At 72.4% G+C, this 98,589-nt stretch carries 73 protein-coding genes, 1 tRNA gene and 1 pseudogene; 22 read left to right on the top strand and 53 right to left on the bottom strand.

The genetic code is table 11. From position 1 onward, the window contains the following. Nucleotides 1-186: 186 nt before the first annotated feature. Nucleotides 187-1,407: a GTP-binding protein gene (locus Q0994_RS29540; RefSeq protein WP_299540664.1), complete on the bottom strand. Its 1,221-nt coding sequence runs from the start codon at nucleotides 1,405-1,407 to the stop codon at nucleotides 187-189. A 96-nt stretch (nucleotides 1,408-1,503) separates the two neighbouring features. Continuing rightward, nucleotides 1,504-2,718, bottom strand: coding sequence for a citrate/2-methylcitrate synthase (locus Q0994_RS29535; RefSeq protein ID WP_299540651.1), 1,215 nt, complete (start codon nucleotides 2,716-2,718; stop codon nucleotides 1,504-1,506). Nucleotides 2,719-2,927: 209 nt separating this feature from the next. Here Q0994_RS29535 and Q0994_RS29530 point away from each other — a divergent pair, with 209 nt between their 5' ends. Further along, on the top strand, nucleotides 2,928-4,244 hold the full coding sequence (locus Q0994_RS29530) for a citrate/2-methylcitrate synthase (RefSeq protein ID WP_299540648.1): 1,317 nt from the start codon (nucleotides 2,928-2,930) through the stop codon (nucleotides 4,242-4,244). Between the two features lie 90 nt (nucleotides 4,245-4,334). On the opposite strand, the gene Q0994_RS29525 is transcribed toward Q0994_RS29530, so the two are convergent. The 3 genes from Q0994_RS29525 to Q0994_RS29515 all read right to left on the bottom strand — a co-directional run bounded on the left by Q0994_RS29525 (nucleotide 4,335) and on the right by Q0994_RS29515 (nucleotide 8,800). Next, nucleotides 4,335-5,927 carry a cation acetate symporter gene (locus Q0994_RS29525; protein ID WP_299540646.1) on the bottom strand — a complete coding sequence of 531 codons (1,593 nt, stop codon included), beginning with the start codon at nucleotides 5,925-5,927 and terminating at the stop codon, nucleotides 4,335-4,337. Further along, nucleotides 5,924-6,367 (bottom strand): DUF485 domain-containing protein, encoded by a 444-nt coding sequence (locus Q0994_RS29520; RefSeq protein ID WP_299540662.1) that lies wholly within the window; start codon nucleotides 6,365-6,367, stop codon nucleotides 5,924-5,926. Before Q0994_RS29520 ends, Q0994_RS29525 begins: the two co-directional genes overlap by 4 nt. A gap of 300 nt (nucleotides 6,368-6,667) precedes the next feature. Further along, nucleotides 6,668-8,800: a type IIA DNA topoisomerase subunit B gene (locus Q0994_RS29515; RefSeq protein ID WP_299540643.1), complete on the bottom strand. Its 2,133-nt coding sequence runs from the start codon at nucleotides 8,798-8,800 to the stop codon at nucleotides 6,668-6,670. 457 nt (nucleotides 8,801-9,257) lie between these two features. On the opposite strand from Q0994_RS29515, the gene Q0994_RS29510 reads away from it, so the two are divergent. Then, complete coding sequence (locus Q0994_RS29510; protein WP_299540641.1) at nucleotides 9,258-9,491, top strand: hypothetical protein; 234 nt, start codon at nucleotides 9,258-9,260, stop codon at nucleotides 9,489-9,491. 239 nt (nucleotides 9,492-9,730) lie between these two features. Here the strand turns inward: Q0994_RS29510 and Q0994_RS29505 are convergent, their stop codons facing one another. The 7 genes from Q0994_RS29505 to Q0994_RS29475 all read right to left on the bottom strand — a co-directional run bounded on the left by Q0994_RS29505 (nucleotide 9,731) and on the right by Q0994_RS29475 (nucleotide 18,327). Further along, nucleotides 9,731-10,531 carry a trypsin-like serine protease gene (locus Q0994_RS29505; RefSeq protein ID WP_299540660.1) on the bottom strand — a complete coding sequence of 267 codons (801 nt, stop codon included), beginning with the start codon at nucleotides 10,529-10,531 and terminating at the stop codon, nucleotides 9,731-9,733. Between the two features lie 180 nt (nucleotides 10,532-10,711). Then, a complete protein-coding gene (locus Q0994_RS29500) occupies nucleotides 10,712-12,244 on the bottom strand; it encodes an RNA polymerase sigma factor (protein WP_299540638.1) in 1,533 nt (510 codons plus the stop codon). 324 nt (nucleotides 12,245-12,568) lie between these two features. After that, nucleotides 12,569-13,429 (bottom strand): FadR/GntR family transcriptional regulator, encoded by an 861-nt coding sequence (locus tag Q0994_RS29495; protein WP_299540656.1) that lies wholly within the window; start codon nucleotides 13,427-13,429, stop codon nucleotides 12,569-12,571. A gap of 176 nt (nucleotides 13,430-13,605) precedes the next feature. Next, the gene (locus Q0994_RS29490; RefSeq protein WP_299540635.1) at nucleotides 13,606-15,348 is read right to left on the bottom strand and encodes an ATP-binding cassette domain-containing protein; all 1,743 of its coding nucleotides are present in this window, start codon (nucleotides 15,346-15,348) and stop codon (nucleotides 13,606-13,608) included. A gap of 193 nt (nucleotides 15,349-15,541) precedes the next feature. Further along, nucleotides 15,542-16,330, bottom strand: a complete 789-nt coding sequence (locus tag Q0994_RS29485) for an NUDIX domain-containing protein (RefSeq protein WP_299540632.1) — start codon at nucleotides 16,328-16,330, stop codon at nucleotides 15,542-15,544. 156 nt (nucleotides 16,331-16,486) lie between these two features. After that, entirely contained in the window at nucleotides 16,487-16,744 is a 258-nt protein-coding gene (locus Q0994_RS29480) for a hypothetical protein (RefSeq protein WP_363325584.1), read from the bottom strand. A 125-nt stretch (nucleotides 16,745-16,869) separates the two neighbouring features. Then, nucleotides 16,870-18,327 carry a DUF4192 domain-containing protein gene (locus tag Q0994_RS29475; RefSeq protein ID WP_299540627.1) on the bottom strand — a complete coding sequence of 486 codons (1,458 nt, stop codon included), beginning with the start codon at nucleotides 18,325-18,327 and terminating at the stop codon, nucleotides 16,870-16,872. A gap of 111 nt (nucleotides 18,328-18,438) precedes the next feature. On the opposite strand from Q0994_RS29475, the gene Q0994_RS29470 reads away from it, so the two are divergent. Then, entirely contained in the window at nucleotides 18,439-20,610 is a 2,172-nt protein-coding gene (locus tag Q0994_RS29470) for a RecQ family ATP-dependent DNA helicase (protein ID WP_299540625.1), read from the top strand. A 215-nt stretch (nucleotides 20,611-20,825) separates the two neighbouring features. Next, complete coding sequence (locus tag Q0994_RS29465; RefSeq protein WP_299540623.1) at nucleotides 20,826-21,455, top strand: hypothetical protein; 630 nt, start codon at nucleotides 20,826-20,828, stop codon at nucleotides 21,453-21,455. Nucleotides 21,456-21,662: 207 nt separating this feature from the next. Here Q0994_RS29465 and Q0994_RS29460 read toward each other — a convergent pair whose 3' ends face one another. From Q0994_RS29460 to Q0994_RS29435, 6 genes and pseudogenes are all read right to left on the bottom strand, one after another. Beyond that, nucleotides 21,663-22,295 carry a hypothetical protein gene (locus Q0994_RS29460; RefSeq protein ID WP_299540620.1) on the bottom strand — a complete coding sequence of 211 codons (633 nt, stop codon included), beginning with the start codon at nucleotides 22,293-22,295 and terminating at the stop codon, nucleotides 21,663-21,665. A gap of 59 nt (nucleotides 22,296-22,354) precedes the next feature. Further along, nucleotides 22,355-23,065, bottom strand: a complete 711-nt coding sequence (locus Q0994_RS29455; protein WP_299540617.1) for a ribonuclease HII — start codon at nucleotides 23,063-23,065, stop codon at nucleotides 22,355-22,357. A 673-nt stretch (nucleotides 23,066-23,738) separates the two neighbouring features. Then, a pseudogene (locus tag Q0994_RS29450) lies at nucleotides 23,739-25,268 on the bottom strand (DUF4173 domain-containing protein); the annotation flags it as partial. A 765-nt stretch (nucleotides 25,269-26,033) separates the two neighbouring features. Beyond that, complete coding sequence (locus tag Q0994_RS29445; RefSeq protein ID WP_299540614.1) at nucleotides 26,034-26,942, bottom strand: ADP-ribosylglycohydrolase family protein; 909 nt, start codon at nucleotides 26,940-26,942, stop codon at nucleotides 26,034-26,036. 12 nt (nucleotides 26,943-26,954) lie between these two features. Beyond that, the gene (locus Q0994_RS29440) at nucleotides 26,955-27,614 is read right to left on the bottom strand and encodes a histidine phosphatase family protein (protein ID WP_299540612.1); all 660 of its coding nucleotides are present in this window, start codon (nucleotides 27,612-27,614) and stop codon (nucleotides 26,955-26,957) included. A 176-nt stretch (nucleotides 27,615-27,790) separates the two neighbouring features. After that, on the bottom strand, nucleotides 27,791-28,396 hold the full coding sequence (locus Q0994_RS29435; protein ID WP_299540610.1) for a DUF4937 domain-containing protein: 606 nt from the start codon (nucleotides 28,394-28,396) through the stop codon (nucleotides 27,791-27,793). A 258-nt stretch (nucleotides 28,397-28,654) separates the two neighbouring features. Between Q0994_RS29435 and Q0994_RS29430 the strand changes: the two genes are divergently transcribed. Then, on the top strand, nucleotides 28,655-29,182 hold the full coding sequence (locus tag Q0994_RS29430) for a TerD family protein (RefSeq protein WP_299540608.1): 528 nt from the start codon (nucleotides 28,655-28,657) through the stop codon (nucleotides 29,180-29,182). 294 nt (nucleotides 29,183-29,476) lie between these two features. On the opposite strand, the gene Q0994_RS29425 is transcribed toward Q0994_RS29430, so the two are convergent. Beyond that, on the bottom strand, nucleotides 29,477-32,401 hold the full coding sequence (locus Q0994_RS29425) for a vitamin B12-dependent ribonucleotide reductase (RefSeq protein WP_299540606.1): 2,925 nt from the start codon (nucleotides 32,399-32,401) through the stop codon (nucleotides 29,477-29,479). Between the two features lie 159 nt (nucleotides 32,402-32,560). Beyond that, complete coding sequence (nrdR, locus tag Q0994_RS29420) at nucleotides 32,561-33,064, bottom strand: transcriptional regulator NrdR (RefSeq protein ID WP_299540602.1); 504 nt, start codon at nucleotides 33,062-33,064, stop codon at nucleotides 32,561-32,563. A gap of 626 nt (nucleotides 33,065-33,690) precedes the next feature. On the opposite strand from nrdR, the gene lexA reads away from it, so the two are divergent. Beyond that, a complete protein-coding gene (lexA, locus tag Q0994_RS29415; protein WP_299540599.1) occupies nucleotides 33,691-34,488 on the top strand; it encodes a transcriptional repressor LexA in 798 nt (265 codons plus the stop codon). Nucleotides 34,489-34,570: 82 nt separating this feature from the next. Here the strand turns inward: lexA and Q0994_RS29410 are convergent, their stop codons facing one another. The 5 genes from Q0994_RS29410 to Q0994_RS29390 all read right to left on the bottom strand — a co-directional run bounded on the left by Q0994_RS29410 (nucleotide 34,571) and on the right by Q0994_RS29390 (nucleotide 42,689). Further along, a complete protein-coding gene (locus tag Q0994_RS29410) occupies nucleotides 34,571-36,541 on the bottom strand; it encodes an ATP-dependent DNA helicase (protein WP_299540597.1) in 1,971 nt (656 codons plus the stop codon). A gap of 91 nt (nucleotides 36,542-36,632) precedes the next feature. Further along, nucleotides 36,633-38,552 carry an IucA/IucC family siderophore biosynthesis protein gene (locus Q0994_RS29405; RefSeq protein ID WP_299540594.1) on the bottom strand — a complete coding sequence of 640 codons (1,920 nt, stop codon included), beginning with the start codon at nucleotides 38,550-38,552 and terminating at the stop codon, nucleotides 36,633-36,635. Between the two features lie 60 nt (nucleotides 38,553-38,612). Then, entirely contained in the window at nucleotides 38,613-39,371 is a 759-nt protein-coding gene (locus tag Q0994_RS29400) for a GNAT family N-acetyltransferase (protein WP_299540591.1), read from the bottom strand. A 41-nt stretch (nucleotides 39,372-39,412) separates the two neighbouring features. Beyond that, complete coding sequence (locus Q0994_RS29395; RefSeq protein ID WP_299540589.1) at nucleotides 39,413-41,281, bottom strand: IucA/IucC family siderophore biosynthesis protein; 1,869 nt, start codon at nucleotides 41,279-41,281, stop codon at nucleotides 39,413-39,415. Between the two features lie 28 nt (nucleotides 41,282-41,309). Next, nucleotides 41,310-42,689: a diaminobutyrate--2-oxoglutarate transaminase family protein gene (locus Q0994_RS29390; protein ID WP_299540587.1), complete on the bottom strand. Its 1,380-nt coding sequence runs from the start codon at nucleotides 42,687-42,689 to the stop codon at nucleotides 41,310-41,312. A 356-nt stretch (nucleotides 42,690-43,045) separates the two neighbouring features. On the opposite strand from Q0994_RS29390, the gene Q0994_RS29385 reads away from it, so the two are divergent. After that, nucleotides 43,046-44,251, top strand: coding sequence for a serine protease (locus Q0994_RS29385; protein ID WP_299540584.1), 1,206 nt, complete (start codon nucleotides 43,046-43,048; stop codon nucleotides 44,249-44,251). A 78-nt stretch (nucleotides 44,252-44,329) separates the two neighbouring features. On the opposite strand, the gene hflX is transcribed toward Q0994_RS29385, so the two are convergent. The 6 genes from hflX to miaA form a co-directional block, all read right to left on the bottom strand. Continuing rightward, the gene (gene hflX, locus Q0994_RS29380) at nucleotides 44,330-45,859 is read right to left on the bottom strand and encodes a GTPase HflX (RefSeq protein WP_299540581.1); all 1,530 of its coding nucleotides are present in this window, start codon (nucleotides 45,857-45,859) and stop codon (nucleotides 44,330-44,332) included. Between the two features lie 159 nt (nucleotides 45,860-46,018). Beyond that, nucleotides 46,019-47,470, bottom strand: a complete 1,452-nt coding sequence (locus Q0994_RS29375) for a M1 family metallopeptidase (protein WP_299540578.1) — start codon at nucleotides 47,468-47,470, stop codon at nucleotides 46,019-46,021. A 92-nt stretch (nucleotides 47,471-47,562) separates the two neighbouring features. Beyond that, nucleotides 47,563-49,476 carry a bifunctional (p)ppGpp synthetase/guanosine-3',5'-bis(diphosphate) 3'-pyrophosphohydrolase gene (locus Q0994_RS29370; RefSeq protein WP_299540576.1) on the bottom strand — a complete coding sequence of 638 codons (1,914 nt, stop codon included), beginning with the start codon at nucleotides 49,474-49,476 and terminating at the stop codon, nucleotides 47,563-47,565. 141 nt (nucleotides 49,477-49,617) lie between these two features. Continuing rightward, nucleotides 49,618-50,502, bottom strand: coding sequence for a diaminopimelate epimerase (dapF, locus tag Q0994_RS29365; protein ID WP_299540574.1), 885 nt, complete (start codon nucleotides 50,500-50,502; stop codon nucleotides 49,618-49,620). Nucleotides 50,503-50,580: 78 nt separating this feature from the next. Next, on the bottom strand, nucleotides 50,581-51,063 hold the full coding sequence (locus Q0994_RS29360) for a hypothetical protein (protein ID WP_299540572.1): 483 nt from the start codon (nucleotides 51,061-51,063) through the stop codon (nucleotides 50,581-50,583). A 108-nt stretch (nucleotides 51,064-51,171) separates the two neighbouring features. Beyond that, nucleotides 51,172-52,110, bottom strand: coding sequence for a tRNA (adenosine(37)-N6)-dimethylallyltransferase MiaA (miaA, locus tag Q0994_RS29355; RefSeq protein WP_299540570.1), 939 nt, complete (start codon nucleotides 52,108-52,110; stop codon nucleotides 51,172-51,174). Nucleotides 52,111-52,278: 168 nt separating this feature from the next. On the opposite strand from miaA, the gene Q0994_RS29350 reads away from it, so the two are divergent. After that, nucleotides 52,279-52,515, top strand: a complete 237-nt coding sequence (locus Q0994_RS29350) for an antitoxin (RefSeq protein ID WP_299540567.1) — start codon at nucleotides 52,279-52,281, stop codon at nucleotides 52,513-52,515. Nucleotides 52,516-52,641: 126 nt separating this feature from the next. Here Q0994_RS29350 and Q0994_RS29345 read toward each other — a convergent pair whose 3' ends face one another. Beyond that, nucleotides 52,642-53,358 carry a class III extradiol dioxygenase subunit B-like domain-containing protein gene (locus Q0994_RS29345; protein WP_299540565.1) on the bottom strand — a complete coding sequence of 239 codons (717 nt, stop codon included), beginning with the start codon at nucleotides 53,356-53,358 and terminating at the stop codon, nucleotides 52,642-52,644. A gap of 70 nt (nucleotides 53,359-53,428) precedes the next feature. After that, a complete protein-coding gene (gene miaB / locus Q0994_RS29340) occupies nucleotides 53,429-54,946 on the bottom strand; it encodes a tRNA (N6-isopentenyl adenosine(37)-C2)-methylthiotransferase MiaB (protein ID WP_299540563.1) in 1,518 nt (505 codons plus the stop codon). Between the two features lie 102 nt (nucleotides 54,947-55,048). Between miaB and Q0994_RS29335 the strand changes: the two genes are divergently transcribed. Next, nucleotides 55,049-56,047 carry a TAXI family TRAP transporter solute-binding subunit gene (locus tag Q0994_RS29335; protein ID WP_299540561.1) on the top strand — a complete coding sequence of 333 codons (999 nt, stop codon included), beginning with the start codon at nucleotides 55,049-55,051 and terminating at the stop codon, nucleotides 56,045-56,047. 33 nt (nucleotides 56,048-56,080) lie between these two features. Here Q0994_RS29335 and Q0994_RS29330 read toward each other — a convergent pair whose 3' ends face one another. Beyond that, a complete protein-coding gene (locus Q0994_RS29330) occupies nucleotides 56,081-57,475 on the bottom strand; it encodes a HAMP domain-containing sensor histidine kinase (RefSeq protein WP_299540559.1) in 1,395 nt (464 codons plus the stop codon). Between the two features lie 15 nt (nucleotides 57,476-57,490). Next, entirely contained in the window at nucleotides 57,491-58,180 is a 690-nt protein-coding gene (locus Q0994_RS29325) for a response regulator transcription factor (RefSeq protein WP_299540557.1), read from the bottom strand. A gap of 373 nt (nucleotides 58,181-58,553) precedes the next feature. On the opposite strand from Q0994_RS29325, the gene Q0994_RS29320 reads away from it, so the two are divergent. The 9 genes from Q0994_RS29320 to Q0994_RS29285 all read left to right on the top strand — a co-directional run bounded on the left by Q0994_RS29320 (nucleotide 58,554) and on the right by Q0994_RS29285 (nucleotide 66,596). Continuing rightward, nucleotides 58,554-59,339 carry an amino acid ABC transporter ATP-binding protein gene (locus tag Q0994_RS29320; protein WP_299540555.1) on the top strand — a complete coding sequence of 262 codons (786 nt, stop codon included), beginning with the start codon at nucleotides 58,554-58,556 and terminating at the stop codon, nucleotides 59,337-59,339. A 32-nt stretch (nucleotides 59,340-59,371) separates the two neighbouring features. Then, nucleotides 59,372-60,295: a glutamate ABC transporter substrate-binding protein gene (locus Q0994_RS29315; RefSeq protein ID WP_299540552.1), complete on the top strand. Its 924-nt coding sequence runs from the start codon at nucleotides 59,372-59,374 to the stop codon at nucleotides 60,293-60,295. Between the two features lie 156 nt (nucleotides 60,296-60,451). After that, on the top strand, nucleotides 60,452-61,099 hold the full coding sequence (locus Q0994_RS29310; RefSeq protein WP_299540550.1) for an amino acid ABC transporter permease: 648 nt from the start codon (nucleotides 60,452-60,454) through the stop codon (nucleotides 61,097-61,099). Then, entirely contained in the window at nucleotides 61,096-62,055 is a 960-nt protein-coding gene (locus Q0994_RS29305; RefSeq protein ID WP_299540548.1) for an amino acid ABC transporter permease, read from the top strand. Before Q0994_RS29310 ends, Q0994_RS29305 begins: the two co-directional genes overlap by 4 nt. 138 nt (nucleotides 62,056-62,193) lie before the next feature. Next, entirely contained in the window at nucleotides 62,194-63,858 is a 1,665-nt protein-coding gene (locus tag Q0994_RS29300; RefSeq protein ID WP_299540546.1) for an FAD-dependent monooxygenase, read from the top strand. Nucleotides 63,859-63,890: 32 nt separating this feature from the next. After that, nucleotides 63,891-63,977: a putative leader peptide gene (locus Q0994_RS34210; RefSeq protein ID WP_324608114.1), complete on the top strand. Its 87-nt coding sequence runs from the start codon at nucleotides 63,891-63,893 to the stop codon at nucleotides 63,975-63,977. 175 nt (nucleotides 63,978-64,152) lie between these two features. After that, nucleotides 64,153-64,794 (top strand): cysteine dioxygenase, encoded by a 642-nt coding sequence (locus tag Q0994_RS29295; RefSeq protein ID WP_299540543.1) that lies wholly within the window; start codon nucleotides 64,153-64,155, stop codon nucleotides 64,792-64,794. A gap of 31 nt (nucleotides 64,795-64,825) precedes the next feature. Beyond that, nucleotides 64,826-65,314 (top strand): rhodanese-like domain-containing protein, encoded by a 489-nt coding sequence (locus tag Q0994_RS29290; RefSeq protein WP_299540541.1) that lies wholly within the window; start codon nucleotides 64,826-64,828, stop codon nucleotides 65,312-65,314. Nucleotides 65,315-65,879: 565 nt separating this feature from the next. Next, on the top strand, nucleotides 65,880-66,596 hold the full coding sequence (locus tag Q0994_RS29285) for a hypothetical protein (protein WP_299540539.1): 717 nt from the start codon (nucleotides 65,880-65,882) through the stop codon (nucleotides 66,594-66,596). Nucleotides 66,597-66,872: 276 nt separating this feature from the next. On the opposite strand, the gene recX is transcribed toward Q0994_RS29285, so the two are convergent. The 4 genes from recX to Q0994_RS29265 form a co-directional block, all read right to left on the bottom strand. Further along, complete coding sequence (gene recX / locus Q0994_RS29280; protein WP_299540536.1) at nucleotides 66,873-67,682, bottom strand: recombination regulator RecX; 810 nt, start codon at nucleotides 67,680-67,682, stop codon at nucleotides 66,873-66,875. Between the two features lie 3 nt (nucleotides 67,683-67,685). After that, the gene (gene recA / locus Q0994_RS29275; protein WP_299540533.1) at nucleotides 67,686-68,813 is read right to left on the bottom strand and encodes a recombinase RecA; all 1,128 of its coding nucleotides are present in this window, start codon (nucleotides 68,811-68,813) and stop codon (nucleotides 67,686-67,688) included. A 283-nt stretch (nucleotides 68,814-69,096) separates the two neighbouring features. Continuing rightward, entirely contained in the window at nucleotides 69,097-70,311 is a 1,215-nt protein-coding gene (locus tag Q0994_RS29270) for an AI-2E family transporter (protein WP_299540531.1), read from the bottom strand. A 247-nt stretch (nucleotides 70,312-70,558) separates the two neighbouring features. Continuing rightward, entirely contained in the window at nucleotides 70,559-70,753 is a 195-nt protein-coding gene (locus tag Q0994_RS29265; RefSeq protein WP_299540529.1) for a DUF3046 domain-containing protein, read from the bottom strand. Between the two features lie 80 nt (nucleotides 70,754-70,833). On the opposite strand from Q0994_RS29265, the gene Q0994_RS29260 reads away from it, so the two are divergent. Next, on the top strand, nucleotides 70,834-71,757 hold the full coding sequence (locus Q0994_RS29260; RefSeq protein WP_299540527.1) for a hypothetical protein: 924 nt from the start codon (nucleotides 70,834-70,836) through the stop codon (nucleotides 71,755-71,757). Between the two features lie 8 nt (nucleotides 71,758-71,765). Here Q0994_RS29260 and Q0994_RS29255 read toward each other — a convergent pair whose 3' ends face one another. The 3 genes from Q0994_RS29255 to Q0994_RS29245 all read right to left on the bottom strand — a co-directional run bounded on the left by Q0994_RS29255 (nucleotide 71,766) and on the right by Q0994_RS29245 (nucleotide 73,930). After that, nucleotides 71,766-72,071: an AzlD domain-containing protein gene (locus tag Q0994_RS29255; RefSeq protein WP_299540525.1), complete on the bottom strand. Its 306-nt coding sequence runs from the start codon at nucleotides 72,069-72,071 to the stop codon at nucleotides 71,766-71,768. Beyond that, nucleotides 72,068-72,883: an AzlC family ABC transporter permease gene (locus Q0994_RS29250; protein ID WP_299540522.1), complete on the bottom strand. Its 816-nt coding sequence runs from the start codon at nucleotides 72,881-72,883 to the stop codon at nucleotides 72,068-72,070. The genes Q0994_RS29255 and Q0994_RS29250 overlap by 4 nt, the downstream gene beginning before the upstream one ends. Before the next feature lie 177 nt (nucleotides 72,884-73,060). Next, entirely contained in the window at nucleotides 73,061-73,930 is an 870-nt protein-coding gene (locus Q0994_RS29245) for an AraC family transcriptional regulator (RefSeq protein ID WP_299540519.1), read from the bottom strand. A gap of 67 nt (nucleotides 73,931-73,997) precedes the next feature. On the opposite strand from Q0994_RS29245, the gene Q0994_RS29240 reads away from it, so the two are divergent. Beyond that, nucleotides 73,998-78,659, top strand: a complete 4,662-nt coding sequence (locus Q0994_RS29240; protein WP_299540518.1) for a DEAD/DEAH box helicase — start codon at nucleotides 73,998-74,000, stop codon at nucleotides 78,657-78,659. A 58-nt stretch (nucleotides 78,660-78,717) separates the two neighbouring features. After that, on the top strand, nucleotides 78,718-79,521 hold the full coding sequence (locus tag Q0994_RS29235) for an Fpg/Nei family DNA glycosylase (protein WP_299540516.1): 804 nt from the start codon (nucleotides 78,718-78,720) through the stop codon (nucleotides 79,519-79,521). Nucleotides 79,522-79,709: 188 nt separating this feature from the next. On the opposite strand, the gene Q0994_RS29230 is transcribed toward Q0994_RS29235, so the two are convergent. The 10 genes from Q0994_RS29230 to Q0994_RS29185 all read right to left on the bottom strand — a co-directional run bounded on the left by Q0994_RS29230 (nucleotide 79,710) and on the right by Q0994_RS29185 (nucleotide 95,006). Then, nucleotides 79,710-80,066, bottom strand: coding sequence for a hypothetical protein (locus Q0994_RS29230; RefSeq protein WP_299540514.1), 357 nt, complete (start codon nucleotides 80,064-80,066; stop codon nucleotides 79,710-79,712). 312 nt (nucleotides 80,067-80,378) lie between these two features. Next, nucleotides 80,379-80,849 carry a Dps family protein gene (locus Q0994_RS29225; protein WP_299540512.1) on the bottom strand — a complete coding sequence of 157 codons (471 nt, stop codon included), beginning with the start codon at nucleotides 80,847-80,849 and terminating at the stop codon, nucleotides 80,379-80,381. A gap of 297 nt (nucleotides 80,850-81,146) precedes the next feature. Further along, nucleotides 81,147-81,521 (bottom strand): helix-turn-helix domain-containing protein, encoded by a 375-nt coding sequence (locus Q0994_RS29220; RefSeq protein ID WP_299540510.1) that lies wholly within the window; start codon nucleotides 81,519-81,521, stop codon nucleotides 81,147-81,149. A gap of 94 nt (nucleotides 81,522-81,615) precedes the next feature. Beyond that, nucleotides 81,616-82,140, bottom strand: coding sequence for a CinA family protein (locus Q0994_RS29215; protein WP_299540508.1), 525 nt, complete (start codon nucleotides 82,138-82,140; stop codon nucleotides 81,616-81,618). Continuing rightward, a complete protein-coding gene (gene pgsA / locus Q0994_RS29210; protein ID WP_299540506.1) occupies nucleotides 82,137-83,000 on the bottom strand; it encodes a CDP-diacylglycerol--glycerol-3-phosphate 3-phosphatidyltransferase in 864 nt (287 codons plus the stop codon). Before pgsA ends, Q0994_RS29215 begins: the two co-directional genes overlap by 4 nt. After that, nucleotides 82,997-84,475 (bottom strand): 30S ribosomal protein S12 methylthiotransferase RimO, encoded by a 1,479-nt coding sequence (rimO, locus tag Q0994_RS29205; RefSeq protein ID WP_299540504.1) that lies wholly within the window; start codon nucleotides 84,473-84,475, stop codon nucleotides 82,997-82,999. The genes pgsA and rimO overlap by 4 nt, the downstream gene beginning before the upstream one ends. A 170-nt stretch (nucleotides 84,476-84,645) precedes the next feature. Continuing rightward, nucleotides 84,646-85,449 carry a helix-turn-helix domain-containing protein gene (locus tag Q0994_RS29200; RefSeq protein ID WP_299540502.1) on the bottom strand — a complete coding sequence of 268 codons (804 nt, stop codon included), beginning with the start codon at nucleotides 85,447-85,449 and terminating at the stop codon, nucleotides 84,646-84,648. A gap of 199 nt (nucleotides 85,450-85,648) precedes the next feature. Further along, the gene (locus Q0994_RS29195; RefSeq protein WP_299540500.1) at nucleotides 85,649-88,450 is read right to left on the bottom strand and encodes a DNA translocase FtsK; all 2,802 of its coding nucleotides are present in this window, start codon (nucleotides 88,448-88,450) and stop codon (nucleotides 85,649-85,651) included. 232 nt (nucleotides 88,451-88,682) lie between these two features. Then, nucleotides 88,683-89,363, bottom strand: coding sequence for a two-component system response regulator (locus Q0994_RS29190; protein ID WP_299540498.1), 681 nt, complete (start codon nucleotides 89,361-89,363; stop codon nucleotides 88,683-88,685). A gap of 237 nt (nucleotides 89,364-89,600) precedes the next feature. Further along, complete coding sequence (locus Q0994_RS29185) at nucleotides 89,601-95,006, bottom strand: HAMP domain-containing protein (RefSeq protein WP_299540495.1); 5,406 nt, start codon at nucleotides 95,004-95,006, stop codon at nucleotides 89,601-89,603. A gap of 444 nt (nucleotides 95,007-95,450) precedes the next feature. Between Q0994_RS29185 and Q0994_RS29180 the strand changes: the two genes are divergently transcribed. Continuing rightward, entirely contained in the window at nucleotides 95,451-98,078 is a 2,628-nt protein-coding gene (locus Q0994_RS29180) for a SpoIIE family protein phosphatase (protein ID WP_299540492.1), read from the top strand. A gap of 94 nt (nucleotides 98,079-98,172) precedes the next feature. Here the strand turns inward: Q0994_RS29180 and Q0994_RS29175 are convergent. Beyond that, nucleotides 98,173-98,245: transfer RNA gene (locus Q0994_RS29175), tRNA-Thr, on the bottom strand. Nucleotides 98,246-98,589: the final 344 nt, after the last annotated feature.

The raw sequence follows: 98,589 nt of genomic DNA, 5'->3' as shown, positions 1-98,589 counted from the left end.
GACAGGGGGCAACAGTCATGCCGGGCCCGGAGGCCAGCGGCCCCATTGCAGGACCGCGAAAAAGATAACGGGGGTGGTGCGTGCGGGGGGTGGTGCGGGGGGTGGTGCGTGCGGCCCGCCGGACCCGGGCGGGCGCGGTCCCGTCGCGCGCAGTCCCTCCGGAGGCGTACCGGGGCGGATGCGCCGTCAGCGGTCGTCGGCGGGGCCGTCCGCGAGCGGCTCGCGGACGGTCGCCGGTCCCTGCGCCGGTACGGTGTCCGGCTCCGGGGCGGGTACGTGGCGCAGCACCCCCCACATGCTCCGTTCCAGGGCGTGCGAGGCGTCCTCGGCCGCGCGGTCCAGGTCGTCGGCCCGCTCCTGCCCGCCCGGTCGTGACGAGGGTTCCGCATCGGTGGCGCGGCAGTCGGTCAGAGCTGCGGCGATCGCGTGCGGGTCGATCCCGGAACCGATCAGCACGAGCTGGGTGAGCCTGCCTCCCCCCGGTTCCCACGGCTCCGGGACGAACCGCAGGAAGCCGCCCACGGCGTGCAGCGCGTAGCGGTTCACCGGGTCTCCGGGGCCGAAGTCGACGAACCCCTTGATGCGGTACAGCCCGTCGGTCCGTGCTTCGAGGAACCGCATGAAGCGCTGCGGGTCCATCGGCACGTCCGAGGTGAAGGCCACGCTGTCGTAGGCCGCGTGCAGGTGTCCGTCGTGGCCCCCGTCCTCCTCGGCCAGCAGGTCCTCGAACGTGAGCTGCCGGGCCCGCTCCTCCTCGTCCGAGCGCGGCGCGGGGTCGAACAGCAGCTCCGGGTCGATCCGCCCCCGCACGGTGGAGACGACGGCCGCCCCTCCCGCGAGCGACGTGACCGTACGCCGGACCCGGCCGTGCTCCGCCTCGGTGGTCCGGTCCGTCTTGTTGAGCACGACCAGGTCGGCGACCGCGAGATGGCGGTCGATCCCGGGGTGGCGTTCCCGCGTCCGGTCGAACTCCGCCGCGTCGACCACCTCGACCAGCCCTCCGTAACGGATGTGCGGGTTGCCGCTGGCCAGCAGCATCCGTACGAGTTCCTGGGGCTCGGCGAGACCGCTGGCCTCCACGACGATCAGGTCGATCCGGGCGGCGGGCCGGGTGAGCGTCTCCAGATAGGTGTCGAGCTCGTCGGTGTCGACCGCGCAGCAGAGACAGCCGTTGCCGAGCGACACCGTCGAACCCGCCTGCCCGGCGATCGTCATGGCGTCGATCCCGATGGCCCCGAAGTCGTTCACGATCACCCCGATCCGGTTGCCCGCGCGGTTGCGGAGCAGGTGGTTCAGCAGCGTCGTCTTGCCGGACCCCAGGAAGCCCGCGAGGACGACGACCGGGATCTGCCGCGTGCCGGACGGTTCCGGGACCGCGTCGGGGACCGGGGCCGGGTCCGGGACCACGTCCGGGTCCGCGGGGAACGTCCCGGTGCCGGGCGTGGTCGTCGGAGCCGTGGGCGGGGACGGGTTCGCGGTCAACGGGGCTTCCTCACGGGTCGTTCAGGGGGCCGGTACCGGCTGCGGGGCAGGCGTTCCGCCATAGCGGGCCGCCGGGCGGATGATCTTCGAGTCCTCCGCCTGCTCCAGGATATTGGCGCTCCAGCCGACCACCCGCGCCGCACAGAACGTCGGCGTGAACATCGCCCGCGGCAACCCGCAGAGTTCCATCACCACACCGGCGTAGAACTCCACGTTGGTGTGCAGTTCGCGCCCCGGTTTGAGCTCGGCGAGGATCTCCTCGACCTGCCGCTCCACCTGCACGGCGAAGTCGACGAGCGGGCCGCCGATCCCCCGGGCGATCTCCCGCAGCATCCGGGACCGCGGGTCCTCGGTGCGGTACACGGGGTGGCCGAAGCCCATGATCCGGCCGCCGGACCGCACCTGCTCACGGATCCAGCCGTCGATGCGGTCCGGGGTGCCGATGGTGTCCAGGGTGTCCAGCGCCCGGCTGGGCGCGCCGCCGTGCAGCGGCCCCGAGAGGGCGCCGACGGCCGCCACCAGGCAGGCCGCCAGGTCGGCTCCGGTGGAGGCGACCACGCGACCGGTGAAGGTCGAGGCGTTGAACCCGTGGTCCACGGTGGAGATCAGATAGCGCTCGACCGCCCTGGCACGGGCCGGGTCCGGCACCTGCCCCGTGAGCATGTACAGGTAGTTCGCCGCGTGCGGGAGGTCGTCGCGCGGCTCCACCGGTTCGAGCCCCTGCCCGAGCCGGTGCAGGGCGGTGAGCAGGGTCGGGACCACCGCGCACGCCGCCAGCGCGTCGTCGCGGCGGCGCTCCGCCGTCAGGTCGTACACCGGGCGGAACCCGGCCGCCGCCCCGTACAGCGAGAGCGCGGTGCGCAGCCCCGCGAGCGGACCGGACGCGACGCCGGCCGCGGCGATCGCGGGCAGCGCCCGGCGCACCTCGTCGGGCAGCCGCCGCAGCGACGCGGTACGGGCGGCGAACGCGGCCGCCTGCTCCCGGTCCGGCAGTTCGCCGTGGACCATCAGGTGCCAGACGTCCTCGAACGTCCGGGTCTCCGCGAGCTCGATCGCCGAGTACTGCCGGTAGTGGTAGAAGCCCTCGCGCCCGCGGACGTCTCCGAGCGCGGTGTCGGTGACGACGACCCCGGCGAGGCCGCGCGGAACGGCGGGCGCGGGAGCGTCGCCGGGGGCGGGCCGGCCGGGAAGGTGCGGGTCGGCGGGGGCGGGGGTGGGGCTGGCCGGGGTCGGCATGGCGGTCTCTTCTCGATCACGCGCCCCGTCGGGGGCGCTCGCCTTCGACGCGCGAGCACCCCTGCCGCGGGTCGACGTGGGTGTGCCCCGTCGGAGGGGTGTGCGCGTTCCTCTGCATTGATTCGACTCTCCATGCTTGACTGTAAACCTGTCAACATTGATTGAATCAATGTGAAAACCCATGGATCACGACTGGATACGGTGGGACCATGACCGATCGAGACGGGCGGGACCCCGGCCGCCTGACGACGCGCGAGACCGCGGAACTGCTCGGCGTGAAGCCGGAGACCGTGTACGCCTACGTCAGCCGGGGCCAGCTCAGCAGCCGGCGCGCGCCCGGCGGCAGGGGCAGCACGTTCGACGCGGACGAGGTGCGGGCCCTGGCCGGCCGCACGGGCAGACGTGAACCGGTGGCTGCCGCGGGCGAGTTCGCCTTCCGCACGGGCATCACCCTGATCGGACCCGCCCGTTACTGCTACCGGGGCGTCGACGCCGTCGAACTCGCGGGCCAGTACGGCTTCGAGGCGGTGGCCGAGTGGCTGTGGACCGGCGAACTACGTCCGGAGACCCGCTTCACCGCTCCGCCCGAGGCGCTGGCGGCGGCCCGGCGGGCGGTCGGCGCGCTCCCCGCGCACAGCGGGCCGACGGACCGGCTGCGGGTGGCCGTGGTGGCCGCCGCGGCGGCCGATCCGCTCCGCTACGACCTCGCGCCGAGTTCCGTGCTGGGCGGCGCCCGCGGGCTGATCCCGACCCTGGTCGACGCCCTGCCGGAGATCGGGCGGGCGGAGGCCGGTGCCGCCCCGGGCACGGACGCGGGGACCGCCGGCCCCGGGGCAGCGGCGGCGCCCCGGCTCGCCGACCGCCTGTGGCCCCGGCTCACCGCGCGCCCCGCCGACCCGGCGGCCCTGCACGTGCTGGACACGGCACTCACCCTGCTGATCGACCACGACCTGGCGGCCTCGACCCTCGCCGCCCGGGTGGCCGCCTCTGCCAGGGCGCATCCGTACGCGGTCGTCTCGGCCGGTCTGGGGGTGCTGGAGGGGCCGCTGCACGGGGCGGCGAGCGGGCAGGCGCACCGGATGCTGGCGGACGTCGTCGAACGGGGCGGGGCCGTCCCGGTCGTCGCGGAACACCTGCGGGCCGGACGTCCGGTGCCCGGACTCGGGCACCGGCTGTACACCGGCGAGGACCCGCGCGCCCGCGCGTTGTTCGCTCTGCTGGAGCGGGTCGGCCACGCGTCGGCGGCACTGGAGGCGGCGCGCGACGTGGTCGCCGTCACCGCGCGGCACCAGCCGCTGCACGCCAACGTCGACCTCGCGCTCGCGGTGCTCTCCGTCTCCTGCGGCATGCCCGCCGAGGCCGGTGAGACCGTGTTCGCCGTGGCCCGCACGGCGGGCTGGATCGCCCATGCCCTGGAGGAGTACGCGGAACGCCCGCTGCGGCTCCGCCCCACCGGCCAGTACACGGGCCCTCCCCCGCCCCAGCCCCTGCCCCGGCCCGCCACCGGGGCTCGTGTCATGCCGTAGGCGGCACCACGGAGTCGTCCGGACACCATGAGGCGGTCCGGGGGCCGGGGAACGGTCCGGGGCCGGCGGAATACGCCGGGGGCAGGGCCGTCACACCGCACCCGCGCCGGTGAGCGCCCTGACCTCCGTCTCGGCGTGCTTGGCCTCGTCCGGCGGCTCGGGGGACGTGACCGTCCCGATCCATCCCGCCAGGAATCCGAGCGGGACGGAGACGAGACCGGGGTTCTCCAGCGGGAAGAGCTGGAAGTCGGCTCCGGGGAAGAGCGAGGCCGGACCACCCGAGACCACGGGCGACAGCAACACCAGCAGGAGGGCGGGGATCAGGCCGCCGTAGACCGCCCACACCGCCCCCCGGGTGGTGAAGTTCTTCCAGAACAGGGAGTACAGCAGCGCGGGGAGGTTCGCCGACGCCGCGACGGCGAACGCGAGACCCACGAGGAAGGCGACGTTCAGGTTCTGCACCAGCAGGCCGAGCGCGATGGCGACCACGCCGATGCCCGCCGCCGCGACCCGGGCCACGGCGACCTCGCCGTACTGCTTGCCGCCGGGACGCCGCAACGAGGCGTAGAGGTCGTGCGCCACGGACGCGGACGAGGCGAGGGTGATCCCGGCGACCACCGCGAGGATGGTGGCGAAGGCGATGGCGGCGACCACGGCGAACAGCACCGTGCCCCCCGTCGACCCTTCTCCCCCGCCGAGTTCGAGGGCCAGCAGCGGCACCGCGGTGTTGCCGGCCGCGTGGGAGGCGCGGACTTCGGCGCTCCCGACCACGGCGGCGGCGCCGAAGCCGAGCACGATCGTCATCAGGTAGAAGCCGCCGATGAGACCGATGGACCAGACGACGGACCGGCGGGCCGCCCGGGCGGTCGGCACGGTGTAGAAGCGGGACAGGATGTGCGGGAGCCCCGCGGTACCGAGGACCAGGGCGATCCCGAGGCTGATGAAGTCGAGGCGCGCCGTCCAGCTTCCGCCGTACTTCAGACCGGGAGCCAGGAAGTCCGTGCCACGGCCGCTGCGTTCGGCGGCGGTGGTGAGCAACGCGTTGATGTTCCCGTGGAAGTGGACGAGGACGAGGACGGTCAGGGCGATCGCCCCCGCCATCAGCAGCACGGCTTTGACGATCTGGATCCAGGTGGTGGCGCGCATCCCGCCGAGCGACACGTAGACCACCATGAGCGCCCCGACACCGACCACGGTCCACGACCGGGCGGCGTCGCTGGTGCCGCCGAGGAGCAGCGCGACGAGGCTGCCCGCTCCGACCATCTGCGCGACCAGGTACAGCACGGAGACCGTGACGGAGGAGGTCCCCACCGCGGTGCGCACCGGCCGCTCCGCCATCCGGGCGGCGACGACGTCGGCGAGCGTGAACCGGCCGCAGTTGCGGACGAGTTCGGCGACCAGGAGCAGCACGACGAGCCAGGCGACCAGGAAGCCGACGGAGTACAGCATGCCGTCGTAGCCGAAGAGGGCGATGAGCCCGGAGATGCCGAGGAACGACGCCGCCGACATGTAGTCGCCGGCTATGGCGAATCCGTTCTCCATCGGGGAGAACAGCCGACCGCCCGCGTAGAACTCCTCGGCCGAACCCTGCCGGGTCCGGCTCACCCAGGTGGTGATGCCGAGGGTGACGGCGACGAACGCGCTGAACAGCAGGAGTGCCAGCGTCTGGTGGTCGCCGCTCACCGCCCGGCCCCTCTCGTCATCTCCTGCGTGTCCCAGCGCAGATCCAGTGCGGCCCGGTCCCGGCGCAACCGCGCGTGCCGCGCGTACGCCCAGGTCAGCAGGAACGTGGTGAGGAACTGGCCGAGCCCGGCCACCAGGGCGACGTTGACCGCCCCGATCACCGGGCGGCCCATCAGTCCGGGTGCGGAGGTGGCCGCCACCACGTAGGCGAGGTACCAGACCAGGAACGCCGCGGAGGCGGGGACGACGAAGCGGCGGTACCTGCGGCGGACTTCCCGGAAGGCGTCACTGCGCTGCACCTCCAGGTAGATCTCGGCCGCGGTGTGGCGCCGCGCCGGAATGCCGGGCCCGTCCGGCCCGGGGGGTGCGGCGCTCCCCGTACCCTCCGGCTCGCCCCAGCCGAGGGCCGGCACGTCGTACCACGGGTCGTCGAGCCGCATGGCCGCGGCCTCGCGCCCTGCTTCCTTCTCCACCGCACAACTCCCTTGTCCGCAGACCTTTTCGGCCGCGTAGCCAAGGATGAGCGGAAAATGAAGACCCCCGCCGTCGGACCGGCGATGTTTCACCTGTTCAAGTGAATGTGCACGTGACAGTGGCGCCGGGTGCTTGTGCGCATCCATGTACGTGGATACGTGGACGTACCGCGCGGCCTGCGCCCGGTCACGGACCCCCCTGGGTGGACATCGGCCCCGGGCCGGGTGGGGACCCGGGGCGTGCCGCGCTCCCGGCGTGCCGGGCCCTCAGGCGTCGATGCGCGAGCGGTCCAGCGTGGCCGCCGAACTGGTGATGAACTCCTTGCGGGGCGCCACTTCGTTGCCCATCAGGAGGTCGAAGATCCTCTCGGAGGACTCCAGATCCCCGATGTTGATCCGGCGCAGCGTGCGGTGGCGGGGGTCCATCGTGGTCTCCGCCAACTGGTCGGCGTCCATCTCGCCCAGGCCCTTGTAGCGCTGGATCGAGTCCTTGTACCGGACGTTCTTGCGCTGGAGCTCCAGCAGCGTCTGCCGCAGCTCGTTGTCGGAGTAGGTGTAGATGTACTTGTCCTGCCCCTTCTTGGGCTGGACGAGTTCGATCCGGTGCAGCGGCGGGACCGCCGCGAAGACCCGCCCCGCCTCGACCATGGGCCGCATGTAGCGCTGGAACAGCGTGAGCAGCAGGGTGCGGATGTGGGAGCCGTCGACGTCGGCGTCCGTCATCATGATGACCTTGCCGTACCGCGCGGCGTCGATGTCGAAGGTCCGGCCGGACCCCGCTCCTATGACCTGGATGATGGCGCCGCACTCGGCGTTCTTCAGCATGTCCGAGACCGACGACTTCTGGACGTTGAGGATCTTGCCGCGGATGGGCAGCAGCGCCTGGAACTCGCTGTTGCGGGCCAGCTTCGCCGTACCCAGCGCGGAGTCGCCCTCGACGATGAAGAGCTCGCTGCGGTCCACGTCGTCGCTGCGGCAGTCGGCGAGCTTCGCCGGCAGGGAGGAGGACTCCAGCGCGGTCTTCCGGCGCTGGGCGTCCTTGTGCTGGCGCGCCGCGATACGGGTGCGCGCCGCCGCGACCGTCTTCTCCAGCACCGACCGGGCCTGGGCCTTCGCGTCGCGCTTCGTGGAGGTGAGGAAGGCCTTGAGCTCCTTGGCCACCACGGCGGAGACGATGCGGTTGGCGGCCGAGGTGCCGAGGACCTCCTTGGTCTGCCCTTCGAACTGCGGCTCGGCGAGACGGACGGTGACCACCGCCGTGAGCCCCTCCAGCGCGTCGTCCTTCACGATGTCGTCCTCGGCCACCCGCAGCAGCTTGGAGGAACGCAGCGTCTCGTTGATCGTCTTCGTCACGGAGCGCTCGAAGCCGGACACGTGGGTGCCGCCCTTGGGGGTGGCGATGATGTTGACGAAGGACTTGACGACGGTGTCGTAGCCGGTGCCCCAGCGCAGCGCGATGTCCACGCCGAGCTCACGGGTGACCTCGGTCGGGGTCATGTGGCCCCGGTCGTCCAGGACCGGCACGGTCTCCTTGAAGGTGCCCTGCCCGGTGAGCCGCTGCACGTCGCAGACGGCCTTGTCCTGGGCGAGGTACTCGCAGAACTCGCTGATGCCGCCGTCGTAGTGGAAGGTCTCCTCGCTGACGGGCGCGCCGTCGATCGCCCTCTCGTCGCGGACGACGAGGGTGAGGCCGGGCACCAGGAAGGCCGTCTGGCGGGCGCGCTGGTAGAGCGTGTCCAGGTTGAGCTTCGCGTCCTTGAGGAAGATCTGCCGGTCCGCCCAGTACCTCACCCGGGTGCCGGTACGGGTCTTCGCGAACCGCTTGCTCTTGCGGAGACCGTTACCCGGATCGAACGGACTTTCGGGTCCCTGTTCGGTGAAGATGCCGGGAACGCCGCGGCGGAAGCTGATCGCGTGGGTCGAGCCGCCGCGGTCCACCTCGACGTCGAGCCGGGCCGAGAGGGCGTTGACGACCGAGGCCCCCACGCCGTGCAGACCGCCCGAGGCGGCGTAGGAGCCGCCGCCGAACTTCCCGCCCGCGTGCAGCTTGGTCATGACGACCTCGACGCCCGACAGCCCCGTCTTGGGCTCGACGTCGACCGGGATGCCACGGCCGTTGTCGCGGACCTCGACGGAGGCGTCCTCGTGCAGGATCACCTCGATGTGGTCGCCGTAGCCGCCCAGCGCCTCGTCGACGGAGTTGTCGATGATCTCCCAGAGGCAGTGCATGAGACCACGGCTGTCGGTGGACCCGATGTACATCCCGGGGCGCTTGCGGACGGCCTCCAGCCCCTCCAGGACGAGGAGGTGCCGCGCGGTGTAGTTGGAGCCGTCCCGGTCGGCGCCACCGCTCGTTCCGGTCAGCAGCGCAGTGGACGGCACGGACGTATCGGCGGTCACGCGGTTCGCTCCTCGCTGAATTTCAATGGGGGCCCAGATGGGTAGTGGGCTCGTCCGGTCTGGGCCCGGGTAGCGGATGAGAGCCTACAGAGGCCTGGTAGAGCGGTTGTCACGCCACCCACGGGGGAATCATCATGCTAGTCGAGCCCCCCAGCCACTCGCATGGACGTTCGATCATTCGTCGAGGTGACGTGCACATCACGTTCCCTTCGAGGCATGAACCATTTAGGCTCCGGGCACGTCCTCATGAACAAACCGGCAAGCCGGCCGGCGGACGGACCGAAGACAAGCAACGCGAAACCGTAGTGCTCCGCAGTACGGCCCATTCGCCGCCAACCGTCGACGGACAGCCGACCCGAGAAGAAGTTCCGAAAGAAATGCCGCGAGCGGGAACGTTTTCGGCCTGGTTGGATGTTGACCCTGGTACGACAGCTCGTCGAGCTAGAGAAGAGGCGACGTGACTACTGTTCTGACCCCCGCGAGCCCGCTGACCGCAGCAGACCGCTGTGACCGTTGCGGCGCCCAGGCTTATCTGCGCGTCGTCCTCATCAGTGGCGGTGAACTGCTCTTCTGCGCCCACCACGGACGCAAGTTCGAGCCGGAACTCAAGAAGATCGCCGCGGAAATACAGGATGAGACGGATCGGCTCAGTGCCGCTCCAGCAGGTGTGGCCGACGAGGCACCGCACTGACGCCTCTCATCCACGACGAGCCAGGGGCCGGTCCTCGACCGGCCGACGGGCGGCTTCCCCATCCGGGGACGCCGCCCGTTCTCGTCCTCCGGACCCGCCGTACGACCGCGGGCGCCGAGAAACCCCCGCATCCGCCCGCCAGGGCCGTACGGGGGTTCAGGCGTGCCCCCAGCGCCCTCGGGAGCAGGGGTCGCCCCCGTAGCCCGGGACCGGAGTCGGATCGGGTTCCGTCCGGCGGATCACACCCTGCCGTCGGCCCAGCCGATCGCCGCGGAGATCCTGGTGTACACACCGGGGCTGTCGGCGCGCCCACAGCCATTGCCCCAGGAGACCAGCCCGATCAGCCGGCCGCCGGACACCAGCGGCCCTCCGCTGTCGCCCTGGCAGGCGTCGCGGCCGCCCTCCGGGTCACCCGCACAGAGCATCGAGGGGGCGTCGTAGCCGCCCCGGGAGCCGCCGGGGTAGGCGCGGGCGCAGTCGCTGTCCGCCAGCACCTGTACGGACGCCGCACGCAACGAGGTGGCATAGGCGCCGAAACCGCTGGTGTCCCCCCAGCCGTAGACCGTCGCCGCGGCGCCGGGACGGTACCCGGCCTCCCCCGCCCGGGCCATGGCGATCGTGTCGGCGTGGTCGCGGGCCCGTGAGAGCGTCACCACGGCGAGGTCCCCCACGCTCGTCGACGGGTCGTAGTCCGGGTTGACCCACACCTCGCCGACCGGGATCTCCTCGCCCCCTGTGTCGCGCAGTTCGTCGCGGCCCGCGATGACCGTGAGGTCCCCCACGCCGGGTCCCTCGCCCAGCACGTCTTCGCCCAGGCAGTGGGCCGCCGTCACGACCTTCGTCGGCGCGACGAGGACCCCGCCGCAGAACTGGCCCGCCCTCGACTCCCCGAAGCGGTCCCGGCTGGCCAGGGCCACCGTCCAGGGGCTCTCCGCCACCTTCACCGGTTGCCCGCCGATGATGATGCTGTCGGATGCGGCCGGGCCGGCGGGGGCGGCCACCAGGACCGCCGCGGCGGCGAGGGCGGGCGCACCGGTCATGACGGGAAAGCGGTGACGACGCATGGAGGCTCCTGACTCCGAGGTGATGGCGACTCACCCAGCGTCATCCACTCCGGCGGCGTCCGCACGCCACGCCCAGCACGGAGGGCCCGGATCCTCATGGGATCCGGGCCCTCCGGCAGAGCCGTCCGCGCACGGTGGCCGCGCGCAGTGCGGTCTTTAGTCGAGGTAGTCGCGCAGCACCTGCGAACGCGACGGGTGGCGGAGCTTGGACATGGTCTTCGACTCGATCTGACGGATGCGCTCGCGCGTCACCCCGTAGACCTTGCCGATCTCGTCCAGCGTCTTGGGCTGACCGTCGGTGAGACCGAACCGCATCGAGACCACGCCGGCCTCACGCTCGGAGAGCGTGTCGAGCACGGAGTGCAGCTGCTCCTGGAGCAGGGTGAAGCTGACCGCGTCGGCCGGGACGACCGCCTCGGAGTCCTCGATCAGGTCACCGAACTCGCTGTCGCCGTCCTCACCCAGAGGGGTGTGGAGGGAGATCGGCTCGCGGCCGTACTTCTGGACCTCGATGACCTTCTCCGGGGTCATGTCGAGTTCCTTGGCCAGCTCCTCCGGGGTGGGCTCACGGCCCAGGTCCTGGAGCATCTGCCGCTGGACGCGCGCGAGCTTGTTGATGACCTCGACCATGTGCACCGGGATACGGATGGTGCGGGCCTGGTCGGCCATGGCGCGGGTGATCGCCTGACGGATCCACCAGGTGGCGTACGTGGAGAACTTGTAGCCCTTGGTGTAGTCGAACTTCTCGACCGCGCGGATCAGACCGAGGTTGCCTTCCTGGATCAGGTCCAGGAAGAGCATGCCGCGGCCGGTGTAGCGCTTGGCCAGCGAGACCACGAGACGGAGGTTGGCCTCCAGCAGGTGGTTCTTGGCGCGGCGGCCGTCCTCGGCGATGATCTCCAGCTCGCGCTTCAGCTTCGGGGCGAGCTTGTCCGCGTTGGCGAGCTTGTCCTCGGCGAAGAGCCCGGCCTCGATGCGCTTGGCGAGCTCGACCTCCTGCTCCGCGTTGAGGAGCGGGACCTTGCCGATCTGCTTGAGGTAGTCCTTGACCGGGTCGGCGGTGGCGCCGGCGACGGCGACCTGCTGCGCGGGCGCGTCGTCCTCGTCGTCGTCGGAGAGGACGAAGCCCTTGTTCTCGCCCTCGCCCTCCTCTTCCTCGCCCTTGCCGGCCTTGACCTCTTCGACGGCGTCGTCGCCGTCGAGCAGCTCGTCGTCCTGCTTGCCGGTCTTCTTCGCGGCGGTCTTCTTCGCCGCGGTCTTCTTGACCGCTGTCTTCTTGGCGACCGTCTTCTTGGCCGCCGCCTTCTTCGCGGGGATCTCGTCGCCGGCCGCCTCGGCGCTCTCGGCGGCGGGTGCGGTGGCCGCGACGGTCCGCGTCACGGTCGTCTTCGCAGCGACGGTCTTGGTGGCGGTGCGCTTGACCGGGCTCTTCGCCGCGACGCTCTTGCGGGCGCGCTTCGGCGACTCCGCGGCACTGACCATCAGCGTCACACCCTCTTCCTCGAGGATCTGGTTGAGGCTGCGCAGAACATTCTTCCACTGGGTTGGCGGAATCTGGTCAGCCTCGAAGGCCCGACGCACGTCGTCGCCGGCGATCTGCCCATCAGCCTTCCCCCGCTCGATGAGCGCCATCACAGACTCGGACTCGGCGATCTCCGGCGGGAGCGTACGGGATGTGCTGGCCGACACGAACAACCTCTCGGAACGATGGAAACGGCTTCCGGCCCGGCCCGGAGAGGGCTGGGTCCGACGTCCGCCGACTGGGGATGTCGTCGACGGCGCGGGTGAGGCCTCAGAACTGCACAGCGCCTGTGATGGCTGCTGTATTCCTTCCGCTGCGGTCACCTCTTAGGTCATCGCACTGTTTCGAGGAGTGTTACGCCCAATCCGCGTGGCCCGAGTCACACCTCATTCGCGACGAACCGTGCCGAGTGTGCCGTTACCCCGCAATTGTGCCGCCGGACCCCTTCAGGTCCGGCGGCACAGGGTCCGCACACCCCGCGCGCCGTGCGCTCAGTGTTCGCGCGGCGCGGGGACCACTCCTTCGGGGTGGACCACCAGCAGCTGACGCATCGCGGCCTCGGCGCCGGGCGCGTCGCCCGAGGCGAGCGCCTCCGCGATCCGCGCGTGCTGCGCCACCGAGGCCTCGCTCAGCCGGTCACAACCGGTGACCGGGCCGCCCGAGACGTGCAGCGCGGCGGAGACGATGCCGGAAAGGTGTTCGAGCATGCGGTTGTCCGCGGCCTGGATGAGCAGGGCGTGGAACTCCGCGTCGGCACGGGAAAAAGTGATGCCGTCGCCCTGGCCCAGCGCATGGCCCATGATCTCCACCATGTCGCCGAGCCGCTGCTGAAGGTCCTCCCGGCCGTGTCCGGCCGCGAGACGGGCGGCGAGGGGCTCGATGGTCCAGCGCAACTCGGCCAGCTCCCGCCTCTGGTCGTCACGCTGCGGACCGAAGGCACGCCATTCGATGATGTCGGGGTCGAGCAGATTCCAGTCACTGACCGGCCGCACCCGCGTCCCCACATTGGGGCGCGCGCTGACCAGGCCCTTGGCCTCCAGCACACGCAAGGACTCGCGCACGACGGTCCGGGAGACCTCGAAACGCTGCCCGATCTCTTCGGGCACGAGCGGACGGTCGGTGCCGAGATCTCCGGAAACGATCATCTGGCCGAGCTGCTGGACGAGTTGGCCGTGCAGTCCGCGGCCGCGGCTGGCCGCGCCGCGGCGGTTCGCCCGCCCCAGCTCGGAATCGGTGCCACCCCAGGAGCGCGTCGCGGCACGCTCGCCGGGCGACGCCTCCGTAAAGGGGTAGCGATCAACGTCGCCCGGGCCGGCGAGGCCGGATTCGGCGTTACGGGCGGTGGTCATCAGGGTGCGCGCAAGGGTACTCACGCATCCTTTGTCGGCCTGGCTCGCCCGGCCCTTGAGGTCTTTGCTGAAAAGCACACGAAAGGGTGATCGGCAACGACGCCGCAATTGACGCTCAACCGCCACAAAACGGCCGGACATCGGGAAGTTGGGCGCCTCTCATGACCGGAGCGCTCCGGTCATGATCGCCAACGTGCTCTGCTCCGTAGGGCGGTGATCACATAGGCGCAGACGAGTGCCGACAGGGAGAGGGCGAGGGCCGCGCCCTCGGGCTGTGCCACAATCCGCCCGGCCGCCGCGATCCACCGGTCCGCGCCCGCCGGAAGCTCCAGCCACGCCAGCCCGCGCAGGCGGGCGGGCAGACCCGCGAAGGAGTGGGCGGACGGCTGGGACAGCATCCACCGCACGAGCGGAACGACCAGTACCGGCACCGCGAGCACCGCGGCCACTCCCGCCCCCGCCACCCGGAACGTACCCGCCGCCAGCAGCCCGGCCCAGGCGCAGCCGACCGTCAGACCGAGCCAACTGGCGGCGAGTGGGACGGCGTTTCCAGGGACCTTGATCAACTCCTCGCCGAACAGCAGCCGGAGCGCCTGGACGTCGCACAGCACGACCAGCACGGCGAGCACCACGGCGACCCCGGCGGTGACCAGCAGCTTCGCGACGAGCAGCCCCAGCCGCCGGGGGACGGTGCCCCGGCTGGCGGCCAGCGCCGGATAGCGGAACTCGTCGCCGTAGGACAGCGCGCCGATGAGGCCGGCACCCAGGGGGGCGAGCGGCAGGGGGAGCAGCGGGGGCCAGCCGGCCAGCAGACGGGGCTGCGCCGCGACGCCCGCGCGGGCGAGGAAGAGGGAGATCGAGACCGTGGCGACCAGAACCACCGCCATGATCACTGCGGTTGTCCGCACGCCCAGCAGGCGGCGCATCTCGTAGCGCAGCGGACGGATCGGCCCCCGGGGCGGACGGACGGTGATCGGCGGGGGCAGTTCGGAGAGCGCCACGGCCGAGGCGGTGCGGCGTGCCGCCGCGGTCACCGGGTCCACGACGGGGCCGCTGTCGCCGATCTCGTCGGCGAGCTGGTGGACCGGCACGCCGTGCCGGAACGCGGCGTCGCCGATCTCCGCGCAACTGCTGCCGTACACCGAGAGCCGGTTGCTCTCCTCCGCCACCACCTCGACCGAGCGCCGCGCCGCACGCGCCTCGCCGCTGACGGCGGCGGCCAGCCGGGCGGCGTGCGGGGTACGGACCGCGACCCGGGGACGCAAGCGGGTCCGGGCGAAGTCCGCCACCTCCTGGTCCGCGACGAGCCGTCCTCCTTCGAGGGTCACGACACGGTCCGCGACCTTGACGGCCTCCCGTGGATCACTGGTGGTCCACAGGACGGTGCCGCCCTGGGCCGCGTGGGCCCGCATCAACCCGTACAGCCAGGTGCTCTCGCGCGGCGACAGGCCGTCGGCGGGGTCGTCCATCAGCAGGGTGTGCGGATCGCCCAGCAGCGCCGACGCGACGCCGAGCCGCCGGTCCATGCCTGCGGAGAGCGAACCGATGCGCTGATCCCCCAACCCCGCCAGGCCCACCACTTCCAGCAGTTCGTCGGCGCGGGAGGCGGGTGCCCCGGCGGCGGCGCACAGCATCCGCAGCTGTCCCCGCGCGGTGCGCGCCGGATGTCCGGGCACGTCGCCGAGGAGCACGCCCACTTCCCGGGCGGGGTGCCCGACGCGGTGGAGCGGACGGCCGCGGAAGTAGGTGACTCCGCGTCCCGGTTCCAGTTCGAGCATCAGGCGCAGAGCGGTGGTCTTCCCGGAACCGGGTGCACCGAGAAGGGTGGTGACACGGCCCGGCGGGGCTTCGAAGGTGAGATCGTCCACTGCGGAAGGCTGGTCGCGGCGGGGGGCGCTGGTGAGTCCGATGGCCTGGAGCATCGCTTCTCTCGCGGAAGGTGAGACCGCTCGGCGGCAGGGTCCGGGTGCGTACCGGAGCAACATAACGCCATATTTGGGACTTTTGCCTCAGCGATGGGTTCGCGGCGTTCCGCGGGTTGCCCCTGGATACCGGTGGGAGAGGGACGCTGACGTCGGCCGGGGCCCCGGCCGACGCGTCCGTGCGCCCCGCGCGTCAGACTTCCGGTCGCAGCATGGGCGGGTTGAGCGCGGTGGCGGTGCCTGCGCGGAACAACTGGGCGGGACGGCCGCCTTGGCGTGTGGTCGTCCCCCCGGAGGGCACCAGGAACCCCGGTGTACCGGTCACCTTGCGATGGAAGTTGCGGGGATCCAGCACCACGCCCCAGACCGCTTCGTACACCCGGCGCAGTTCTCCGACGGTGAACTCGGCGGGGCAGAACGCAGTGGCGAGAGACGAATATTCGATCTTGGACCTGGCCCGTTCCACTCCGTCGGCCAGGATGCGCGCGTGGTCGAAGGCGAGCGGAGGGGCCGCATCCGCCTCCGGGCCGGAGCCGTCCGCAGGGCCGAGCAGGCTCTCGACCTCCGCCCAGCGTGCGCTGTTGGCGTCGCCCCCGGCGCGGGGGGCCGGCAGGTCGGGTGCGAGCGCGAGATGCGCCACGCTCACCACCCGCATCCTGGGATCGCGCGCCGGAGCGCCGTAGGTGGCCAGTTGTTCGAGGTGCGCGCCGTTGCCGTCCGCGGCCCCGCTCGCCGCGCCGGGAGAGAGCGAAGGGGGAACCAGTGCGCAGAGCCCCGTCTCCTCACTGAGCTCCCGCGCCGCGGCGGCCCCGAGGTCCTCGTCCGCCTTGACGAAGCCGCCCGGCAGCGCCCATCTGCCCTGGAAGGGCTCTTCACCTCTGCGGACGACCAGCGCGCAGAGGGCGTGGCGGCGCACTGTCAGGACGACCAGGTCGACGGTGACAGCGAAGGGCGGGAACGTCGACGGGTCGTAGGTCGGCATGGGGCCGATCATAGTCGTCTCACTGACGATAAACACTCCGTTCCGGCCGTCCCGGCGGACCGGATCACGGTGACGGCCCGGCGGCCCCCTCCTCCGCGCCATCTGGCGGCCGTCCGCCGGTTGCCCGCACCCGGCCGGCGCCGGGAGCCGGCGCCGTCAGGCGGAGGAGGTCAGCCTCTTCGCCGTACTGCAGTGATCGGTCCTGGAGTGGCGCCACAACTGAATCACCGTCACTCCGAGCAGGACGACGAACGCCCCGAGAAGGATTCCGGCGAACTCCGTCTGCCTGCCGCTCGCCGGCCTCCCCTCCTCCAGGATCAGGACGAGCGCGGACAGCACCGCGCCCGCGGCGTACACCGACCGCACACGCCGCAGTTGCCGCACCGTGCGGGGAGCGAGAGCAACACGCCTCATGGATGCCATGGTCCCCCTCTACCCCCGTCCGCCGCGAACAGACCCGGCGTCAACATCCTTTTCCCCGGCACGCGTTCACCGGCGATCCGGCCGAGGCGGGCGGGCGCCGCGGATGCGTCCGGCGCTCACGACGTCATACCGTCCGGGCTCGCGCCGACTCCGCCGCCGGACCTGCGCTGACGTGGCACCCGTGGTGCGGAGATCCGGTCGCGACCCGGTCCGCCGGAGCGTCCGCCCGCCTCCGGACGGGTTCCCGGCCGTCCGGAGCCGCGGGGGGTCCGGGCGCCACCAGGGTCCGGGAGCCTCCGGGCGCCTCGGGACGGCGCGGTGCGCGGCGCCTTCGCCGGAGTCCGCCGCGGAGCGCCCCCGACCGGGGCCGGGGGCGCGGGCGAGAGCGCGGGGCCGTCCGTCGCCCCGGCCGCGGCCACCGCCGGGGTGTCCCCCGGGGGTCCGGGAGGCATGTCGTCGTCGCCGCGCAGACAGCGGCGCAGCGTCTCCGGGTCGAGTCCCTCGTTGCACGCTTGGTGCAGCAGGAGGGCGAAGGTGTACTGCGGATCCGAGCGCAGCGCGAGAGCCAGCGCGACCCTGGCGCCCGGCTCGTCGCCGGTCGACCAGGAGACCCACCCGGCCAGGGTCAGCGGCGCCGCCGCGTGTTCGACGTAGGGGCCGACGCACCGACGGGCCAGCGCGCGCCACAGCCGCAGCGCCCGGGGCGCCTCGGCGCCCTCCATCCACTGCGCGGCCCTGTCCCGGGTATCCCGGTCCTGGAGCCCCAGGATCACGGCCGCCGCCTCCCCGTCCTCGATCAGCCGGTCGTCGCGGGCGTCCGCCTCCTCCACGGCGACCGGCGTCGGGGTGGATCCCAGCCGGTCCCTGAGCACCCGGGCGAGGGCGAGCGTCTCGTCGGCCACCCCGACCCGGCCGCGGGCGTCGAGAATCCTCGCCACCAGTGCGGCCGCCGCCGTGTCGAGTGCCCGGCGCTGAGCCTGCGCCCCCGGACCGGTGTGCGGCGCGAGCCTCGCTTCCATGTCCCGCAGCGACCCCCTGACCTGGATGCCGACGTAGGCGGCGGCCGCCGCCATCACGGTCGTGCCGGGCAGAGCGAGCGGGTTCCCCTCGTCGGGGCAGCACCGCGCGTCGGGACAGCAGTACGACCAGTACCGGCCGCCGGAGATGCAGAGCGCTTCCAGGACCGGGACGTCCAGGGCCCCGCACGCCGTGCGCAGCAGTTGCGCCAGCGGACGCAGGCGTTCCACCGTGTGCCGGGCACCGCCCTCCCGCGCCGGGTCCTGGCAGAGGAACACGACGACGGCGTCCGGGCGGGAGCCCCGGCGCTCGCTGCCGGAGATCAGGGAATCGGCAAGCTGCTCGGCAACGTCCGGCCACTCCTGCGCGGAGCCGGGGATGCCGAGTCTGAGGCGGCCCCCGAAACGCCCGCGCCGCCCGTGCAGGGCCACCATGACCACGCTGTCGGTGGGGTGGAAACCCATCAGGTACGGCAGGGCGTCGGCGAGATCTGCCGGGCTGCGCAGGGTGATCTGCTGCGCGTCGGCGGGACCGGTGGATTCGTGGTGCTGGTTCATGGCACGTACGGTCCCCCGGACCGTCACGATCCGCGACCCCCTGTGGATAAGTTGTCCACAGGTTGCTCGGGCCGTTCGCGCTTTGTCGGAGCCATCGGGTTGCATGGGGGCATGACCAACGCAGACCGTTCAGAGCTCAGGGCCTCGGCCGACTCCGTACTCGCCAGGCTCGTCGGCGATCCCACGGGCGCCGCCAGGCTGCGTGAGGACCAGTGGACGGCGATCGAAGCGCTGGTCGCCGACAGGCGCAGGGCCCTCGTGGTGCAGCGCACCGGGTGGGGCAAGTCCGCCGTGTACTTCGTCGCCACCTCCCTGCTGCGGGCCGCGGGCGCCGGGCCGACCGTCATCGTGTCGCCGCTGCTCGCCCTCATGCGCAACCAGGTGGCGGCGGCGGCCCGGGCGGGCATCAGCGCCCGGACGATCAATTCGTCCAACACCGAGGAGTGGGAGACCGTCCAGGCCGAGGTGGCGGCCGGCGAGGTGGACGTGCTGCTCGTCAGCCCGGAGCGGCTGAACAACCCGGATTTCCGGGACCGGGTCCTTCCCCGGCTCGCCGCCGCGACCGGTCTGCTGGTGGTCGACGAGGCGCACTGCATCTCCGACTGGGGCCACGACTTCCGGCCGGACTACCGGCGGCTGCGGACCATGCTCGCGGATCTCCCCTCCGGCGTGCCGGTGCTCGCCACCACGGCGACGGCCAACGCGCGGGTCACCGCGGACGTGGCGGAGCAACTGGGCACCGGTGACGGCACGGACGCGCTCGTCCTGCGCGGCCCCCTGGACCGGGAGAGCCTGAGCCTCGGCGTGCTGTCCCTGCCGAACGCCGCCCACCGGCTGGCGTGGCTCGGGGACCACATCGGGGAACTGCCGGGCTCCGGCATCATCTACACACTGACGGTCGCCGCGGCGGAGGAGGTCACCGCCTACCTCCGCCAGTGCGGTCACCCGGTGGCCTCGTACACCGGGCGCACCGAGAACGCCGAGCGCCAGCAGGCGGAGGACGATCTGCTGGCGAACCGGGTGAAGGCCCTGGTCGCCACGTCCGCCCTGGGCATGGGGTTCGACAAGCCGGACCTCGGTTTCGTGGTCCACCTCGGGTCCCCCTCCTCCCCCATCGCCTACTACCAGCAGGTCGGCCGCGCGGGGCGCGGGGTCGAGCACGCCGAGGTGCTGCTGCTGCCGGGCAAGGAGGACGAGGCGATCTGGCAGTACTTCGCCTCGGTCGCCTTTCCGCCGGAGGAGCAGGTGCGCCGCACCCTCGACGTGCTGGCACGGGCGGACCGGCCGGTCTCGCTGCCGGCGCTGGAGCCCCTGGTCGACCTCCGGCGCACCCGGCTGGAGACGATGCTCAAGGTGCTCGACGTCGACGGGGCGGTGAAGCGGGTGAAGGGCGGCTGGATCTCGACGGGCGAACCGTGGGTCTACGACGCCGAGCGGTACGCCTGGGTCGCCCGGCAGCGGGCCGCCGAGCAGCAGGCCATGCGGGACTACGTCTCGACGACCGCCTGCCGGATGGAGTTCCTGCGGCGCCAGCTCGACGACGAGGAGGCGACGGCCTGCGGCCGGTGCGACAACTGCGCGGGGGCACGCTTCGACGACAAGGTCTCCACCGCGGCCCTCGACAGCGCGAGGGGCGAACTCGGCCGCCCCGGCGTCGAGGTGGAACCCCGCAAGATGTGGCCGACGGGCCTCGCCGCGGTCGGTATCGACCTCAAGGGACGCATCCCGGCCGGTGAGGTGTCCTTCCCCGGGCGCGCTCTGGGCCGGCTCTCGGACATCGGCTGGGGCAACCGGCTCCGCCCGCTGCTGTCGGAGCAGGCCCCGGACGCCCCGGTACCCGACGAGGTGACGCAGGCGGTGGTCACCGTTCTCGCGGACTGGGCGAAGGGGCCGGGCGGCTGGGCCTCGGGCGACGCCGGAGCACCCGCGCGGCCGGCCGGGGTGGTGACGGTGGCCTCGCGCCGCAGGCCGCAGCTCGTCCAGTCGCTGGGCCGACGCATCTCCGAGGTGGGCCGGATGCCGTTCCTCGGCTCGGTCGAGTACGCGCCCGAGGCTGTCGACGTGCGGGCCTCGCAGACCAACAGCGCCCAGCGGGTCCGGACCCTGCACGAAGCGCTCGTCGTCGGCCCCGAACTGTCCCGCGCATTGGCGGAGGCGGGCGGCCCCGTCCTGCTGGTGGACGATCTCTCGGACACCGGATGGACACTGGCCGTCGCCACCCGGCTCCTGCGCCGGTCGGGGGCGGAGGGGGTATTTCCTCTGGTCCTCGCCGTTCAGGCGTGACGGAGGCGTCGCAGGGGTATCCGCTGGGCAGGGATATCAGGGTCATTCCCGCCGATTCCCGTCAGCCGGGCCAATTGCTCGTTGCCGCCCGCCGATACGCCAGGAAGAATTGGAGACGCTCCCCGCACGGTCTTTCGCCGGCCCCCGAAGGGCTGTGTCGCGGCGCGCCCTCACCCGTCCTGCCCGCACCGTGGGCGCGTAGCGAAGGGAGGACCGTGACCTTCGGATTCGCTTCGTCCGCAGCCACTTCGTCGGTGTCGGCCGACTCGGTCAGCCGCCTTGCCCGAACACTGGAACCGGCGGAGTGGGCTTCGGCCGGCATACCCCTGCTGCGCAACCCCCGAGAGGTGGTCAGCGGCCTGCACTCCCGGCACAGCCCTTCTCCGTCCACCGCCGTGGTCGCCGTGCTGGACCACGACGAACGGCTCACCGCGAGCGCCTCGTTCGTCCGGCGCGGCGGTACGGTCGCCGACGGCTGGGAGTTCCGCAACAGCCTGCTGTCCCACCTGCGCCGGGTGCTCCCGCACGATCTCCGCCGCCGTACCCCCGTCCGCACCGCGGTGCTCATGTACTGCCGGGAGGGCGACGAGAGATGGACGGAGGAGGACGGCGCGTGGATGTGGGGGCTGCGGGACGCCTGCACGCTGCACGGTCTTCGCTGCGGCGCGTACATCACGCTCACCCGCAACGGCTGGCAGGTGCTGGGCGAAGGGCGCGGCGGACGGCAGCCGAACGCGACGTCCAAGCCGGCCGCGCTCTCCGAGACCTCCGCCTTCCGCGACCCGACGCCCCTGCGCACGGGCGGGGGCGCGGCCGACGCGCTGCTGCGGACCGCCGCGCGCTGAGCGGGCGAACGGCCGCGGCGCGAGGCCGCTCCAGTCTGTTCCGGGGGCCTGCTCCGGCGCGTTCGAGGGGCAGCTCCCCAGTGTTCCGCAGGGCTGCTCCGGCATGTTTGGGGGGCTGCTCCGGCATGTTCCGGGGGTCGCGCGGCGGGGCCGGTGCCCGGGTCCGCGGCCACGAAGGGCTGTCGAACCCGGGCGCCCGGCCTGAGCTCAGACCCCGGCGCCCAGAGCGGCGTTGATGGTCTGCGCGTCACCACAGGCGACGAAGAGCACTCCGGCACGCTTGCGTGCCTCGGCGAGCAGCCGACCGGTCTCGGCGTCCGCCGCACCGTTCACGGCCACGACGACCACCGGACGGGGTGCGGCCCGGCCGACGGACGGGAGACCGGCGAAGAAGACGTCGTCACCGGCGTCGTGCTGGGCCCAGTAGGAGGCTTCGCCGAACGACAGCTCGTGCGCGGCCCACGGGTGCTGTTCGCCCGTGGTGAGCACGAGGATGTCCCCCGGTGCCCGGCCGTTGTCGAGGAGCAGGTCGACGGCTTCTTCGGCGGCGTCGAGGGCGCCGTCGGCCGGAGCCGGGATCAACTGGACCTGCGCGGCGGAGGGTTCCGCCGCCGGCGCCGGGCGGGCCGGGCCCGGACGGACCGCGGCGGGGGTGGGGACGGGCGGGCGCTGCGCCGGGGGCGCGGGGCGCGCGGGGCCCGGGTGGCCCGGGCGCGGGGTGGCCGCGGAACGCGGACCGGGTACGGGACGGGGGGTCGACGCGGTGCGGCCGGCGGCCGGTGTGACGCGGGGACCCTGGGCGCTCTCGGGAATCTGAGGCTCCTCGGGGGTGAGAGGCATGGATGGATGTCAGTCGAATGCCGATACGCGGGGTGTCGGCGGGCGGGTGCGTGTGCGGTTCAGAAGTCGAAGCCGAGCTGGCCCCCGCTTTCCAGTGCGGCCGCCTCGGCGGGGAAACGGACCTTCTTCAGGTGCTGCCACCGGGGCAGCGCATCGAGGTACGACCAGGAGAGCCGGTGGTGCGGTGTAGGCCCGCGCTCCTCCAGGGCCGCCCGGTGCACGGGCGAGGGGTATCCGGCGTTCGCGCCGAAGGCGAAGTCCTGGTACTCCCCGGTCTCGGACCCGAGGCCGGCCATCATCGTGTCCCGATGGACCTTGGCGATCACCGAAGCAGCCGCGACCGCGACGCAGGACTGATCGCCCTTGATCACGGTGCGGACCTTCCAGGGCGCGCCCAGGTAGTCGTGTTTGCCGTCGAGGATCACCGCGTCGGGTCGCTCCGGCAGCCCCTCGAGGGCGCGCACCGCGGCGAGCCTGAGAGCAGCGGTCATACCGAGTTCGTCGATCTCCTGCGGAGAGGAGTGCCCGAGGGCGTAGGCGGTGACCCATTTCCTCAGCACGGGGTCCAACTCGGCACGGCGGCGCGGAGTGATCAGCTTGGAGTCGGTGAGGCCGTCGGGCGGTCGGCGGAGACCGGTGACCGCCGCGCACACGGTGACGGGGCCGGCCCACGCTCCGCGTCCGACCTCGTCGACACCGGCGACGGTCCTGGCACCGGTGGTGGCGCGCAGTGAGCGCTCGACGGTGTGCGTGGGTGGTTCGTACGGCATGGCGCCAGTCAGCGTACGCCGACCGGCACGGCAAGAACACCCCGGGGCAGGTCACATCCCGCGCATGCCTCCGGCCGACGTCCTCGGCAACTCCGCGTCCGCGGACACCCAGGATCTGTCGCGACCCGTGCCGGGCGAACCGGCGAGGCCCACAGGGCGTTCGTGGAACCCGTCCGGGACGTCGCTACGGCGACCGTGACCCGGTTTTGACCCGGCCGGTCGATTCACACCCGCGCACCCTTCAGGCGTGTCCGACTCCACCGCGTCACCATCTCGCCACCGGGGTCTCGACCGCGACCTTGTGCGTGGCGGACCACGCCGGGCCACGGCGGACCGGGAAGAAACTCGGGAGGGGAGCAGAGGGGGCAACGGCACGCGGGCAGGACCGGCGACGAGGGGAAGCCGTCATGCCATCACGTACGCGAACACAGTGAGCAAAGGGAATGACGAGGACCGGCGGGGCGGCTGCGCCCGTCACCGCACGCCGCCACCGCACGCCGCCACCGCGCGCACCCCGCCCCGTCCTCGCAGCCCTCTGCACGTAGTAGCAGCCCCCAGCACCTGGCCCCACCCCGCCCCGTCAGCCCCGTGGACCGCCCGCCGCCCTGACCCGACCGCCCCCGAGCGCAACGGTCAGGTCAGGTCAGGTCAGGTCAGGTCAGGTCAGGTCAGGTCAGTAGGGATCGTAGGAGCCCTCCTCCTCGGGGGCGTGCTCGTACCCGTCCCGTTCCGCATATTCGCTCCGGCCGGCCACCGCGTCGCAGTCGACGCCCTCGGTGGTCGCGGGGTGCGCGGTCAGCAGGTCGCGCGCCCGCGCTTCGCTCCAACTCGTGGCGTACCAGGGTTCTTCGGAGAGCGTCACCTCGGACTGGATCCGCAGCAGCGCGCAGGAGCGTTCGGGTTCGGGCAGCTTGTCCAGGGCGGGCGCCGCGTCGGCGGAGAGGTCGCGCAGATAGTCGATGTCGATGGAGCGGTCGGCGGAGTCGTCGTCGGCGTACCGCTGCACGTTCTGTTGCGCGATCATGCCGTCCGGGGACATCAGCCCGAACGCGAGTACGCCCACCGCCGCGGCGGCCGCCACCGCTCGCGGCAGGTACCGGGCACCGAAGAGACCCGCCAGGATGATCAGCACCAGGACGACGCCGAGCCAGAGTTCGACGGCCGCCACGGAGATCCGAAGCCGGGTGAGGCCGAACGCGTCGACGTAGAGGTCCATGCGGCGGAGGGCCGACAGCACGACGACGAGGGTGAGCGTGCAGAGGGTGCCGAGGACTCCCCGGACCAGCAGCCGGTCCTTCGGCCCTCCGCGCGGGGCCCAGCGCAGCGCCAGCGCGATGACCACCAGGGTGAGCACGGTGGCCCAGAGCAGTTGCCAGAAGCCCTGGCGCGCGTACTCGGCCGGGGTGAGGCCCGTCTCCGCCAGCACCTTCTCGGCGCCACCCAGCAGAACGACGAGCTGGAGGGCGATGAACGCGGCGAAAAGAACGTCGAGGACGATGAGAGGAAGCGCCCACTCCGCCCGGCCGCGGGCCCGGCCCGGTGGCACGGAGACCCGGTCCCAGGGGATCGGTGCGGCGGCGGTGTACGCGGCCGCCAGGGCGCCGGCGAGACCGGCGAGGAAGAGCAGGACGCGCCAGGGGCCGTCGCCGACCGACACATCGGGCACGATCGCGCCCAGCAGGTCCGCGAACGCGGCGTCGGCACCCGCGAAGAGGGTGCCGAAGACCACGAGGAGGACCACCGCCACCAGCGTGGTGCGGACGGCGGCGCCCCACCGTGCGCGTGCGCCGCTGGCCCGGTCGCGCATCCCGCGCCATCCCCATCCGACGCCGGGGATCACGGAGTCGAGGACGCCCACCGACCCGGCGAGCACGCCCAGCCAGCTCCGTCCACCGTGCAGGGCGAGGGAGCCCAGCGCCGTCGCTGACACCACCGCGAGGAAGGCCGGCCAGCCCGCGTCCCGCAGCGCCGGTACCGCGAGCAGCGCGAGCCCGCCGATCGCCCAGGTCAGCGTCCAGGGGCGGGGCAGGCGTCCGGCCCGGCGCGCCTCGAAGAAAGCGGCGAGCGCGGCGGGCAGTGCGACGAGGACGAGGTTGACGCCGAGACCGTCGCCGAGCAGCAGGGCGGACAGGAACGCCGTGGCCACCACCGACCAGAGCGTCGCTGGAGTGAGGGAGGGCGGGGCGGGCGGGCGGATCCGGGAGACCGGCCCCGGCTCACGGGGTTCGGGCCGCCACGGGTCCCCGCCGGACCGTACGGTGGCCCGCGCCGGCGGAACGGTGGTGCCGACGGGCGCGCTCCCCCCGGAAGCGGGTGCCCCGCCGCTCGCCGCCGTGGCACGGGCACCACCGGCCTGACCGTCGTCGGCCGCAGCCTTCTCGGCCCGGCCACCACCCGCCGTCCGGGCCGTCACGGCTCCGGACGAGACTCCCCCGGCACGCTCGGCTCCGGAGGACTCGGCTCCGGAGGCCCTGGCCGGCTCCCCTCCGGAGGACCCGACTCCGGCAGACTCGACTCCGGCAGACGAGACTCCGGCAGAAACACCTCCGGCAGGCTCGGCTCCGGAGACTCCCGCCGGCCCCCCTGCGCTCCCCGGTTCCGGCACGTCGTCCGGTTCCGGTAGCTGCTGCGACGTGGACATGGGACCCCTCCCCCCGCCGGGCCCCGCGCGCGCGATGGCTGCGCGTCCGCCCGGACGACTCATTCGGCGCGCACCCGCGAAGGAAGATCGATCGGGGGCGGCGTGGCCGAAACAGTAGCCCGAACTGACGTGCCCGCCAGGGCAGGTGCATGCCTGTGGCAGGACCGTGACACGCTGCGCACCGCGCGCGGCCACCTCGCACCTCCACCCCGCATCGCCGCCCCGAACCCCGTCACGCACCCCGGCGAGAAGTCGACAAGACGACGGACGACGGTCCCCTGGGCCGGACGGCTACGGCTCCCCCGGCACGCCGGCGGCCGAACCCGTTCAGCCGACCGGGGCGGGCACCCAGTCCGGAAGGCTCTCCGTCTCTTCCAGCCAGTTCGCGGGCGGAGCGCCCGTGGTGGCCGCGCCGAGGACGCCTCCGACGATCGCGCAGGTGGTGTCGACGTCCCCACCGGCCTGGGCGGTGACCCAGAACGCCTCCTCGAAGTCGCCGAGCCCCCGGGCCGCCGACCAGAGCGCGAAGGGCACCGTGTCGTGGGCGCTGGTGCGGCGGCCGTTGCCGAGCACCGCGGCGACGGTCGTGGGGTCCCGGTAGTCGAGCATGTCGCGGGCCCGTCGCAGCCCGGCCCCGACGGCACTCTTCGGCACCAGCGCGACGACTCCGTCGAGCAGTTCGGCCGGGCCGGGCGGGCCGTCCGGGGACGCGGCGAGCGCTGCGGCGGCGGCGACCGCCATGGCCCCGACGACGGCCTCGCGGTGCTGGTGGGTGGTGTACGAGGAGATCTCCGCCTGGTGGGTCGCCTGCTCGGGGTCGCCCGCGTACCAGGCGCCGAGCGGCGCGATCCGCATGGCGGAGCCGTTGCCCCAGGAACCCTGTCCCTGGAAGAGCCCGGAGGCGAGTTCGCGCCAGTCGCCGCCCTCGCGCACGAGGCGCAGCAGACGGTTGACGGCCGGGCCGTAGCCGCGGTCGAAGTCGTGGTGGTCGGCGAAGGAGCGGGCGAGGGCGTCCTGGTCGATCCTGCCGTGTGCGGCGAGCACCGCGACCACCGAGCAGGCCATCTCGGTGTCGTCGGTCCACTGCCAGGGGCCCGGCGGCACGATCCGCTTCCTGAGGTTCGGATAGTTGACGGGAACGAAGAACTGGGAGCCCAGCGCGTCCCCGACGGACAGGCCGCGCAGACTGGCAAGGGCTCGTTCGAGGCGGTGCTCGTGGGAAGGATCAGCGGTCATCGCACGTCCACTCTATCCGGTGATGCCGTACGGCTCGGGGGTCCGCCACTGCGCGAAGGGCCGGTCGAGCGTGTAGCGGCCGTCGTCGCCGAGCAGCAGCGTCCGGGTCTCGCCGTTGCCCGGGTTGGAGAGCGACTCGAACTCCGCCACGGACCAGTGGAACCAGCGCATGCAGAACAGGCGCATGGTCAGGCCGTGGGTCACGAGCAGCACGTTCTCGGGGTGGTCGGGGTCCTCGAAGCTGCGGTGCAGGCTCTCCAGGAAGGCTCCGACCCGGTCGTACACGTCGGCCCCGGACTCCCCCTGCGCGAACCGGTAGAAGAAGTGCCCGTAGGCGTCGCGGTACGCCTTCTGGAGCTTGACGTCGTCACGGTCCTGCCAGTTGCCCCAGTCCTGCTCCCGCAGCCGCGGCTCCTCGCGGACCCGGACCATGGTCAGGTCGAGGTCGAGCGCGCGGAACGTCTCGTGCGTGCGGCGGTACGGCGAGATGTAGACGCTCACCCGCTCGTCCGCGAACTGCTCCCGCAGCCGGACACCGGTCGCCGCGGCCTGCTGGAGACCCAGATGGGTGAGTCTGAGGGCGTGGTCGGGCTCGCGTTCGTACACGGTGTCGTCGGCGTTCCCCTCGGACTCTCCGTGCCGTACGAGGACGATGCGTTTCGGACGGGCCATGCGTCGACCCTAAGGGCCCGCGCCCCGATTCGAGCGGACGTACGGCCCCGATCGGCGGAGGAACCCCCGGCGCGTACCGCCTCACCCCGTGGGGCGGCCGCCCGCCACACGGTCCGGCCCGGCCACACGGTCCGGCCCGGCCACACGGTCCGGTGCGCTCCCACGGTCCGGTGCGCTCACACGGTCCAGGAGGGGTCGAGGCGTACGACGTCACCGGTGATCGCCTCGACGTCGGCCTCGGTCTCCGCGCGGGCGGTCAGCCGGTCGACGCTCGACGGCCGGTACTTGCCGCGTTCCGCGCCCGAGGCCCACATCGACAGCACCAGGAACTCGCTCCCGGGCGCCTCCCCGAAGACCCCCCGCAGCATCCCCGGCGAGCCGGCCATCGCCGGGTTCCACACCTTCTGCTGCATCAGCGCGAAGTGGTCGACCCGGTCCTCGCGCACCTGGCTGTGGGCCACCCGCACGGTGTCGGCGTCGGTGAAGTGCGGCTCGAACCCCGTCTTCACGTCGAACCGGTACTCGAACAGTTTGACCTGCATGTCCCGGCAGGTCGCCCGGCGGGCCGCGGCTCTCGCGTGTCCGGTGCGGGCCATGAAGGAGTCGTAGAAGACGCGGTTGTCCCAGAAGGCGAAGACATGGGCCACCTCCGGGTGCACCTTGCTCCACCCGCCGCCCTGCCCCCGGAATCCGGGTTCCGCGGGCAGTCCCGTCCGTTTGCGCTGTTCTTCCTCGAAGGCCTGACGGTCCACGACGGTGCAGCGAATCCACTTGACCAGCACCGCGCCATCGTACGGCCCCGCGCGGCGCACCGGTCCCGGTTCGGGGTGACCGGACCCGGCCGACCCGACGAAGCGTCAGCAGGCTGCAACACGAGCCTGGTTGACGAGGGGAACGGTACCGGCGGCAGGGCCCGACAACCGGCCAGGCGGTGGCGTGAACCGGTCGTCCGTGTCCTACCCGGTTGGATTCGCGGTGGGTTGACTGGATGATCGGGTGCCAAGACCGCAACGTCGGCCCGTGACACGGAGGGAAGTCCGATGAGCACCCCCAACAAGGACCTCGAAAAGGTCGAAGTGCGGCTCAAATGGGATCCCAGCGCGACCGGCGAACCCGCCCACGACCTGGACCTCATGGCCGGAACGTACGAGACCGCCACGCCTTACGGGCCGCCCGCCTACCTGGTGCACCACGACAGCCGTTCGCCGGACGGCACCATCACGCTGAACCGGGACAGCCGGACCGGCCTGGGCTTCGGGTTCGACGAAGTCATGACGATCGAACTGGACCGCCTGGCCGACCGCTACGTCCGGGTCGTCGTCGGCGTCGCCATCCAGCAGCGCGAGGTCCGCAGGACCTTCGGCGAGGTGCCGCACACCGGGATCGAGATAGCCGAGGGGTACACGAAGCTCGCCGCCGACGACTTCGGCCGGGTGGCCGGTGCGACGGCGGCCGTCGTGGCGGAGTTCACCCGCGACGCCGGCGGACTGTGGACGTTCCGCCCCGCGCTGCGCGGCTTCGACGGCGACCCGGCGGCCTTCGCCGCGGAGATGGGCGACCGCCTCTGACCGGGCCGCCCGCGGGCGCACCGGCGATCGCCCCTCTCCGCCCCGGCGGGCGACGACGGGGCGGACGCGCTGCTCCTGCCGTCGAAGAGGAGGCACGCTCCGGCGCCGATCTCGTTCCGGCGCCCCCGCGGGAACCACCACCACGGTCGAGGGCGGGGGCGTCCTGGTCGGATACGCAGAGGGAGGGGCACCGGCCACGGGCCGGTGCCCCTCCCTCACCACGATCGCGCTTCGGGTTCAGCTACGCCGGACGCCCGTCCCACGCAGTTCTCGCCCGGTCAGCTGCACGGTGTCTCAGCTGCAACCGCTGGTCGAACCGCAGCCCTCGCAGATGTAGCAGGAGCCGGCGCGCTGCATCTTCGTCCCGCAGGAGAAGCAGAGCGGGGCGTCGGCGCTGATGCCGAGCTGCATCTCGACCAGTTCGGCCGAGGTGTGCGCGGTCCGCGGAGCCGGCTTCTCGGCGACCGTCTCCTTGGGGGCGGCCACCGCCTTCAGCGGCTCCACCTGCACCGGAGCCGACTGGGCCAGGCTCTCGGTCTCCACGTCGGCGTCGGCCGCGTCGAAGGACGGCTCGTACGAACCGGTGTCGAGGTGACGCTGACGCTCCTCGGCGGAGTGGATGCCGAGGGCCGAGCGGGTCTCGAACGGCAGGAAGTCGAGCGCCAGGCGGCGGAAGATGTAGTCGACGATCGACTGCGCCATCCGCACGTCCGGGTCGTCCGTCATGCCGGCCGGCTCGAAGCGCATGTTGGTGAACTTCGAGACGTACGTCTCCAGCGGGACGCCGTACTGCAGGCCCACCGAGACGGCGATGGAGAAGGCGTCCATCATGCCCGCGAGGGTCGAACCCTGCTTGGACATCTTCAGGAAGACCTCGCCGAGACCGTCGTCCGGGTAGGAGTTGGCGGTCATGTAACCCTCGGCGCCGCCGACCGTGAAGGACGTGGTGATGCCGGGACGGCCCTTGGGCAGACGCTTGCGGACCGGGCGGTACTCGACGACCTTCTCGACCGCGGTACGGATGGTCTCCTCGGCCTTGGCCGTGACCGTCTCCTCGGCGGACTTCGCCTTCTCCTTGGTCTTCGCGGAGAGGGGCTGGCCGACCTTGCAGTTGTCGCGGTAGATCGCGAGCGCCTTGACGCCCATCTTCCACGCCTCGAAGTAGACCTCCTCGACGTCCTCGACGGTGGCCGTCTCGGGGAGGTTCACCGTCTTGGAGAGGGCGCCGGAGATCCACGGCTGGATGGCCGCCATCATCCGGACGTGGCCCATGGCGGAGATGGAGCGCTCGCCCATGGCGCAGTCGAAGACCTCGTAGTGCTCGGTCTTCAGGCCGGGGGCGTCGACCACGTTGCCGTTCTCGGCGATGTGCTCGACGATCGCCTCGATCTGCTCCGGCTGGTAGCCCATGCGACGCAGCGCCTGCGGCACGGTGCCGTTGACGATCTGCATCGAGCCGCCGCCGACCAGCTTCTTGAACTTGACCAGCGCGAGGTCGGGCTCCAGGCCGGTGGTGTCGCAGGACATCGCCAGACCGATGGTGCCGGTGGGCGCGATGACCGACGCCTGGGCGTTGCGGAATCCGTTCTTCGCACCGAGACGGATCACGTCCTGCCATGCCTCGGTGGCCGCGGCCCAGACCGGGGAGTCCAGGTCGTCCGTGCGGACGGCCTTGGCGTTGGCGTCGGCGTGCTGCTTCATGACGGCCTGGTGCGGCTCCGCGTTGCGGGCGTAGCCGTCGTACGGGCCGACGACCGCGGCGAGCTCGGCGGAGCGCTTGTACGAGGTGCCGGTCATCAGCGAGGTGATGGCGCCGGCGAGCGCGCGGCCGCCGTCGCTGTCGTACGCGTGGCCGGTCGCCATCAGCAGGGCGCCGAGGTTGGCGTAGCCGATGCCGAGCTGGCGGTAGGCGCGGGTGTTCTCGCCGATCTTCTGCGTCGGGAAGTCCGCGAAGCAGATCGAGATGTCCATCGCGGTGATGACCAGCTCGACGACCTTGGCGAAGCGCTCGGACTCGAAGGACTGGTGGCCCTCCCCGTCGTCCTTGAGGAACTTCATGAGGTTCAGCGACGCGAGGTTGCAGGACGTGTTGTCCAGGTGCATGTACTCGCTGCACGGGTTCGAGCCGTTGATCCGGCCGGACTCGGGGCAGGTGTGCCACGCGTTGATCGTGTCGTCGTACTGGATGCCCGGGTCGGCGCAGGCCCACGCGGCCTCGGCCATCTTGCGGAAGAGGGACTTCGCCTCGACCTCTTCGATGACCTCGCCGGTCATGCGCGAGCGCAGACCGAAGGTGCCGCCGTTCTCGACCGCCTTCATGAACTCGTCGTTCACACGGACCGAGTTGTTGGCGTTCTGGTACTGGACGGACGTGATGTCGTCGCCGCCCAGGTCCATGTCGAAGCCCGCGTCACGCAGGGCGCGGATCTTCTCCTCCTCCTTCACCTTGGTCTCGATGAAGTCCTCGATGTCGGGGTGGTCGACGTCCAGGATGACCATCTTGGCCGCGCGGCGGGTCGCGCCACCGGACTTGATCGTTCCTGCGGAGGCGTCGGCGCCGCGCATGAAGGAGACCGGGCCGGAGGCGTTGCCGCCCGAGGAGAGGAGTTCCTTGGAAGAACGGATGCGGGACAGGTTCAGGCCGGCGCCGGAGCCGCCCTTGAAGATCATCCCCTCTTCCTTGTACCAGTCGAGGATCGACTCCATGGAGTCGTCGACGGACAGGATGAAGCAGGCGGAGACCTGCTGGGGCTGCGGGGTGCCGACGTTGAACCAGACCGGGGAGTTGAAGCTGAAGATCTGGTGCAGGAGGGCGTACGCCAGCTCGTGCTCGAAGACCTCGGCGTCCTCCGGGGTGGCGAAGTAGGAGTGGTCCTCGCCCGCCTTCCGGTACGTCTTCACGATCCGGTCGATGAGCTGCCGCAGACCGGTCTCGCGCTGCGGGGTGCCCACGGCCCCGCGGAAGTACTTGCTGGTGACGATGTTGACCGCGTTCACCGACCAGAAGTCGGGGAACTCGACGCCACGCTGCTCGAAGTTGATCGAGCCGTCGCGCCAGTTGGTCATGACGACGTCACGGCTCTCCCAAGCCACCTCGTCGTACGGATGCACGCCGGGAGTGGTGTGGATGCGCTCGATACGCAGACCCTGCCGATTCGCAGTCGGCTTGGCGCCCTTGGTGCGGGAACCTCGTGCCGGGCCGCTCGCCGTCTCTGTCATGCCGCCTCCCATATGTGGGCAAAAACGCCCTGAAGTGCCCAGTTCTTCCCGGGGCACAGTGTGTGTCTGGTGCTCCGGCACCGCGTGGATGCCGGGAGCAGGTCTGGATGCCGCTCCGCGGACCGTCCGGCAGACCTCGGCCGGTCGGTCCCCGTACCGCTAGAGCGCGGCGGCGGGGGCAGGGGCCTCGTCGGCCCCTCCGCCCCCTCCCGCGGTGGGCCGCCCTTCGCGGAGTTCCGCGATGGCGGCCTCGAAGTCTTCGAGCGAGCCGAACGCCCGGTACACGGACGCGAAGCGCAGGTACGCGACGAGGTCGAGTTCCCGCAGGGGGCCGAGTATGGCCAGCCCCACGTCGTGGGTGGTCAGCTCGGCACTCCCGGTGGCGCGCACCGCCTCCTCGACCCGCTGGCCGAGCTTGGCGAGGGCGTCCTCGGTGACTGGCCTTCCCTGGCACGCCTTGCGGACGCCGGAGATGACCTTGGTGCGGCTGAAGGGTTCGGTCACGCCGCTGCGCTTGACCACCATCAGCGAGCACGTCTCCACCGTGGTGAAACGGCGGCTGCAGTCGGGGCACTGGCGACGGCGCCGGATCGACGTTCCGTCGTCGGTCGTCCGGCTGTCGACGACCCTGCTGTCGGGGTGCCTGCAGAAGGGGCAGTGCATGTCCGACAAACCCTCCTTCACCGCACGGCTGAATGGCCTCACCAGGTCCGGCCAGGACCCTTTGAAGCAGCCCCCAGCATAGGCGATGCCCAGCACAGCGATGGACCGGGACCACTACTTCTGGGAGACGGAGAGCAGTCAACCACTAGATCTAGGGGTTTGCCGCGCTCTTCGACCCACGCGTGTCGCTTGCGCGGGGGCGGGCCGGAGGCAGCGTACGGCCACGGGAGAGGGTACGGGAAACACCCGGCCGCGTGGCGCGCGGGAGGCGCCACGGGCCCCCGTCGGCACACCCTCGCGCGCGCTCCGCACCCCACCCGGAGGCGGTGACCGGCGGACGTGCGGGTAGCGTCGTACCGGTGGGGCCGGACCCCCGGAACGGCACACCGCGTCTTCCCGGCGCCCCGCCGCCCGCGTCCGCGCGATGCGGGTCCTGGTGGTCCGCGCAACGCGCGGACGCGGGCGGCGAGGGCGGTCGCGGAGCCTGCCGGAATGGGGGCTACATACACCCGGCCATAAGTCCGGGACAGGCCTTTATCGGTTTTTCACTCGAACGTGTGTTTGGCGCAACCTTTCGAAAGCTACTACCGTTGTCCAGCCAGGGAGAACATTCGAGAGGGGCCGACGTGACCACCACCGCTGACAGTGCCACCATCACCGCCCGGGACCACCGCTCCCAGAGCCGATTCGAGCCGGTGCATGCCATGAATGACACACCAACGAATCCGGAGGGCCCAGAGCCCCCCCGACCCGCGCGTTCCCTGCCCGGCCGGCCTCCTGGAATCCGGGCGGACAGCTCGGGACTCACGGACCGGCAGCGGCGGGTCATCGAAGTGATCCGGGATTCCGTGCAGCGCCGCGGATATCCGCCGTCGATGCGGGAGATCGGCCAGGCGGTGGGCCTGTCGAGCACCTCGTCGGTGGCCCACCAGCTCATGGCCCTGGAGCGCAAGGGCTTCCTCCGCCGCGACCCGCACCGCCCCCGGGCGTACGAGGTCCGGGGCTCCGACCAGCCCAGCACTCAGCAGACGGACACCACGGGCAAGCCCGCCGCCTCCTACGTCCCCCTCGTGGGCCGTATCGCGGCAGGTGGCCCGATCCTGGCCGAGGAGTCGGTCGAGGACGTCTTCCCCCTCCCCCGGCAGCTCGTGGGCGACGGTGAGCTCTTCGTGCTGAAGGTCGTCGGAGACTCGATGATCGAAGCGGCGATCTGTGACGGCGACTGGGTCACCGTCCGTCGCCAGCCGGTCGCGGAGAACGGCGACATCGTCGCCGCCATGCTCGACGGCGAGGCGACCGTCAAGCGCTTCCGCCGTGAGGACGGCCATGTGTGGCTCCTCCCGCACAACGCCGCCTACCAGCCGATCCCCGGCGACGAGGCCACCATTCTCGGAAAGGTCGTGGCCGTCCTGCGCCGCATCTGAAGTCGTTTTCCCTGGCAGCACGAGGACCCGGATCCGCGACGGCGGATCCGGGTCCTCGTCGTCCCCCGGCACCTCCCGACGCTCAGCGCCCCTCGGACCTGGCCGCCGCGTCGATCGCGGCCAGCGAGCGCCGCGCCTGGTTCCGGTCGGTCGTGTACCAGAAGTCGGGCAGGGAGGCCCGCAGATAGCTGCCGTACCGGGCGGTGGCCAGCCGCGGGTCCAGCACGGCCACCACGCCCTTGTCGCCCGTCGCACGGATCAGCCGGCCCGCTCCCTGCGCCATCAGCAGCGCGGCATGGGTGGCCGCGACCGCCATGAAACCATTGCCGCCCGCCTGCTCCACGGCCTTCTGCCGGGCGCTCATCAGCGGATCGTCCGGACGCGGGAACGGAACGCGGTCCATCACCACCAACTGGCAGCTCGCACCCGGCACGTCCACCCCCTGCCAGAGGGAGAGCGTGCCGAAGAGACAGGTCTCCGGGTCCGCCGCGAAGTTCTTGATCAGCTCGCCGAGCGTCTCCTCCCCCTGGAGCAGGACCGGCTTGTCGAGCCGGCCGCGCAGCTCCTCGGCCGCCGCCTGCGCCGCCCGCATGGAGGAGAACAGCCCCAGCGTCCGGCCGCCGGCGGCCTCCACCAGCTCCGCCAGCTCCTCCAGCATGTCGGTGCGGGAACCCTCCCGCCCCGGGGTGGCCAGGTGGCGGGCGACGTAGAGGATGCCCTGCTTCGGGTAGTCGAAGGGCGACCCGACGTCGAGCCCCTTCCACTGGGGGACGTCCTCGCCCGCAGTGCCCTCGGGGGCGAGCCCCAGGGAGGCGCCCACGCCGTTGAAGTCGCCACCCAGCTTCAACGTGGCCGAGGTGAGGACCACCGAGCGCTCGGAGAACAGCTTCTCCCGCAGCAGCCCGGAGACCGAGAGCGGGGCCACCCGCAGCGAGGCGCCGAACCGGTCGTGCCGCTCGAACCAGACCACGTCGTACTCGGAGCCCTGGGTGACCCGCTCGGCCACCGCGTGCACCGACTCGACCGACGCCATCGCCTGCTTGCGCACCACGTCCTCGTCCTGGACCGACTTGTCACGGGTCGAGCCGAGCGCGGAGATCACCGTGCGCGCCGCGTCCCGCAGCGCCATCAAGGCGTATCCGAGGTCTTCCGGGACCTCCTCCAGCCGGCCGGGCAGGGCCAGCTCCATCACCCGCTCGAACCCCTCCGCCGCGCTCTGCAGGGAATCCGCCGCCTTCTCGTTCACCAACTTCGCCGCCCGGCGGACCGCCCGGTTCACCTGGCCCGGAGTGAGCTCGCCGGTGGCCGCGCCGGTCACCCGCGAGACCAGTTCATGGGCCTCGTCCACGATCAGCACCTCGTGCGGCGGCAGCACCGGGGCGCCCTCGATGGCGTCGATCGCCAGCAGCGCGTGGTTGGTCACCACCACGTCGGCGAGTTTCGCGCGCTCCCTGGCCGCCTCGGCGAAGCACTCCGCGCCGTACGCGCACTTCGACGCCCCCAGACACTCGCGGGAGGTCACCGAGACCTGGGCCCAGGCCCGGTCGGAGACGCCGGGAGTCAGTTCGTCCCGGTCGCCCGTCTCCGTGTCGTCGGACCAGTCCCGCATCCGCAGCAGGTCCTGGCCGAGCTTGCTCGACGGGGCGGCGGCCTCGAACTGGTCGAAGAGGCCGTCCTCCTCGTCCTGCGGCACGCCCTCGTGGAGCCGGTGCAGGCAGAGGTAGTTCGACCGGCCCTTGAGCATGGCGAACTGCGGCCGCCGGCGCAGCAGCGGGTGCAGCGCCTCGACGGTGCGCGGCAGGTCCCGCTCCACGAGCTGGCGCTGCAGGGCGAGGGTGGCGGTCGCCACCACGACCCGCTCCCCGTGCGCGAGCGCGGGCACCAGATAGCCGAGGGACTTGCCCGTGCCCGTGCCGGCCTGGACGAGGAGGTGGGCGTTGTCGTCGACGGCCTCAGCGACGGCGGCGGCCATGGCCGCCTGGCCGGGGCGCTCCGTGCCGCCGACGGCGGTGACGGCGGCGTGGAGGAGGTCGGGGAGGGATGGCTTCGTCATAGCGCGTCCAGCCTACGGCGCGGCACCGACAGCTCGTGTCCCTCCGGAAGATCCGCACGCGTCCCCGGAGCCGTCCGGAAGGGTCCCTTTCTCACCCCGGAGCGTGCAGCGGATTGGGGACCGTGCCGTGGATCGCGGCGTGCGGGCGCTCGGGGCGGTCGCGGTAGCCGTCGACGTGCAGCCGGTTGCGGTTGAGGCAGAGCCGTTCGATCTCGGGAGTGAGCATGTCGAACATCTCGAACCGCTCCTTGAGCTCGGGGAAGCGGGCGTGGTGCCGGAGGATCTCCGCCCGGACGAGTGACCAGAAATCGCTCTCCGTCACCCCCAACTGTTCCTCGCACAGGGGCGAGAGGTAGCGGAAGACGCCGACGAAGAGTCCCGAGTGGATGAACTGGGTGAGGAAGGAGGGGGCCTCCGTCAGCAGCACCTCGCGCACGTCGTCGGGCATGGTCCCGAGCTCGGGCAGGGGGTGGGCGCTCACGTTCACGTCGTCGACGAAGTCCTTGATCGCGAGACGGACCGGCACGTCCTGCTCGTCGAAGACGACGATGGCGTTCTCCCCGTGCGGCGAGAAGACGGTGCCGTAGCGGTAGAGGAAGTGCAGCAGCGGCGGCAGGACCGCGGCGAACAGCCGGGTCAGCCAGACCCGGGGCGCCAGGCCCGAGCGGCCGACGAGTTCGGCGGTGAACGAGCGGCCGGCGCTGTCGCGGTGCAGCAGCGCGGCGAGGGTGCGGGCCCGTTCACCCGGTGCGAGGCGGGGCGGCAGCGGTTCCCGCCAGATCGCGCCCAGGATCTCCTTGAACTGGTACGGGACTTCGGGCAGCCGGTCGTAGAGCGGGTGCTCGACGGCGACGGAGGCCACCTCGCCGAGCAGGATCACCCGGCAGGTGTCGCGCAGGAACGGGTCGCCGTCGCACAGGCCCTGCACCCAGGCGGTGACCGCCGGTGCGGCGAGCGTGCGTTCGGTCGGCAGGCCGCGCCAGACCAGTGTGTTCAGGATGGAGAGCGGCAGCTTGACGGTGTGCCGCTCCGGGCGGCCCACGTTGGCGAAGGTACGGATCGACTGCTGCGGGAGCCGGAGGTCGCCGTCGGCGGGGAGCGGGACGATGTCGCCCGCGGCGAGGTCGGCGGCGAACAGGGGCACGATCCATTCGTCCCACTGCCAGGGGTGGACCGGCAGGTAGAGGTAGTCGCGCGGATCGAGGCCGCGGGCGCGGAGCTCGCCGGCGAACACCTCGCGGACCTGCGGGTCGAGCTCCTGTGCGTACAGGTCGCCGGGCGCCGCGAGGGCGGGGACGCCCCGGTATCCGGCGATCCTGGTGCTGACCGCGATCCAGGGGAGCGGGGTGGCGGTGCGCGCCTCGGGGGCGAACCGGGCGGCGTCGGTGGCGGAGAAGCCGAGCCGGCCCTTGTTGGCGACCAGCCAGGGGTGGCCGGTCTGGTGGCCTTCGAGTTCGGCGTAGCCGAGGTCGGCGAGGGCGGCGGCGTCGAGGGAGGCGTGTTCGAGCCGGGCGTCGGCCGACAGGGTGTGGGACAGCTCGCGGACGAGGTGGCCGAGGGTGGCGCCGTCCAGGCCTATGAGCGCGCGGGCGCGGGTGACGAACCGGAGCGGGTCGCGGAACGGCTGCGGGGCCGCGCCGTCCGCCGCGTACTCCCGCAGCGAGTCGGGGTCGACCCACCAGCTTCCGTAGACCCCGCGACGGGCGCGGAAGACCAGGGTCGCGCCGTCGTCCAGACGGATGCCGTAGCGGCGGCCGGCGGACGTCCCGGCCGACTCGGGACCGGGCCCGGTGCCGGCCCCCGGCCGTGCCGGCTCGCGGTCCCCCGCGTCGCCGTCGGCCGCACCCGCCGGGCAGGGGAACGGCTCGACGATCTCCTCGTACGCGAACTCGCCGAGCATCTTGGCCAGCAGGCGGGCACAGACCCGGTCCCACACCGGTGGGTTCAGTTCCGGGGTGCGGTGGAGGGGACGGCACCGGGCCGGTTCATGGCTCGCTGGATATTCCTGCACAAAGACTCCTCGGGGTGAGGCCGACGGGTTTCGAGCGGTGTGCACGGAGCGGCGGGTGGGTCACAGGACGGCCCGGTGGGCGCGGTCACGGATCATCAGCGCGGCCCTCTTGTCGGGCAGTTCGATCTCGGCGGAGAAGCGGAATCCCGCGCCGAGGAAGGCCGCGACGGACGGGGTGTTGCGCAGATCGGGCTCCGCGACCACCCGGGTGCACCGGGGAAGGCGGTCGAGTGCCAGGTCGGCGACCGCGCGCAGCAGCGCGGTGCCGACGCCCCGTCCGCGGGTGTCCGTCCCGGCGACGAGCAGGTGGACGCCGGTGTCGTGCGGTCGGGACGGGTAGTAGCGCGCCAGCGGGTCGAGATCGGCGCGGTAGAGCTCCCAGTAGCTCATCGCCCGTCCGTCCAGCACGCCCAGGCACGGCACGCTCCTGCCGTCACCCTCCAGTTGGGGCCGCAGGTGGGCGGCGGTGACCTCCTCGGGCCCGGCCAGCTCCCAGAAGGCGGCCACCGCCGGGTCGTTCATCCATGCGCTGATCACGCCGAGGTCGCGTTCGGGGCGTACGGGAACCAGCCGGAAGACGCCGACGGACGTGCTGACGGGATGCCAGTCGGCCGGGTCGCCGAGGAGGCCCGGTTCGCCGGTGTCCCGGCGGCGGACCGGCCCGTGGGCCCCGCCGTCGGCCGGAGCGGGGAGTCGCGCGGACCGTTCGAGGTCCAGGGTGTCCTCCGCCTCCGCCCCGGACGGCGGAACATGCAGTTCCGCCGCGGACGGCGGTGCCGATCCATGGTCCGGGTCCCTGGGCGCGTCGGCGGGTGGCACGGCGGAATTCTCCTCTCGTCGCCCCGGTCGGGCAGGGTGTTTCAGGAATGCAGCGGATTGGCGATGGTGACGTAGACCGACTGGGTGTCGACCGGTCCCACCAGTTCGTCGAGCCCGTGCAGGCGGGTCAGCAGGTTGGCCTTGCAGCGGAGTTCCGGCGTCCCGAGGAGGTATGCGGGCAGTGGCGAACCCATGGGGACGGCCGCCGCGAGGAACCGCCGGAAGGCGGCGAGGAGCACCTGTTCGTCGGCGAGGCCCTGGGAGCCGAAGGCCCCGATCAGACCGAAGACGTTGTTGATGCCGAGGTAGTAGGCGAAGCGCTCGTCGGTGACGGAGTCGGAGACGAAGGTGTCGCTCGCCGCGCCGATGCCGGGCAGCCTGCGCTCCAGGGACTCCCGGTGCGAGGCGCGGAAGTAGTACCCCTGGTTGTCGCGGTACCGCCCGCCGGCCGGCCAGCCCTCGGCGTCGAGCCGGACGAGGGTGTTCTGCTGGTGCGCTTCGAGGGCGACTCCGGCGTGGGCGTCCAGCCAGAGCACCGGCCGGACCACGCGGTCGAGGTAGCGCAGGAACCACTCGGCGGCCACGGCGGCCGTGGGCCGGCCGGTGCGGGCGGCGAGGCGGTGGACCGTCTCCGCGAGCCGGGAGCGCATGCGGGGGTGGCCGGGCACCGGGCGCAGGGCGGTGAATCCGGCGACGCAGGCGACGTCGTCGGCGGGACCGAAGGGGTTGTGGCGGAACACCACGTCGAGCCCCTGGAGCGGGGTGCCGTCCTTGGTGTCCACGGCGAGCCACGCCGGGTCGCGGACGATGTCGAAGCCGGGGTGGGCGCGCTGCCACTCGGTGGCGAGGCCGGCCCGCAGCAGCCGGTGCACCTCGGTCCCGCGGCGGAGCTCCTTGCGGAGGTTCTCGCGGCAGGAGTTGGTGATGCGTACGCCGAGGGAGAGCTTGAGCATCACGTCGGCGCCGGGGCGCGCCACCGTGCGGACCGAGGAGGTCGGGTGCCAGTGGGCGCCGTGCGGGCCGAGGTCGTGCAGCAGGCCGGCGTCGAGGAGGGCGGTCACCTCGGGGCGGCGTTTCAGCTCCTCCGCCTGCCAGGGGTGGACCGGGAGCGCGACCGTGCCGTCCGGGAGCCGGAGCCCGCGGGCGAACGGGGCGGCGATCTCCTCGGCGGGCACGGTGCGGCCGTTGCGGGTCCAGGCGGAGTCCGAGGCGAGGACCGAGCGGTCGGCGGCCATCCAGTGGAGCGGGAAGGAGCCGTGCAGTTCGGGCGAGTAGCGCCGGGACTCGGACTCGGAGAGCCCTTCGCGGCTCTTGGGCGTCGGGTGCAGCGGGTGGCCGAGCAGGAGCGCCTGCTCGGCGGTGAGGAAGTGGTCGGCGCCCGGCGGCTCTTCGGGGGTGCGGCGCCTGGCGGCGAGGAATCCGGCGGTGTTGCGCACGGAGTCGGCGACCCGGGCGACGAGGTCGGCTCCGCCGTGCCGGTCGGCCTCCCTGCAGAGCAGCGCGGCGAGGGTCACGGCGTCCACCGGCGGGGCGTCGTCCGGGGCGCCGGTCAGGACGGGCGGCCCGAAGCGGTGGATGCCGGTGGCGGACCAGTGCCGTACCGGAACGTCCAGCGCGGCGCCGGTGGCGGGCAGCGGGACGCGCAGGGTGGTTCCGGTGGGGTGGGGCAGGTCGTTCTCGCGGATCCAGCAGCGCAGCAGGCTCTCGGTGCCCGCCGCGTCGGCGGCGCGGAAGGGGTCCGGGTCGTCGAGGAGGTCCGTCGCCGCGCGGGGGGCCGCGGCGGGGAGCCGGACGGCGGCGGCCGGGGCCTTCTGGCGGGGGACGCACGACGCTTCGGCGGTGCCGGGGCCGGCCGGCCCCTGCCCTCGGATGCTGGAGCCTTCGGCGTCGGGCGCGGAGGTGGGATTCACGGCGTCTTCCTTGTGAGGGGTTGCGGGGTCAGCGGAGCGACCCGGCGGCGACTCGGCGGTGCGGCGAGCGTTCGGCGGCTGCCAGCGCGTCCGCGAGGCGGTCCACGACCGCCGCCGCCTGTTCGTCGGTGAGGGTGAGGGGCGGGAGCAGCCGGACGACGGCCGAGTGCCGGCCGCCCAGTTCGACGATCAGTCCCCGACGCAGGCACTCCTGCTGGACCAGGACGGCGAGCGCGGGGTCGGCGGGCGGCGGTCCTCCGGCGGTGACGGGCACCGCCTCGGGGTCCACGAGTTCGACGCCGATCATGAGGCCGCGGCCCCGGACGTCCCCGATGGACGGGTGGTCGGCGGCGAGTCCCTGGAGCCGGCCGGTCATCCGGGCGCCGAGCAGCGCGGCCCGCTCGGCGAGCCGGTTCTCGCGGACGTACGCAAGGGTCGCGGCGCCGGCCGCCATGGCGAGCTGGTTGCCACGGAAGGTGCCGGCGTGGGCGCCGGGCTGCCAGAGGTCGAGGCCGGAGCGGTAGACGATCACGGCGAGCGGCAGCGATCCGCCGATCGCCTTGGACATGACCATCACGTCGGGGACCACCCCGCTGTGCTCCACGGCCCAGAACGCGCCGGTCCGGCCGACACCGGTCTGCACCTCGTCGGCGATGAGGGGGATCGACCGGGCCGCGGTGACCGCCCGCATCCGTCGCAGCCAGCCGTCGGGCGCGGGGTGGACGCCGCCCTCGCCCTGGACGGGCTCCACGATCATCCCGGCGGGGGCGGGCACTCCGCCCTTGGGGTCGTCCAGCAGGTGTTCGGTCCAGTGCGCCGCGACCTCCGCGCCGCGCTCGCCCCCGATCCCGAACGGGCAGCGGTAGTCCTGGGGGAAGGGCAGCCGGGTGACGCGCACGTCCTGGGCGCCGCCGGAGGCTTCGAGCGCGCCCGCGGTCATGCCGTGGTACGCCCCGGTGAAGGCGAGCAGACCGGTGCGGCCGGTCGCGGCGCGGACCAGTTTGAAGGCGGCCTCGACCGCGTCGGTGCCCGCGGGTCCGCAGAACTGGATCCGGGCGTCGTCGGCCAGTTCCTTCGGCAGGGTACTGAAGAGCTCGGTGACGAAGGCGTCCTTGACCGGGGTGGCGAGGTCCAGCACGTGGAGCGGGGCCCCGGAGTCGAGGACCTTGCGCACCGCTTCGAGGACCACCGGGTGGTTGTGTCCGAGCGCCAGCGTGCCCGCTCCGGAGAGGCAGTCGAGATAGCGGCGGCCGTCGGCGCCCTCGATGGTGAGGCCCCGGGCGCGGACCGGCACGATCGGCAGCGACCGGGCGTAGGTGCGCGCCGCGGACTCCCTGGACGACTGGCGGCGCAGAATGCCCTCGTGCACGGCGGACAGCGCCCCCGGCGCTGGTTCGGTCACGGCCACGGCTGTCGATCCTCCTGCGTTCACGGTGGGTTGCGCTGGGTGCGGACGGACCGGTGGCGGACAACGGGGATGAACGCTGCCGGGCTCCCACGCGTACCAACGAGGCCGGACGCGCGGGATCACGGGTACATCGGAAGATCTTGGCGACGGTGCAACCGCGGCCCGGCCGGGAACCGTCCCTTCCTCCACCGGCATGGTCCCGGACGCGGCGGGCACACACCGTGCGAACCACAACCCGCTATACCGTCAGGCCCGTTGGGCCGCCGCCCCGGGGGCGGGTCACGCTCCGGCGGGCGGGAACGGAATACTACCGGCGTACGACGACACGATCGATGACGTCCCAGGGGGATCACCACATGCGAACCGTTCGCCCGACCAGCTCCGCACGCCGCGGGAGGGGCGGCGGTCGCCGCTCCCCGCTGCTCGCCGTGGCGGCCGCGGCCACCGTACTCGCCCTGGCGGCCACCGGGTGCGGTCCCGAGGAGGACGGCGCGGCCGGTCCGACCGCTTCGGCGGCGGCCTCCTCCGACGGCACGATCAGGATTCCGGACGAGCTGAAGGACCGGCTCAAGGAGCACGGGATCGACCTGGACCAGTGGAAGGGCGGCGAGTGGAAGAACTGGGACAAGGACCAGTGGCTGCGCGAGGCCAAGGACTTCGTCAACCCGATCATCGAGGACCTCTGGGACTCGCAGCGGATGCGGGACGCCGACACCACGCCGGACAGCCCGGCCGGCGGTGACATCACGGTCGACGAGGGCATCACCGACCCGACGCCGGCGCCGGTGAAGGCCGCCGCGCTGGGGACCCCGTTCCACGACGCCGCCCCGGAGTCCGGGAAGCTGCTGTTCGACGGGCCGGAGGGCTCGATGGTCTGCTCCGCGACCGTCGTCCAGGACCCCGCCCACCCGGGCAAGTCCAACCTCGTCTGGACCGCGGGCCACTGCGTGCACGCCGGGAAGAACGGCGGCTGGTACCGCAACATCGCCTTCGTCCCCGCGTACAACGACAGCGGGCTGTCGACGAGCGAGCTGGAGACCGCCTCCAAGGAGGAGATCGCGCCCTACGGCGTCTGGTGGGGCACCGAGGCCCTCACCTCGGACCAGTGGATCGCGCAGGGCGCCTCGGTGGGCGGCCGGGGCGCGCCGTACGACTTCGCCGTGCTGAAGGTGACTCCGGAGACGGGTTCGGGCGGGAAGTCGCTGGAGGAGACGGTCGGTTCGGCGCTGCCGGTCGCGTTCGACGCCCCCCTGGCGCGGGAGATCGCCTCGATCAGGGCCACCGGCTACCCGGCCGCGCCGCCCTTCGACGGCCAGCAGGCCTACCGGTGCGAGGACGCGCCCGGCCGGCTCTCGCTCTCGCAGGACCAGCCGACGATGTACCGGATCGGCTGCACCATGACGGGCGGATCCTCCGGCGGCGGCTGGGTCGCCACCGGAAGCGACGGGAAGCCCGCGCTGATCTCCAACACCTCGATCGGCCCGGTGGACGGCGGGTGGCTGTCCGGCCCGCGGCTCGGCGAGGAGGCCAAGGCGCTGTACGACGAGGTGAGCGCGGGCTGACGCGCCCCCGGCCGGACGGACGGAAGCCCGGACCCCTCCTCGGCGGAGAGGTCCGGGCTTCGGTCCGTACCGGTGCGGTCAGCTCGTCGCGAGGACGAAGGTGCCGAGCTCGGCGGCCAGTTCCTCGTGCACCCGTGCCTTGAGCAGCGTGCCGTCGGCGGTGTGCTCCTCGGAGAGCACCTCGCCCTCGGCGTGCACCCGGGAGACCAGCGCGCCCTGGATGTACGGCACCAGGACCTCGATCTCCACGGACGGGCGGGGCAGTTCCTCGTCGATCAGCGCGAGGAGTTCGTCCATGCCGGCGCCGGTGCGGGCCGAGACGGCGATGGCGTACTTCTCGTTGCGCAGCAGCCGCTGGAGGACCAGCGGGTCCGCCGCGTCGGCCTTGTTGATCACGACGATCTCGGGCACGTCGAGCGCGCCGACGTCCCGGATGACCTCGCGGACCGCCGCGAGCTGCTCCTCCGGCACCGGGTGCGAGCCGTCGACCACGTGCAGGATCAGGTCGGACTCGCCGACCTCCTCCATCGTGGAGCGGAACGCCTCGACGAGGTGGTGCGGCAGGTGCCGCACGAACCCGACGGTGTCGGCCAGCGTGTACGCGCGTCCGCTCGGCGTCTCCGCCTTGCGCACGGTGGGGTCCAGGGTGGCGAACAGGGCGTTCTCCACCAGGACTCCGGCGCCGGTGAGCCGGTTGAGCAGTGAGGACTTCCCGGCGTTGGTGTACCCGGCGATGGCGACCGAGGGCACCTTGTGGCGCTTGCGCTCCTGGCGCTTGAGGTCGCGGCCGGTCTTCATCTCCGCGATCTCCCGGCGCATCTTCGCCATCTTCTCGCGGATGCGGCGCCGGTCGGTCTCGATCTTGGTCTCACCGGGACCGCGGGTGGCCATCCCTCCGCCGCCGCTCGAACCGCCGCCGCCCATCTGGCGGGAGAGCGACTGACCCCAGCCGCGGAGCCGGGGCAGCATGTACTGCATCTGCGCCAGCGAGACCTGCGCCTTGCCCTCACGGGACTTGGCGTGCTGCGCGAAGATGTCGAGGATCAGCGCGGTCCGGTCGACCACCTTGACCTTCACGACGTCTTCGAGGTGGATGAGCTGGCCGGGGCTGAGCTCACCGTCGCAGACGACGGTGTCGGCACCGGTCTCCAGCACGATGTCCCGCAGCTCCAGCGCCTTGCCCGAGCCGATGTAGGTGGCCGGGTCCGGCTTGTCGCGGCGCTGGTAGACGGCGTCGAGCACCTGGGCCCCCGCGGTCTCCGCGAGCGCGGCGAGCTCCGCGAGGGAGATCTCCGCGTCGTGCACGGTGCCCGACGTCCAGACGCCCACGAGCACCACACGCTCCAGGCGGAGCTGGCGGTACTCGACCTCGGTGACGTCTTCGAGTTCGGTGGAGAGACCGGCGACACGCCGCAGCGCGGCGCGCTCGGAGCGGTCGAGCTGGTCGCCGTCCCGCGCTCCGTCGATCTCGTGGCTCCAGGCGACGTCCTCTTCCATCAGGGCGTCGGCCCGAAGGCTCTCGTTACGGCTCCCGGAGACGGGCTCCGCTGCGCTCCGTGCGTCCTGCGCGTCCTGCGCGTCCTGGGGAAGAGAAGAAGAGGAGGTCATTGGATCCTTACGTCGATGGATGTCCGTTACGTCAGTCACAACGCGTTCCGTCCCCGGATGATTCCCGCGGGAACCGCCAGGCCGGCCGGGTCGGCGACCCGTCGATAGTGGCACGGGCCGCCCCCGCCCGTCATGCGGGTTTCGCGCGGCGGCCGCGGCTCAGCGGCCGGCGGCGTGGTCGCTGCGCCAGTCCGGGTGGCCGGGCATCGGGGGCGTCTTCTCGCCGTACAGCCAGCCGTCGAAGAAGGCGGTCAGGTCACGCCCGGCGACGCGCTGCGCGAGGGCGGTGAAGTCCGCCGTCCCCGCGGACCCGTCGCGGTGCCGGCGGACCCACTCGCGTTCCAGGCGGCCGAAGGCGGCCTCACCGATCTCCGCCCGCAGCGCGTACAGCACCAGCGCGCTGCCGTCGTACACCACGGGCCGGAAGAGGCTGAGCTTCTGGCCCGGAGCGGGGGCGTCCGGGCGGGCGGGCGGTCCTCCGGCGGCGCGCCAGGCGTCGGACCTGCGGTACGCCTCGCGCATCCGGGTCTCCTGCGCGTAGCCGAACCGGTCCTCGGTGTAGCGGGCCTCGTACCAGCTCGCGTGCCCCTCGCTGAGCCAGAGGTCGGACCAGCTCGCGGGCGAGACGCTGTCGCCGAACCACTGGTGGGCCAACTCGTGCACCATGACGGAGTCGACGTACCACTCCGGGTAGCGGGTGTCGGTGAACAGACGGCGCTCGAAGAGCGAGAGGGTCTGGGTCTCCAGCTCGAAGCCGGTCTCGGTGTCGGCGATCAGCAGGCCGTACGTCTCGAAGGGGTACGCGCCGACCTGGCCCTCCATCCAGCGGATCTGGTCGGGGGTCTTGGCGAGCCAGGGTTCGACCGCTGCCCGGTCGGCGGCCGGGACGACGTCGCGCACCGGCAGGCCGCGTGGCCCTTCGCGGTGCAGGACCACGGACTTCCCGAGCGAGACCTGGGCCAGTTCGGTGGCCATGGGGTGTTCGGTGCGGTAGATCCAGGTCTTCGTCGCACCGTGGTCCCGCGTGCCGGCCGGCAGTCCGTTGGCGACGGCGGTGACGCCGCGCGGGGCGGTGAGGCGGAAGGTGAAGAAAGCCTTGTCGGCGGGGTGGTCGTTGGACGGGAAGACGCGGTGGCCCGCGTCGGCCTGGTTGGCCATGGCCAGTCCGTCGGCGGTGCGGACCCAGCCTCCGCTGCCCTTGTCCCCGACGGGGTCGCTGGTGTGCCGGACGGTGATCCGCAGCGGGACCCCGGCGGGCAGCCGGCCGGGGGCGTCCACGACCAGGTCCTCCTCGGCGGTGGCGAAGTCCGCCCGGAGCGCGTTGACCGTGACCGAGCGGACGGTGCCGTGGGTGAAGTCGAGGTTGATCCGGTCCAGCGGCTCCGTCGTCCTGGCCTCGATGGTGGTGACCGCTTCGAGGGGGGCGGCGGGGTCGCCGCCGTAGGTGAGCGCGAGGTCGTACGCGAGGACGTCGTAGCCCGGGTTGCCGAGGGTGGGGAAGAGGCGGTCCCCGATGCCGAGGGGCTCGGGGGCGGGGAGGGCTGCGGCGACGAGGGAGACCGATGCGGTGGCCAGCAGTGCGGCCCGCAGGCGGCGGGAGAGGAACGGCATGGACCACCGCTACCAGCGCGGACGGGCCTCGCGGGGGCGGCGCGCGGTGGGCCACCCGAACGGGGACGGCCCGCCCGGCGGCCGACCGGGCGTCAGCCGTGCGCGGCCGGGTCCTCCGTGCGGCTGACGTCGTACACGCCGGCGACGTCGCGCATCGCGCGCATCAGGACCGGCAGCGTGGCCTCGTCGGGGAGGCTCAGCGTGTACGTGTGCCGCACACGCTGCTGCCTGGGCGGTTCCACGGTGGCGGAGACGATGGCGGCGTCGGCGGCGGCGATGGTCTCGGTCAGGTCGGCGAGCAGCCGGGGCCGCCCGAACGACTCGGCGACCAGGGTGACGTGAGGGGCGTCGTCGGGCCGCGGTTCACCGGCGGCGGGCCCTTCCGGCCGGACCGGTACGGCCGTCGGACCGGCCGGCTCCTGGCGGGACTCCGGGATCTCCTCGTCGTGGTGGTCGAACCAGCCGCTGATCGCGATACGGGCGGCGGGCGTCCGGGCGTGGTCGAGCCACGCGCGGGCGGGGCCGGAGGCGGACTCGCGGGCGAGCAGGAGCTGCACGGCGTCGCCGTCGTTGAGGACGGTGCCCAGGGTGGCGAGCCGGCCGTTGACGCGGGCGCCGATGCAGGTGTGGGCCTCGTCGCCGTACTGGGCGTAGGCGGCGTCCACGCAGGTGGCGCCGGCCGGGAGGCCGAGGGTGCCGCCGTCGGTGCGGAAGACGGTGATCTCGCGGTCCTGCGCGAGGTCGTCCCGCAGGGTGGTCCAGAAGGTGTCCGGGTCGGGGGCGGACTCCTGCCAGGCCAGCAGCCGGGAGAGCCAGCCGGGCCGGGTCGGGTCGGCGCGCTCGCCGTCGGCGGGTTCGGCCGCGCCGGGGTCCGCCGCGTACGGGTTGCCGAGCGCGACCACGCCGGCCTCGGCGACCTTGTGCATCTGGTGCGTGCGGATGAGGACTTCCGCGACGTCGCCGCCGGGTCCGGCGACCGCGGTGTGCAGCGACTGGTAGAGGTTGAACTTCGGTGCGGCGATGAAGTCCTTGAACTCCGAGACGACCGGGGTGAAACAGGTGTGCAGTTCGCCGAGGACGGCGTAACAGTCGGCGTCCTCGGCGACCAGCACCAGGAGACGGCCGAAGTCGGTGCCGCGCAGCTCGCCGCGCTTGGCGTGCACGCGGTGGACGGAGACGAAGTGGCGCGGCCGGATGAGGACTTCGGCGGTGATGCCGGCCTCCCGGAGCGTCGCGCGGACGTCTTCCGCGATGGCGGCCAGCGGGTCGGGACCGTCCTCCGAGGCGGCGATCAGCGCCTGGGTCCGGGCATGTTCCTCGGGGTGCATGATGGCGAAGACCAGGTCCTCCAGCTCGGTCTTCAGCGCCTGCACGCCGAGCCGTTCGGCCAGCGGGATCAGCACGTCCCGCGTGACCTTGGCGATCCTGACCTGTTTCTCCGGCCGCATCACGCCGAGGGTGCGCATGTTGTGCAGCCGGTCCGCGAGCTTGATCGACATCACCCGGACGTCGTCGCCGGTGGCGACCAGCATCTTGCGGAAGGTCTCGGGCTCGGCCGCGGCGCCGTAGTCGACCTTCTCCAACTTGGTGACGCCGTCGACGAGATAGCTCACCTCCTCGCCGAACTCCGCCCTCACCTGCTCCAGCGTGACGTCGGTGTCCTCGACCGTGTCGTGCAGCAGCGACGCCGTCAACGTGGTGGTCTCCGCGCCGAGTTCGGCGAGGATCAGGGTCACCGCGAGCGGATGGGTGATGTAGGGCTCGCCACTCTTGCGCGTCTGCCCCCGGTGCGAGGACTCCGCCAGGACGTAGGCCCGGCTGAGCACGCCGAGGTCGGCGTCGGGATGGTGCGCACGGTGGGCCTCGGCCACATGGCCGATGGCGTCCGGCAGACGGCCCCGGGAGACGGGACCGAGCAGGGCCACCCGGCCGAGCCTGCGGAGATCGATCCGGGCGCGGGCCCGTTTCCGGGCGGGAGCACCCGGGCTGGCGGCCTCTGCACTCATGGGGCACCTCCGGCGGAGTCGACCGGCGGGCGGAGGAGACGCCGCAGCGTCTCCGGGCCGGTGCTTGATGCTACCGACCCCACCACGCGCCCCGGTCCCGGTCCCGCCCAGCGTGAAACGGATCACCCGATCGAGCGATGATCAGCCGCGCCGCGGGTCGAGCGCGGAGGCGATCCACTCCGCGTCGAAGAAGCCCTCCGCGACGATGACGGCGGGCCCGGTCATCTCGACCGCCCCGTCCGGGCGTTCGGTGATCACCAGGGTGCCGCCGGGCAGGTCCACGGTGTACGTGACGGGGGCGCCGGTCACCGCCGGGTCGATGCCGTCCCGCCGGGCGGCGGCCACGGCGACGGCGCAGGCCCCGGTGCCGCAGGAACGGGTCTCGCCGGAACCGCGCTCGTGCACGCGCATCGCGACGTGGCGCGTGCCCCGCGCCACGACGAACTCGACGTTGACGCCGTCGGGGTAGACGCCGGCGGGGGCGTACGGCGGCTCCGCGCGCAGGTCGCCGGCGTGCGCCAGGTCCTCGACGAAGGCGACGGCGTGCGGGTTGCCCATGTTGACGTTGCGGGCGGGCCAGCTCCGTCCGCCGACGGTGACGGTGACGCCGTCGTCCGGCAGGGCGGCGACGCCCATGTGCACGGTCACGTCGCCGTTCTTCGCCAGGTGGACCTTCTTCACACCGCCGCGGGTGGCCACCGCGAGGTCGCCGTCCCCGACGAGTCCGGCGCGCCGCAGGTGGCGGGCGAAGACGCGGACGCCGTTGCCGCACATCTCGGCGACCGAGCCGTCGGAGTTGCGGTAGTCCATGAACCACTCGGCCTCGCCGGCCATCGCCGCGGCCTCCGGGTGGGCCGCGGACCGCACCACGTGCAGCAGTCCGTCGCCGCCGACACCGGCCCGGCGGTCGCAGAGCCGGGCCACGGCGGACGCGGGCAGGTCGAGGGCGTTGTCCGGGTCCGGAACGATGACGAAGTCGTTCTCGGTGCCGTGCCCCTTGAGGAAGGCGATCTGCGAGGTGCTCACGGGGCAACTGTACGAGGCAGGGGCGCGCGCCCGCCAAAACGGCCGCCGGCCGCGGCGCGGGGCGCGGCCGCGGCGGGCTCAGCGCAGCCGGGCGACGCGCCAGACGGCCAGCGCCACGAGCACCGCGCACACCAGGACGTACAGCGCCACCACGCGCCAGTCGCCGCGCTCGGAGGCGCCCCGGACCGGGAGTCCGGGCCAGACGTGACCGACCCGGCGGGCGGCCATCATGCCCCAGCCGGCCGCGCAGCCGCTGATCAGCAGGCCCAGCATGGCGACGACCGCACCGCCGTCACCGAACTCGAAGGCGAGCGGGAAGGCGAACATCAGGGAGCCGATCGCCGCCAGGATCACGATGGGGGCGAGCTGCCAGATCCGCAGCCGCCGGGCCGGGCGGAGCTCCACCTCGACCTCGGGGGCGTTCACGTCGTCGGGCGCGTCCGGCCCGTCCGACCCCTCGGGTCCGTCGGGTCCGTCGGCGCTGAGCCGTCCCGGAAGACGTGCCGCCCAGCGGCGGTTCTCCGGTGCGTCCAGCTCACTGTCGCGAGGGCCGGCCTCCATCGCCACGCGCCCTCCCGACTCGGACTCGGCTACTTCGATCGATGCTCGATGATGGCACGGCACCGGAGCCCTCCACGCCCTGCGGGGCGTCCCGATGCCATCACGTGATCAGGCTGTGACCGCTCGTTCGACCACTGCCGAGGCCCGGTCGCCGAGTTCGGCGCGGCCCTCCAGCGAACCGTCCAGCCACCGGACGCGGGCGTCGCGGCGGAACCAGGAATCCTGCCGGCGGGCGAACCGCTTGGTCGCCCGCACCGTCTCGGCGCGCGCCTCGTCCTCGGTGCACTCCCCCGCCAGCGCCGCGAGGACCTGCTGGTAGCCGAGCGCCCGTGAGGCCGTGAGCCCGTCGCGCAGCCCCCGGGCCTCCAGCGTCCGGACCTCGTCCACGAGCCCGGCCTCCCACATCCGGTCGACGCGGGCGGCGATGCGGGCGTCCAGTTCGGGGCGGCCCACGTCGACGCCGATCTGGACCGCGTCGTAGACGGGCGTCTCGCCGGGGAGGTTGGCGGTGAAGGGCCGGCCGGTGATCTCGATGACTTCGAGGGCGCGGACGATACGCCGGCCGTTGGTCGGCAGGATCGCCCGGCCGGCCGCCGGGTCGGCCTCGGCGAGCCTGCGGTGCAGCGGGCCGGGTCCGTCGGAGTCGAGTTCCTCCTCCAGCCGGGCGCGGACCGCGGGGTCGGTGCCGGGGAACTCCAGGGCGTCGATCGCGCCCTTGACGTAGAGGCCGGAGCCGCCGACGAGGACGGGGGTACGGCCCTCGGCGAGCAGCCGGTCGATCTCCAGCCGGGCCAGCCGCTGGTACTCGGCGACGCTGGCGGCCTCGGTGACGTCCCAGATGTCCAGCAGCCGGTGCGGGACCCCGCCGCGCTCGTCGAGGGTGAGCTTCGCGGTGCCGATGTCCATCCCGCGGTAGAGCTGCATGGAGTCGGCGTTGACCACCTCGCCGTCGAACCGCCGGGCCAGCAGGACGCCCAGATCGGACTTCCCGGCGGCCGTGGGGCCGACGACGGTGATGACGCGGGGGGTGGAATCTGCTCTGCTCACCGCCCCAGTCTCGCAAACCTCCGGGCCCCTCCGGTCCGCCGTACGGGCGACGGTCGAGGGCCGGTCGGGTCAAACACGAGTAAAATCACGGCAGGCGGACAGGTAGAGACTGGGGCGGGACAGAGCTCTGCACACCGGCCGACGGCCCTCTAGCACGGAGTGTGACCCATGGGATTCCTGGACAATCTGAAGGCGAAACTGGCCCCGGCCAAGGACAAGGCCGCCGGTCTGGCGCAGCAGCACGGCGGCAAGATCGAGCAGGGTCTCGACAAGGCCGCGCGCACGGTGGACCAGAAGACCAAGGGCAAGTACAGCGACAAGATCAACACGGGCACGCAGAAGGCGAAGGACGCCGTGGACCGTCTCGGCACCAAGGACCAGGGCGGCCGGCCGCCCACCGTCTGACGCGCCCCCGGCCCGCACGGGCCGGGGACCGGCGAGGGCCGCGGAGCACCACGCTCCGCGGCCCTCGTGCGCGTGGTGGCCGTGGCCGGTCCCCGGCCCGTGCCCCGGTCCGGCCCGTGTGAGGGCTCAGGACCAGACCGCGACCGCGTAGCCGACGCCGTACGGGGCGTCCTCGTGGAGCAGCCGGCCGGTCGCTCCCGCACCGCGGGCGGCCCCGGCGAGCAGTTGCCAGGGGGCCCGGCCCGCCGCCTTCAGCTCACGGGCGAGGTACGGGTCGAGTGCCAGGAGCGCCTCGGTGTCGGCGTCCCGCAGCGCCCGGAAGGCCCCGGCGTCGAAGGCGTCGGCCCGCTCGTCCAGGTAGCCGGGCGCCTTCACGGTGCGGCAGGCGCTGCCGTCCCCCATGACCAACAGCGCGACGCGGCCGGCGCGTTCCGCGAGCTCGCGGCCGACGGCCGCGCACTCCTCGGCGGACAGCGTGTCGGGGAGACCGAGCGCCTCGACGGTCGCGGGGCCGGGGCCGCCGGACCGCTCCAGCAGCCAGGCGCCGACGGCCAGCGAGGGCGGCAGCGCACGGCCGTCCGCGTCGGCGGGGGCCTGACCGAGGCGGACGCCGAGGTCCACGCCGAACCCGGCGAAGGATCCGCGCGCACCCACCGGGTACGGTCCGGCGGCGTCCGGGCCGACCGGGCCCACGACGACCAGCAGGTCCGGGCGGGCGGCGGTGAGCGCGCCGATCGCGTCGGCGCACGCGGCCCGCGCCGGGTCGAGTTCGGGGGCGGCTCCGGCGGCCACGGCGGGCACCAGGAGCGGCGGGCAGGGGCAGACGGCTGCGGCGACGAACATGCCGGTCAGCGTACTGGGCCGGGCCCCGTCGGCCGCGGGCGCACGCGGTGCCCGCGGCCGGCCGCAGCGGTCAGTCGCAGCCGCAGCCGGGCCCGACGGCGGCGAGCGGGGCGGGCGCGCCGACGGTGGGCAGGCCGAGCATCACGCCGGCGGGCTGCGGGGCGGGGGCGGCGTTGCGCTTCTCCCAGGCGTCGCCGGCCCGGGTGTTCCGCACGGCCAGGGGCACGCCCTCGGCCAGCAGGTGGTGCGGGGCGGCGTAGGTGATCTCGACGGTCACCACGTCGCCGGGACGCACCGGGGTCCCGGGCTGGGTGAAGTGGACGAGGCGGTTGTCCGGGGCGCGGCCGGACAGGCGGCGGGTGGCGCCGTCCTTGCGCCCCTCGCCCTCCGCGACCATGACGTCCAGGGTGCGGCCGACCTGCTTCTTGTTCTCGTCCCAGGAGATCTGCTCCTGAAGGGCGGACAGGCGCATGTACCGCTCCTGTACGACCTCCTTCGGGATCTGCCCCTCCATGTCGGCGGCCGGGGTTCCGGGGCGCTTGGAGTACTGGAAGGTGAAGGCGCCCGCGAAGCGGGCCTCGCGGACCACGTGCATGGTCTGCTCGAAGTCCTCCTCGGTCTCGCCGGGGAAGCCGACGATGATGTCGGTGGAGATGGCGGCGTCGGGCATCGCGGCGCGGACCTTCTCGATGATGCCGAGGAAGCGTTCCTGCCGGTAGGAGCGGCGCATCGCCTTCAGGATCGGGTCGGACCCGGACTGGAGCGGCATGTGGAGCTGCGGCATGACGTTCGGCGTCTCGGCCATGGCGGCGATGACGTCGTCGGTGAAGTCGCGCGGGTGCGGCGAGGTGAAGCGGACGCGCTCCAGCCCTTCGATCTTCCCGCAGGCGCGCAGCAGCTTGGAGAACGCCTCGCGGTCGCCGATGTCGGAACCGTAGGCGTTGACGTTCTGGCCGAGCAGGGTGATCTCGGAGACTCCTTCGGCGACCAGCGCCTCGATCTCGGCGAGGATGTCGCCGGTGCGCCGGTCCTTCTCCTTGCCGCGCAGCGCGGGCACGATGCAGAAGGTGCAGGTGTTGTTGCAGCCGACGGAAATGGAGACCCAGGCCGCGTAGGCGGACTCGCGGCGGGTGGGCAGCGTCGAGGGGAACGCCTCCAGGGACTCGGCGATCTCGATCTGCGCCTCCTCCTGGATCCGGGCGCGCTCCAGCAGCACGGGCAGCTTGCCGATGTTGTGGGTGCCGAAGACGACGTCGACCCACGGGGCGCGGCGCACGATGGTGTCGCGGTCCTTCTGCGCCAGGCAGCCACCGACGGCGATCTGCATGCCGGGGCGCTTCGTCTTCATCGGGGCGAGCCGGCCGAGGTTGCCGTACAGCTTGTTGTCGGCGTTCTCGCGCACCGCGCAGGTGTTGAAGACCACCACGTCGGCATCGCCGTCCGAGCCCTCGGGCGCCCTGACGTACCCCGCGCCCTCCAGGAGACCCGACAGCCGTTCGGAGTCGTGGACGTTCATCTGGCACCCGTAGGTGCGTACCTCGTAGGTCTTCTCGACGTCCACTGCTTCGCTCCGGTTGCCGCTGCTCATCCCACAAGGGTAGGCGGTGGCGGCGACTGCCTCGTCTCCCGTACTCCCGCCCGGCGGGACGGCCCTGGTCAGCGCGGGCGGGGAGCTGGCAGGATCGCGCCCATGTTCCCCGCACTCTCCCGATCCGGCCGCCGGCGCACCCTGCAGGGGGCGGCCGCCGCCGCGGTGGTGGCCGGGCTGCTGCTGTGGTGGGTGCTGCCCGGCGGGCAGTCGTCGCCGAGCGGCTCGCTGGTGTTCTCGACCGGGGTGCGCAGCGGTGTCTACCAGCTCTACGGCGAACGGCTGGAGAACGCGCTGGCCACCGACATGCCGGAGGTCTCGATACGGCTGCGGACCAGCGAGGGCTCGCAGCAGAACATCGAGCGGGTCGCGACCGGGCAGGCCGACTTCACCATCGCCACCGCCGACGCCGTCGCCTCGTACCTGCGCAGCGGCAAGCCGGGCGCGGCCCGGTTGCGGGGCTGTGTCCGGCTCTACGACGACTACGTCCAGCTCGTCGTCCCGAAGGGTTCCCCCGTCCGTGACGTCGCCGGCCTGCGGGGCAAGCGGGTCGGGGTGGGACAGCTCGGTTCCGGCGTGAAGCTGGTGGCGGACCGGCTGATGACGGCGGCCGGCATCGATCCCACCACCGGCATCACCCCGGTGACCGCCGGGATCGACACGATGCCGGCCCGGCTGGAGAGCGGAGGGCTGGACGCGTTCTTCTGGTCGGGCGGGCTGCCCACCAGCGCCGTGCAGGCGCTGTCGGAGCGGATGGACGTCCGGCTGGTGCCGCTGGAGGACGACCTGATCGCCCGGCTGCAGGCGGCCGGCGGCTCGACCCGCTACTACCGGGCGGCGGTGATGCCGCCGGACGCGTACGGGAACATCCGGCCGGGGCGGTCCGTGCCCACGGTGGCGATCGCCAACCTGCTGGTCACGACGGACCGCACGGACCCGGTGACCACCCAGGCGTTCACCCGGACGGTGATCAACAGCCGGGACCGGATCGGGCGCGAGGTGCACTCGGCGCAGTTGGTGGACCTGCGGACGGCGATCTACACCGATCCGCTGCGGCTCCACGAGGGCGCCAAGCGGTACTACCGGTCGGTGAAGCCCTGACGGGCCGGGGCGACCGGCACCCGGCCGCCCCGGTCAGTCGTGCGGGGCGTGGCGGGGCACGGAGACGGTGACGCGCAGCCCGTGCGGCTCGTTCGGGCCGTAGTGGATGGCGCCGCCGCCGGCCGCGAGCAGAACCCGCGAGATGGACAGGCCGAGGCCGGAGCCGTCGACGTTCTGGTGGCGGTTGCTGCGCCAGAACCGGTCGCCCACCCGGGCCAGCTCGTCCTCGGTGAGTCCCGGCCCCCGGTCCGCGACCACCACGGTGACGTCCGGGCCGTCGGCGGTCGCGGCGACGGTCACCTCCTCGCCGGGCGGGGTGAACTTCAGCGCGTTGTCGATCACCGCGTCCAGGGCGCTGGAGAGGGCGACGGGGTCGGCCCAGGCGGTGACGGCGGCGGCCCCCTCCTGGACGAGCGCCACCCCCTTGTCGTCGGCGACCGGCCGCCAGGAGGCGACGCGTTCGGCGACGAGCGCGGCGATGTCGGTCAGCTTGAGGTCGGCCTCGGCGTGTTCGGCGAGCGCCAGGTCCAGCAGGTCGTCGAGGACCCGGGCGAGCCGTTTGCCCTCGGTGCGCACCGCCGCGATCTCCTGGTTCCCCTCGGGGAGTTCGAGGGCGAGCAGTTCGATCCGCAGCAGCAGCGCGGCGAGCGGGTTGCGCAACTGGTGGGAGGCGTCGGCGACGAAGGCGCGCTGCTGTTCCAGGACTTCTTCGACGTTGTCGGCCATCTCGTTGAACGAGTCGGCGAGCCGGCGCAGTTCGGGCGGACCGCCGGAGGCGACGACGCGGGAGCGCATCCGGCCGCGGGCGATGTCGTGGGTGGCGGCGTCCAGGGTCCGTACGGGGAGCAGTACCCAGCCGGTCAGCCGGAAGGCGGCGCCGACGGCGACCAGCATGGCGACCGCTTCGCCGAGGGCGATGAGCAGCCAGGAGCGCAGGGTGCGGGAGCGCATCTGGCCGGTGGGCGAGTCGATGACCACGACGGCGACCACGTCGCCGTCCCGCACGACGGGCGAGGCCACCACGACCCGGCCGCTCTGCCACGGCCAGACCTGCGGGGGGTCGTGGGAGCGGCGGCCGAGCAGCGCCTCGGCGTAGGCGGCCCGGCCCTCGCCCTCGGTGGGCAGCTCCCAGCTCTTGGGGGCCTTGGCCAGGACGCCGCCGTCGCGGTAGAAGATGCCGGCCCGGATGCCGTAGACGGTGTCGTACGCGTCGAGGTCGGCCTGGAGGGTGCGGCGGCGTTCGTCGTCGGGGGCGGCGGGCTCGCTGATGTACTGGGCGAGGGCCGCGAACCGGGCGGTGTCGTCGATGCGGTCGATCACCACGTCCTGCTGCGCGGCGGCGGCCCGGCTCACCGCGAGCGGGAAGCCGAGTGCGAGCAGCACGGCGGCCATGAGCACGATGAGCAGCGGAAGCAGACGGGTACGCACCGGGGACGGGGGTCCTTACGCGGACGGCGGCACGAGACGGTATCCGACGCCCCGTACCGTCTCGATGAGCTGGGGCAGCCGCAGCTTGGAACGCAGCGAGGCGACGTGGACCTCCAGCGTACGGCCCGTCCCCTCCCAGCTCGTGCGCCACACCTCACTGATGATCTGCTCCCGGCGGAAGACGACTCCGGGGCGCTGCGCGAGCAGCGCGAGGAGGTCGAACTCCTTCCGGGTGAGCTGCACTTCGCCCCCGTCGACACTGACCCGGCGGGTGAGCAGCTCGACGCGCACGGGTCCGAGCAGGAGGGCCGCGGGGCCTTCGGCGGAGTCGTCGGCGCCCGCGCCGCGCCGGGCGACGGCGTGGATGCGGGCCAGCAGCTCACCGGTGTCGTACGGCTTGACGACGTAGTCGTCGGCGCCGAGGTTCAGCCCGTGGATGCGGGAGCGCACGTCGGCCCGCGCGGTGACCATGATGACCGGGGTGGCGGACCGCTTGCGGATCTTCCCGCAGACCTCGAATCCGTCCTGGTCGGGCAGGCCGAGGTCGAGGAGGATGACGCCGAAGGGTTCCCGCTCGGCGGGCAGCAGGGCGCGTAGGGCCTCCTCGCCGCTGCGGGCGTGGGTGACCCGGAATCCGTGCCGGGCCAGCACGGCGGAAAGGGCGGCGGCGACGTGGTCGTCGTCCTCCACCAGCAGCAGTCGCACCGGCCCTCCTCTCCTTCTTCGTGTCGTCTTGCACCCCGTTGGGCGTTACAGGGCGTTACGGGGTCCGGGGTGGCGGTAGCGGGCCCTTCACCGGGAAGCCGTCCGCCCGCGGCCTTCCGTTCGCCCGCTCCGTCGGCGGTTTCCCCCAGGGCATCCACGCCGATGGGAGGGACTCCAGTCAAGTCCCGGCCCGTTACGGCGGGGTTTCCGTTATGCACCCGGTACGCCCCGCCGCCGGTCCGGTCGCCCCGTTCACGCGGTGTGTCCGGTTGCCGCCGGATCGTTATGCTCAATTCTCGCTCAGATGTAATGACGTTGATCGCATTGCGTCACTAGTGTCCTTGCCACCCGAGGAGGACGGAGCAAGAAGCCGATGAGCGGAGTTTCAGTGACCAAGGCCGCCGAGGATGCCGTGCCTGCGGCGAACGACCTTGTCGTACTGAGCAACGTCAACAAGCACTTCGGCGCGCTGCATGTGCTCCAGGACATCGACCTGACCATCGCCTCCGGCGAGGTCGTGGTCGTCATCGGGCCTTCCGGGTCCGGCAAGTCCACGCTGTGCCGCACGATCAACCGCTTGGAGACGATCGACTCGGGCGCGATCACGATCGACGGCAAGCCCCTGCCCCAGGAGGGCAAGGAGCTGGCCCGGCTGCGTGCCGATGTGGGCATGGTCTTCCAGTCGTTCAATCTCTTCGCGCACAAGACGGTGCTGGAGAACGTCACGCTGGGCCAGATCAAGGTCCGCAAGGCGGACAAGAAGGCGGCGGAGGAGAAGGCCCGGACGCTGCTCGACCGGGTCGGCGTGGGAGCGCAGGCGGACAAGTACCCGGCGCAGCTCTCCGGCGGCCAGCAGCAACGCGTCGCCATCGCACGGGCCTTGGCCATGAACCCCAAGGTCATGCTCTTCGACGAGCCCACGTCGGCGCTCGACCCGGAGATGATCAACGAGGTTCTCGAGGTCATGCAGCAACTGGCCCGGGACGGCATGACGATGATCGTCGTCACCCACGAGATGGGCTTCGCCCGGTCGGCGGCCAACCGTGTCGTCTTCATGGCGGACGGAAAGATCGTCGAAGAGGCCACGCCGGACCAGTTCTTCAGCAACCCGCGCAGCGACCGTGCCAAGGATTTCCTGTCGAAGATCCTGCACCACTGATGACAACGACCGACGACCGAAGGAATGTTCAGATGAAGCTCCGCAAGTCGGCCGCCGTCGCGGCCATCGCCGTGATCGCCCTGACCGCCACCGCGTGCGGCGGCAAGGAGGGCTCGGCCGGTGACAAGCCCGCCGGCACGAAGCCCGGCGCCTCCGGCGCCCCCGAGCTGCCGACGTACTCCGTGGCGACCGGTGTCGACCTGGACTCGCCGACCTTCGCCGAGGCGAAGAAGCGCGGCAAGCTGATCATCGGCGCCAAGGCCGACCAGCCCTACCTCGGCTTCGAGGACCAGGCGACCAAGGAGCGCTCCGGCTTCGACATCGAGATCGCCAAGATGGTCGCCGCCGACCTGGGCTTCTCGGCCAAGCAGATCGAGTGGAAGACGGTCGACTCCGGCATCCGCGAGACCGCCATCTCCAAGGGCCAGGTCGACTACTTCGTCGGCACCTACACAATCAACGACGAGCGCAAGAAGCAGGTCGGCTTCGCCGGTCCGTACTACAAGGCCGGCGCGGACCTCCTGGTACGCAAGGACGAGACCGCCATCACCGGCAAGGACGCGGTCAAGGGCAAGAAGGTCTGCTCGATCGTGGGCTCCACCCCGCTGCAGGAGATCAAGAAGCCCGAGTACGGCGCGAGCGTCGTCGAGCTGGCCAAGTACTCGGACTGCGTGCAGCAGCTCCTGACCAAGCAGGTCGACGCCGTCACCACCGACGACTCGATCCTCAAGGGCTACGCGGCGCAGAACCCGGACAAGCTCAAGGTCGTCGGCAAGCCCTTCACCGAGGAGCCGTACGGCGTGGGCCTCAACAAGGACGACGCCGCCCTGCGCGAGGCGATCAACACCTCGCTGGAGGAGCACATCAAGGACGGCACGTACAAGAAGATCTACGAGGCGACCCTCGGCCTGTCCGGCTCCGAGTACACCGAGCCGCCGGCCATCGAGCGCTACTGACCGCACCCTGACCGGTGCGGCCCCACCGACACCGGACGGACGCGCCTTCCCCCGAGCGTCCCGTACGCCGCCGCGGCCCCAGCCGGCCGCCGCGACGCGCGTACGGGGCGCCGCTTCCCCTGCCCCGATGCCGCTGACAGCCGACGCGGAGACCCCATGAACGTACTGCTCGACAATTTCCCAGAGTTCCGCGACGGCTTCATAGGAACCGTGTCGATCACCGCAGTCAGCTCGGTGATCGCGCTGGTGCTCGGCGTACTCGTCGCCGGCCTGCGCGTCTCGCCGGTACCGCCGCTGCGGATCTTCGGCACGGCCTGGGTGACGCTGCTGCGCAACACCCCGCTGACCCTGCTCTTCCTCGTCTTCTTCTTCGTCGTCCCGGAGATCCTCTTCCCGGGCATGAGCCCATTCCTGCTCGGCTCGCTCGCCCTCGGCCTCTACACCTCGTCGTTCGTGTGCGAGGCGGTCCGCTCGGGCATCAACACCGTCTCGCTGGGGCAGGCCGAGGCCGCCCGGTCGATCGGCATGACGTTCTCCCAGACCCTGCGGATCGTGGTGCTGCCCCAGGCCACCCGCTCCGTGATCCCCCCGCTGAGCAGCATCTTCATCGCGCTCACCAAGAACTCCGCGATCGCCGGCGCCTTCAGCGTCGCCGAACTCTTCGGCTGGCAGAAGCTGATGAGCGACCGGGGCTACTCGATCACCCCCGTCTTCATCTGGGTCGCACTCGGCTACCTGGTCGTCACCTTTGTCATCAGCGGGCTGTTCCGGCTGCTGGAGCGCCGCATGGAGGTCGCCCGATGAGTGCCAGCGTTCTCTACGACGCCCCCGGTCCCAAGGCCGTCGTCCGCAACCGGCTGTACGCCGTCATCGGCGGAGCGCTCATCGTCGCCCTGCTGGCGATCAGCGTCGTGCGGCTCGCCGACAAGGGCCACCTCGCCCCCGAGATGTGGGACATCTTCAACTACTCGGGCATCCGGCAGAACATCGCCGACGCCCTGGTGGCCACCCTCAAGGCCTTCGGACTCGCCGCCGTCGGATCGCTCGTCCTCGGCGTGGTGCTGGTGGTCGGCCGGCTCTCCGACCACAAGCCGGTCCGCTGGCTGGCCACCGGCTTCATCGAGCTGTTCCGCTCGATCCCGCTGCTCATCACGATCTACGCCATCTGGGTCGGCTTCCTCACCGACTACTCGATGTGGGCACTGGCCCTCGGCCTGTCCGTCTACAACGGCTGCGTGCAGGCCGAGGTGCTGCGGGCCGGCGTCAACTCGGTCCCCCGGGGCCAGAGCGAGGCGGCGTACGCGCTCGGCATGAGCAAGACGCAGGTCATGGTGACCGTGCTGATGCCGCAGGCGGTGCGCTCCATGCTGCCGACGATCATCAGCCAGCTCGTGGTGACCCTCAAGGACACCTCGCTCGGCTACATCATCCTGTACCCGGAGCTGCTCGCGACGGCCCGCCTGATCGCCTCCAACACCCAGGTGAACGGCCAGTACCCGTACGTCTCGACCATCGCGGTCGTGGGCGTCATCTACGTGGCGCTCTGTCTGCTGCTGTCGGGACTCGCCACCTGGATCGAGAAGCGCGGCCGCCGGGCCAAGACCGGCATCGCGGTGGCCAGCGCCGCACCGGTCACGGACATCGAGACGGCCGCCGTGCCGCTCGCGACGGACGCCGGGGGCGCAGGGGGCGCGGACGCGCCGCAGGTCCCCGGTACCGACGCGGCCCCCGGGACGGGCGGGGCTGCCGGGAAGGACTGAACCTCCCCTCCGGCGGAAGCATTCGAGGCAGCGGCGCACGCGTCGCTGCCTCGTTCGCTTGACGCGAGCATCCCCAGTGGGTTGCATACGTTCTGTGATCACGCACCGCATGACCGTTCGGGCCGGGAGGCACACGCCGTGGACCCGGTGATCGTCGTCGGCGCCGGGCCGGTCGGCCTGACGCTGGCCCTGTCGCTGGCGGCCCAGGGCGTCCCGTCGGTGCTCCTCGACGAAGGCCCCGGGAAGGACGAACCACGCCCCGCCCGCACGGTGGTGCTCCGCGAGGACACCGCCGCCCTGGTGGAACGGCTCGGTGTGCGGCCGCCCGGCATCCCGGCACTGCGCTGGACCGGCTGGCGCTCCATGCGCCGTCGGCAGGTGGTGCGCGAGGTCCCGCTGGGCGACGACGGGGACGAGGGTGACGGCGGCGAGCATGACGGCGGCGGCCTCCCGGCCCCCGTGCACCTCGCCCAGCACGTGCTCACCCGCGGGCTGCGTGCCGCAGTCGCCGCCCAGCCGCTGGTCCGCATGGTCCCGCTGAGCCGGATCGACACCCTGGAGCAGGATCCCGGGGGCGTCACCGTGCACACCAAGGGGGCCGACGCGACCTGGTGGCGCGGCAGTTACCTCGTCGGCTGCGACGGTGCCCGCTCGACGGTGCGCAAACTCCTGGAGATCCGCTTTCCCGGCCGCACCGCGGTCGAGCGCCACGCCGTCGCCGCGCTGCGGGCCGAACTCCCCTGGCCGGGACAGGCGGTGCTGCACCGTCAGCCGCCGTGGCGCTCCGGCGGCGACGAGGTGTCGGCACGGCCGCTGCCCGGCGGCGTCTGGCGGCTGGACTGGCTGCTGCCGCCGCGCGGCGACCTGGTCACCCCGGACGCACTGGTGGCCCGGACCCGGGAGACGCTGGCCGGCTGGTGCGGCGAGACGCCTCCGTACGAACTGCTCGACACCGGTGTCTACACGCTGCACCACCGGCTGGCGCTGCGCTGGCGGGTCGGGCGCGCCTTCCTGGCCGGGGACGCGGCCCACCTGATGGGCGCCCTCGGCACCCAGGGGGTGGACGAGGGGCTGCGCGACGCCGAGAACCTGGCCTGGAAACTCGCGCTCGCCTGGCACCACGGCGCCTCCGAGGTGCTGCTCGACAGCTACCAGGCCGAACGGCGGGCGGCGGTGGCCGGCCGACTGCGCGCGGCCGACCAGTCGCTGCCGATACTGCGCGGCGGCGGAGGACTGCGGAGCCTGGTGTCGGGCGGGGCGCGCGGCCACGACGCGTTGCTCGCCGACGGCCATCTCGGCTGCGGACCCCTGGGTGCGCCCCCTTCGTACACGCACTCCCCCCTCGCACCGCAGCACGCCCAGGCGCACAGCCCGGTCGGTACGCCCTCCGGTGCGCCGGTCGCCGACGTCCGGGTGACCGCGCCGGACGGCACGACGGTTCGGCTGCGCGACCGGCTGGGTCTCGGCCGGCTCCTCGTCGTTCTGGTCGCCCCCGGCACCGGGGTCTGGGACCGGCGGCACTGGATGACCGCCGGAGTCATGCCGCGCCTCGCGGACGCGGTGCGCGCCCTGCCGGTCCCGGGCGAAATCCTGGTCGCGGAGAGTTACCCGGGCGCCGTCGCCCACACGGTGCTGCTGGTACGCCCCGACGGCCATCTCGTCACCTCCTTCGCCGGGGTGCGGCCGGCCGAACTGTTCGCCGCGGCCGACGTGACGCGGGGCGGGCCTGAAGGAGCTCGCGGCGACGGCGAGGGCTCCGCACGCACGTCCGCACGCTCCTCGAGGACCGCCACGATCAATTGACCGGCGTCGGCCCCCGTGGTCTACTCCCACCCATGACCGACACCCGTGTGCGCCTGTGGCGGAGGGTCCATATGGACCTCGTCCGCTATGCGGGCTGCGTGTGTCGCCCGTCCTGCTGACTCGCCGACCCTGCCGCGCCGTGCCGTCCACGCACGCCGCGCGCCTCCTCGCGAACCCTCAGGACGGGCCTCCATGTCTTCTGCGTCTTCCGTGACTTCTGCCTCATCCGTGTCCTCTGCCTCTTCGGTGCCTTCGGTGCCTTCGGCTTCCGCCGTGGGTTCCGCGCCTTCCGCGGTGTCTTCCGCTTCTTCCGCCGTAGCCGGTGCCTCCGTCCCGGTGCACCCGGTACCTCCGGTCGCCACCGCGCCCGCGACCCCTTCGGGGACCGGGGCGCCTTCGAGGAGTACGGCGTCCTCGGGGAGTACGGCATCCTCGGGGAGTGACGGGCCGACGCTCACCGAACTCCTCGACTTCGTGCGTCGCGTGGCGAACGATCCGGCGCTCGTCGCCTCGCTCCCCCTCGATCCCGAGACCCGCACCTGGGTGAGGCTCGAAGGTCCGAGCGGCAGCGAAGCCTGGCTCATCGGATGGCCGCCCGGTACCGGCACCGGCTGGCACGACCACGCCGAGTCGATCGGGGCGTTCACCACCGCCGCCGGCACCCTCCAGGAACACTCGCTGGCCGCCCGTCTGCCCACGGACGGCTGGAAGACCCTCGAACTGAGCGAGGGAATCGACCGCAGCCGCGAACTCCTCACCGGTCAGGGCCGGGCGTTCGGCCGCCACCATGTGCACGAGGTACTCAACGGGTCGACCGCCGAACACGCCGTCTCGGTGCACGCCTACTACCCGCCGCTCCCCCAGATCCGCCGGTACAGCCGCTCCGGCGCGGTCCTACGGCTGGAGCAGACCGAGCGCCCGCAGGACTGGCAGTGACGGCCCGAGCCGCACGGACGGGAGGCACCCGATGACCGCGGACCAGGGTGGCGGAACGGCAGGCACGGGCGGACAACCGGTGACGCCGGTCGGCATCGACGAACTGCTGGAGCGGGTCCGGTCCGGCTATGAGCGGATCGGTCCGAAGGAGACGGCCGACGCCGCCGCCGACGGAGCCCTGCTGGTCGACATCCGGTACGCCGCCCTGCGCGAACGCGACGGGGTGATCCCGGGCGCGCTCGTCGTGGAGCGCAACGAACTGGAGTGGCGGCTCGACCCGCGGGGCAGCCACCGTGCGGCCGAGGCAGTCGGCCACGACCTGCACATCGTGGTGATCTGCAACGAGGGGTACGCCTCCAGCCTGGCGGTGGCCTCCCTCCGGCAACTGGGCCTGCACCGGGCCACCGACCTCGTCGGCGGCTTCCAGGCCTGGCGCGCCGCCGGCCTGCCCGTGACCGGGGCGGGCACGGACAGCACGGGGGACGCTGGTCGACACAGTGAGCACCACGGACACCGGTAGCACGGCGAGCACACCGGGCACGCGCCGCGCAGGGGCCGCCCCCGCCATCCCGCAGCGCCCACACCAGGCACAGCGACCACAGCGGGTACACCGGGCGCCGAAGGTGCCGATGGTCCCGGGCGCACCGGCGGCACCGGAGCGGGCACCGGCACGGCCCGAGCACCGGGGCCGCCGCTACCGGGACCGTGCCGTCGGTAGCCCGCGGGCGTCGGAAGCCCGGCGCCCGCGGAAGCCCTGGGACAGCGGAAACCCGGGGCCCGGCGGAAACCCGGGGCCCGGCGGAAGCCCGGGGACAGCGGAAACCCGGGCCTGCGAAAGCCCTGGCCCTCGGTAGCCCGAGGCCACCGGAACTCTGGGCCCTCGGGCTGACGCGGTCCGGCGAGGCAGGGACCCGGCCCGCCGCCACGGGGGTGCGGCGGGCCGGGCACCCCGCCGAGGTCCGCCCCGCCGTTCCCCCGGACGCGCGGGGACACACCCCGAACGCCGCGCCACACTGGAGGTCGCCCCGCGCGAAGCCGACATTCGCCTCAAGTACGAGGCCGCAATGTACGGAGATGGCGCCGCGATGGACTCCCCGCTCCTCACCCCCGACCAACTCGACCAGCAGGTCTCCCGGCTCCACGATTCGGAGGCCTGGGAGCGGATCGTGACGGGCTGGGGGGACACCGCGCCCCCGCGCGCACTCCCCCCGGCCCTTCTTCCGGACCCGGTCCCGGCTGCCCCCCGCCCGGGCACACTCCCGACGCCGGACACGCCCCCGGCGCTGGACACGCCCCCGATGCCAGGTCGGCCGGCCTCCGCCCCGCCCACCGACTGGCGGCACCTGCTCTCCGTGCCGGTCGACCGGCTGGTCGACGAGGCACTGCGAGCCCTTCCGCCCGCCGCCCCGGCCGAGCGGCGGCTGCCCGGACGGCTGGGCGCGATCCTGCCCGACCGCCTCCACGCGTGGCGCCGCATCGGCGGTTCCGACGTCCCGCCGTCCGTCCACCTCGCCCACGCCCGGCTGATCCTGACCGAGTGGGGCTGGCAGAACACGCCCTACCGCCTCCGCAACGCACGGGGCGCCCGCTGCCTGTGCGGGGCGATGCTCACCGCCCACCGGCTGGGGTACGGGTCGCTCGACACCGTGGACCGGGCCGGTGCCTGGGTGATCACGGAGCTGCGCGCGCAAGGGTGGACCGACCTCATCGGTCCGTGGAACCGCTACCCCGGCCGCACCGCCACCGACGCGCTCGCCCTGCTCGACGCCAGCATCCGCCGCGCCTCAGAAGCCGGTCACTGACCAGCCCGGTCACCCCCAAGCCCGTCACGAGCCCGGCCACTGAGAGGTCCCGCCACCGACAGGCCGGTCGCCGACTGGCCCGTCACCGACCAGGTCCCCGCTGATCCGTCCCGGCAACGAGCCCTCGGTACACGGGGCCGAGCGCCTCGGGTTCTCCCCCGCCGCCAGGATCCGGGGCGCGGCGACCCCGTCACCGTGTACGCCCTGGACCGCCCCGCCGACTCGGGCCCGCTCTGGCCCGCGGCACCGTACCGCCCGCACGGTGAACCGACCGCCTCAGAAGGGCTCGTCCAGCCCTTCCGTGTCCTCGCCCTCTTCTTCCAGCGCCTGGCGCACCACGCGCAGGGCCATCCCCTCGCCGTACCCCTTGCGGGCGAGCATGCCCGCAAGCCGGCGCAGCCGCTTGTCCCGGTCCAGTCCGCGCGTGGACCGGAGCTTGCGCGCCACCAGGTCGCGGGCGGTCTCCTCCTCACGCTCGGAGTCGAGCTGCCCCACCGCCTCCTCGATCACCGCGGAGTCGACGCCCTTGGTACGCAACTCGCGTGCCAGCGCGCGACGGGCGAGCCCTCGGCCGTGGTGCCGGGACTCCACCCAGGCGTCGGCGAAGGCCGCGTCGTCGATGAGGCCGACGTCCACGAAGCGCGACAGCACCTGCTCCGCCGCCTCGTCGGGGATGTCCCGCTTACGCAGGGCGTCCGCCAGTTGCTGCCGGGTGCGCGGGGTGCCGGTCAGCAGGCGGAGACAGATGTTCCGCGCCTGCTCGACCGGATCCTTGGGCCCGCCGTCCCCCGTTGTTCGCGGCTCCCCTCTCCCGGCCCTCGACGAGGAAGGGGAACCGCTGCCTCTGGAACGGGAGCGCCGGGACGCTCCCTCACCGAATCCCGGGCCCGCTCCCCGGCGGGCTCCGGAACGCGGCCGTGTCTCCGCGGTGTCGTCGGGGTCCGGCCCGGCGCCTACCCCGTGGGCGTACGCTCCGCGGCCGGTCTCCGACGGCCTCTCGCCGGACCCGGTCCCGCCGCCGGACGGCGGGAGCGGCTCCCCGCCCCGGTCCGGGAAGCTGTCCGGCCACTCCGTACGACGTGTCACCGCTTAGCTCTTGACCGCCGCGGCCTTGGCGGGCTTGGCCTTCGCCGCCGTCGCGGGTGCGGCCTTGGCGGCCGGGTCGGCCGCGGCGACCGTGGTCGCGGCGTCGCCGCCCGCCTCGGGCTCCGAGGATTCGGGCCGGACGCCGATGCCGAGCTTCTCCAGGATCTTCTTCTCGATCTCGTTGGCGAGATCCGGGTTGTCCTTGAGGAAGTTGCGGGCGTTCTCCTTGCCCTGACCGAGCTGGTCGCCCTCGTACGTGTACCAGGCGCCGGCCTTGCGGACGAAGCCGTGGTCCACGCCCATGTCGATCAGGCCGCCCTCGCGGCTGATGCCCTGGCCGTAGAGGATGTCGAACTCGGCCTGCTTGAAGGGCGGCGCGACCTTGTTCTTGACGACCTTGACGCGGGTGCGGTTGCCGACGGCGTCGGTCCCGTCCTTCAGCGTCTCGATCCGGCGGATGTCCAGACGCACCGAGGCGTAGAACTTGAGCGCCCGGCCACCGGTCGTGGTCTCCGGCGAGCCGAACATCACACCGATCTTCTCGCGGAGCTGGTTGATGAAGATGGCCGTGGTCTTGGACTGGTTGAGCGCACTGGTGATCTTGCGGAGCGCCTGGCTCATCAGGCGTGCCTGCAGACCCACGTGCGAGTCGCCCATCTCGCCCTCGATCTCCGCACGGGGCACCAGGGCCGCGACGGAGTCGATGACGATGAGGTCGAGCGCGCCGGAGCGGACCAGCATGTCCACGATCTCCAGCGCCTGCTCGCCGTTGTCCGGCTGGGACAGGATCAGGTTGTCGATGTCGACGCCGAGCTTCTTGGCGTACTCCGGGTCGAGGGCGTGCTCGGCGTCGATGAACGCCACCGAACCGCCGAGCCGCTGGGCGTTCGCCACCGCGTGCAGCGTCAGCGTGGTCTTGCCGGAGGACTCCGGGCCGTAGACCTCCACCACGCGGCCGCGCGGCAGGCCGCCGACGCCGAGGGCGACGTCGAGCGCGGTGGACCCGGTGGGGATCACCTCGATGGGCTCGTTCGGCCGCTCGCCGAGGCGCATCACCGCGCCCTTGCCGAATTGCCGTTCAATCTGTGCGAGAGCGGCGTCCAGCGCCTTCTCGCGGTCGGTTCCTGCCATGGGTTCCACCCGATTTGCTTGAGTCGATCGCTTCACGTCACAGACGCTATCCCCTGCCACTGACAACGGGCCTCGACGTCCTCCCGGCCTGTGGAAAACTCCGGGGCCCGACCCCGGGGAAACCTCGCCGGAATCCCATAAGAATAGATGTTCGATTTTAGTGTCAAGCGCACCACGCCGCACCTCGCGCCGGGGATCACCGGGCCGGCTGCGGAGCCGCCGGAAGCGTCCGGAACACGCAGCCCCGGGAGGCAGATCGCCGCCGCTGCCCCCTCCGCCGGCCTCAGACGCGCGTCGAGCCGCCCCCGGGCTCCTGCGTGCCGCCGTCCCGCCCGGCCCCTTCCGTGCCCGCGGCCCCGTCGCCGCCGGACCGCTCCCGGTCCGTCCGCCCCGGCTCCCGCAGGAGGCGGCGGACCCGGGTGAGCAGCGGCACGCCGCGCCGCGTCCGGCCGCCGCCGTGCCGGGGGTCCTCCGTCACCGCGTACCGCTTCACGTACGCGCCGAGGAAGGCCTGGAGCGTGGCCACCGCCGGGATCGCGATGAGCGCGCCCACCGCGCCGAGCAGCGCGGTGCCGGCGACCACCGATCCGAAGGCGACCGCCGGGTGGATGTCCACGGTCTTGGAGGTCAGTTTCGGCTGGAGGACGTAGTTCTCGAACTGCTGGTAGACCACGACGAAGCCGAGGACCCACACCGCGTACCAGGGGTCGACGGTGAACGCGATCAGCATCGGCAGGGCGCCCGCGAGGTACGTGCCGATGGTGGGGATGAACTGGGAGACCAGGCCGACCCAGACCGCGAGCGCCGGCGCGTACGGCACGCCGAGCACGACCAGCAGGATGTAGTGCGCGACGCCGGAGACGAGGGCCATCAGGCCGCGCGAGTAGATGTAGCCACCGGTCTTGTCGACCGCGATCTCCCAGGCCCGCAGCACCTCGGCCTGCCGGGAGGGCGGCAGCACCGAGCAGATGGTGCGGCGCAGCCGGGGGCCGTCCGCCGCGAAGTAGAACGAGAACAGGAAGATCGTCAGGAGCCGGAACAGGCCGCCGAGCACGGTCGTGGAGATCGCCAGGACCCCGGTCGCGCTGTTCTGCACGTACCTCTGGAGCCAGTCGGAGTGCAGCAGGCTGTCCTGCACCTCGAAGCGGGAGAGTTCGGTGCGGAACGTCTGGTTGACCCAGCTGATCACCGAGTCGAGGTACTTGGGGAACTCGTCGACCATGTCCACGATCTGCCCGGCCAGCATCGACCCCAGGAGGACCACGAAGCCGAGCCCGAAGACGACGACCGCCAGGAAGACGAGGGAGGTGGCGAGCCCCCGCCGCATGCCGCGGGCCGCCATCCTGCCGACCGCGGGTTCGATGGCGAGTGCCAGGAAGAACGCGATGAGGACGTTGGTCAGCAGCCCCACGAGTTGGTAGAAGGCCCAACTGCCGAGCTGAAAGCAGGCGACGAGCGCCAGCGCCAGCACCATGGCGCGCGGGAGCCAACGGGGCATTCCGGGCGTGTCCGACCCCGACCCAGCAGACGGCGGAGTCGGCCCGGCCGACGGCGCGGACGGGGAGGCGGACGGCGGGGTCTGGGCGATCTCGTCTTTCGGTGCCACCCGACCAGTCTCGCCTACCGCGGCGACGGCCCGTGCCCGCCCCGGTGACCGGAAGGCGTCCCCCTGCCGGGCGGCGTCCGCCACAAAACGGCCGCCGGCCGGCAGGGGGCGGGAGCGTCCGGTGCCGGTGCCGGGACCGTCAGCGGCGGTCGGCGGGCACGCCCACGGCCGCGCAGACACCGCGCCACACGTCCTTGGCGTCCCAGCCGTCCGCCAGTGCCTGGTGCACCGTACGACCGCCGAGTTCGGCCATCACATGGTCGCGCGCGAAGGAGTCCGCGTACGCCGCACCGAAATGCTCCGCCATCCGCTCCCAGAAAATCGTCAACCGCATGCCTCCAGTATCCCGCCCCTGAGAGTGCAACCGACCCGCAAGGGCTCATGCGGAGCGTTCCGCCGTCCTACGGTCGGTCCATGGCTGGAACCGGAAGTCACACCCTTGCCCGCGCGGAGCGGTTCGTCTGGCTGACGGCCCGCGTCCTCGAACAGCGGCGGTTCGCCCACCTCTTCCTGGGCGGCTCGGCGGACGCCGTCGACACGGCGCTGGCCTCGTACCTCAACGAGGACGGCGGGTACGGGCACGCCCTCGAACCCGACCTGCGCGGTCCGCCGAGCCAGCCGCTGCACACCGCCCACGCGCTGGGCGTCCTCGATTCCATCGGCCGTTGCGAGGGGCCGCGGGCGGAGCGGATCTGCCGCTACCTCAGCGGGGCGTCCACGCGGGAGGGCGCGCTCCCCGCGCTGTTGCCGACGCAACGCGGCTATCCGGCGGCCCCGTCCGTGCGGGTCGTCGAGGACCCGCCGGCCGACCTGACGGCCACCGGTCCGATCGTCGGACTGCTGCACCGCAACCGGGTGTGGCACGCGTGGCTGTTCCGCGCGACGGACTTCTGCTGGGCGGCGGTGGAGTCCCTGGAACCGACGCGTCCGCACGCGGTCGAGGCGGCGGTCGCCTTCCTCGACGGGGTGCCGGACCGGTCGCGGGCCGAAGCCGCGGCCGACCGGCTCGGCCGGTTGGTGCGGCAGCGCGGCCTGGTGGTGCTGGACGCGGGCGGGCGCGAGGAGGCCGAGACCGGCTGCGGCACGCCGGACGGTCTCCGCCACCCCCACGACTACGCCCGTACGCCCAGGTCGACCGCCCGACGCTGGTTCACCGACGAGGAGTTGACCCACTCGCTGGACCGGCTCCGGGCCGGCCAGCAGGAGGACGGCGGCTGGCCCGCCCCGCACCGGTCGTGGGCGCCGGGTCCGGCCCTGGAGGCCCGCCCGCTGGTGACCCTGCGGGCCCTGGAGACACTGCGCGCGTACGGGGACGACCTCGGGCGGCCCGCCGGGTGACGGCCGCCTCAGCCCAGCGCGCGTACGCCCGCCGTGACCGCCACCGCGGCGGCCACGACCACCAGGAACGGGGCCCGCAGGACGAGGGCGAGTCCGGCGGCGGCGAGACCGCCGAGCCGAGCGTCGAGCACGAGTTCCCGGCCGTCGCCGAAGGTCTGCTGCGCGGTCAGCGCGGCGAGCAGGGCCACCGGCAGGAGCGCGGCGAGCCGCTGCACGACCGGCCTCTCCAGGGCGGACGCGGGAACGAGCAGACCGAGGTACTTGGCGAGGTAGCAGCCGGCCGCGCTGAGGCCGACGGCGATCCAGACGTTCATGCGGAGCCTCCCGGTCCGGTCGTGTGTGCGGGGTCCGACGGGGCGGCGGATCCGCCGTTCCGCCCGGTCAGGAAGAGCATGACGGGCGCGGAGAGCGCGGCGGCGAGCACCGGCACGCCGGCCGGCAGGACCGGCAGCGACCCGAGCAGGAGCACCACGGCCAGGGCGGCGGTGAGGCGTTCCGTGGCGCTCTTGAGCATCGGCGCGAGCAGGGCCAGGAAGACCGCGGGGCCCGCCGCGTCCAGCCCCCAGGCACGGGTGTCGCCGAGCCTCTCGGCGCCGAGAGCTCCGGCGAGGGTGGTCAGGTTCCACAGCGCGTAGAGGCTGAGGCCGGTGACGGTGAACCCGATCCGGGCCGCCCGCCGGGTGGGCTGGGGCAGGGTGACCGCCGTGCTCTCGTCGATCACCAGGTGGGCGGCGAAGGGCCGGACCGCGCGCGGCAGGGCGAGGAGTTGCGAGAGCCGCAGGCCGTAGAAGGCGTTGCGCACGCCGAGGAAGAAGGCCCCGGCTGCCGCGGTGTACGGGTTGCCGCCCGCGGCGAGTGCCCCCACCAGGGCGAACTGGGAGGCCCCGGTGAAGACGAACAGGCTCAGCGCGCAGGTCTGGAGGAGTGTGAGTCCGGAGCCGGCCGACGTCACCCCGAAGGCGAAGCCGGAGAGGCCGACGGCCATGCCGACGCCGAGCGCGTCGCGCACGACCGTCGCGTCGGTGGGGCCCTCCGGGACCGTGGCGGCCGGCGGGGGCGGGGCGGGGGCCCGCCCGGAGGCCGCTCCGGCCGGCCGGGCGGGAGCGGGGGTGTTCTGGTCTTCCACGGTCCGGACCCTAGGGGGCGGGCGCCGGTCGGGTCTTGTACGTTCTTGCGCTCCGGTCCCACGCCCCGCATCGCGCTCCGGTCCCACGCCCCCGCCGTGTGCCCCGTCCCACGCCCCCGTCGTGCGCTCCGGGCGAACCGGTGCGCGCGGCCCCGGCTCGGGTGCCGGCGTGCGCCGTCAGTCCGCGGACGGCCGGGTTCCCGCCGGCGCGCGCTCGCGCCGGTACGCGCCTGGCGGCACCCCCACGATCCGGGTGAAGTGACGGTTGAGGTGCGGCTGGTCGGCGAACCCGACCCGGACCGCCGCGTCGGCGGGCGTCACGCCGGCGTCGAGCAGACGGCGGGCCCGGCGTACCCGGGCATCGGTCAGCCAGGCGTGCGGGGGCAGTCCGTACTGCTTCTTGAACGCCCTCAGCAGCGCGAACGGGCTGGTCGTGAGCTCCGCCGCGAGCGCCTCCAGCGTGGGCGGCTCCGTCATGCGCTCCTCCAGCAGGGCACGGGCCCGCAGCGCGTCGCGGGCCCCCGCGGTGCGCGGCCCGGCCTGCGGCAGGCTGGTGCCGTACCGCCGCAGCAGACGGGCCACCAGGACCCGGAGCACACTGTCGGCCGCGAGCCCGTCGCCCTCCTCCGCCGCCCGGTGCACCCCGAGGACCAGCCGGGAGAGTCCGGGGTCGTGCGCCGCCGTCTCGCCGAAGCCGGCCGTGCCGCGCGGCCCGGCCAGGTCCGCGGCGACCTCCCCGACGACCCGCGCGGAGGGGTACAGCGTGGCGTAGGCCCAGCCCTCCGGCCCGCCGGCACGGGCGCTGTGCGGCACCTCGGGATTGATCAGGACGACGCTGCCGGGGCCCGCGCGCACCCGGCCGTCCGGCGTCCCCACGTCCTCGATCCCGCCGGTGACCGCCGCTATGACGTAGCCCTCGTGCGCGTGGCGGGGAAAGGTGTGACGCACGTACCGGGCCCGGAGCAGATCGAGTCCGGGCAGCTCCGCGTGACGCCAGTGCCGGGCCCATTCCGCCGCGCTCCGGTCCAGCCCCGGTTCTGCCTCCATGCGCCGATTCTCGCAGGTCCGGGGCGCGTCACGGCCCTCTGTCAGTGGTGGGGTGCACGATGGGGACATGGTCGGCTCTGCACTGGATTCGTTCTCGTCCGCCACCCGCGGCTGGTTCACCGGTGCCTTCAGCGCGCCCACGGCCGCGCAGGAGGGCGCCTGGCGTGCCATCGCCGAGGGGTCGGACGTGCTGGTCGTCGCGCCGACCGGCTCCGGCAAGACGCTGGCCGCGTTCCTCGCCTCCCTCGACCAACTGGCGTCCGCGCCGCCGCCCGCCGAGGCGCAGAAGCGCTGCCGGGTGCTGTACGTCTCCCCGCTCAAGGCGCTCGCGGTCGACGTCGAGCGCAACCTCCGCTCGCCGCTGACGGGCATCCGGCAGGAGGCGGTGCGCCTCGGACTGCCGGAGCCCGACGTGCGGGTGGGCATCCGGTCGGGCGACACCCCGGCCGCCGAGCGGCGGTCGATGGTGACCAGGCCGCCGGACATCCTCATCACCACGCCGGAGTCCCTCTTCCTCATGCTGACCTCGTCGGCACGGGACGCCCTCGCCGGGGTCGAGACGGTGATCCTGGACGAGGTGCACGCGGTGGCCGGCACCAAGCGCGGCGCCCATCTGGCGGTGACGCTGGAGCGGCTGGACGCCCTGCTGCCCCGGCCGGCCCGGCGCATCGGGCTGTCGGCGACGGTCCGCCCGGTGGACGAGGTGGCGCGCTTCCTGTCCCCGCAGCGGCGGGTGGAGATCGTGCAGCCGCCGTCCACCAAGGAGTTCGACCTGTCGGTGGTCGTCCCCGTGGAGGACCTCGGCGAGCTGGGCGGCTCGCCCGCCACCGACAGCGGCGCGGACCCGGCGGACAAGCCGTCGATCTGGCCCCAGGTGGAGGAGCGGATCGCGGACCTCGTCCAGTCGCACCGCTCGACCATCGTCTTCGCCAACTCCCGACGGCTCGCCGAACGGCTGTGCAACCGCCTGAACGAGATCGCCTACGAACGCGCGACCGGCGAGCCCATGCCCGACGCCCACTCCCCCGCGGAGGTCATGGCACAGTCCGGGGCGGCCGCGGGAGCCCCACCGCTGCTGGCCCGCGCCCACCACGGGTCGGTCTCCAAGGAACAGCGGGCGCAGGTGGAGGAGGACCTGAAGGCGGGCAGGCTGCCCGCCGTCGTCGCCACCTCGAGCCTGGAGCTGGGCATCGACATGGGCGCCGTCGACCTGGTGATCCAGGTCGAGTCGCCGCCCTCCGTCGCCTCCGGGCTCCAGCGGGTCGGCCGGGCCGGCCACCAGGTGGGTGCGGTCTCCACCGGGGTCGTCTTCCCGAAGTACCGCGGGGACCTGGTGCAGGCCGCCGTCGTCACGGAGCGGATGCGGGACGGCGCGATCGAGGCGCTGCGCGTGCCGTCGAACCCGCTGGACGTGCTGGCGCAGCAGTTGGTCGCGATGGTGGCCTTGGACGTCTGGCAGGCCGACGACCTGCTGGCGCTGGTCCGCCGGGCCGCCCCGTTCGCCGCGCTGCCCGAGTCCGCCTTCGACTCCGTCCTCGACATGCTGGCGGGCCGGTATCCGTCGGACGCGTTCGCGGAACTGCGCCCCCGGGTGGTCTGGGACCGGGTGGCGGGCACCGTCACGGGCCGCCCCGGCGCGCAGCGGCTGGCGGTCACCTCCGGCGGCACGATCCCCGACCGCGGCCTGTTCGGGGTCTTCCTCGCCGGTTCCGACCCGAAGAAGGGCGGCGGCCGGGTCGGCGAGCTCGACGAGGAGATGGTCTACGAGTCCCGCGTCGGCGACGTCTTCACCCTCGGCACGACGAGCTGGCGGATCGAGGACATCACCCGCGACCGGGTCCTCGTCTCCCCCGCGCCCGGTGTGCCGGGACGGCTGCCGTTCTGGAAGGGCGACCAGCTCGGCCGCCCGCTGGAACTGGGCCGGGCGCTCGGCGCGTTCCTCCGGGAGCTGGGCGGACTGTCCGAGGAGGACGGGCGGCTGAGGCTGCTCACCGCCGGACTGGACGCCTGGGCCGCGGACAACGTCCTGTCCTACCTCGACGAGCAGCGCAAGGCATGCGGACACGTGCCGGACGACCGGACGATCCTGGTCGAGCGCTTCCGGGACGAACTCGGCGACTGGCGGGTCGTGGTGCACTCCCCCTTCGGCGCACAGGTGCACGCCCCGTGGGCGCTGGCGCTGTCGGCCCGGCTCGGTGAGCGGTACGGCATGGACGCCCAGGTGATGCACGCGGACGACGGCATCGTGCTGAGGCTGCCGGACGCGGACATGATGGGTCTCGACCTCCTCGACTTCGACCCCGTCCCCGGCGCGGATCCGGCGCCGGACCGGGGGCTGTCCCCGGCGGACCCGGTGTACGACGCCGAACAGGCGCCGGTGGGGGCCGCCGACGTCGTCTTCGACAAGGGCGACGTCCAGCAGATCGTCACCGACCAGGTGGGCGGCTCCGCGCTGTTCGCCTCCCGGTTCCGCGAATGCGCCGCCCGCGCGCTGCTGTTGCCCCGGCGCAGCCCCGGCAAGCGGACGCCGCTGTGGCAGCAGCGCCAGCGCGCCTCCCAACTCCTCCAGGTGGCGTCCGAGTTCGGGTCGTTCCCGATCGTCCTGGAGGCGGTGCGCGAGTGCCTCCAGGACGTGTTCGACGTCCCCGGCCTCACGGAACTCATGGGCGATCTCGAAGCCCGCCGCATCCGCCTGGTGGAGGTCACCACCCAGGAGCCCTCACCGTTCGCGCGCTCCCTGCTCTTCGGCTACGTCGCCCAGTTCCTGTACGAGGGCGACTCCCCGCTGGCCGAACGCCGGGCGGCGGCGCTCTCGCTGGACTCGCACCTGCTGGCCGAGCTGCTGGGCCAGGCCGAGCTGCGCGAACTGCTCGACCCCGAGGTGCTGGCCGAGCTGGAGCGGGAGCTCCAGTGGCTGACCGACGACCGGAAGATCAAGGACGTCGAGGGGGTCGCGGACCTGCTGCGGGTGCTCGGCCCGCTCACCGACGCCGAGCTGGCCGAGCGGGGCGCCGAGCGGACGTGGGCGACAGAGCTGGAACGGACCCGCCGTGCGCTCCGGGTCCGGATCGCCGGGGCCGACCACTGGGTGGCGATCGAGGACGCGGGGCGGCTGCGCGACGCGCTGGGCACCGCTCTCCCCGTCGGGGTGCCCGAAGCGTTCACCGAACCGGTCAAGGACCCGCTGGGAGACCTGCTGGCCCGTTTCGCCCGCACGCACGGCCCGTTCACCTCGGCCGCGGCGGCCCAGCGATTCGGGCTCGGCACCGCCGTGACCGACGGCGCGCTGCAGCGACTGGCGGCCGGCGGCCGCATCGTCCAGGGCGAGTTCCACCCCGCGGGCATCGGCCAGGAGTGGTGCGACGCGACGGTGCTGCGCCGGCTGCGCCGCCGTTCGCTCGCCGCCCTCCGGCACGAACTGGAACCGGTGCCTCCGGCCGCGCTGGCCACCTTCCTCCCCCAGTGGCAGCACCTGGCCGACAACAGCCTGCGCGGGATCGACGGTCTGGCCCGCGCGGTCGAGCAGTTGCAGGGCGCGCCGGTGCCCGCCTCCGCGCTGGAGAAGCTGATCCTGCCGAACCGGGTCATGGGCTACACCCCCGCCCTGCTCGACGAACTCACGACCACCGGGGAGGTCCTGTGGGCCGGGGCCGGTTCGCTGCCGGGCAAGGACGGCTGGATCTCCCTCTACCCGGCCGACCATGCCCCGCTGCTGCTTCCCCCGCCGCATCCGCTGGAGCTGTCCGCCCTGCACGAGTCGGTCCTGACCGTCCTGTCCGGCGGGTACGGCCTGTTCTTCCGGCAGATCGCCGACCAGGTCCGCGCCACCACCCATCCGGAGTGCACGGACCCGCAGTTGGCCGACGCCGTCTGGGATCTGGCGTGGTCGGGCCGGCTCACCAACGACACGCTCGCCCCGCTGCGTGCGCTGCTCGGCTCGGGACGCACCGCGGGTTCCACCGCGCACCGGGCCAGACGTGCGGTGCCGCGGGGCCGTTACGGCTCCCTCGCCGCCTCCGCCCGACCGGTCTCGCGTACGGGTCCGCCCACGGTCTCCGGCCGCTGGTCGCTGCTGCCGCCGCCGGAACGGGAACCGACCCAGCGCGCCCACGCACTGGCCCGGACGCTCCTGGACCGGCACGGCGTGGTGACCCGCGGCGCGGTGCAGGCGGAGGGGGTGGCGGGCGGCTTCTCCGCGGTCTACCGGGTGCTTTCCGCCTTCGAGGACAACGGACAGGCCCGGCGCGGTTACGTCGTGGAGGGGCTGGGGGCCGCGCAGTTCGCCGTCGAGGGGGCGGTCGACCGGCTGCGGGCCTCGTCCACGGCCCGGGACCGCCAGGACCCCGGCTCGGCGGGGCGGGCGCTGGTCCTGGCCGCGGCGGACCCCGCCAACGCCTATGGCGCGGCGCTGCCGTGGCCGGAGTCCCCGGAGGGCGCCGGGCACAAACCGGGGCGGAAGGCCGGGTCGTTGGTCGTCCTCGTCGACGGCGAACTGACGCTCTACATGGAACGCGGCGGCAAGACCCTGCTCTCCTGGGCCACCGATCCCGATTCCCCCGCCCTCCTGGCGGGGGCCGAGGCCCTCGCCGCGGCCGCCCGCGCGGGCTCGCTGGGCACGGTGACGGTCGAGCGCACCAACGGTGTCTCCTCGCTCACGTCGCCGCTGGGCCGGACCCTGGAGGCCGCGGGCTTCCTCGCCACCCCGAGAGGGCTGCGCCTGCGCGCCTGACCGGAAGGGCGACCTTCGCACAGCCGCCACCCAGGACTCCCTGCCGCAGGATGGAGCCATGCCCGAAGGAGACACCGTCGCGCGGACGGCCAAACGCCTGGACACCGCGCTCGCCGGCAAGGTACTGACCGTCGCGGACCTCCGGGTCCCCCGTTTCGCCACCTCGGACCTGACCGGACGAAAGGTGCTCGACGTGACCCCGCGCGGCAAGCACCTGTTGACCCGGGTGGAGGGTGGCCTGACCCTCCACAGTCATCTGCGGATGGACGGCGCCTGGCGCGTCTTCGAGGCGGGCGAACGCTGGCGCGGCGGACCCGCGCACCAGATCCGGGCCGTGCTCGGCAACACCGAGCGGACCGCGGTGGGGTACCGGCTGCCGGTCCTCGAACTGCTCCGCACCGAGGACGAGGACTCGGTGGTCGGACACCTCGGCCCCGACCTGCTGGGCCCGGACTGGGACGCGCCCGAGGCCCTGCGGCGGCTGCGCGCCGCCCCCGGCCGCCCGCTCGTCGAAGCCCTGCTGGACCAGCGCAATCTCGCCGGCATCGGCAACGTCTTCGCGTGCGAGCTCTGCTTCCTGGCCCGCGCGACCCCGTGGCTTCCGGTGGGCGACCTCTCCGAGGACACGCTCGGCCGGCTCGTCAACGCCGCCAAGCACCTCCTGGAGGCCAACCGCGACCTCCCGAACCGCACCACCACCCGCCCCGCCGCCGCGCTCCACCGCGCCCACGACCGCCTGTACGTCTACGGGCGCGCCCGGCGCCCCTGCCTCCGGTGCGGCACGCCGATCCGCAACGCCGAGCGCGACGGGCGCCCCACCTACTGGTGCCCCCGCTGCCAGTCGGGCCCCGTCCCTGCCTGACGCGGCCATCACCTGACGTCCCTACCGCCTGACGCCCTCACCGCGCCCGGCGCCCCTGCCTCCGGCGCGTCACTCCTCCCCGCCTTCCGCCCGAGAGGACCGCCGCCTCCACGGCCGAGTCGGCGTCCCTCCCAGCCGCTGGGTCCGCCCGCCCCACGTTCACCCGGACGGGTGACACGCGCCGCGTCCTACCGCCCGTCCGAAGCCCCGCCGCCCTCGTGACCCTCCCCGTCCCGTTCCCTCCTGGGCCACCGCGACCGGAACACGGACCACCGCGACCGGAGCGCCGGCCACCGCCGGTCCCCCCGCCTCCCCCGGCCGTCGCCGCCGTCCGCGCCGGTACCACTCACCACCCCGCCGCCCGGACCCGCTACGCCCGCCACATGCACCGGCAGCAGGCTCAGCCCCCAGCCGCCCGCCGCCACCGCCCCCTCGATCAGCCCCGTGTGCTCCGGCGCCAGCACCAGCCGCGCCACCGCCCACGTCCACAGCCCGCCGAATCCGAGTGCGGGTATGCAGCGCACCGGTATCCATCGCCACGCCATGGCTGCCTCCTCCGGTCCGTTCCCGGCCGGACGGCCGCCGCGGCACCGGGCGGCCTGGGCCGTTCCCGGCAGTCTGCCCCGGCTCCCCCGCACCTGCATTCCAGAGCCCGCATTCCGGGCCCCGGGCGTCACGGGAGGCCGCCGGGAACCCACGGCGAATCCACGGCCCGTCCCGGGCCGTACACACCACTGCCCCGGCCGGTCTTCCTCCGGTCGGGGCAGTGCACGCGTCATGCGGGACGGCTGGGTGGGCGCCCGCGTCAGGCACCCGCGTCAGATGTCGGCGTCAGGCGTCGGCTTCAGACGTCGGCGTCAGGCGCTCTCGGCCTGGAACATCCACGCATGCTTCTCGAGGTCCGCAGTCAGCGTGATCAGGATGTCCTGGCTCACCGGGTCGGGGTTCTCGGTGACCTCGATGCGCTCGCGCATCCGGCCGATCACGATGCCGAGGGCGTCGACCAGGGCCTTCACGGCGTCGGTGTCCTTGATCCACCCCTCGGGGGCCACGTTGATCGCCGTGGTCTTGGCGATCGTCGCGGACCGGCCGTCGGGGTTGACGCCCACGGCCGAGGCGCGCTCGGCGACGGTGTCGGAGTGCTGGCGGGCCGTGTCGACGACCTCGTCGAGCTGGAGGTGCACGGAGCGGAAGCGCGGGCCGACGACGTTCCAGTGGACCTGCTTGGCCACCAGCGACAGATCGACCAGGTCGACCAGAGCGCCCTGCAGGGCGTCTCCGACGGTCTTGAGATCGGACTCGGACAGCGGGCTCTTCACTACAGACATGCTCTCTCCGATCTGGCGGCGGGGTTCCCGGCGGTATCACGGTCCACCCGGCCTGTGTGCTTCGGTCGACACGAGGGGCCGCTTCGGTTCACCATCCACGATGGCATAAAAGCCGACATAACGACCTCAATCGGCCTCGTCCTACGTGTGCCCCGCACGCCCCGGCTCACACCACTCCGCACGCAGAAGAATCCCTGTGCGACCCCGGTGCCCGGAACGCCAGGGCCACGGACGCGGCGGAGCCCCGGCCCGCCACGAGGGGCGGACCGGGGCTCCGTGTCACGCGATGCGTAACCGTCAGGCGGCGACGACGTCCACCGCTTCGGCGGGCGCCTTGATCGTCACCCGCCCGGTGGGCACACCCGTCACCGAGACGGAGTTGAGCATGGGGCGCACCGGTACGGGCACCGGATCGCTCGCGGCTGCCGACTCGGCCAGTTCGGCGAGTGACAGCTCATCGCTCACTTCTCGCATGAGCTGGGACATCCGTACGTCAAGCGCGTCGCAAATGGCGGAGAGCAGCTCGGAGGATGCCTCCTTCTGCCCCCGCTCCACCTCGGAGAGATAGCCGAGCGAGACTCGGGCGGACGAGGAGACTTCGCGCAGAGTACGGCCTTGGCGCTGGCGCTGCCGACGCAGCACGTCACCAAGCAGGCGACGGAGCAGAATCATCGGTGGCTCCCTCCTCGGACCGCGTAGCCGCATCCTTCTCGCCCCACCGTACCGCCTAGCGCTGCGGCCGTGCGGGGAGCGATGTCGTGTTCACTCAGGGCTGCAAACATCCATACCCCCCGTTCTGTTCCGTATCCTGTGCCCCCGCGTTGTCGCGGAGTTCGCCACGCAGCAGGTCGAGCGCGCTCGACACACTTTCCTTACGGATGTCCGCACGGCCGCCGTTCAACCGCAACGCGGCCACTTTTTCGACGCCGCCGGGACCCGCGACCGCCACGTAGACGGTGCCCACCGGCCGGCCGTCCTGCGGATCGGGACCCGCGACGCCCGTCGTCGAGACGCCCCAGTCGGCGCCCAGAACGCGGCGGACGCCGATCGCCATGGCGCGGGCCACGTCGGGATCGACCGCGCCGCGCTCGGCGAGCAGGGCGCCGTCCACACCGAGGACGTCGCGCTTCAGTTCGGTGGCGTACGCCGTCACAGAGCCGCGGAAGGCCCGGGAGGCCCCGGGCACGGAGGTGAGCTCCGCGGCCACCAGGCCGCCGGTCAGCGACTCGGCGACGGCGAGGCTCTCGCCGCGCTCCACCAGGCGCCCGAGTACCTCCGCCGCGGCTGTCACCGTTCGGCCTCCGCGGCGTCGCGTACGTCGGCCGCCGTGGATCCCGTGGCGACCGGCCCCGCGGACGCCTGCGCGGCCTCCGCGCCGGCCCGCTCGGCGGCCGTGACGTCGTCCGCCAGGGCCACTCCAAGGGCGTCGCCCACGCTCGGCACCGCCTCGATCCGGACGAGGCCGACGTCGTCCCCGGCGGCGTCCACGGCCTCCAGGGCGGCGGCCCGCTCGGAGGCGAGCCCGGCCCGGCGCAGCACGACGGCCTGGCGGACGTAGTCCAGACCCGTGATCAGCGTCAGCGCGACGGCGGCCATCATCACCCAGAAGCGGAGCGTCGCCAGCGGCCCGGTGAGCGCGAGGACGTACATCCCCGCCGCGATGCCCTGGGTGAGCGTCTTCAGCTTGCCGCCGCGGCTGGCCGGGATGACACCGTGCCGGATCACCCAGAACCGCAGCAGCGTGATGCCGAGCTCACGGGCGAGGATCACACCGGTGACCCACCAGGGAAGGTCGCCCAGCCAGGACAGGCCGAGCAGCGCCGCGCCCATGATCGCCTTGTCCGCGATGGGGTCGGCGATCTTCCCGAAATCCGTCACCAGGTTGTACGTACGCGCCAGATGCCCGTCGAACAGGTCGGTGATCATCGCGACGGCGAAGGCCGCCCAGGCGAACGAACGCCACATCGGGTCGTAGCCGCCGTCGTGGAACAGCAGCAGCAGGAACCCCGGCACGAGCAGCAGCCGCACCATGGTGAGGATGTTGGCGATGTTCCACAGGCCGGCCTGGTTGACGGCCGCGGACCCCAGCTTGCCGCCGCGGACCGGTGTCGCACCGGAGCCGCTCGCCGCGGATGCCGGGACTCGCGTCATCTGGCTGCCTCCGCGAATGTGTGGTGTTCGGCCACCAGGTCGACTCCCTCGGTGCCCACTGCCTTCGCCTCGACCATAAGGCCGGGAACCAGACCCTCGCGTGTGGTGAAGACCACCTGCCCGTCCGTTTCGGGAGCCTGGTGGGCCGCGCGGCCGATGGCCACCGGGCCGTCGTCCTCGCTCTCCACCGACTCCACCAGGACCTGGAGGGTCTCGCCGACGCGCTCCTCGGCGCGCTGCGAGGTCAGCTCCTCGGCGAGCTGCGAGATGTGCGCCAGCCGCTCGGCGATGGTGTCCTCGTCCAGCTTGTTCTCGTAGCCGACGGCTTCGGTGCCGTCTTCGTCGGAGTAGCCGAACACGCCGATGGCGTCGAGCCGGGCCCCGGTGAGGAAGCGTTCCAGTTCGGCGACGTCGGCCTCGGTCTCGCCGGGGAAGCCGACGATGAAGTTGGACCGGGCGCCGGCCTCGGGCGCCTTGGACCGAATGGTGTCCAGCAGTTCCAGGAAGCGGTCGGTGTCGCCGAAGCGGCGCATGGCGCGCAGTACGCCGGGGGCGGAGTGCTGGAAGGACAGGTCGAAGTACGGCGCGACCTTCGGGGTGGAGGTCAGCACGTCGATGAGACCGGGGCGCATCTCGGCCGGCTGGAGGTAGCTCACCCGGATGCGCTCGATGCCGTCCACTGCGGCGAGCTCCGGCAGCAGCGACTCCAGCAGCCGGATGTCGCCGAGGTCCTTGCCGTACGACGTGTTGTTCTCGGAGACCAGCATGACCTCCTTGACGCCCTGCTCGGCCAGCCAGCGGGTCTCCCCGAGCACGTCCGAGGGGCGGCGGGAGATGAACGAGCCGCGGAACGAGGGGATGGCGCAGAAGGAGCAGCGGCGGTCGCAGCCGGAGGCCAGCTTCACCGAGGCGACCGGGCTGGTGCCCAGACGGCGGCGCAGGGGTGCTCTGGGGCCCGAGACCGGAGCGAGGCCCTCCGGCAGGTCGGCGGGGGCCGGTGCGATCTCCTGGGCGTGTCCGGGCAGCGCGACGGCGGCGTCCTGCCGCTCCGCGGGGCTGATCGGCAGGAGCTTGCGCCGGTCGCGCGGGGTGTGGGAGGCGTGGATGCCGCCGTTGAGGATGGTCTGGAGCCGGTCGGAGATGTCGGCGTAGTCGTCGAAACCGAGGACGCCGTCGGCTTCCGGCAGGGCCTCGGCGAGGTCCTTGCCGTAGCGCTCGGCCATGCAGCCCACGGCGACGACCGCCTGGGTCCTGCCGTGGTCCTTGAGGTCATTGGCTTCGAGCAGGGCGTCGACGGAGTCCTTCTTGGCGGCTTCGACGAAGCCGCAGGTGTTGACGACGGCGACGTCCGCGTCGGAGGCGTCCTCGACGAGCTCCCAGCCGTCCGCTGCCAAGCGGCCTGCAAGCTCCTCCGAGTCCACCTCGTTACGGGCGCAGCCAAGAGTGACGAGGGCGACGGTGCGGCGTTCGGGCATGGGCTCAAGACTACTTTGTCCGGGCGCGCGCCCTGCCGTGCAGGGGTTGCCGCTACACGCAGTCACCGCGAACGGGTGCCGGACGCCCGTGAGCGCCCGGCACGGGTGCCGGGCGCTCACGGGTAAGGGGGGAGGACGGCCGTCCCGGCGGGTGCCGGGACGGGGTCCGGTCATCCGGCTTCCGGATCACCCTTCGTGTAGGACAGTCGTTCGACCTGACCGGGCTCGAACTGGTCCTCGACCTTCTTGCCGTTGACGAAGAGTTCGATCGACCCGGCGTTGCCGAGCACGAGATCGATGCGCTCCCCGTCGGTGAAGGTCTTGGACTGCCCTTCGGTCAGCAGTCCGTCGAAGAGCAGCCGGCCGTTGTGGTCCTTCGCGGAGATCCAGCTCTTGCCGCCGGTCGCGCTGAGCTTCACCGTCACTTTGTCGCGGGGGGCCGCGGCGATGGCGCTCTCGGACGGCACGGGCTTGGGGTCGGCCGGCTTGGTCGGGGCGGGCTTGGTCGTCGTGGCGGTGTCGGGAGTGGAGCCCTCGGCGAGCTGCGTGGCGCCGGGGCCGTCGTCGTCGCCGTTGAAGAGGGTGAATCCGGCGAACCCGACGACGGCGACGATGGCCGCGACCATCGCCGCGGTCCAGTTGGGCCGCCGGGGATCGGATCGGATCCGTTCCGCTTCGAACAGCGGCGCCGCGGGCGTGGGCGCGGGGCGGCCGCCGTGCTCGGCGTCGTACTGCTGGACGAGCGGTTCCGGGTCGACGGAGACGACGCGGGCGAACGACCGGATGTGGCCGCGGGCGTACACGTCGCCGCCGCAGAGCGAGAAGTCGTCCTCCTCGATCGCGTGCACGAGGGGGATGCGCACCCGGGTGGAGCCGCTGACTTCCTCGACCGTCAGACCTGCGGCGATACGAGCCTGCTGAAGCGCGCGACCGATCGAAGGCCGGTCGTCTTCGGGGGAGTTGCCGATGGACACGGGGGCGCCTTTCGAGCGTGAGCCACCTGCTGGATGTTCAGTCTAGGGGGGGTGCGAAAGGGTGGGGCAACCGGGAGCCACGACTTTGTACGCCATCGGGCCCGCCGGACAACCCCTGGGGCTGACGGGAGGAGGGAAGGATTCCGTCCCTCCTTACAACTGGACGTTCGAGCGGGGGAAACGGTTGCTCGCACAACCTTCACGGACCGGTTTCCCCTCGGATGACGGCCAACACCCCGTCGATCTCGTCCGGCTTCACCAGGACGTCCCGCGCCTTCGAACCCTCGCTCGGTCCGACGATGTTGCGGGACTCCATGAGGTCCATCAGCCGGCCGGCCTTGGCGAACCCGACCCGCAGCTTGCGCTGGAGCATGGAGGTGGAGCCGAACTGGGTGGAGACGACCAGCTCGGCCGCCTGGCACAGCAGGTCGAGATCGTCGCCGATGTCCTCGTCGATCTCCTTCTTCTGTTTGGTGCCGACCACCACGTCGTCCCGGAAGACCGGGGCCATCTGGTCCTTGCAGTGCTGGACGACGGCGGCCACCTCGTCCTCGGTGACGAACGCGCCCTGCATGCGGGTCGGCTTGTTCGCCCCCATCGGCAGGAACAGTCCGTCACCCTTTCCGATGAGCTTCTCGGCGCCGGGCTGGTCGAGGATGACGCGGCTGTCCGCCAGCGACGACGTGGCGAACGCCAGCCGGGACGGCACGTTCGCCTTGATCAGACCGGTCACCACGTCGACCGACGGCCGCTGGGTGGCGAGCACCAGGTGGATGCCGGCGGCGCGGGCGAGCTGCGTGATGCGGACGATCGAGTCCTCCACGTCGCGCGGGGCCACCATCATCAGGTCGGCCAGCTCGTCCACGATCACCAGCAGGTAGGGGTAGGGGGACAGCTCCCGTTCGCTGCCCTCCGGGGCCTTCGCCTTGCCGCTGCGGACCGCGTGGTTGAAGTCGTCGATGTGGCGGTAGCCGTAGGCCGCGAGGTCGTCGTAGCGCAGATCCATCTCGCGCACGACCCACTGCAGCGCCTCGGCCGCCTTCTTCGGGTTGGTGATGATCGGCGTGATCAGGTGCGGAATGCCCTCGTAGGCGGTGAGCTCGACCCGCTTGGGGTCGACCAGCACCATGCGCACGTCCTCGGGGGTGGCCCGCACCATGACCGAAGTGATCAGGCAGTTGATGCAGGAGGACTTGCCGGAGCCGGTGGCACCCGCCACCAGGACGTGCGGCATCTTCGCCAGGTTGGCCATCTCGTAGCCGCCCTCGACGTTCTTGCCCAGCGCCACCAGCATCGGGTGGTCGTCCTCTGCGGCGTCGGCGAGTCGCAGCACGTCCCCGAGATTGACCATCTCCCGGTCGGAGTTGGGGATCTCGATGCCGACGGCGGACTTGCCGGGGATCGGCGAGATGATCCGCACGTCGGGACTGGCGACCGCGTACGCGATGTTCTTGGTGAGCGCGGTGATCCGCTCCACCTTGACCGCCGGACCGAGTTCGACCTCGTACCGGGTGACCGTCGGGCCCCGGGTGAAACCGGTGACGGCGGCGTCGACCTTGAACTCCGTGAAGACGGTGGTCAACGACGCCACCACCGCGTCGTTGGCGGCGCTGCGCGACTTGCCGGGCCCGCCCCGCTCCAGCAGGTCGAGCGAGGGCAGCGCGTAGGTGATGTCCCCGGAGAGCTGGAGCTGCTCCGCACGGGCCGGGAGGTCGCGCGGCGCCTCCGGGGCGGGCTTCGTCAGGTCGGGCACCCCGGAGGAACCGGGGCGCGTCGGCCGGATGCGCCCGGAGTCCGCCTCGCGCGCGCCCGGCACGGGCGTGGCGGTCCGCTCCTTGCCGTCGCGGTCGGCCTGGACGCCCTGGGTGAGGTCGGCGACCAGCGGGGAGGGCGGCATTCCGTTGAGCACCGCTCCGTCCAGCGCGGCGGCGGCAGCGGCGGCCACGTCCACCGCGTCCATGGTGCGGTTCATCGCGGGCTGCGCCGAGGGGCGGCGCGGGCGGCGCCGCTGCGAGAGGGCCTCGGACTCGGCCTCGTCCGGGGCGTGGCCCACGGCCGGGTCCGCCCGGCGCACGCCGGGACGCCGGGAACGGAGCGGCGCCGCGTCCTGCGGCCGGTCGTACCCGTCGTCGTACGGGTCGTAGGCGTCGTAGTCGTCGCGGCCGTCGTACCGGTCGTGGCCCCCGACGGCGCCCGGCGGCGGTTCGATGAGACCCAGCTTGGAGCCGAGCAGCCGCAGCCGCTGCGGGATCGCGTTGACGGGCGTGGCGGTGACCACGAGGAGCCCGAAGACCGTGAGCAGCAGGAGCAGCGGTACGGCCAGCACGTCGCCCATGGTGAAGACGAGGGGCTGGGAGGCCGCCCAGCCGATGAGGCCGCCGGCGTCCTGCATGGCCTCCGTGCCGTCCTCCCGGCCCGGACCGCCGCAGGCGATGTGGACCTGCCCGAGGATGCCGATGACGAGGGCGGAGAGACCGATCACGATGCGGCCGTTGGCCTCGGGCCTCTCCGGATAGAGGATCAGCCGGACCGCGACCGCGCCCAGCAGCAGCGGCACCAGCAGGTCGAGACGGCCGAAGGCGCCGGTGACCAGCATCTTCACCAGGTCCCCGACCGGGCCGCGCAGGTTCGACCAGGTGCCCGCCGCCACGATCAGGGCCAGCCCGAGCAGCAGGAGAGCCAGGCCGTCCTTGCGGTGGGCCGGGTCGAGCCCCTTCGCCCCGCGCCCTATCGAGCGGAACACCGCGCCGACGCCGTGTGCGGCGCCCAGCCAGACGGCGCGCACCAGGCGGTAGACGCCGCCGGTCGGCGACGGCGCGGGACGCGGCGGCGCCTTCTTGACCGCGGCGCGCTTGACCGGCGCCTTCTTCGCGGGCACCGCCCTCTTCGCGGCGGGCTTCCTGGCGGGAACCGCCTTCTTGGCCGGCCCCGGTCCGCGGCCGGCGCTCTTCGCGGTGCCCGCAGTGCCCTGGGAACCCTTGCCGGACGTACGTGAGGCCATGGGGGCGAGGTTACCGGTGACGACGCGAATGAACACGTGCGACCGGGGGTTCACCCGACCGTGTCGCCCTGCTGGGCAGGCGAACTGACACGGACTCACGAGACGGAGCGGGCAAAGCGGACGAATACACCCGGACCGGTGTCCCCGTCACGTCCACCGGTGGCTGGTCACCCGTTACCGGTCCCCGGCCACCAAAGACACGCCCCCGGCGGGCGGGAAGGGCGAATCCGGGTCAGCCCTGCGAGGGCAGGGTGGCCGTCGAGCCGTTGGTGCCGGGCTCCAGCGCGTCGAGCGCACGGCGCAGCCCGGTCAGCTTGCGTTCCAGGTGGGCGGCGGTCGCCACCGCGGCCGCGTCCGCGGATTCGTCGTCCAACTGCTTGGAGAGCGCTTCGGCCTGCTCCTCGACGGCGGCCAGCCGTGCGGAGAGCTCCGCCAGCAGCCCCGCGGGCTCCTTGTCCTGCTCGCCGCCGGGGCGGCCGCCCTCCAACTGGAGCCGCAGCAGCGCCGCCTGCTCGCGCAGCTTGCAGTTCTTCATGTACAGCTCGACGAACACCGAGACCTTGGCGCGCAGCACCCACGGGTCGAACGGCTTCGAGATGTAGTCGACCGCGCCCGCCGCGTAACCCCGGAAGGTGTGGTGCGGACCGTGGTTGATCGCGGTGAGGAAGATGATCGGGATGTCCCGGGTCCGCTCCCGCCGCTTGATGTGCGCAGCGGTCTCGAAACCGTCCATGCCCGGCATCTGGACGTCCAGCAGAATGACTGCGAAGTCGTCCGTGAGCAGCGCCTTGAGCGCTTCCTCCCCTGACGATGCCCGGACCAGTGTCTGATCGAGCGCGGAGAGGATCGCCTCCAGCGCCAGCAGATTCTCCGGCCGGTCATCGACCAGGAGGATCTTGGCCTTCTGCACCATGGCCCGTCCTCCTCGTCCCGGAATCGCACCGGGTACCGCCCCAGGGGACGGCTCCGTAACGCCGTCCGTCCTTGTGCCGGTCATCGTAGCCGCACCCCGCCCGTCGCCACACCCTGTCACCGTGATGTCACTGTGCACGGACGGAGAACGGTGCGGAGGCCGATAACGTTCCCCGGACACGAGGTCTCCACACTCCCCCCGTCACGGGCGATCGCGCACCGCGTCCGCGCCGCCCGCTCACTCGCCGCGCATCCACCCCTCCATCACGCCGAGCAGGTGGTCCGGGTCGACCGGCTTGGTGACGTAGTCCGAGGCCCCGCACTCCAGGGCCTTCTCCTTGTCGCCCTTCATCGCCTTGGCCGTCAGCGCGACGATCGGCAACCCGGCGAACTGCGGCATCCGCCGGATCGCCGTGGTCGTCGCGTACCCGTCCATCTCCGGCATCATGATGTCCATCAGTACGACCGTCACATCGTCGTGCTGCTCCAGGACTTCGATGCCCTCCCGGCCGTTCTCCGCGTACAGGACGGTCAGCCCGTGCTGCTCCAGGGCGCTGGTCAGCGCGAAGACGTTACGGATGTCGTCGTCGACGATGAGCACCTTCTCCCCGTGGAAGCGGAACGTCCGCCGCGTCTCCGGCTCCTGCTGCGAGCCCTGCACCCACTCCTCGCGCTGCGGGACCTCCTCGGCGGCGGAACGCGCACCGGCCGGCAGCGCCGTCCGGCCGCCCGCGGCGCCGAGCGCCTTGCGCCGGCGCCGGAACACTCCGGCCGAGTTGGCCGGGTCGCCGAGCGGCGCCTGCTGGAACTCGACCGAGCCCGGCGGCAGCCCGACGTCCTCGGCGGATCCGGACTGCGCCGGGTTCTGCGCCAGCCCGAGCATCTTCAGCGGCAGGTACAGCGTGAACGTCGAACCCCGTCCCGGCTCGCTCGCCGCGTGGATCTCCCCGCCCAGCAGCCGGGCGATCTCCCGGCTGATCGACAACCCGAGACCGGTGCCGCCGTACTTGCGGCTGGTCGTGCCGTCCGCCTGCTTGAACGCCTCGAAGATCACCAGCATCTTGCCGGCCGCGATCCCGATGCCGGTGTCGGTCACCGAGAAGGCGATCAGATCGGGATCCGCCGCGGTCAGCGAGCCGTTCTCCAGCAGGTGCTCCCTGATCGCGTCCGGCACGTCGCTGCCGGCCGGCCGGATCACCAGCTCCACCGCGCCCGAGTCGGTGAACTTCACCGCGTTGGAGAGCAGGTTGCGCAGCACCTGGAGCAGCCGCTGCTCGTCGGTGTGCAGCGTGGCGGGAAGCTCCGGGGAGACCCGTACGGAGAAGTCGAGCCCCTTCTCCGCGGTGAGCGGCCGGAACGTCGCCTCCACGTAGTCGACCAGCTGCACCAGCGCGATGCGGGTCGGGCTGACGTCCATCTTGCCCGCCTCGACCTTGGACAGGTCGAGGATGTCGTTGATGAGCTGCAGCAGGTCGGAACCCGCGCCGTGGATCGTCTCGGCGAACTCCACCTGCTTGGGAGACAGGTTCCCCTCGGCGTTGTCCGCCAGCAACTTGGCAAGGATCAGAAGTGAGTTGAGCGGCGTACGCAGCTCGTGCGACATGTTGGCCAGGAACTCCGACTTGTACCGCATGGAGACCGCGAGCTGCTCGGCACGCTCCTCCAGCACCTGCCGGGCGTCCTCGATCTCGGTGTTCTTCACCTCGATGTCCCGGTTCTGCCGGGCCAACAGCTCCGCCTTCTCCTCCAGTTCCGCGTTGGACGCCTGAAGGGCCTTCTGCCGGTTCTCCAACTCCTGCGACCGGTCACGCAGTTGCTCGGTCAGCTCCTGCGACTGTTCGAGCAGCTTCTCCGTCTTGGTGTTGACGCTGATCGTGTTGACGCTGGTCGCGATCATCTCGGCGAGCTGGTTGAGGAAGTCCCGCTGGATCTGCGTGAACGGCTGGAACGAGGCCAGTTCGATCACACCGAGCACCTTGCCCTCGAAGAGCACCGGCAACACGATGACGTGTGCCGGAGGAGCCTCGCCCAGGCCGGAGGAGATCTTCAGATACCCCGGCGGCACGTTGTCCACCTGGATCGTCCGCTTCTCCTCCGCCGCCGTCCCGATCAGCGTCTCGCCCGGCCGGAACGAGGTCGGCATCGAGCCCGCCGAATACCCGTAGCTGCCGCGCATCCGCAGTTCGTACGCCTTCCCCGCGCTGCCGTCCGCGCCGACCTCGTCGGTGTCGCCGGGCACCATCGCCAGGAAGAACGCCCCGTGCTGCGCGGACACCACCGGCGTCAGCTCGCTCATGATCAGCGACGCCACGTCGTCCAGATCGCGGCGGCCCTGCATCAGACCCGAGATCCGCGCCAGGTTGCCCTTCAGCCAGTCCTGCTCCTTGTTGGCCAGCGTGGTGTCGCGGAGGTTGGCGATCATCGTGTTGATGTTGTCCTGGAGCACCTGGATCTCGCCGGCCGCGTCCACGTCGATCTTCAGGTTGAGGTCGCCGCGGGTCACCGCCGTCGCCACGGCCGCGATGGCGCGCACCTGACGGGTCAGGTTCCCGGCCATCTCGTTCACCGACTCGGTGAGGTCGCGCCAGGTCCCGTCGACGTCCCGCACCCGCGCCTGACCGCCGAGCTGCCCCTCGGTGCCCACCTCGCGGGCCACCCTGGTCACCTGCTCGGCGAACGAGGACAACTGGTCGACCATCGTGTTGATGGTGTCCTTCAACTGCAGGATCTCGCCCTGCGCGTCGATGTCGATCTTCTTGGTGAGATCACCCTTGGCGATGGCCGTGGTCACCGTGGCGATCTGCCGCACCTGACCGGTCAGGTTGGACGCCATCGAGTTCACCGACTCGGTGAGGTCCTTCCAGGTGCCGGAGACCCCGGGCACCCGCGCCTGGCCGCCGAGGATGCCCTCGGTGCCCACCTCGCGCGCCACCCGCGTCACCTCGTCCGCGAACGAGGACAGCGTCGTCACCATCGTGTTGACGGTGTCGGCCAGCTCGGCGACCTCGCCGCGCGCCTCGACGGTGACCTTCTTCGTCAGGTCGCCGTTGGCGACCGCGGAGGAGACCCGGGAGATGTTGCGCACCTGACTGGTCAGGTTGTTGGCCATCAGGTTGACGTTGTCGGTGAGGTCCTTCCAGATGCCCGTCGCCCCGCGCACCCGCGCCTGGCCGCCGAGGATGCCCTCGGTGCCCACCTCGCGCGCCACCCGCGTCACCTCGTCCGCGAAGTTCAGCAGCTGGTCGACCATCGTGTTGACGGTGGTGACCAGTTCGAGGATCTCGCCCTTGGCGTCGACCGTGATCTTCTTCGACAGGTCGCCCTTGGCGACCGCCGTCGTGACCTCGGCGATGTTACGCACCTGCATGGTCAGGTTGTTGGCCATGCCGTTGACGGACTGGGTCAGGTCCTTCCACGTCCCGGAGACGCCCTGGACCTCCGCCTGCCCGCCCAGTCGGCCCTCGGTGCCCACGTCACGGGCGACCCGCGTCACCTGCTCGGCGAAGTTGGAGAGCTGGTCCACCATCGTGTTGAGGGTGTTCTTCAGCTCCAGGATCTCGCCGCGGGCGTCCGCGTCGATCTTCTGCGACAGGTCGCCGCGCGCCACCGCGGTCGCCACCTGAGCGATGTTGCGGACCTGCGCGGTGAGGTTGCCGGCCATGCCGTTCACCGAGTCGGTGAGATCGCGCCACACCCCGGCGACGCCCGGCACCTGCGCCTGGCCGCCGAGCCGCCCGTCCGTACCCACCTCGCGGGCCACCCGCGTCACCTGCTCGGCGAAGGCGGAGAGCTGGTCCACCATCGTGTTGATGGTGTTCTTCAGCTCCAGGATCTCGCCCCGCGCGTCCACGTCGATCTTCTGCGACAGGTCGCCCCGCGCCACCGCCGTCGTCACCTGGGCGATCTGACGCACCTGCGACGTCAGGTTCCCGGCCATGAAGTTGACGGAGTCGGTGAGTTCCTTCCACGTCCCCGAGACGCCGTCGACCCGCGCCTGCCCGCCCAGCCGGCCCTCGGTGCCCACGTCACGCGCCATGCGGGTCACCTGGTCGGCGAACGAGGACAGCTGCGCCACCATCGTGTTGACGGTGTTCTTCAGCTCCAGCATCTCGCCCGCCACGTCGACCGTGACCTTCTGCGTCAGGTCGCCGTTGGCCACCGCCGTCGTCACCTGGGCGATGTCGCGCACCTGACCGGTGAGGTTGCGGAACGCGGTGTTCACCGAGTCGGTGAGGTCCTTCCACGTCCCCGCGGCACCCGGCACCTCGGCCTGGCCGCCGAGCCGCCCTTCGACGCCGACCTCCCGGGCGACGCGGGTGACCTCCGAACCGAAGGACTGGAGCTGGTCCACCATCGTGTTGACGGTGTTCTTCAGCTCCAGCATCTCGCCGGCCACATTGACCGTGACCTTCTGCGTCATGTCCCCGCTGGCGACCGCGGTCGTCACCTGGGCGATGTCGCGCACCTGCGTGGTCAGGTTCCGGAAGACCGTGTTCACCGAGTCGGTGAGGTCCTTCCACGTCCCCGCCGCACCCGGCACCTGCGCCTGACCGCCGAGCAGTCCCTCGCCGCCGACCTCGCTCGCCACCCGCGTCACTTCGTCCGCGAAGGTCCGCAGCGTCTCGGTCATCTGGTTGATCGTCTCGGCGAGCTGCGCGACCTCGCCGCGCGCGCTGACCGTGACCTTCTGCGACAGGTCGCCGTTGGCGACCGCGGTCGTCACCTCCGCGATGCCGCGCACCTGATTGGTCAGGTTTCCGGCCATCGTGTTGACGGAGTCGGTGAGGTCCTTCCACACGCCCGCCACACCCGGCACGGTCGCCTGACCGCCCAGTTCGCCCTCGGTGCCCACCTCACGGGCGACCCGGGTCACCTCCGAGGAGAACGAGGAGAGCTGGTCCACCATCGTGTTGACGGTGTTCTTCAGCTGCAGCATCTCGCCCGCCACATGGACGGTGACCTTCCGCGACAGGTCCCCCTTGGCGACCGCCGTCGTCACCAGCGCGATGTCCCGCACCTGCGCCGTCAGCCGGTAGGCCATGGTGTTGACGGAGTCCGTGAGGTCCTTCCACGACCCCGACATGCCCCGCACCTGCGCCTGACCGCCGAGCTTGCCCTCGGTACCCACCTCGACCGCCACCCGCGTCACCTGCTCGGTGAACGCCGAGAGCTGGTCGACGAGGCTGTTGACCGTACGGGCGACCTTGAGGAATTCCCCGCGCAGCGGCCTGACCGTCTCGTCGGACGCGTGCGAACGCAGCTCCATCCGCTGTTCGAGATCACCGTCGGCCACCGCCGACAGCACCCTGCCGACCTCGGACACCGGCCGCGAGAGGTCGTCGACCAGTTCGTTGGACGCGTCGATCGCGGCGGCCCAGGAACCCTCGCAGGCCCCGGTCTCCAGCCGCTCGGTCAGCTTGCCCTCACGGCCGACCACCCGCCGCACCCGCGCCAGCTCACCCGTGAGGTGGAGATTACGGTCGGCGACCTCGTTGAAGACCGCCTCGATCTCCCCGAGGGCCCCGTCGCCCGAGACGGTCAGCCGGCGGCGGAAATTACCGTCCCGCATCGCCACCAGGGCCGACAGCAGTCGGTTCAGCGAAGCCGCGTCGACCTCGACGGTCCCATGGCGCTGTTTCTTCACGGACTGTCCGCCTCTTGTGCGCGTTCCTGAACCCCGCGCCGCCACGTCAGACTCCACCGTGTCCCTCCCGCAGGGGTTGACCGTATCGCTCGGGCGTCACTGGGAGCTTGCCCAGTTCCACATCGACTCACCACCGCGGCCCACCGTCGACGGGTGACCACACGGACGTCAAATCGTTGAAACGTACCAGGCCGGAGGGGCAGGTACGCAACCTCCGGCACTGGCCAGCCTGCCATCTCCCGCAGGACCCGGGGACCCGTTCCGTACATCCGTACAACGGGGACAGGGGCCCGCGGGTGCCCGAGTCGGCCCTCGTGTACCCGGCACGAGGATCGAGCGTCTAGCCTGGCAACGTCCTGCCGGCTGTTCAGGATCCGGACGGCGGGCCCACGAATCGAAGCGGCGAGACACGGGCACGGACTCGGGGAAGCGACGCGACACCATATGGGGAGTGCTGTGATCACCGCGCGGGCGGCTGCCACCTTCGATCCGGTCGGACGCTCGGTGGCGACCGCCCGCGCTTTCGTCCGGGACACGCTCCAGGGGTGGGGCTACACCGACATCGTCGACGACGCCGTCGTCCTCACCAGCGAGCTCGTCACCAACGCCGTGGTCCACGCCGGCACCGCGGCCGACGTGCTCTGCCTGCGTACCGAGGACGGCGCGCGCATCGAGGTCGCCGACCACTATCCGGAGCGCGAGGTACCGCTCCTGGGCTCCGCCGTGGACTTCGGCAGCCCCGACCGCGAAGGGGGCCGCGGGCTGCTGCTGTGCGCCGCCCTCGCGACCCGCTGGGGCGTCGAGTACACGCCCACCCGCAAACACGTCTGGTTCCAGCTCGACCTTCCGGAACGCCCGGTGGGCATCCGGTCGGCCGGGCCGCTGCTGCCGGTGCAGAACCTCCCGGTCGCCGACGAACGCGTCCGGGTCGCCGTCGTGCAGATCGACAGCTCCGGCGCGGTCGCCGCGTGGAACGACGACGCCGCGTTCCTGTTCGGCCACACCGCCGAGGAGATCACCGGCCGGCAACTCGCCGACTTCCTCGCCTGGCCGCACACCCCGGGCACCAGCACCGGCATCGCCGCAGCCCTCCAGCTCTCCCGCTGGGAGGGCAGCTACGGCTTCCGCGGCGCCGACGGCCGGGTCATCCCGGTGTACGGATCGCACCTGCGGGTCCGCGACACCGGCGGCTCCCCGTCCACCGTCTGCCTGCTGGTCCGCAGCGACGAACGCGCGGTCCTGCAGAGCCCGGTCCGCCCGCCGGTCTCGGACGCCGCCGGGGACAGCCGCTCGGCCGACCCCTTCGAGGTCTTCATCGGCTCCCCCGCCCCCGACGATCTCGACGGGCTGCTCCAGCGCACCGTCGAACGCGCGCGGGACATGCTCGACGCCGACTCCGCGTTCCTGCTGCTGGCCACGGACGACGAGACGGAACTGGAGGTGCGGGCCACCACCGGTCTCCCGTCGGCCAGGCAGCGGTTCGCCCGTGTCCCGGTGGAGGGCGGAACCGGCCGCTACGGCTCCGCCCGCATGCCCGCCGTCCACGAGGACCTGCTGGCCGTGCCGGGCGCCGTCCCGCTGCTCGCCGACACCGGCATGCGGTCCGTGGTCACCGTCCCGCTGAAGGTCGAGGGCCGGCTCACCGGCTCCCTGGGCGTCGCCGCCGAGGGCCCCGGCCGCTACACCAACGAGGAGGCGCTGCGCCTCCAGTTCGCCGCGGACCGCATCGCGCTCGCCGTCGAGTCGGCCCGGCTCGGCGAGCTGGAGCGGCTGCGCCGCGGCTCGCTGTCCTTCCTCGTGGAAGCGTCCGACCTGCTGGCCGGCACCCTCGACCGGGACCAGACGCTGGCGCTGATGGCCCAGATGACCGTCCCGACGCTGGCCGCCTGGTGCGCCGTCTACACGATCGCGGACCAGTCGTCGGACCCCACCCTGTCGTACGTCCTGCACGAGGACGAGGACCTCATCGACGGCCTGAAGGCCCTGCTGTCGAAGATCGAGCCGCCGGATCCGGTACCGACGCCCGGCGCCCGTGTCTGGGGCGCGCCCGCCAAGGCCGCGCACCAGGCGGCCGTCAGCACCTCGATGCGGACGCTGGAACGCGACGCCCCGCTCAGCATGGCCAACTCGACGCGCTCCACCCTGGCCACGGCCGCGGCGGTCGGCGGCGAGACGGTCGTACTGCCGCTGGTGGCCCGCAACCGCGTGATCGGGATGCTGACGCTCGGCAGACCGACGGACGACCACTTCCGCCAGGAGATCCTCGAACTGGCGGAGGACCTGTCGCGCCGTGCCGCGCTGGCCCTCGACAACGCCCGCCTGTACTCGGAGCGCACGGCCATCTCGCAGTCGCTCCAGCGCAGCCTGCTGCCGCCGGAGACGCCCAGCATCCCGAACGTCGAGATCGAGGTCATCTACCGCGCGGCGGGCGAGGGCAACGAGGTCGGCGGCGACTTCTACGACGTCTTCCCGATCCGTGACGGGGTGTACGGCTTCGCCATCGGCGACGTCTGCGGCACCGGCCCTGAGGCCGCGGCGGTCACCGGGCTCGCCCGGCACGCGCTGCGCCTGCTCGCCAGGGAGGGGTTCAGCGGCCCGGCGGTCCTGGAGCGCCTCAACGCGGCGATCCTGGACGAGGGCGCCCGCAGCCGTTTCCTCACCCTCCTGTACGGCGAGTTGAGGCCGCAGGAGGACGGCAGCGCGGTCCTGAAGGTGGTGTGCGCCGGCCACCCGCTGCCGTTGCGGCTGAAGCAGGACGGCTCCGTGGAGTCCGCCGCCGAGCCGCAGCCGCTGCTGGGCGTGCTGGAGGACCTGGAGCTGTACGAGGAGGAGGTGACCCTGGCCCCCGGCGACGTGCTGCTGTGCGTCACGGACGGCGTCACCGAGCGCCGCGAGGGAACCCGCATGCTGGGCGACGACGGCCTGGCTGAGGTCCTGGCCACCTGTACGGGCCTGACGGCCGGCGCGGTGGCGGCCCGCATCCTGCGGGCCGTGGAGCGCTTCGCGGCGGAGCCCGCCTCGGACGACATGGCCATCCTCGCCATGCGGGTGCCGGAGCCGGCCGTCTCCTGAAGCCATGCGGGCGCGCGGCACTCAGCCCGCCCGCATCATGAAAGAAGGCCCCCACCGGAGTGGGGGCCTTCTTTCGTACCAAGCTTTCGTACCGAGCCCCAATGCGGAATCGAACCGCAGACCTTCTCCTTACCATGGAGACGCTCTACCGACTGAGCTATTGGGGCCTCGTTGCCCTGCGGCAACGAGGTAAACCATACCCCATTCCGGGGGCCCGCAATAACCACTCCGGGCCGGCGGCTTCCGGACGGTTCCGGTGTGACTTCGGCCGTGTCCGCAGGTGGTCAGGGGGACGCCCGTGGCCGGCACGTGGACCGGGCACCGACCGTACGGCCCTCGGGGCGGCGCCGGGTCTGTCTCGCGCGGGCGCGAGAGGGCCGGGCAGGCCAGGGGAGGACAGGGGCGGCTCTCGGTACCGGCGCCCCACAAAAAATGGTCCGGAACGCGGAAAACCCCCGTGCCACCAGGCACGGGGGTTCCCCACAAAAATTGTTCGGCAGCGACCTACTCT

It is taken from the genome of uncultured Streptomyces sp., assembly GCF_947488945.1.
GTDB lineage: Bacteria > Actinomycetota > Actinomycetes > Streptomycetales > Streptomycetaceae > Streptomyces.
This window is presented reverse-complemented; position numbering and strand designations above follow the sequence as displayed.

Coding starts and splice junctions, on each gene's coding strand:
- Q0994_RS29225 (WP_299540512.1), bottom strand. CDS start 80,849: ATGTCTGTAGTGAAGAGCCCGCTGTCCGAGTCCGATCTCAAGACCGTC.
- hflX (WP_299540581.1), bottom strand. CDS start 45,859: ATGACCTCCTCTTCTTCTCTTCCCCAGGACGCGCAGGACGCGCAGGAC.
- Q0994_RS29370 (WP_299540576.1), bottom strand. CDS start 49,476: ATGAGTGCAGAGGCCGCCAGCCCGGGTGCTCCCGCCCGGAAACGGGCC.
- Q0994_RS29265 (WP_299540529.1), bottom strand. CDS start 70,753: ATGCGGTTGACGATTTTCTGGGAGCGGATGGCGGAGCATTTCGGTGCG.
- Q0994_RS29190 (WP_299540498.1), bottom strand. CDS start 89,363: ATGGTGCAGAAGGCCAAGATCCTCCTGGTCGATGACCGGCCGGAGAAT.
- Q0994_RS29425 (WP_299540606.1), bottom strand. CDS start 32,401: ATGACAGAGACGGCGAGCGGCCCGGCACGAGGTTCCCGCACCAAGGGC.
- Q0994_RS29230 (WP_299540514.1), bottom strand. CDS start 80,066: ATGGCGTGGCGATGGATACCGGTGCGCTGCATACCCGCACTCGGATTC.
- Q0994_RS29475 (WP_299540627.1), bottom strand. CDS start 18,327: ATGAACCAGCACCACGAATCCACCGGTCCCGCCGACGCGCAGCAGATC.
- Q0994_RS29310 (WP_299540550.1), top strand. CDS start 60,452: ATGAACGTACTGCTCGACAATTTCCCAGAGTTCCGCGACGGCTTCATA.
- Q0994_RS29485 (WP_299540632.1), bottom strand. CDS start 16,330: ATGCCGACCTACGACCCGTCGACGTTCCCGCCCTTCGCTGTCACCGTC.
- Q0994_RS29240 (WP_299540518.1), top strand. CDS start 73,998: ATGGTCGGCTCTGCACTGGATTCGTTCTCGTCCGCCACCCGCGGCTGG.
- Q0994_RS34210 (WP_324608114.1), top strand. CDS start 63,891: ATGACCGACACCCGTGTGCGCCTGTGGCGGAGGGTCCATATGGACCTC.
- Q0994_RS29245 (WP_299540519.1), bottom strand. CDS start 73,930: ATGGAGGCAGAACCGGGGCTGGACCGGAGCGCGGCGGAATGGGCCCGG.
- Q0994_RS29270 (WP_299540531.1), bottom strand. CDS start 70,311: ATGCCCCGTTGGCTCCCGCGCGCCATGGTGCTGGCGCTGGCGCTCGTC.
- recA (WP_299540533.1), bottom strand. CDS start 68,813: ATGGCAGGAACCGACCGCGAGAAGGCGCTGGACGCCGCTCTCGCACAG.
- Q0994_RS29375 (WP_299540578.1), bottom strand. CDS start 47,470: ATGCCGTTCCTCTCCCGCCGCCTGCGGGCCGCACTGCTGGCCACCGCA.
- pgsA (WP_299540506.1), bottom strand. CDS start 83,000: ATGACGCGAGTCCCGGCATCCGCGGCGAGCGGCTCCGGTGCGACACCG.
- Q0994_RS29445 (WP_299540614.1), bottom strand. CDS start 26,942: ATGACCGCTGATCCTTCCCACGAGCACCGCCTCGAACGAGCCCTTGCC.
- Q0994_RS29455 (WP_299540617.1), bottom strand. CDS start 23,065: ATGCCGTACGAACCACCCACGCACACCGTCGAGCGCTCACTGCGCGCC.
- Q0994_RS29530 (WP_299540648.1), top strand. CDS start 2,928: ATGACCGATCGAGACGGGCGGGACCCCGGCCGCCTGACGACGCGCGAG.
- Q0994_RS29220 (WP_299540510.1), bottom strand. CDS start 81,521: ATGATTCTGCTCCGTCGCCTGCTTGGTGACGTGCTGCGTCGGCAGCGC.
- nrdR (WP_299540602.1), bottom strand. CDS start 33,064: ATGCACTGCCCCTTCTGCAGGCACCCCGACAGCAGGGTCGTCGACAGC.
- Q0994_RS29285 (WP_299540539.1), top strand. CDS start 65,880: ATGGACTCCCCGCTCCTCACCCCCGACCAACTCGACCAGCAGGTCTCC.
- Q0994_RS29350 (WP_299540567.1), top strand. CDS start 52,279: ATGGGATTCCTGGACAATCTGAAGGCGAAACTGGCCCCGGCCAAGGAC.
- Q0994_RS29490 (WP_299540635.1), bottom strand. CDS start 15,348: ATGCTCCAGGCCATCGGACTCACCAGCGCCCCCCGCCGCGACCAGCCT.
- Q0994_RS29440 (WP_299540612.1), bottom strand. CDS start 27,614: ATGGCCCGTCCGAAACGCATCGTCCTCGTACGGCACGGAGAGTCCGAG.
- Q0994_RS29305 (WP_299540548.1), top strand. CDS start 61,096: ATGAGTGCCAGCGTTCTCTACGACGCCCCCGGTCCCAAGGCCGTCGTC.
- rimO (WP_299540504.1), bottom strand. CDS start 84,475: ATGCCCGAACGCCGCACCGTCGCCCTCGTCACTCTTGGCTGCGCCCGT.
- Q0994_RS29505 (WP_299540660.1), bottom strand. CDS start 10,531: ATGACCGGTGCGCCCGCCCTCGCCGCCGCGGCGGTCCTGGTGGCCGCC.
- Q0994_RS29315 (WP_299540552.1), top strand. CDS start 59,372: ATGAAGCTCCGCAAGTCGGCCGCCGTCGCGGCCATCGCCGTGATCGCC.
- Q0994_RS29260 (WP_299540527.1), top strand. CDS start 70,834: ATGGCTGGAACCGGAAGTCACACCCTTGCCCGCGCGGAGCGGTTCGTC.
- Q0994_RS29255 (WP_299540525.1), bottom strand. CDS start 72,071: ATGAACGTCTGGATCGCCGTCGGCCTCAGCGCGGCCGGCTGCTACCTC.
- Q0994_RS29535 (WP_299540651.1), bottom strand. CDS start 2,718: ATGCCGACCCCGGCCAGCCCCACCCCCGCCCCCGCCGACCCGCACCTT.
- Q0994_RS29235 (WP_299540516.1), top strand. CDS start 78,718: ATGCCCGAAGGAGACACCGTCGCGCGGACGGCCAAACGCCTGGACACC.
- Q0994_RS29290 (WP_299540541.1), top strand. CDS start 64,826: ATGACCGCGGACCAGGGTGGCGGAACGGCAGGCACGGGCGGACAACCG.
- Q0994_RS29335 (WP_299540561.1), top strand. CDS start 55,049: ATGTTCCCCGCACTCTCCCGATCCGGCCGCCGGCGCACCCTGCAGGGG.
- Q0994_RS29430 (WP_299540608.1), top strand. CDS start 28,655: ATGAGCACCCCCAACAAGGACCTCGAAAAGGTCGAAGTGCGGCTCAAA.
- Q0994_RS29180 (WP_299540492.1), top strand. CDS start 95,451: ATGGGGAGTGCTGTGATCACCGCGCGGGCGGCTGCCACCTTCGATCCG.
- Q0994_RS29320 (WP_299540555.1), top strand. CDS start 58,554: ATGAGCGGAGTTTCAGTGACCAAGGCCGCCGAGGATGCCGTGCCTGCG.
- Q0994_RS29480 (WP_363325584.1), bottom strand. CDS start 16,744: ATGAGGCGTGTTGCTCTCGCTCCCCGCACGGTGCGGCAACTGCGGCGT.
- Q0994_RS29385 (WP_299540584.1), top strand. CDS start 43,046: ATGCGAACCGTTCGCCCGACCAGCTCCGCACGCCGCGGGAGGGGCGGC.
- Q0994_RS29520 (WP_299540662.1), bottom strand. CDS start 6,367: ATGCGGCTCGACGACCCGTGGTACGACGTGCCGGCCCTCGGCTGGGGC.
- Q0994_RS29410 (WP_299540597.1), bottom strand. CDS start 36,541: ATGACGAAGCCATCCCTCCCCGACCTCCTCCACGCCGCCGTCACCGCC.
- Q0994_RS29195 (WP_299540500.1), bottom strand. CDS start 88,450: ATGGCCTCACGTACGTCCGGCAAGGGTTCCCAGGGCACTGCGGGCACC.
- Q0994_RS29345 (WP_299540565.1), bottom strand. CDS start 53,358: ATGTTCGTCGCCGCAGCCGTCTGCCCCTGCCCGCCGCTCCTGGTGCCC.
- miaB (WP_299540563.1), bottom strand. CDS start 54,946: ATGAGCAGCGGCAACCGGAGCGAAGCAGTGGACGTCGAGAAGACCTAC.
- Q0994_RS29360 (WP_299540572.1), bottom strand. CDS start 51,063: ATGGAGGCCGGCCCTCGCGACAGTGAGCTGGACGCACCGGAGAACCGC.
- Q0994_RS29470 (WP_299540625.1), top strand. CDS start 18,439: ATGACCAACGCAGACCGTTCAGAGCTCAGGGCCTCGGCCGACTCCGTA.
- Q0994_RS29460 (WP_299540620.1), bottom strand. CDS start 22,295: ATGCCTCTCACCCCCGAGGAGCCTCAGATTCCCGAGAGCGCCCAGGGT.